This window comes from Novosphingobium sp. BL-S-19 (assembly GCF_055521675.1).
Genome location: NZ_CM145497.1, coordinates 1233078 through 1348420 on the forward strand (window position 1 = coordinate 1233078; position 115343 = coordinate 1348420).

Consider the following 115343-nt stretch of genomic DNA (forward strand, 5'->3'; position numbering starts at 1 on the left):
CAGCCGGTTGACCCTGTCCCGGAAAATGCCTCCAGCGGGAATGAGAGGGGTCTGGCAAAATCGAAGCTGATTTGAGCTGGAGCTTTGCATGAAAAAGTCGAAGTTCACGGGCGAGCAGATTGCGTTTGCACTGCGTCAGGCCGAGGTCGGCACGCCAGTCGCCGAGGTGTGCCGGAAGATGGGCGTCTCGGAGGCGACGTATTACCGCTGGAAGCAGTTATACGGCGGGTTGGGCCTTCGGAGCTGCGCAAGATCCGGCAGCTTGAGGAAGAGAACCAGAAGCTGAAGCGGCTCGTGGCGGATCTGTCGCTGGACAAGGCCATGCTCCAGGAGGTTCTGGCAAAAAAGTGTAGCGCCTGGTCGACCGCGCGAGATCGTCCATTGGGTGCAGGATCGTTATCGGGTGAGCGAGCGGCGTAGCTGCGCGGTTCTCCGGTTCGATCGCAAGACGCACCGCTATCGGTCGATCCGAAGCGACCAGGCGCCGCTCAGGAACAGGATCAAGGAGATCGCCGCGACCCGCGCGCGCTATGACTATCGTCGCATCCACGTCCTGCTTCGGCGCGAAGGTTGGACGGTGAATGTGAAGCGGGTACACCGCCTCTATCGCCTGGAAGGCCTTAATTTACGGGCCAAAAGGCCCCGCCGGCACGTCATGGCCGCGCGGCGAGTGGAACGGCCGCTGCCCTCGCGCGGGAACGAGATCTGGGCGATGGACTTCGTGTCCGATGCCCTGTTCGATGGTAAGCGCTTCCGCGCCTTGACCGTAGTTGATGCCTACACCCGCGAGTGCTTGGCAATCCATGTCGATCAGGGGATCAAGGGTGAACAGGTCGTCGCTGTCATGGATCGCCCGCTGTTCGAGCGCGGGGGTGCGCCTGAGAAGATCAGGGTGGACAACGGCCCGGAATTTATCCCTCGGGCGCTCGATCATTGGGCCTATATCAACCGCGTCACGCTGGACTTCACCAGGCCTGGAAAGCCGACGGACAATGCCTTCGTTGAAAGCTTCAACGGCCGGCTTCGCGATGAATGTCTGAACACGCACTGGTTCTTGTCTTTGGACGACGCAAGGAGCAAGATCGAGGCGTGGCGGACGGACTTCAATGAGAACCGACCTCACACATCCCTGGGGTTCATGACACCGACCGAATTTGCTTCATCGGCCGGGGTTAACCCCGGCCGATGAAAAGCCGAATCTCTCGTTCTGGCCGGTGGCATAACTGGGACAGGGTCATAGGCTTAATCCACTAACAAACCAATCGGTCCACTCGGTGGGGGCAGATCAGGTTGCCGGTCTTCATCGAACGCGTCTACAATACCCGGCGACTGCACTCGGCGCTCCGATACCGGCCGCCCGAGGAATTCGAAGCGCTAATCGCCCAGAAAGCGGCTTAGTTCGATGGACATCCCGTGGTCCAGCTTGTGGGGTTCACTCCATCCCCGGGTCAGTTCTCGGTGAAACTCAACAACTTTCATCTTCGGCGGGGCAGATTTGAACGGACGAACCCTCAAGCACACATGGATTTCTGGTGCCGAGGTTTCGCTTCGTCATGCTGGCAAAGGCATGGGCTCCAATTTCAAGGAACGGCCTATTCCGCTGACTGTGCTGGCCCCGGAGTAGGGGCGTAAATGGATGCAGTGGTCGCACTATAGCTCGTCGAAGATAGGCCTGCCGCAAGGTTGCCATGCGGTGGTCTGCTTCGATTCGCCAGGAAGTATTTCTAACGGGGCAGACGAGGGGCAAAGTAAGTTAGATGACGGGTTAGCTGCCGCTTCAGTCCGCACGACTATCGGGCGTGCCCTCCCGATCAACCAAGATTTGGCTCGCGCTTTGGTTTTTTCCTCAAAGATGTCCTGGGGAGCCTGATCGAAAAAATTAGAAGGAAACGGTCGAAAATCAATGTGCCTCACTTCAATTGACAAATTGATTTATTTATCTGATCAATCCTCCATCGCGCTCTTCCACGGAGGAGCAAGGTTATAAAAAGCTCGGAAAAAGCGAGCCTGGCAGAAATGCCGCCTTAGGGGAGAGAAACGTGAATCACGGTTCCGATCGTTCGCATGCGCGCGTCAAACGCTGCCTTGTCACCACCGTAGCGGCTATCGCCGTCTCGGGGTTGTCATGCGCTGGCCTTTCCGCACGGGAACGGACGATAGAGCCGGTGGACGAAGCCAATCCGCTGGTAGGCACCGCGCCGCTCGATCGTCCCGAACTGATCGGCAACGCGCCGCCTGCGGGAGAGCCGCTCTATTCGGGGATTACCTCGCCCGGAGCGCGGCTGCCGCACAGCGCCGTCGAGGCCGCGCCGGTCAACGTCAATGTCGAACTGAGCTATCCCTGGGGCGTCCCCACGCCCTATTACTACACCAACCCGACGATGATCGGCTTCACGGGCGGCGGCGGGCCCACCTACGGTGCCAACGCAACGCCAAGCTTGATGCCGATCGTCGGCGACTGGACGGTGCCGCCCGTCTACACCGAAGCCTATTACGACAAGGCCCGTGAAATCGCGGCGCCGGGCTACTATTCGGTGTTTCTCGACACATTCAAAACCAAGGTCGAACTTACCGCGAGCCAAGCGACCGCGCTGATGCGCTTCACTTTCCCGGCCACCGAGCGCGCGCATGTGATCCTTAATCTCCAAGGTCGCGGCGGCCAGGTCGAGGTGGTGGGCGACCGCAAGATTCGCGGCGTCGTTGCATCGGAAAACGACCATGAAGCGCGTGACGGCCGCTATTTCGTTGCGGAATTCTCCAAGCCATTCAAGCGCTTTGGCATGTTCCGCAAGGCCCCGGGCAATGCGCGCGGCTTCGGTATTGGCGACAAGGACGTTCAGCCCGATGCGCGCTCGATCCAGGGCGCCTTCGCGGGCAGCTATGCCGATTTCACCACGCGCGAGGGTGAGACGGTGATGGTAAAGATCGCCCACGGCGCGAGCTATGAAGTGGCCGAGCAGCGGTTGCGAGAGGAAAGCCCAGGCTGGGATTTCGATGGCATGCACACCCGCGCGCGGGCCGAATGGGGCAAGCTGCTCAACCGCGTCGAAGTGACCGGTGGTACGCCCAAGCAGCGCATGATGTTCTATTCGACGCTGTTCCAGTCCTTCGCCAGCCCGCGATTGGTGGCGCGCAAGGGCGAGGATTACACCGACAGCAAGGGCAAAACCCAGGCCGCGGCGTACGACCGCTATGGCCCAGTGCCGTTCTGGGATACCGGCCGCAACCAGATCGTGCTGCTCGAACTGCTCGAACCCGAGACGACGATCAACGTGATGCAGTCCGAACTCGATATGGCGCGCGAACGGGGCTTCATGAACACCTCGTTCCACGGCGACAATGCCGTATTCCTCTATCTGGGCGCGATGCGCCGCGGCATTCCGTTCGATTATTCTGCGGCTTATGAGTTCCTCCGCAAGAACGCGCTGGACACTAACGGGCCGCGCGCGTTCCTGGCGGAGTACCTAAAGCAGGGCTGGGTTTCGGACGAGATCCCCGAGGGCAATCCCAGCCCGCCTTATGCTGGCGGTAAGGCGGGCGCGGCCAAGACGATCGAATATTCGTGGGACGACAATGCACTGGCCGAGATGGCAGATCGGCTCGGAAAGCGCGATGATGCGCAGCTATTCCGCAGGCGCGCGAGCAACTGGCGCAATGTGTTCGATCCCTCCATCGGTTTCGTTCGCGGGCGCACTGCCGACGGAAAGTGGATCAGTCCGTTCGATCCGGCCGAACCCTATTACAACTACATGATGAAGGAAGCCTCGGGTTGGTCGACGCTGTGGCTTGGCGCGCATGATGTGCAGGGTCTTATTGACCTGCTAGGCGGACCCGCCCGCTTCAATGCCAAGCTCGATGAATTTTTCACAAAGCCGTACAATCCCAAGGGCATCTGCCGCGATTGTACCGGCGTGATCGGCCAGTTCGTCCAAGGCAACCAGCCTGACCAGCACGCGCCCTATCTCTATGCGTGGAGCGGCCAGCCATGGAAAACGCAGGCACTGGTCCGGCGGATTTTGGCGGATCTCTACGGCAGCGATGCTTCGGGCTACGGCTATCCGGGCATGGACGATCAGGGCGCAACTTCGTCCTGGTACGCGCTGAGCGCGCTCGGGTTTTATCCGGTCGATCCGTCGAGCGACGAGTATATCATCGGCAGCCCGATCTTCGATCGTTCGGTGCTCAAGATGGGCAACGGCAAGGCGCTTGAGATCATCGCCCGGAACAATTCGGCGCAGAACATCTACATCCAGTCAGCAACGCTCAATGGCCGCGTCTGGACCAAGCCGTGGTTCAGCCATGCCGATATCGCCGATGGCGCCAAGCTGGTTCTGAGAATGGGGCCAAAGCCCAATCCGGCCTGGGGCAGCGCTCCGGCAGATGCGCCGCGATCGCTTTCGCGGCCGACCAAGTGATCATTGAGGGAAGAAGCAACATGCGGAAATTTGTGGGCGCCTTGGCGCTGACCCTCGCGATGATCGACGCGGGCGCCGCTCTGGCACAGGCGGACGCCCCGGCAACGGGCGAACGCAGCGATTCTGTCTATACCAGCAAGCTGGTCACGCGCTGGGGCAAGGCGGTGACGCCGGAAAATGCCTGGCGCAGCTATCCGCGCCCGCAGCTTCAGCGCGACGCGTGGCAGAATCTCAACGGTCTGTGGGACTATGCGATCGTCAAGGCATCGCAGCCTCAACCGACGCGGATGGACGGTCAGATTCTGGTGCCGTTTGCGGTTGAGTCCAAGCTTTCTGGTGTGGCACGCAAAGTGCTGCCCGAAGATCGCATCTGGTATCGCCGCCACTTCACCGTGCCCGCCGGCTGGGCCGGGCAGCGCGTTCGGTTGAACTTCGGCGCGGTCGACTACGCGGCCACCGTATTCGTCAACGGAGTGCCGGTGGGCGCACACAAGGGTGGATCGGATGCATTCAGTTTCGACATCACCGATCCGCTTCGCCCCGGCGACAATGAACTCGTTGTCCAGGTAGCTGATCCCACTTCGAAGGGTAGCCAGCCGCGCGGCAAGCAAATCCTCGATCCCGAGGGCATCTGGTACACCCCGGTAAGCGGCATCTGGCAGACGGTGTGGCTGGAGCCCGTCCCCGAACTGCACATCGCCGATGTACGCGCAACGCCGAACATCGACACTGGCAAGATCGAAGTCGATGTCGCTTTGAGCGCGTGGGCCGAAGATACAGATGCGGTGCGCCTCAGCGTCAAATCGGGCGGCAAGACGATCGCTTCGACGATCCTGCGGGGCAATCGCCACGCCACTATCGAAATGCCGCGCGCGCATCTCTGGTCGCCAGAGGACCCGTTCCTCTACGATCTCGTGGCTGAACTGGTGAAGGTGAAAGACCCTTATGCGGGCAAGCCGGATCGAAATCGCACCGCTTATGACTCGCGCTTCACCAAAGGCGAGTCGGAGACTTATGCCGCTGCCCAGGTGGTCGGGCAGCCGCTCGACACGGTGAAGGCCTATTTCGCGATGCGGAAGGTCTCGGTGGGGCCGGGCAATGTGAACGGCCAGCCGATGCTGCTGCTCAACAACAAGCCCTATTTCCAGAACGGCGCGCTCGATCAGGGCTGGTGGCCCGACGGGCTGCTGACGCCGCCTTCGGAAGAGGGGATGCGATACGACCTGGAGTTCCTGAAAAGCGCAGGCTTCAACATGGTGCGCAAGCACATCAAGGTCGAGCCGGCGCGCTACTATTATGATGCCGATCACATGGGTATGCTGATCTGGCAGGATATGCCATCGGGCGGCGGTGAAGATCAGTTCGTCACCGGCACCAGCCAAAGCCAGGCCGTGCTCTCTTCCGAAGTGATGGCGGACCAGCAGGCCGAACTCGCGCGGATGATAGGTGCGCTGCGTGCCTTCCCCTCGATCGTGACCTGGGTGGTCAATAACGAAGGCTGGGGACAATACGATTCGGCAACGCTGGCCCGCTATGTGAAGGGCATGGATCCCAGCCGCCTGGTCAATGCCGATAGCGGCTGGCTGGATGTGGCTCCCGATGCCTCCGACGTCTTCGACATCCATACGTACGAGGACGTGCCCCATGTGCCGACCCGCCAGAGCGGCCGAGCGATCGTGATCGGCGAATATGGTGGGGTGGGCTGGCCGATCGATGGGCATCTCTGGCGCGAGGACAAGCGCTGGAGCTATCAGGTCACGACCGATGCCAAGGACTATCTGGCGCGGTATCGCCGCAAGTTTGACGAGATCGTCCGCCAATCGCAAGTCAATGGACTGAGTGCTTCCGTCTACACTCAGACGACCGATGTCGAAGGCGAGATCAATGGGCTGCTCACGTACGATCGTGAGGTCGCCAAGGCACCGGCCGCCGCGTTCGCGGAACTGGCCAGACCGATCAATGCGGCAAACGCCACACCCTGATAAATTTTATAATTCAATGAAATAGAGTTCGCCCTGACGATGATCCGAAACGGATCATCGTCCTGTGGACTCGACGCAAATATGATTTAATTGACAAATTGGTTTATTAATAGAAGTCTGAATTCGAAAGATGACGCAGGCACCCGTTCGGGGCCTGCGGGGAAAGTAAGCCGAGGGCGGATCAACGTCACGGCAAGGGGAGGAAATGGAATGAAGGGTGCACTTATTCCCAATGCGCGCGGCCTGTTCGCGCGGAATTTGATGCTTTCGGCGAGCATGCTGGTGATGATGACCGGGGGCGTTGCGCGCGCTCAGGACGCCAATGCACCGGCCAGCGATGCGGCTGCACCGGCAGAGCCCGCAGGTGAGATCGTCGTTAGCGGTTTCCGCGCCTCGATCGAAGAAAGCCTATCGCAGAAGCGCAACGCCAACGCATTCGTGGACGTGATCACAGCGGTTGATGTCGGCAAGTTCCCGGACAAGAACGTCGCAGACTCGCTCCAGCGCGTACCTGGCGTCATTATCGAGCGTGACGGCGGCGAAGGCAGCCGCGTCAGCATTCGCGGCCTCAGCTCCGATCTTACGCTGACGGAACTTAACGGCAACTTCATCGCCTCTGCCGACAGCGGCGATCCGTCGCGCTCGTTCAACTACCTGCTGCTGCCGTCGGCGCTGATCGGTAGCGTCGAAGTGTTCAAGTCGCCCGAAGCACGCCTTGACGAAGGCGGTGTCGGCGGCGTCATCATCAACCATACGCGCAAGCCTTTCGACCTTGAGCCCTGGTCGGGCAGTGTCACTGGCGAAGGCACGTATTCGGACGTCACCAAAAAGGTGGAGCCGAACGTTTCGGGCCTGCTTTCTTGGCACAATGAAGAAAAGACGCTCGGCTTCCTGCTTGGCGGCACTTATCAAGTGCGCACCAACCGTTCGCTCAGCGCGTCCGGCGATAGCTGGCATTGGTGGACCGACGATAAGGACAGCAATCCCGCGACCGACGTGAACGGCAACACTTTCGCCAATGATTCAGCCATCGATTACTGGAATAGCGGCAATAATGCCGGGACGACCACTCAGAGCGGCACGCACTATAGCGGTTATTGGGCGCCCCAATCGGTCAGCGAAACGATCACGGACCAGAAGCGCAAGCGCCTTGGCATCCAGGCGACCGTGCAGGCGAAGCCGTTCGACAATCTGGAACTCACCGCCAACTATTTCCGGTTCCAGCTCAACGGCGATTACACGCGCAGCAGCATCAAGATCCCCGAATGGGGCTATGGTAATTTCTTCTCTGACGCCACTTTCGACAAGAGTGGCACGATCCTTACCGGCGCGACGTTCCAGGTCCCGGCCGAAGGCACCGGATGCCGCGTCGCGGGCAATATGTGTACTATGGAAACGCCCGCTATGCAGGACACTTATGTCCGCGAAAAAAGCGTCTCCAACACGTTTGACGTGCGCGGAACGTGGGACGTCGGCCACCTGAGCGTCGATTTCGTGGCGGGCAAGACCAAGGCCACCGGTGGCCCGTCCTTCCAGTTCTTTGCCCAGGCCAAGCCGCGCAACGGTTCGGTCAACGCCAATTCGCTTAGCGCGTGGAACTTCACCGATCAGTCGATCGCGATGCAGTTCTCCCCTGACCTGATCCAGAACATACAGAACGGCACGGCTCAGATCGACCTTGGTTCGACCGGCTCCGGATTCACCAATAGCTCGATTTCGCAGCGTTACGCGCAGGTAGACGTCACCCGGAAGTTCGATTCGTCGTTCCTCGAATCCATCCAGGTCGGTGCGAAGTGGCGGGACGGCCGCATCCATCGTGAGACCGGCCGCTTCGAATGGTATTCGGATGCCGCGAACACGTTGCGCTTCCAGGATACGCCGGGCGGCGCATTGGCACTGCCGGAAATATTCTATCCGAATTCGCTCGGAAACCTCGCCGGCGGCTTCGAGACTTCGTCCTTCCCGGCGATCAATATCAAGAACTACATCAACTATCTGAACGATACTTATAACGGCCCGGTTCGCGTTCCCGAGCCACAGAACCTCTACAACATCAAGGAGCGGATCTGGGCGGGATATGCCCAGGCGAACTTCGGGTTCGGAAGTGTTCGCGGCAACGTCGGCCTGCGCGTGGTCAATACCAAGCAGGACGGTACATCGACCGACGTTCTCTTTTATGAGAATGACTACTGCGTGGATGGACCCGGCGGCGCGTTCGATCCGAACAAGCCGCGTGGTGAGGATGGTAACTGTCTGGTGATCCCTGAGAGCCAGCGCGAGCTGCGGGCCTACAGCCAGAATGCAGAAGGCAAGAGCTACACCGACTTCCTGCCGAGTTTCAATATTTCGTGGGAAGTCGCGTCCAACCTGCTGGTGCGCGGTGCGGTATCGAAGGTCATTGCACGGCCCGGCTATGGCGACCTTGCCGGTGCGCGGTCTTTGACGTTCAACGCCGATCCTTTCGTGTTCGACCGTGCCGAATTCGGCGCGCTGCCGGGCTGGTTCGGCAATGGCGGAAACTTCGACCTGAAGCCGTTCAGCGCGTGGCAGTATGACGTTGGCGTGGAATGGTATTTCCACCCCGGCTCGGTGCTTGGCATGACCCTGTTCCGCAAGGACGTGTCTGACTTCATCGTACCAGTCGTGATCGATCTTCCGCAGGAAGTGGCCGGCGAGACGGTGACGGTTCAGCAATATGCCACCCAGGCGAACGGATCGAGCGCGGTGTCACAGGGTGTCGAACTCTATGCCCAGCATACGCTGGACTTCGGCCTCGGCGCGCAAGTAAACTTCACTTACAACGATACCTCGCAAGCCGATGTTGCTTTGAACGGCACGAAGCTGGGCGAATCGCCGCTGGTCGGCAGCGCCAAGACGCAGCTCAACGCCTCCGTATTCTACGAGCACGGACCCATCCTGCTGCGTGCATCGTACAATCGCCGGGGTGAGGTGGTGCGCGGGCTGTCCTCGGGCCTCAACGTCTATGACGATCCTTACGATCAGGTCGATCTCAACGCCGCGTTCGACGTGTTTGAGAACTTCCAGATCACGGCTTCGATCATCAATCTGACCAAGTCCGAACAGCGTTCGCATCTGGGCAACGATACGAAGGCGCGCTTCATTTCGAACGTCTATTCGGGACGCCGCGCCTATCTGGGCGTCTCGTACAAGTTCTGACGCGGCGTTCTGTCGACGCGCACACTGAACCCTCAAGGCCAACAGGAGGTGACCCATTCTCACGGGTCACCTCCGCCCTTTTCGATTACCGGGGCGGTCTTTCGGGCGACGAGCCGGTTGCGCCGGCACAATTTCAATGCGGGAAAGAGGCGGTATGAAACAAAAGATCCTGACGGGCCTTGCTGCTGCGGTAGTGATGCTTCTTACGGCCTCAGCACCCGCGCAGAACCCGGTCCTGCCCGGCTGGTATGCCGATCCTGAGATACGGCTCTTCGCCGGGCAATATTGGATTTACCCCACTTATTCCGACGATGCTGCCGGTCCCGAGGTAGCGCCGCACTTCACGCCGGGTCAGCAGCGCCTTCGCCAGACCCACATGGTTCGTCCGTCTTACGGCAAGCAGACCTATTTCGATGCGTTCTCCTCGCCCGATCTCGTCCACTGGACCAAGCATCGCCGCGTGCTCAGCACCGAGAATATCTCCTGGGCGGGCTATGCCGTTTGGGCGCCCTCGGTGATCGAGCGCGGCGGTAAATATTACATGTTCTTCGGCGCCAACGACATCCAAAGCGATTCCGAAAGCGGCGGCATTGGAATCGCGGTCGCCGATAAGCCCGGCGGGCCGTTCAAGGATGCACTGGGCAAGCCCCTGATCGGCGCATTCCATAATGGTGCCCAGCCAATCGACCCGTTCGTGTTCCGCGACGATGATGGCCAAGTCTATCTCTATTACGGCGGCTGGCAGCACTGCAACGTCGTGCGCCTGAGCGACGATTTACGCTCCTTGGTGCCCTTTGCGGATGGCAGCACGTACAGGGAGATCACCCCTCCCGGCTATGTCGAGGGATCGTTCGTGATCAAGCGCAAGGGCGTTTATTATCTTATGTGGTCGGAGGGGGGCTGGACCGGCCCCGATTACAGCGTGGCTTATGCGATGGGGCCGACCGCTCTCGGGCCGTTCAAGCCGATGGGGCAGATCCTTGCCCAGGATTTCAGTATCGCACGGGGCGCGGGTCACCATTCTGTTGTCAATGTGCCGCATAGCGACGACTGGTACATCGCCTATCATCGCCGGCCGCTTGCGGACGATCGCGGAGAACACCGTCAGGTCGCGATCGACCATATGTTTTTCAACGCCGACGGCACGATCAAGCCCGTCGTGATGACCAAAGAAGGCGTGAGCCCACGCCCCCTGGACGGCGCGCGCTGATGCGGCCCGGCCCCCTCTTTCCAGTTGGAGACTTGTCTTGAAGACCTTCGCTCGATCGCTGCGCGGCGCCGTCGCGCTCTTCGCGACCACCGGACTCGTTGCGCCGACACCTCTGCTCATGTCCACGGCGAGCGCCCAGACCGAGCAGGAGCCGCTTGTCGATCTCGTCAATCCGCTGATGGGCACGGATTCGAGCCACGAACTGTCTTATGGTAACACGTATCCGGCGGTTGCCGTACCTTGGGGGATGAACTTCTGGACGCCGGTTACCGGCAAGATGGGCGATGGCTGGGGTTACACTTACGATGCCGAAAAGATCAACGGCATCAAGCAGACTCACCAACCCAGTCCCTGGATGAACGATTACGCCGCCTTTTCGCTGTTCGCGGAGACAGGCGCGGTCAAGATCGGGCAGGAAGAGCGCGCCAGCTGGTTCAGCCACAAGGCCGAGGAATCGCGCCCCTACAAGTACAAGGTCTATCTGGCCGACTACGACGTGACCGCAGAGGTCGCGCCCACCAATCGCGCCGCGCAGTTCCGTTTCACGTTCCCCAAGAGCGACGATGCGCACATCATCCTCGACGGTCAGGCTGGCGGATCGATGGTGGCGATCGACACGGCGCGGCGGCGGATCAGCGGCTATGTCCGCAACAACCACGGCGGCGTGCCGAACAATTTCCATAACTATTTCGTCGCCGAGTTCGATCACGACTTCACCGTCACGCGCACCTGGGATGATAACGGCCAGCTCACTTCCGCCGCCTCGCGCGAGGGCGATCATGTCGGCGCCGTGGTCAGCTTCAAGACCCGCGACGGCGAACAGGTCGGTGTGAAGGTCGCCTCCTCGTTCATCAGCCCCGAACAGGCCGAGCGCAATCTGACGAACGAAATCGGCAAGGACGGCTACGCCCAGACCGAGGCCAAGGCCAAGGCAGCATGGGAGCGCGAACTGGGCCGCATTCAGGTTTCCGATCCCAACCTAGACAATCGCCGCACTTTCTATTCAGCGATGTACCGCATCCTGTTGTTCCCCCGCATGTTCCACGAAATCGATGCGCGCGGGAAGACCGTCCACTACAGCCCTTATGACGGGCAAGTGCACGACGGCCCGCTGTTCACCGACAACGGTTTCTGGGATACCTGGCGCGCGGTCTTCCCTTATTTCGCGCTCGTCCATCCCAATCTCGACAGCCAGATCATGCAGGGGCTGGTCAACACCTACAAGGAATCCGGCTGGCTTCCCGAATGGATGAGCCCCGGCCACCGCGACGTGATGATCGGCTCGAACTCGGCGAACCTCATTGCCGATGCTTACCTTAACGGCGTGCGCGGCTTCGATGTCGAGACACTGTACGAAGCGATGGTCAAGAACGCCTCGACCTCGGAGGGGCGACCGCGTGACAAGCGCGGCAACGTGCTCAGCGCCGTCGGCCGCGAAGGCGTCGAATATTATAACAAGCTCGGCTACGTGCCCTATGATGTGGGCATCAACGAGAATGCCGCGCGCACCCTCGAATATTCTACCGCAGACTTCTCGCTCTCCCGCCTCGCCGCAGCCCTTGGCAAGACCGAGGACGCCCGGAAATACGCGGCCCAGGCGCAGAACTATCGCAAGATTTACGACGCCCAGTCGGGCTGGATGCGGGGGCGCAACCAGGACGGTTCGTGGTCGACCCCGTTCAACCCCTACAAGTGGGGCGATGCCTTCACCGAAGGCAATTCGATGCATTACAGCTGGTCGGTGATGCAGGACGTCCAGGGCTTGATCGATCTGATGGGCGGCGACCAGAAGTTCGTGGACCGGCTCGACTCCATCTTCACTCAGCCGCCCTTGTTCGACGACAGCTATTACGGCTCGGTGATCCACGAGACCCGCGAGATGCAGGTGGTCAATATGGGGCAGTATGCCCATGGCAACCAGCCGATCCAGCATATGATCTATCTTTATGACTGGGCCGGCGCGCCTTGGAAGGCGCAGGCCCATGTCCGCGATGTGATGACCAAGCTCTATTCGGCGACGCCCGACGGCTATCCCGGAGATGAGGATAACGGGCAGACTTCGGCGTGGTACGTGTTCTCGGCGCTGGGCTTCTATCCGGTTACGCCAACCACCGGCCAGTACGCGATCGGCAGCCCCCTGTTCCGCACGGTGAAGCTCACCATGCCCTCGGGCAAGGTTCTGACGATCGAGGCGCAGAACAATTCGGCCGCGAATGTCTACGTCCAGTCGGTCTCGCTTAACGGCAAGGCTCAGGACAAGGCCTGGCTCTCGCGCAAGGCGCTGCAGGGCGGCGGTACGCTGCGCTTCGTGATGGGGGCGACGCCCAACAAGCGATGGGGCGCCGACAAGGCCAGCGCGCCTTTCTCGATGTCGGCTCCGGCTGCGAAATAAAGGTAGAATAGATGTTCAATCGTCGTGAGCTGATGATCGGGGCTGGAACGCTGGCCGTGGCGACGGCGCTCCCCACGCGTGCTGTGTTGGCGCAGGACTTCGTTTCCAGACGCCCGCCGGTGAGCGAGCGCCGCTTCGTCAGCAAGGCGGTCGAGGAGGAGATCAAGGCCGTGAAGGCCAAAATCGCCGATCCCGAGATCGCCTGGCTATTCGAGAATTGCTACCCGAACACGCTCGATACCACCGTCGCCCAGTTCGGCACGTTCGACGGCAAGCCCGATGCAGCGGTCATCACTGGCGACATCAATGCGCTGTGGCTGCGGGACAGTTCGGCCCAACTGCAAACCTACGTCCATCTAGCGAACAAGGATGCGCCCCTCCGTGCTTTGTTCTACGGGCTGATCCAGCGACAGGCGCGCTGCATCTTGCTCGATTCCTATGCAAACGCTTTCATGGAAGACCTGTCGAAGGCGACCGATCTCGAATGGTCGCAGACCGACCTTACCGACATGAAACCCGGCGTTGCCGAGCGGAAATGGGAGGTGGATTCGCTCTGCTACACGTTGCGCCTTGCCCACGCCTATTGGGCAGCGACGCGGGACAAGGCGCCGTTCGACAATCTCTGGTCGCAGGGCGCGAAGCGCGTGGTCGCGACCTTCCGGGAGCAGCAGCGCAAGGACGATAGCCGGCCCTATCGCTTCCAGCGCGTCGACAAGTCGCCCACCGAAACGCTGATACTTGGGGGGTATGGTGCGCCCACGGCCAAGGTCGGGCTGATCCACTCCATGTTCCGTCCGTCGGACGATTCGACCGTGTTGCCGTTCCTGATCCCGTCCAACTTGTTCGCGGTGTCGGCGCTGCGCAATATCGCACAAGTTCATGCGGAAGCGCGGGGCGATACTGCTGCCGCGCAGGACTGTCTGGCGCTCGCCGCCGAGGTCGAGGCGGCGCTCAACGCGCATGGCAAGATGTCGGATGGGCAGGGCGGCGAAGTCTGGGCGTTCGAAGTCGACGGCTTCGGCAATGCCATCTTTATGGACGACGCCAATGTGCCCAGCCTCAGCGGGCTTGCCCTGTTGGGTGTGGTCGATCGTGCAGACCCGCTGTTCCGCCGCACGGCGGCTCTCGCGTGGAGCAAGCGCAATCCCTATTTCTTCTCAGGCACCGCGGCTGAGGGGATCGGCGGGCCGCATGTCGGCATGGACATGATCTGGCCGATGTCGATCATCGTCCACGCCCGCAACAGCGATGACGACGCGACCATTCTTAAGTGCCTGCGCTGGCTTAAGACCACGCATGCCAACACCGGATTCATGCACGAGAGCTTCAATAAGGACGATCCGACCATCTACACCCGAAAGTGGTTCGCCTGGACCAACGGGCTGTTCGGAGAGCTGATCCTGGACATCGCCAACCGCAAGCCGGCGCTCCTTGCCAACCCGATCTAATGGCACAATTCTTCGAGGGGAAACCTGTGATCACCGCAAGCCGCCGCCAGCTTCTGGCCAGTGCCGGCATCGGCGCGATCGGTGCTGCGGCACCGGCATTCGCCCAGTCTCCCGAGGCCCGGCCGTCCGCCGCGCAAGCCGTCAAGCCTGACGTTTTCGTCGGCACCGGCGGGCATGGGCATGCCTTCCCCGGCGCATCGCTGCCCTTCGGCATGGTGCAATTGAGCCCTGATACTGACAATGCGCGTTGGGATGCGTGTTCCGGCTATCACCGCACCGACACTTCGATCATGGGCTTCTCGCATACCCACCTGTCGGGCACGGGTATTGGTGACATGCTCGATGTGCTGGTGGTGCCGACGCGCGGGCCACTTCAACTCGAACCCGGAACGCTCTCCGATCTTGGCCAAAGCTATCGACAGCGCTTTTCCGACGAAGCCGCCGAACCCGGCTATTACCGCGTCCGCCTGGAATCCGGCGTCCTTGCCGAACTGACCGTCACCGAACGCACCGGACTTCACCGCTATCACTTCCCCACCGGGCCAGGGCACATCCTGATTGATTTCGCCCATATGATCCTCGACGTTTGGGACAAGGGTACGATCATCGATCAGGCCTCGCTGGCGATCGACGACACGGGGATGCTCACCGGCACCCGCCGCGTGCATCGCTGGGCCAAGGGCCGCGAGATCCACTTTGCGATGCAACTGTCGCGCAAGGCCGATCGCGTCGAGTTCTTCGGTGACGACAACGCCCCTGCACCCAAGGGCGCGAAGGCGATCGCCGGAAACAAGCTGAAGGTCGCGCTGTTCTTCGACAATGCGGGCGGGGAGCCGATCCTCATCAAAACCGGCATTTCCGTAGTCGATCCCGCCGGGGCCAAGGCAGCGCTTGCCCAGGAAGCCAAGGACTGGGATTTCGATCGTGCGGCCACGGCCGCGCGCCGCGCCTGGGGCAAGGAACTCGAATGCGTTCGCGTCGAAGGCGGCACGGCCGAACAGCGCACCATTCTGGGCAGCGCGCTCTATCACTGCTTCCTCGCCCCGACGCTCTTCACCGATCGCGATGGCCGCTACGTCGGCATGGATCGTCAGGTCCACCAGGCGCCCACCGATACGCCCGCGTTCAGCACGTATTCGCTATGGGACACCTACCGCGCGCTTCACCCGCTGCTCACCGTGATCCAGCCTGAACGCGCGGCGATGTTCACCCGCGACCTGATCCGTCAGACCCAGCAGAGCCCCTATGGTCCCCCGGTTTGGCAGCTTCAGGGCGTAGAGACTGGTTGCATGATAGGCTGGCATTCGGTGTCGGTGATGGCCGAGGCCTGCACCAAAGGCATCAAGGCCGATTATGCCGCGGCTTGGCCCAACGTCCGCCGCCGAGCTTTCGATCGCGAATTTCCAGACAGCGATGGTTCGCTCGGCCGGGGATACTACTACGATCTTGGCTATATCCCAGCGGAGCATGTCTGGGAGTCGGTCAGCCGCACCCAGGAATATGCCTATGACGATTGGGCGATGGCCGTGCTCGCCGACGCGGCGGGGGCAAAGGACGACGCTGCGGCGCTTCGCAAGCGCAGCCGGAATTACCTCAATGTCATCGATCCCTCGATCGGTTTCGCCCGTCCGAAATTCGCCGACGGCAGCGTCTGGGCCGAGTATGATCCCGTCCAGATCGGGCACATGCCGAAGAAGCACCGGGACTATACCGAGGCGAATGGCTGGCAGGCCACTTTCCTCAATCAGCACGACTTGTACGGTCTGATCGAGCACCTCGGCGGCGATGCCAAGTTCGAGGCCCGGCTCGATGCGTTGTTTACCGCGCCCTCGGTTCTTCCCGAAAATGCGCCTCCCGACATATCGGGACTGGTCGGCCAATACGCGCACGGCAACGAGCCCAACCACCACGTTGCCTATCTCTATGCCTATGCCGGGGCGCCCTGGAAGACCCAGGCCATGGTCCGCCGGTTGTGCAATGAAATGTACAAGGCCGACCCGGACGGCGAGATCGGGAACGACGATTGCGGTCAGATGAGCGCGTGGTTCGTCTTTTCCGCGCTCGGTTTTTACCCGGTCGATCCGGTGAGCGCGCTCTATGTGTTCGGCTCGCCCTTGTTCGACCGCGCTGAGGTGAAGATGGGGGCAGGGCGTATGCTCAAGGTGGTCGCCCGGAACAACGGCGTGGACCGGCCGTACATCCAATCGGTCGCATGGAACGGCAAGCCCTGGACGCGAAACTGGATCAGCCATGCCGAGATCGCCAAGGGTGGCGAACTGGTTTTCGACATGGGAGCCAGCCCCTCACGCTTCGGCGCCGCCAAGGCGGACCGTCCGCCATCTTATGGGCGACTGGCAGTCTGATGATGCGATTTCAGACCATCGCCGAGGCTGTCCCGGCTCCGCTTCCCGGCTTCCAAAGCGCTCCGGGCTTGGGCAGCAGGAAATGGCTGAACGGCAGGATCGCCGCGCCGACCGCCGGTGCATCCTGTGACAACTTCGCGCGAATGACGGGTGCAACCGCAGGTAGTGCGTCACGGCGTTCCTGCATCAGCGCGTTGGTGCGTGCGGCCAGCGCCTCCAGCGCCACAGTCGGCAGGCGGCCGCCCATTAGGACCACCGACGGGTTGATCAGGCAGTTCACCGCTTCCAGCGGAACGCTAAGCTGATGTGCGGCATTCTCGGTCCAGTCGGTAAGGCAGGCCAAGGCTTCGGCCGAGGGATTGCCGTCCGTCAGCGCTTCCAGCTCGATCCCGCGCGCCTCCAGGAATCGCGCAAGCCCCGAGAGCGAAACCAGCTGCTGTATCTCGTCCCCGCTTGCCCCGCGCATGAAACCCAGTTCACCGCTGCGTCCGTTGGCCCCGCGGAAATACGTGCCGTCAATCACGAGACCGCCGCCCAGGCCCGACGAGATCAGGATGTAGAAGAAGCTGTTGTTCTTCTGGCCAAGCCCCAGCTGCATCTCGCCCATTGCTGCGGCCGCGGCGTCATTCTCGTTGAATACCGGCAAGTCGAACGGCTCATCGAACAAAGCGGGGATATCGACACTGTCCCACGCGGCATAGGCAGCCGGCCGCCCCGGCAGATCGATTTGACCGAGCTGGTCGGGCAGCGCGACGCCGAGACCGACAAGTCTGGTCTCATCGATCGCCGCCTTGCGCAGCATCTTCCTGATCGAACGGCGGTACAGCGATCGTACGTCCTGGGGCAGCGCATAATCGATCTCTTCGGTAACCCGGGCCAGTGTCTGTCCGGCGAAATCGACCAGAACGATGGTGATGTGATCGCGGTCGATATTGACTCCGATCGAATAGCAGGCGTCCCCGCGCACCATCAGCGCTGTGGGCGGTTGGCCTCGCCCGCCGCGGCGTTGCCCGGCTTCCTCGATCAGTCCGTCCTGAAGCAGCCGCTTTGTGATGTTGGCTATTGCCGGGCCGGTGAGCCCGGTCACCGCGGCAAGCTCCACGCGCGTCAGCGGCCCGAGCAGGCGGATCGCATGAAGCGTGACGCGCTGGTTGTGATCGGCCGCCCGTTCGAGATTAGTGCCGGAGAGGCGCGGACGTTCGCGAACGACGGTATCTGTCATGCCCGCTGCCCCTTAGTTCCGCACATCGTCTTCCTGACCATCCTGTGGTGTCTCCAGCGCGTCTCCGATCCCCTTCGGCGTGACGCCGCGCCTCAGGGAAATAACGCAATACTACGACAAAATGCACTAAGATGGCTGCGGCGAACAGCCAGAACCGTAAAGCATGGACATCGTGTGCCATCACGGGAAAGCCGAAAAAAATCAATGCATCCTCGCCCCAAGGCGCTGCGCTGCGTGGGGCCGAAACCTGGCCGCTTTCCCGGATGGGGAAGATCTCCAAAAAGACAGGCCCAGATCACTGCGCGCTGCAAGATCGCGACGAACAGAGTGGAGGTTATCAGGCAGGGCAGCATCGGCGCATTGGCTCAAGGAATAGATCGCCGCCAGCGCGGCGGCAGTACGCAGCGCGCCGGTCAACATGCCGAGACAGCGACGCCAAGTGCCGCGCCCGCGCCCGCGATCACTGCGATGAGTGAACGGAATTCGGTCTGGACTGGCGCCAAACACGCCGAGCGGTTCAACCTTTTTCCTGCGCCCCCATTGCGTCGATGCATCGCATTGAATAATGTAATTTGAAATATTAAGTCGGTTGACGGGGGTGGAAGAACCCGCCGGGTGGAGGCGCTTTCCAGTCAGATAGGCTCGCCTCCACACACTGAAAAAGCGAAAAAATAACAACAGAAAGAGCATGATCGGATCATGTTCCCGCACATTTTGGGAGAGACAATGCAGGGATTGCCACGCGCGGGCGTCGAGCTGGGCGGCACGAAATGTGTATGCACGCTGGCCTATGGACCCGATGAGATTCTCGATCAGCGCACCGTACCGACGACGGGCCCCGAAGAAACGCTTCCGGCGATCCTCGCGATCCTTAGCGAATGGAGCGCCCGGCATGGTTTCGCGGCGCTGGGCATCGCATCATTTGGACCGATTGACCTTGATCGCACTTCGTCCACATATGGCCAGGTGCTGGCGACCACCAAGCCGGGCTGGCCGGGTGCCGACGTGCTCGGCACATTATCCACGCCGTTCGGCGTGCCCACTGCCTTCGACACCGACGTCAACGGCGCGGCGCTGGCGGAGCTTGCCTGGGGCTGCGCAAAAGGGATCGACGATTTCGCGTATGTTACGGTGGGAACTGGCATCGGTGTCGGGTTGATTGTCAATGGCCGCCCCACCGGCGGTATAGGCCATAGCGAATGGGGGCACATCCGCGTGCCGCGCATGGCGAATGATTCCCATCGCAGTGTCTGCGGTTTTCATGACGATTGCGTCGAAGGACTGGCTTCGGGTCCAGCACTGCTCTCGCGGCTTGGCGCGCGCGACTTGAACAGCCTCTCGCCCGAGGATCCCGTGTGGGAGGCCATTGTCCATACGCTCGCGATGATGTGTCATGCGCTGGTCTGCGGCGCTGGCCCGCGCCGCATCGCGATCGGCGGGGGCGTGTTCTCCGGACAGACGCACCTGATCGTCCGGGTCGAAGCAGCCCTGCGCGCCAGCCTCCACGAATATATGCGGCTCCCCGAGGCGCCCTATGTCGTCTCGCCCGAACTCGGCGTCGCAGCAGGTCCGCTCGGATCGATAGCCCTTGCCGACGGTGCCTTGGTCGCAGGATAAATCCTATCAGCACTCCAGGGGAGGAGGACGAATGGGTTGGCGGCAGGCGCTCGCTCGATCGAAAAGACGACCGCCGAGGTTACCGGCGGAATTTTTAGGAAACTCCCCATGGCTCTCGCGCCATGAAGGGAATCTTATTCCACGCAGTCTCGCACACCCATTCCGGCCTCAGTTTCCGACGTGCATTGCTGCATGCGATTTTAATCCAGGAGTGAAAAGCTGTTGAGTTCCACCGAGAACTGACCCGGGGAGGCTAGAGAAAGGGGATGTGGACGAAAACTTGGACTGATTTATGTCTAAAATCCCAAGATTTCCCGATATTCGGTGGGGCTAAGAGAGCCAAGGGATATCTTGATCCGCTTCTCGTTATACCATCGGATGTAATCATCAACTTCTTTTACGAACTTCTCTATTGCAATGGTATTCCAGTCCCGAGGGTAAAACAGCTCCGTTTTCAACCGGCCGAAGAATCCTTCACACGCGGCGTTATCCTGCGAGCAGCCTTTGCGGGACATTGAGTGAACCAGGTTGGCATCACTGACCCGCGTCAGCCATCCTGGCCAACGATAATGGGCTCCCCGATCAGAGTGGATGATTGGCCGTTCCATGTCGCGGGTCAGCGTTTCGATGGCGGCGTCGAGCATTGTATTGACCAGCCCAGAATCTGGCTGCGTTCCAATCGACCAGCTGACGACCATGCCATCGAAGCAATCGATGACGGGGGAGAGATATACCTTGCCGGCCGGGATCTGGAACTCCGTAATGTCGGTGAGCCATTTTTCGTTAGGCGCTTTCGCGTGGAAATCGCGATTGATCAGGTTCTCTGGCGCAGGACTTATCTCCCCCAAGTACGAGCCAAAGCGCCGCCGTTTGGGCTTGGTGACGACCAGGCATTCCTCTTTCATCAACCGCTGCACAACCTTCTCTGAGATTGTCACGCTTTGTTTGGCCAGCGACGCCTGTACTTTGCGATAGCCATAGCAGCGGTGATTGGCTTCGAAGATTGCAGTAATGCGGCGCCGAATGACTTCATACTTGTCAGCGAGGTTCACCCGGGCGTGATGGTAGAAGTACGAGCTACGCGCCAAACCTAGCTGGGTGAGCAACTCCGGCAGCCGGTAGAGATCTTTGAGGGCGTCAACCAGCTGTGTCTTCTCCCGATTTCCTAGGAGGTGCAGATCGACGCCCAGGCCTTTTTTAAGAGTTCATTGGCCTTATTCAGGAGGTCATGCTCGAGTTGCAATCGATGGATATCGCGTTGCAAGGCTTCGAGTTGGCGTTCAAGTGCCTCGCGCTCCGACGCTGGCGGAGAGGTATTGCGGTGCTTCATCGCTGACAGAGCCTCATGACTCAGTAACTGGCTTTTCCAGTTGTACAATGTCGGTCGGCACACGCCCAGACGATCCGCTACCTCTTGCGCCTTTTCGTCTCCACAGCATAACGCGATGACGCCGGCCTGCTTTAAGGCTTCGGGGTACGCAGGACGCCAGGATCGACCGACCAGGGGTGTCCTAACATCAGGGAACGCCTCTCGAACCCATGCCGTTAAAGTGCCACGACCGGGATAACCCAAGGCTCTCATTGTCGATGCGATGCAGCGATCGTGAATGCGGTAGTGCTCGAGCGCCGCCTGCTTTTCAGCCTCGGAATACTTCGGCGCTCGAGGTGCACAGCGCACTCGCAAATCTTGCTGCTGCTCGTACTCTCGGCACCAATCTCCAAGCGCATTCTTGGTGGGATAACCCAGCTGGCGAATGGTTGCCCTGTTTCGCTTGCCAAGCTTGAGATACAGCTCAACCGCCCGGATCCTGTCTGCTTAGGAATACATGAACTACCTCCATGGTGGTCCAAGTTTTCGTCCGCATCCCCCCTCCGTTGCATCGTCCTAACTTCGGTGAGGGTTTCAGACGCGCGTACGCACCAATTCTTGCAAAATGTCAGTTTGTGCAAGTTGATCAATAAGTTGTCCGGTGGTTCGCATCGCGTTCGAAATGAAGATTACAGAAGGTTGTGAGCCCGTGCTTTGACGTCGTATGGTAAAGCAAGTTTGCAATTGCCGATTTCGCGCGGCGGATTGAAGCGTCAGCTTACTTGGCTCGTATTGTCAAATGATCGGGCGTTCGCCCACGCTTCAACTTCGGAGAAGGCGTAGACGACACGCCGCCCGAATTTCCGAAAGGGCGGGCCTCCACCAACAACCCGCAGCTTTTCAAGCGTGCGCGGTGAAAGGCGCAGATACTCGGCGGCCTCGGAATTTATCAGATGTACTTCGGTAGATTTGGTCATGGCTTCTCAGCCTTCTTCCGCAAAGACAGTCTTGAGCTCTTAGCTTGGCATCACGCAGGAATTCGGGGAACATACCTTCGAGTGCACCACGCCACCTCTCTGATGCACCGAGCTTCGAATATTCAACGACAGCTGGATTCTGGCGTACTCTTGCGGAAACTTGGTTGGGCGAGTTCAAATGATTGCGCCGAAGGTAGCCGGCCTTTGTGGAAGGGGTGCAGGGGGTCAATCATGAGGGCAACGGTGCTGCGGACAAGGCTGAGGCTCCGCCCCTGAGGCAGAGCATCGAGTAGGTGGCCTGGTTTGAGCACGCCTGAGTTTCCTTTCGCGTGGCTCCTATATGGCTCCCAGCCTCGATCTGCCCCAACACAACGCTCTTCGGTCTTTTGATCATCTCTCTGTATTTACGTTATAAACTCTCTCCATCGTGACTGCTGAACGGGCTATCGCAAATATGGAGCGCTACATGTGGTCCATGGACGGCGAGGCGATGTCGGAGAATCCGGCACCGATCCCTTTCCGTCTGGGCGAGCGCGTGCGCGTCAATCTCATCAACGACACGATGATGCCGCACCCGATCCACCTCCATGGCCACTTCTTCGAACTGGTCAGCGGCGAGGCGGGCCACCGCGCGCGCAAGCATACCGTCAACGTGTTGCCGGGCGGCAAGGCCTCGATCGATCTCACCGCAGATGCCGAGGGCGACTGGGCATTCCACTGCCACATGTTGCTGCACATGCACGCCGGAATGGTGCGCGTGGTGACGGTGCGCCGGGAGGGAGAAGCCTGATGGCTCGGTTCTTCCCGGTCCTTACCTCGCTGCTGCTGGTGACCTCCCCTTTGGCCGTGCAGGCACAAGAGACCGGCTCCACACCGACGCAGGCCGACGAACATGCCGGAATGGATCATGGCAGCATGGACCATTCACAGATGGACATGTCTGGCATGGACATGAGCGCGCCGGACATGAAGGGCATGGATCATTCCGCCCACGCCATGTCCGCAAGCACTGCCTCCGACGATCCGGGCGACGCCCCGCCGCCGCCGGTGCCGACAGACTATCCCGCCGAGCGGTTCTTCGCGCCCGACCGCATGGCGGCCTCGCGCGCGGCGATGGTGAAGGAGATGACATTCAACACCTTGGCGCTTCAGGTCGATCAACTGGAATTCCGCACCGGCAAGGGCGGAGACGGCTTCGGCTGGGAAGGACAGGCGTGGTACGGCGGCGATATCGACCGGATCGTGCTCGCCAGCGAGGGCGAGGGCACGTTCGGTGAGCGGGCCGAACGCATCGAACTGGGAGCCTACTGGCGCCATGCGCTCGATCCCTGGTTCAACCTGCAACTCGGCATGAGGCAGGATTTCCGCCCCGATCCGCAGCGCACTTATGCACTGGTCGGCATCGAGGGGCTGGCGCCTTATTGGTTCGAACTGCAAGGCCAGTTGCTCGTTTCGAACAAGGGCGATGTCCATGCGCGTGGCAAGGCGGGTTACACCCAGCGCATTACCCAGTCACTCGTAGTCGAGCCCGAGGCCGAGGTGGATTTCGCGTTTCAGGACGTACCTACGCTGAACGTCGGAGCGGGCTTCGAGCGCCACGAAATGGGCGCAAGGCTTCATTATGAACGCAACCGCTCGCTGGCGCCTTACGTGGGCGTGAATTGGGAGCGTAAGCTTGGTGGAACCGCCCGAATTGCGCGGGATGGGGGTGAGGGTGTGTCTGGCGTCTCGGCGATCTTCGGCGTGCGTGCGATGTTTTGACCGGCGCGGTCGACACTAGAGCATTTTCTAATCAGATGGAATCATCTGATGACTCGGAAAATGCGGCCAACCAAAAACTTAGAGCAGTCGATCCGACGCAGTCGGGTCGAAAACTGCTCTAGGGGTTCAATCGCGGCGAAGACGGGGAATGTCCCAATAGCCCGCGTATTTCCGCCCGCTTAGCGTTTCGACCGGCAAAACTTTTGTCGTTGACGACAGGGGGAGCGGGTGCGCGACGATTTGCTTGGTCGGAAATTTCGCACGGTTGCGGTGTTGGGCGGCAGTCTCATCCTGGCCGGTATCGCTTCGCCTTTGCGCGCGCAGGAAACGGATGCCTCGCAGCCGGTAATTGCCGCCACCTCCGAGGTGCAACCGCCGGATGCCGCTGCGCCTGAAGACTCGTCAACGCAGCCGCACAAAACCGGCTTCTTCAGCCGCTTCATTGACGAGCAGGATCACGGGTTGGACTTGTCCAATTTTCTTGCCAAGGGCGGTTTCATACCCGTTCCGATCATCATCACGGAGCCTGCGGTGGACGGTGGGTTCGGGTTGGCGGCCGCCTTCCTCTCGGTGCACCCGGACCGTCCCAGACAAGTCACCAAGCACATCGTGGGGGCCTTCAAGACCGGTAACGGTTCGAAGGGCATCGGCTATTTTCAATCGGGCTATGCCGTCGATGGACGGCTGAATTATCGGTTCGGTATTGGCCACGGCAAAATCACCCTGGATTCCTACCCCGCTTTCGCACCCGGCGGCGTCGAATATACCAACCACTACGACTACGGCATCCTGGGATCCGCACTCTGGCATTTCGGCGACGAACGCTTCTCCGCAGGACCGCTGTTCGATTTCCGGAAGCTCAAGTCAAAGTTGGATATTTCCGGGCTACCCGACGACTTTTCGGACAACTTCAACCACACCCTGCACACAGGCGCGCTGGGCTTTGGCTTTCACTTCGACAGCCGCGACAATACCCTGACGCCCACCAAGGGAACCAACGCCTATATCGAAGGAAAATTCAACCGGAGCGCTTTCGGCAGTGACCGGAACTATGAAACCTACAGCCTGGAAACCTATTCCTTCGATCACTTCACATCCAATCTGCGCTTTGGGATGAAGTTCGAACTGAAGGCCATTCGCGGTGATTTTCCTGTCTTTTTCGCACCTGCCGTCGATCTGCGCGGCGTTCCAGCCATGCGATATCAAGGTATGAGCGCCGTCAGTTCCGAATTCGAAACGACATGGCAATTGACCCCGCGCTGGTCTGTGCTTGCCTTCGGCGGCTTCGGGACGACGGATGCGGGCAGCAAACGGATTTACAAGGATTCGGGTGGCATCTGGGCGGGCGGCGCCGGCTTTCGCTATCGCCTCGCGCGCAAGCTGGGTTTCGATGCCGGGGTGGATGTCGCCTATGGACCGGACGGGGCCGTCTTCTACCTGCAGTTCGGCCATGCCTGGTCATTGGGCATGGACTGACCTGACGGACGCGCAGATGCTTCGTTACTTCGCACGCCAAGGCGGCTAGCTTTACGGTCTGCGATGTGATGAATCTGATGCTATGGAAGGCGACAAATGGGGCGGACGCCAGCCAGACCCGCTATCGCGACTATGACCGCCGCGTGGCCAATATCGCCGACATTTGCACAAGAAGACTACTGTCGTTGTTTCCAGCAGGAGAATTCCGATGGGTAAGAGCAGATACATGGTGATGGGCGGGTTGGCGCTGGCGGTCGGCGCCGTGGGGCTGGCCCAGGCAAAGCCGCCCGCCGCTCTAGCTGATCTGGTGGGTATGCGCGGCAGTTCGGTTGACAACGAGATGTCCAGTCGCGGCTTCGAACTGACCCGCACGCAAGGCACGCAATTCTGGTGGAATGGTTCGAGCCGCACCTGTGCAGCGGTCTCGATCGGCAACGGCCGGGTCGCGCGGATCGACACCGCGACGCCGCAGCAATGCGGGAAAAGCGGAAGCGCAAGCGCATCGCAAGGGTTCGACTGCAACGCGCCCGATGTTTCCGAGGCAGATCGTTATCGCTGCCAGCCCGGCGCCAGTGGCAGCGGACAGTCCGGCGGCCGCGCTGCTGCTATCAAGGCCTGCCAGGACGCATTTGGCCCCAATGGCAAAATGGGCACGGTAAGCGCGCTGAGGCCTGGTTTCTGGGAAGTGATCCTCTCAGACAATTACGGCCGCAAGGTCTCCTGCACCGGGCGCGCCGAAGGCCGGGTGGAGCAATGGGACGAAATCGGGAAGAAGTGACGGATAAGAGCCGGATCGTAGCACGACAGTGCCGCGACCCGGCCCAGAACCCATTCCAGTTGGCAGATGCGAGGGCAAACGATGAAATGGGCCATCGGCATTTCGGTGTTTTACGTGCTGCTTTGCGCTTCGGCGTTCCTGCTGATCCCGGCGAGTTCCCACGGTTGGTTCGGGGTTTCGGACGATCCGCTTAGCGGGGTCTTCGTGCTGCTGCTGGCTCTGCCGTGGACGCTACTCCTCCCGCATCTCGGCGATCCGGGGATGGTCGGGGCAATTGCTGTGATAGTCGCCGGCATAATCCTGAATGTGGCGATTGTACTTTGTGCGGGCCGCTGGGTAAGCCGGAGGAGGCGTTGAAACATAAGCGGCGCGTCGCGCTGCCGCTAAGGGCGTAAGCGTCTCGTTAGATAAGCCCCCGGGATAGCGATCAGCATCCCGGGGGCCATTCTATCGTTCAGGCCTGCACGAAGGCGAGCAGGTCGGGATTGATGGTGTCGGCGTTGACGGTCAGCATGCCGTGCGAGAAGCCCTCGTAGATCTTGAGTGTCGCATTCGGCAGGATTTCCGCCTGAAGCACGCCGGCATTCTTGTAGGGCACGACCTGATCGTCATCGCCGTGGAGCACCAGCGTGGGCACGGTGATCGCCTTCAGATCGTCGGTCTGGTCGGTTTCCGAGAAGGCCTTGATACCGTCATAGTGCGCCTTGGCGCTGCCCATCATGCCCTGGCGCCACCAGTTGTCGATCACCGCAGGCAGGACGTTCGCGCCGTCGCGGTTGAAGCCGTAGAACGGGCCGGCGGCAACGTCGCGGAAGAACTGCGAGCGGTTGGCGGCAAGCCCGGCGCGCAGACCGTCGAACACTTCGATCGGCAGGCCGCCCGGATAGGCTTCCGTCTTGAGCATGATCGGCGGCACGGCGCTGACCAGCACGGCCTTGGCGACGCGGCCCTGCGGAATGCCGTAGCGGGCGACATAGGCCGCGACTTCACCGCCGCCCGTCGAATGGCCGATGTGGATGGCGTTGCGCAGGTCGAGGTGTTCCATCACCGCCGCGGCATCGGCGGCATAGTGATCCATGTCGTGACCATCGCTCACCTGCTGCGAGCGGCCGTGGCCACGGCGGTCATGAGCGACGACGCGATAGCCCTTGGAGAGGAAGTACAGCATCTGCGCGTCCCAGTCGTCCGACGAGAGCGGCCAGCCGTGGTGGAAGACGATCGGCTGGGCATCCTTGGGGCCCCAGTCCTTGAAGAAGATTTCGACGCCGTCTCGGGTGGTTACGTATGCCATGGGGAAATTCCTTCAAAGATGTGTCGTTGGGCAGAGCCCTGGAGCGGGGCCTTGGTGTCAGCCGCTGACAAGACTTCTGGCGAAGATCAGGATTTCTGAAAAGTCGTATAAAATCTTTGTTATATTTCGATAAATTGGAACATTTGACTGTCGCTTTGACCGGGATCGGGCTTGAGGATGCAGTTGCCGCGACCGGGGGCGCGGGAACGTCTCAGGCTTCGTGCCGGTTACGGACAGGAAGAGGCGCCGCAGTTCGGCACTTTTTCGAGGAGATGGAGCATGAGCGATAGCCAGTCCCGCCAGCCCGGGGATCGTCCAAAGAACCACGAAGTCGAAAACGAGATGATCAAGCCGCCCGCCGCCAAGGGGAAGCCACCGCGCGCAGCAACCGATCCGCACGGCAGCGACAAGGCGACTGGCCGGGGCAAGGACGGTCCGCCGCCGCCGGGAAACATTCACGAGGTCGAGGATCGCAAGGGCGCATCCTGATGCCTTCACGTTCCCGCCGAGCAACGGGGCGTCTGGCGCTATCGCGGGCGCAAACTCGCTTACGGGGTATTATGGCCGGGGGCACACCGCGTGTGGGCCACACTCTGCCTCGACTGGGCCTCGATCGGTGGCGGGATCGGGAGCTTATTCAGTTTTCGCGCGCTTCATTTCCGTAAGCCAAGCATGGCAAGAACACAGGAGAGTTTGATGAGCATCAAGGGCGAAATCAAGGAAGCCGCCGGCTACGTGAAGGAAGAAGCCTACGAACACGGCAAGTCCGCCAAGAGCCAGGAAAAGGCTCAGGAAGGGCGTGATCTTCGCAACGAAGGCCGGATCGAAGATGGCAAGGCTCCGAAGTCGGGCACGCCCGGCAACGGCAAGCCGTGACCCTTACAATCCTATTCCGGCAAGCCTGATCGCAGGCTAGCCGGTCCCTCCCGCCGCCCCGATCTCTCCGGATTGGGGCGGCGTTTTTTCGTCGTCGCAGTTTGCGGCACGATGGCTTCGGGGCAAACTTCACCGTTGAAAACGATAGGGATCGAACAGCTTCGCATCCGGCCCCGGCGCCCCATCGATGGCAGCTTCCAGTAACTCAGCCGCCAGCGCTGCAAAAGCGATCCCGTTGCCCCCGAACCCGGCGGCGATCCAGACATGCTCCATCGATTGCGCGGGACCTATCGCCGGCAAGCTGTCCGGGGAACTGCCGAAGGTGGCTGTCCAGGCGCAATCCCAGTCGATCTTGTCCTGGCCCAGCATGGCGGCAAGGCGGGCCGCGATCCTGCCGGCCTTGGCTTCCAGCAGACCATCGCGTGCTTCGGCCTGCGACAGTTCGACATCCTCGCCGCCGGCAATGATCCGCCCTTCGCTGCACGAACGGACGTAAAGGTAGGGATCGTTCGCTTCCCAGATCATTGCATCTTCCTGCCACAATGGCGCGGTACCGGGCGTTGTTGCGATGACGTATGTCGACAGCAAGGAGAACTGGGGCGGCAGGAAGAGGCGGGCCCGTTCATATCCGGTGGCCAGGATCACGTCCTTTGCCATGAACGTTCCACCCGCTGCCGTTTCCAACTCGACGCCATGACAGGACGGGTGAAGCGCGACGACGTCCACGGGATAGCTCAGCGTGCACCCCTGCGATCCGGCATGAGCCAGAAGGGCATGGCAGGTTCGCACCGGGTCGATGGCATAAGTGCCGGTTGAAACCAGTCCGGCTCTTGGTGCTATTCCGAACCGCTTTGCGACCGCTTCTGCGGGAAGATAGTGGCTTGGAAGCCCGTGCCGCCGGTGAAGGCGTCCCTCGGCTTCAAGCCCCTCCGGATCCAACAGACTTCCGGCCAGATAAAGCGTCGGGCTATCGCGCTTCAACGAAGCGTCCAGATGGTCGAGGTGCTTGCCGAAGCGCTCCACGGCTTCAAACACGCGTCGCCATCGCCGGACGGCTTCCGCTTCGCCCAGTTCCCGGGCCAGAAAAAGCAAAGGTGTGTCCATGGCCCACATGATCTGGGCCGTGGACGCCGCCGTGCTTCCGGTGCCCGGCGGACGCCGATCGCAGATTGCCACGCTTCGTCCGCCGCGGGCGAGTCTCTCTGCCAGAACGGCACCCATGATCCCGCCGCCAAGAATGGCGACATCGACTGGCGATGTGGGCAAGGAAGCGGAGCCGGGAGGGTGCCAGTCCAGTTCACGCCACGGCACTCTGCCGGTCCGCAGATCCCGTGCCTCGGTAAGCGGTATGGAAGCGCTCACGCGAGATCGCGCACTTTCGCCTCGCGCGCCCAGTGCCGCTTCGCGCCCACTTTCGTGAATTCCTCCACGGGCACGACACCCTCGTCCTTGTCGATCCCAGCCTTGTCGAGGATTACCTGCGAGCCCGGGCAGTGGGCGATCGTCTTGCAATGCCCATAAGCATCCATGAACCATTGGACCGCAGCACCCTGCATGGCCAGCTTCTCGGCGGCTTGCGGCATCAGGATAGAAGCGACGGCGTCGAATAGCACCGAGGGAGAGCCGGCAAGCTGGCCATCGGCTTCCAGCGTCCCGCCCTTGACGGCAATCCCGCCGACCTTGGGTGCCACGAGAAACGGCGTGCCGCCTGCTTTCGCGATCGCGGACTTGAGCGTTTCGATCGCGGTCTTGTCGGATCCTTCGGCAAACAGGATGGCGACCTTGCGCCCTTCCAGCGTATCGACCGCCTTCTTCTGGATGGAAAGCGCATCCGACGGCTTCATCTTCACCGGCGCGCGCGCGGCCTTGGCCTTCCCCGGCAGATCGATGGCGAGGCCGTCCGCCACGCGCTTGGCGAGCTGCTCGTCGACATTGCGCAGCCGCGCGACCACGCGCTCGCGAATGTGGGGAATGGCAACCTTTGAAAGTTCGAAGACAATGGCCGATGCGATGTGCGCCTGCTCGTTCTCGGTCTGCGAATGATAGAACAGCGCCGCCTGGCTGTAGTGATCGGCAAAGAGTTCGGATCGGACGCGCAGCTTCGCTTCCGGTTCGTTGCGTTCAGCGTTTTGGGAAAAGGTGGTAAAGCCGGTTTCCGGCGAGGCGCGTGGGCCGGCATCCTCGCCGGCCTCTGCCAGGCTATTCGGTTCGTAGTTCGCCCTTCCGGTCGGCACTTGCGTCTGCATCATGCCGTCGCGCTGGAAGTTGTGGAACGGGCACTTCGGCGCGTTGATCGGAATCTGGTGAAAATTGGTCGTGCCGAGCCGCGACTTTTGCGTGTCCAGATACGAGAACAGGCGGCCTTGCAGCAGCGGGTCGTTGGTGAAGTCGATCCCCGGGATCACATTGCTGGGCAGGAAGGCGACCTGCTCGGTCTCCGCGAAGAAATTGTCGACATTTCGATCGAGAGTGAGGCGCCCGACAATCTCCAGCGGGATCTCCTCTTCCGGGATCAGCTTGGTCGCATCGAGCACATCGTAAGGCTGCTTGGCGGCCCAAGCCTCGTCGAAGACCTGCACGCCTAGATCCCAGGCGGGAAACCCGCCGTCCGCAATCGCCTCGAAGAGGTCGCGCCGGTGGAAATCCGGATCGGCGCCGGCGATCTTCACCGCCTCGTCCCAGACCAGCGATTCCATGCCGAGCACCGGCCGCCAATGGAATTTCACGAATTTACCCTCGCCGCCTTCATTGACGAAGCGGAAAGTGTGGACGCCGAACCCTTCCATCATCCGATAGGAGCGGGGAATGGCGCGGTCCGACATTGCCCACATGATCATGTGCAGGGATTCCGGCATCAGCGAGACGAAATCCCAGAAAGTGTCATGCGCGGAAGCGGCCTGCGGATAGCCGCGGTCGGCCTCCATCTTCACCGAATGGATCAGGTCAGGGAACTTGATGGCATCCTGGATGAAGAACACCGGGATGTTGTTTCCGACCAGGTCCCAGTTGCCCGTCTCGGTATACAACTTCACCGCGAAACCCCGCACATCGCGCGGCGTGTCCACCGAGCCGGCTCCTCCGGCGACAGTCGAAAAGCGTACGAAGACGGGACAGGTCGCGCCCTTTTCCTGGAAAATCGAGGCCTTCGTCAGTTCCGGGATGGCCCGGGTGCATTCGAAGGTTCCGTGGGCGCCCGTCCCGCGCGCATGAACGATGCGTTCGGGAATACGCTCATGGTCGAAATGGAATATCTTTTCGCGCAGCACGAAGTCTTCCAGCAGCGATGGGCCCCTTGCCCCGGCGCGAAGACTGTTCTGGTTGTCGGAAATGCGATGGCCGAAATTATCGGTCAGGAACGCCGCGGGGTCGCTGGCCGCGCCAGAAACCTCCTGGTGCAGTTCGCCGCCATCGCCCGGCGTAGTCTGGATGTCGTTGCGGCCGGAACCGGGGGCAATCGTGCCGAGCGCATTCTTGACGGCGGGGCTGCGGTCGTCCTTGGGGGAGGGCATTGGAACGTCTCCTGCGAATTGGGGCTGGGGCCGGAACGGCCGGTCAACGTGACAATGAAAGTGCCCTGAACGCCTCGGCGTTCCTCCCAGCGATTTCGCCTCGTCGTGCACCGGGCGCTGCCTGCCGTGGCCGTGCCGGGCGCATCGATCCCGGAAATCTCGCAGGCCCCGATAATTGTTTGACCTTGCTGGCGAAGCACGCATCAAATCGCCGCTTCGGGTGTTGTCGTGTCAAATCGGCTGCGGGGCTGGCAGAGAGAGAGATGCAGGATCAAAGTCTGGAAAACATATTTCCCGGGTCCTCCGAGATGGCGCGGCTCATGCGGGCGCACGATTGGGCTTCAACCGACTTGGGAGAACCAAGTCGCTGGCCTGAAGGTCTAAAAATCCCGCTCAGAATGCTACTTACTTCGCGGTTCGAAATGTGGCTGGGCTGGGGGCAGGATCTCAACTTCTTCTATAACGATGCCTACATCCCAACGCTGGGCATCAAGCATCCTTCGATGCTGGCAAAGCCCTTTCGCGAGGTCTGGGCCGAAGTCTATGCAGAGGTCGCGGATCAGGTCGAAACCGTGAAGGCCGGCCAGTCCACCTGGAACAAGGCGCTGCTGCTGCTGCTGGAGCGAAGCGGCTTTCCCGAAGAAACCTATCACAGCTTTTCCTACAGCCCGCTTTACGGCGATGGCAGGGAGGTTGCCGGGATGCTGTGCATCGTCACCGAGGAGACCGACCGCGTCATCGGCGAACGCCGGCTGGAGATGCTTCGGCAACTGGGAATGAAACTCGTCGGCGTCAGCGACGAAGCAGCGGTGGGCCGCGCCGTATGCCAGGTGTTCAGCGAAAATCGCCACGATTTCCCGTTTGCGGTCATGACGCTCGCATCCGATGGCGGCACTCGCTCCTTCGCTTGCAGTCCGGACACCGATTGCATTCGGGGTCGTCAGCTTGCCGGGATCGACGGCGTGATCGCAGAATCGCGCAGGGTCGATCTCGATCCCGATCTTCCCTGGCCCTGCGGTGCTTGGGAGAGAGCGCCCGGCGAAGCGTTGATCGTGCCTATTCCCGGAACGGTAGAGGAGCGACCTGCCGGCAATCTCGTCCTCGGCCTCAATCCCTTCAAACCCTTCGATGACGAGATTTCCGATTTCGCAGCGCTTCTCGCCGGGCAGATCAGCGGCGCGCTCGCCAATATCGCCACGCTTGATGCGGAGCGCCGCAGGGCGGACAGAATATGGGCGCACGGCCGGGATATCATGGTGGTCGTCGACGCGGACGGCATTTTCCGATCGGTCAGCCCGGCCTGGACGCGCATTCTGGGGCATGACATCGAGGAAATCGTCGGCCGGCCTTTTGCGGATTTCATTTCCCCCGACGATCTCGCGCCCAGCAACGCAGCCCTGTCGGCGGCTCTGGGTGAGACGGAGCTGACGGGATATGAGAACCGCTTCAGATCCAAGGACGGTTGCTATCGCTGGTTTTCCTGGAATACCTCGATGGAAGATGGCTTGGTCTATGCCTATGGCCGCGATATCACGGCACACAAAGCCGACATGGAATCGCTCGCCGCGGCAGAGGACGCGCTTCGTCAGGCCCACAAGATGGAGGCCATCGGCCAACTGACCGGCGGCATCGCCCATGATTTCAATAATCTTCTAATGGCGATTACCAGCAGCCTGGAACTGCTGCGGCGGCGGGCTTCGCTCGATGAAAATGCCGTTCGACTGATCGACAACGCCGAACAAGGCGCTCGCAGAGGGGCTGCGCTGACCCAGCGGATGCTGGCGTTCGCCCGCCGGCAGGATCTCGTCACCGAACATGTGGATGTCCACAAGCTCGTAACGGGCTTCCGCGATCTGATCGAACGGACGCTTGGCCCTTCGTGGCCGCTCGAACTGGCGATCCCTGAAGGTTTGCCGCCGGTTCTGGTCGATACGAACCAGCTTGAAATGGCGCTGCTCAATCTTGTGGTGAACGCCCGGGATGCGATGCCGGCGGGCGGAATGGTGAGAATCGAGGCCAAACATGAGCAGGTGGCCGAGGGAGAGCAGGACGAGATAGCGGGCGGCGCATTCGTTACCCTTGCCGTTGCCGACACCGGGCATGGCATGGACGCCAAGACACTTGCCCGGGCGACCGAACCGTTCTTTACGACCAAGGGCGTGGGCAAGGGGACCGGGCTTGGCCTTTCGATGATCCACGGATTTGCCAAGCAGCTTGGCGGCGGCTTCGTTATCGAGAGTTCACCCGGCCTGGGGACGGTTGCCACGCTCTGGGTGCCGGTAGCCGCTCCGATCGCGAACCCCTCCGCGCCCGTCATTCCGCGTAAGACAGGTCCAATAGAGATGCGAAAGTTGAAAATTCTTGCAGTCGACGACGACGGTCTGATCCTGATGAATACCGCCGCTATGCTCGAGGATCTGGGGCATGAGGTGTTAGAGGCGCATTCGGGCCAGCGGGCCATTGAATTTTTGGAAAAGAATCCGGATGTCGACCTTCTGATCACCGATCAGGCCATGCCGAACATGACCGGCACACAGCTCGCCGACCGAGCAATCGACCTGAAGCCCGATCTGCCGATCATTCTTGCCAGCGGTTATGGGGAACTGCCGGCGGGTGCACCACCGCGCATGATCAAGTTGGGCAAACCCTTTGGCCAGCTTGATCTGAAGCAAGCGGTGGACCTAGCGATAAACGCAAAAGTCTGACTTTCGCGCCCGTGCTGGAAAGATCGAGGGGCCGGTGGGCCGGGTTCAATAGCCTCGGGCACGGTCGATCTCGCCGGAGAGCCCCTTTCCGGCGAGATGCCCGCGCAAGTTTTCGATCAATGAATGCACGGCCGTCTCGATCCGGGTGACGCCGGCGACATGGGGGGTGACGATTATGCGCGGATCGCTGCGAAAGGGATGATCGCGCGGCAGCGGTTCGACCTCTGCGACGTCGAGCATGGCGGCGCCGATCTGGCCGGATTCCAGCGCGGCGAGAAGGTCCTGTTCGACCAGATGCCCGCCCCGCGCCGCGTTGATAAGGCGCGCCCCGCGCGGCAGCTTGGCGAAGAGGTCGGCCGAGAGAATGCCGCGTGTTTCGGCAGTCAGCGGCAGCAGGCAGACGAGAATATCGGTATCTGCCAGGAAGGCATCGAGTGCTTCTTCTCCCGCGAAGCATTCGACACCCTCGATCGTACGGGCACTGCGGTTCCAGCCGCGCAGGCGAAAGCCCAGCGGAGCCAGCATACGCAGCGATGCCTTGCCAAGTTCGCCCAGCCCCATGACGCCCACCCGGCGTTCTTCGCAGAGCATCGTCGGCAATTGGGTCCATTCGCCACGCAATTGCGCCTGGCGATAGAACGGCAGGTCCCGGTGAAGGGCGAGGGCGGCGGTGACGATATATTGCGCCATGGTGGTGGTGATGCCCGGTTCGATCATGCGCACGATGCGCACATGGTCGGGGACACGTGAAAGGTCCAACTGGTCTACGCCCGCGCCAATGCTGAACAGGATTTCCAAAGCGGGCAGGGCGGCGATCAGATCGTCGGTCAGTTGCCATGCTACAAGGTAGCGGACGTCGGCCGGATCGCCGATCTCCGGCCAGTTGCGGAACTCCACTTCGGGCAAGCAGCGGCGGAATTCGGCCTGCCAGAACCGCCCGCGTTCTTCGGGGCCGACGTGGAGGATCGCGGTCATCTTCGGGAAAGTCCTGATTGGGCGGTTTTCGGTCAGGAGGGCTGACGGTTGAACCGCCGGGGCCGTAACGCATCGCGCATCGCGAAACTGGAGCTGATGCGCGTCACGCCTGGAAGGCGGGAGAGCACTTCACCGTGGATCGCCTCATAGGCGGCGACGCTTTCGGTGCGCAGGCGCAGCCAGTAATCGACATTGCCGCCCATCAGGAAGCATTCGCGAATTTCCGCGCATTGCCGAACGGCGTTTTCGAAGCGGGAAAGATAGTCCTCGGTCTGGCGCTCCAGCGTTACCTGCACCACTACGTCCACTCCGCGCACATCGTCGTTTTCCGGCCCGGTAATCACCGTATAGCCGCGAATGACGCCGCGATCCTCCATGATGCGGATCCGCCGCAGGCAGGCCGAGGGCGAAAGGCCCACTTCCTGCGCCACTTCGGCATTGGGCTTGCGCCCGTCGAGACGAAGCACACGCAGAATCGCCCGGTCAACGTCGTCGGGGATCCATGGCATGATCTTTCACAACCTTCAAATGATGGTGCCAAATTTCGCAAATCGTAGCAGATCGTGCGAATAATTGGCAGCCTATTTGAAACAGGGTGCGATAGCCTCGATCCCTGCCGGCGCCCATTCGGTTGGAGGGCGTCCGGTTGGGAAAGGAACGATCGTGGTTGCAGGAGCACGCCTGACAATCGACCTTGCAGCACTGGCCGCAAACTATCGGCTGATCCGGGACCGCGCCGCGCCGGCAGCGGTGGGCGGCGTGGTCAAGGCGAATGGCTATGGCCTTGGTGCGGTGGAAGTTGCCCGCACATTGATCGGCGAAGGGTGCCGGCATCTTTTCGTCGCCTTGCAGGGCGAGGCGGAGGCCCTCGTCCCAGAGCTTCCCGCAGGCATTTCGGTCTATATTCTGAACGGTCTGCTGCCCGGCGGCGAAGCAGCCTGCGCGGCGCTGGGTGCGATCCCGGTGCTCAATTCGCTGGACCAGATCGAACGCTGGTCGGCCGAAGCGGTCGCACGGGGCAAGCGGCTGCCGGGCGTGTTGCAGGTCGACAGCGGGATGTCACGCATGGGCCTGCCCAGTGACGAGATCGAACTCTTGCTGGAGAGCCCGGACCTGCTTCGATCTATCGACCTGCACTTCATCATCAGCCACCTTGCCTGTGCCGACGAGCCCGGCCATGGCGCGAATGCAGCGCAAGAAGAGCGTTTCCGCGAGATCGCTGGCCGCTTTCCCAGCGTGCCGCGGGCGCTCGACAACAGCGGCGGCATTTTCCACGAGCGCGGCCACTTCGACCTCGTGCGTGCGGGCATCGCGCTTTACGGCGGCGCGCCGCATGGCGATGCGACCAACCCGATGCGGGCGATCGTCGCACTCGAAGCGCGCATCGCTCAGCTGCGCACGATTCCGGCCGGAACCGGTGTCGGCTATGGACTCACTTTCCAGACCGCGCGTGAAAGCCGCATCGCCACTATTCCGGTGGGCTATGCCGACGGCTGGCCGCGTTGCCTTGGCAACAAGGGTTCGGCCTATATCGCCGGCATTCGCGTGCCGATCGTCGGGCGCGTGTCGATGGACAGCATCACGCTCGACGTGACCGACGTGCCCGTGCAGCACCTCTGTCCGGGGGCGCCGGTCGAACTGCTGGGACCGCATCAGGACATCGATCGGGTTGCCACGGACGCGGGCACCATTTCCTACGAAATCCTCACCCAACTCAGCCGCCGCTACGAACGGGTCTATCTTCCCGCGAGCGCCGGCGCGCGTATTCGGAGCATTGCGCCATGAAGATCGCCATTCTCGGCAGCGGGGTCATCGGCGTCACATCCGCCTGGTATCTGGCTGAGGCTGGGCACGAAGTGGTCGTGATCGACCGGCAGGACGGCCCGGCATTGGAAACCAGCTTTGCCAATGCCGGCGAGATTTCGCCGGGCTACGCTTCGCCTTGGGCTGCGCCCGGCATTCCGATGAAGGCCGTGCGCTGGCTCACGATGGAGCACGCGCCGCTGATCCTGCGCCTCCATGCCGATACGGCGATGCTGCGCTGGCTCTTCGCGATGCTGGGCAACTGCAACGCGCGTGACTATGCGATCAACAAGAGCCGCATGGTTCGCCTGGCCGAGTTCAGTCGCGATTGCCTGATCGCGCTTCGCCGGGATACCGGCATCGCTTATGACGAGCGCATGCAGGGCACCCTGCAACTGTTTCGCGAGCAGAAGCAGCTGGACGGCATCGGCAAGGATATCGAGGTCCTGAAAGCGGACGGCGTGCCCTTCGAAGTGCTGGACAAGGCCGGTTGCATCGGTGCCGAACCGGGGCTGGCCAGCAGCAATGCGCCGATCGCGGGCGGCCTGCGCCTGCCGAATGACGAAACGGGCGATTGCTTCAAGTTCACCAATGCTCTGGCGGCGATGGCTGCCGCCAAGGGCGTGCGTTTCCTGAACGGCACGAAGATCCATCGTCTGGTCGAAGAAGGCGGGCGGATCACCCATGTGGAGACCGACCAGGGCAAGCTCGCGGCCGATGCCTACCTCGTCGCCATGGGCAGTTTCTCGCCGCAACTGGTGGCGCCGCTGGGCATTCGTCTGCCGGTCTACCCGGTCAAGGGTTACTCGCTGACGGTGCCCATCGTCGACGAGCCGCGCGCGCCGGTCTCCACCCTGCTGGACGAGAGCTACAAAGTGGCAATCACGCGCCTGGGCGACCGTATCCGCATCGGCGGCATGGCCGAAATCTCTGGCTTCTCGCGCGATCTGCCGCCTGCGCGCCGCGCCACGCTGGAGCATTCGGCGGGCACGCTGTTCCCCGGCGCGGGCAACATGGCCGATGGCAGATTCTGGTGCGGTCTCAGGCCGATGACGCCGGACAGCACGCCGGTGATCGGCGCGACCAAGGTGCCGAACCTGTTCCTCAATACCGGGCACGGCACGCTGGGCTGGACGATGGCCTGCGGGTCGGCCCATGTCATCGCCGACATCATCGCCGGCCGCAAACCGGCGATCGAGACCGCCGATCTGGCCATCAGCCGCTACTAACTCCCCAAATCCCCCTCTCTCGCAAGGATCAGACATGACCATTACCCGCATCGACCAGGGCCCGCGCATGAGCGAGGCCGTGATCCATGGAGACACTATCTACCTGGCCGGCCAGATCGGCGCGCCGGGGGAAAGCGTGACCGCGCAGACAAAAACTGCGCTGGCCGAGATCGAGGCGCTGCTGGCACAGACCGGCAGCAGCAAGGATCACCTGCTGATGGCCACCATCTGGCTGGCCGACATGGCGGACTTCGACGAAATGAACGCCGTCTGGGATTCGTGGATTGCCGGCCACCCGGCGCCGGCTCGCGCCACGGGTGAGGCGAAGCTGTTTACACCCGAATACAAGGTCGAAATCATCGTCATCGCCGCGAAGGCCTGATCGCCGCGGGGAGGGCGTCTTGCCCGAACTGCCCGGCACGACCGATTGAAAATCATCGAGGCCCACCGATCCGCTGCGATTGGCGGGCTTCGTCGTTGCGGCGCGTGTCGATCTGGCGCGTCATCGCGCGCGCGATCCGGTCCACGTTGCCCCGCGTCCTACGCCAATCGTACTGTGGGTGATCAGATTTTGCTTGTACGACAGAGAGTTGTCTCGGCCGTTCGGAGGTGGGCCCGGTTCCGGCGAGTGGCTGATTTGCCTCGTCAGAGCGAATAACAAAATTGATTTTATAGTACGATTTCTGTCGCGTGCTTGAGCGAATTGCATTATTATGACAGCATAAAGGTAATAAAAATATACGGGAAGAGAGTCTGATGGTTCTCGCACGATTGGTTGCAGGCGCATTGGCGTTGGCGGTGGCCCCGAATTCGACTTCGGTGGAAACGGTGAAGGCGACCCCTCCCGCTGTCGATCAGCAGGCGGCTGCCGAAGCGCCCGCTTATGCCGCATATGCTCCCTCTTGCAGCACGCATTGCGGTTGGGGTGCTTTGCCCTTCGCCCGATAGATCTTCGTCGTTAGGGCTGGGCGCCGTTAGGACTGGGTTGGCCGGGCCGCATATCCCCGGCGGCCTGTTTCATCTTGCATGGCTGTAACCAAGGCCGCCTTTCTAGCGTTTTTTCGATCTGCGATCGTGCCGACTTGAAAGCCGGGACGCGCTGCCCATTCGTTTGATTGGGCGTCATCCAGTTCCCTCAATAGGCGCCGCGAGAATAGGTTCAGCGGGGCAGGCCGACAGATCCGGCGCGGAGATTTTCTGCCGTCTTACCCTCTCATCAAGGCGGCGACGATCATGCGCGCGCTGCATTCGGCAGTGCGCGCGGCGTCCAGCCTTGGAGCGGAGATGCTGCGATGCCCCAGGCCGAACAGACATCCCAGTAGCAATTCCGTTGCGCCGGCCAGTTCGTCGCCCTCCAGCGCCGGGTTGGCGGCCCGTGCGAATTCATCCAGATAGTCCCGGAACTGGCCGCACATTTCGCCGATCGTCTGGCCGACCCGATCGTTGCGGTAGCCCTCGGCGATTATGTCGAACGACAGCGCTTCCTCCTTCGTGTCGATGACCTGAAGGAACAGTTCGGTAAACGTTTCCAGAACCGTCAGCTTGCCGCTTTCCAATCGGCTGCGCAGTTCATCCAGTTCTGCGATCTTCTCTTCGAAATCGGCGCGCACGATGGCTTCGATGATCTCTCCCTTGCTCTTGAACGAGCGGTAGATCAGCCCGACCGACATGTCGGCCGCAGCCGCAAGCTCCGCCATGGACGTCTGATGGAATCCTTTTGTGGCGAAGAGCTCCTTGGCCGCGACGCGTATGCGATCCGGGCTGGAGGCCTTATGTTGCGGTGCAACCATATTTCGTTCTCTGCATTCTTTTTTCTTGAATTCTCTTTGGCAGATTTCTAGGTGCGTCGCAAGGTGAATGAGTATTCATTCATCGGCCTCCCCCCAAGACCGCATCGGATGAACCAATGAAAAAGGCGATGATTTTCGGGCTTCTGGCTTGCGCTTCGGCGCTTTCGCTGGGCGCCTGCGGGCAGCAACAGCCTGCCGCGCCGCCTGCGCCAGCCGTAGGAATAGTCACTCTCACGACCGACTCGGCGGAGCTGACGAACGAACTTCCCGGCCGCATTGCAGCGCTGGAAACCGCAGACGTACGCCCGCAGATCACCGGCGTGATTCGCCGCCGCCTGTTCACCGAAGGCAGCGAGGTGCGGGCCGGTCAATTGCTGTACGAGATCGAGGATGCGCCTTACCGCGCCGCAGTCGCCCAGGCGAAGGGCGCGCTGGCGACTGCCAATGCGACGATCAACTCGACCACGCTGCAGGCCCAGCGCTACAAGGACCTGATCGCGATCAACGCCGTCAGCAAGCAGCAATACGATGATGCCGCTGCCGCCGCACAGCAGGCCCGCGCCAATGTTGCGGCGCAGCAGGGCGCGCTGCAGGCGGCGCAGGTGAACCAGAACTTCACCCGCATCCGTGCGCCGATTTCTGGCCGGATCGGTCGTTCGCTGTTCACGCCGGGTGCGCTTGTTTCGGCCGCACAGGCGGATGCGCTTGCCGTCATCCAGCGTACCGACTCCGTCTATGTCGATGTGACCCAGTCCGCCGCGCAGATCATCGATCTGAAGCAGGCGATGGCATCGGGCGGCGTGAGCGAGGCTGAAGGCGCGCGCATCCAGCTGATCCTGCCGAACGGTTCGGTCTATCCGATCGAAGGCCAGCTGAAGTTCGCCGACGTCACCGTGGATCCCAGCTCCGGCTCGGTCATCCTGCGCGCGACGTTCCCCAATCCCAAAGGCTTGCTCCTCCCGGGAATGTACGTGCGCGCCAAGCTTGTCGAAGGGCTGCGCCGCAACGTCATCCTCGCCCCGCAGCAGGGCGTGATCCGCGATCCGCGCGGCCGTGCCACCGCGATGGTGGTGGGCAAGGACAACAAGGTCGAAATGCGCCAGATCGAAGTCGATCGCGCCGTGGGCGACAAGTGGATTGTCACCAAGGGCCTGAACATCGGCGACAAGCTGATCGTCGAAGGTCTGGTCAACCTGCGTCCGGGCACGGTGGTCAAGCCGGGCATGCCGCAGCAGATCACGGTTGCCACGGGCTCTGCTGCAACAGGTGGGGCCCAGTAACCAATGTCCCGCTATTTTATCGACAGGCCCATCTTCGCATGGGTCATCGCTATCGTCATGATGCTGGCAGGCATGTTGGCGATCCGTTCCCTTGCCGTGGCCCAGTTCCCCGAAATCGCGGCGCCTGCCGTGCAGATCGCGACCAGCTATCCGGGCGCCAATGCCCAGACGCTGGAATCGACGACGACGCAGGTGATCGAACAGCAGCTTAAGGGCATCGACCACTTGCGCTACTTCGCATCGTCCAGCGACGGTGCCGGTAACCTGAGCATCACCCTGACCTTCGAACAGGGCACGGACCCTGACATCGCGCAGGTTCAGGTGCAGAACAAGCTTTCGCAGGCAACCCCGCTGCTTCCGCAGGAAGTGCAGCAGCAAGGCCTACGCGTCACCAAGTCGACCTCGACCTTCCTGATGGTCATGGCCGTCTATGCCGATGATGGCATTCACGATCAGCAGGACGCGGGCGACTTCATTGCCAGTTCGCTGCAGGACCCGATCAGCCGCGTGAACGGCGTGGGCGATACCCAGCTTCTGGGTGCGCAATATTCCATGCGCGTCTGGCTCGATCCCTTCAAGATGGCCACGCTCGGCGTCACTGCGACCGATGTAACCGCCGCGATCAAGGCACAGAACGCGCAAGTTTCGGCCGGCCAGATCGGCGCTTCGCCTTCGCCCAAGGGGCAGGCGCTGAACGCCACGATCACGGCTCAGTCGCGCCTGCGCACGGCGGAGCAGTTCCGCCAGATCATGCTGCGGAACAATCCCGACGGATCGGTCGTCCATCTCTCCGACGTCGCGCGCGTCGAAATGGGCGCGGAAAACTACAGCTTCGGCGCCAAGCTGAACGGCCATCCTGCCGCAGGCTTCGGCATCAAGCTGGCGCCGGGCGCCAACGCGCTGGACACCGTGGACGCGGTGAAGACGCAGATCGACCAGCTTTCCAAGACTTTCCCGAGCTGGGTGAAGTACAAGTTCCCGGTCGATAACTCGACTTACGTCAAGCTCTCGGTCGAGCAGGTGATCCACACGCTCGTCGAAGCGGTCGTGCTCGTGTTCATCGTCATGTTCCTGTTCCTGCAGAACTGGCGCGCGACGCTGATCCCGACCATTGCCGTGCCGGTCGTCCTGCTCGGCTCATTGGCTGTGCTCCAATTGGCCGGCTTTACCATCAACACGCTAACTCTGTTCGGCATGGTGCTGGCGATCGGCCTTCTGGTCGACGATGCCATCGTCGTGGTCGAAAACGTCGAACGCCTTATCCAGACCGAAGGGCTCAGCCCGAAGGAAGCGGCGCGCCGCTCCATGGACGAGATCAGCGGCGCGCTGGTCGGCATCGGCCTTGTGCTTTCGGCGGTGTTCCTGCCGATGGCGTTCTTCGGCGGTTCCACCGGCGTGATCTTCCGCCAGTTCTCGATCACCATCGTTTCCTCGATGGTGCTGTCGGTGCTGGTGGCGCTTATCCTGACGCCGGCGCTCTGCGCCACCATCCTTAAGGGATCGTCGGACGGCCACGGCCACGGAACCGGCCTTGGCGAAGGCAAGCAGACCGGCATTGCCGGTCTGTTCAATCGCTTCTTCCACTGGTTCAACACCACGTTCGATCGCGGTGTGGATCGTTACGGCAAGGCCGTGGACAAGGTGGAGCGCAACTGGGGCCGCACGATGCTGGTCTATGGCCTGATCGTCGTGGGTATGGGCGTGATATTCCTGCGCCTTCCCGGCGGCTTCCTGCCGGACGAGGATCAGGGCATCCTGATCAACCAGGTCTCGCTGCCCGCCGGCACGACCATGGAGGAAACCGAACGCACGCTCGCCCGTGTGCGCGATCACTACCTCAAGGACGAAAAGGCCAATGTCGCCGACGTCTTCACGATTTCCGGCTTCGGTTTCGTGGGGCAGGGCGAAAACGTGGGCCTTGCCTTCGTTCGCATGAAGGACTGGTCCGAACGCAAGGGCAAGGACAATACCGTCAGTGCCATTGCGCTGCGTGCCAATCAGGCGTTCCAGAAGATTTCGGCCGGTATGGCGATCGCCTTCGCACCGCCAGCCGTCCAGGAACTGGGTAATGCCACCGGCTTCGAGTTCCAGCTCGTCGACCGTGGCGGGCTGGGCCATACGAAAATGCTGGAGGCACGCAACCAGCTTCTCGGCATGGCCATGGCGGACAAGCGCCTCGCCCAGGTACGACCCAACGGTCTTGAGGATACGCCCCAGCTGAAGCTGGACGTTGACCAGGCCGCGGCCGGTGCCCTTGGCATCGCCCAGTCGGACATCAACGCCACTATCAGCACGGCGATGGGCAGCACTTACGTCAACGACTTCATCGATCGCGACCGCGTGAAACGCGTGTTCGTTCAGGCCGATGGACAATTCCGCTCCACCCCGGAATCGATCGGCCAGTTTTTCGTGCGCGGCAGCACCGGCGTGATGGCGCCGATCTCCTCCTTCGCCCGGACGGAGTGGACTTACGGCCCGGCCAAGCTCGAACGCTTCAACGGCGTGTCGTCGCTGCAGATCATGGGGGCGCCTGCGCCCGGCGTCTCCACCGGCGATGCGATGAAGGTTGTCGAGGAGATGGCCTCCAAGTTGCCGGCGGGTGTCGGCCTTGAATGGAGCGGCATTTCCTACGAGGAAAAGACCTCCGGCGGCCAGGCTCCGGCGCTCTATGCGCTGTCCATGCTGATCGTGTTCCTGTGCCTTGCCGCGCTTTACGAGAGCTGGTCGGTGCCGATCGCGGTCATGCTGGTGGTGCCGCTGGGCGTGCTGGGCGCGGTGATTGCAGCCACCATCGTGGGGCTCAACAACGACATCTACCTGCAGGTGGGCCTGATCACCACCATCGGCGTCTCGGCGAAGAACGCGATTCTCATCGTCGAATTCGCGGAAGAGAAGATGCGGGACGGCTTGCCTCCGGTGCAGGCTGCGCTGGAAGCGGGCAAGCTGCGCCTCAGGCCGATCCTGATGACCAGCTTCGCCTTCATCTTCGGCGTGCTGCCGCTCGCCCTTTCGACCGGCGCCGGCGCCGGTGGTCAGAATGCGATCGGCTGGGCCGTGGTCGGCGGCATGCTGTCCGCCACCGTTCTCGCGATCTTCTTCGTGCCCGTGTTCTTCACCGTGGTGAAGCGCCTGTTCCGTGAACACCACGGCACGGGTGGGGGCAGCGATCGAGACAATCTCGACGGTACGGCTTCGGCCGAGCCGCAGGAGGCATGAAAATGCGTAATGTGAAAGCGCTTACCGCCACGTCGCTGGCGCTCGCGCTGGCGGCCTGCAACATGGCGCCCAAGTATGTCCGCCCGGATCTTCCCGTTCCCGCGACCAGCCCTTCGGGGCCGGCCGACGGCACCGCGCAGGCCAGTGGCGCAGGCGCGGCCACGGTTTCGGCCGATACGGCCTGGAAGGACTTCTTCACCGACCCGCGCCTGGCGCGGGTCATCCAGACCGCGCTCGACAACAATCGCGATCTGCGCATCGCGGTGGCCAATGTCGAACAGGCACGCGCGCAGTACAAAGTGCAGCGCGCCGACCTGCTGCCCACTGTCGCTGCCGGTGGCAGTGCCACCTATCAGGATCAGCCCTTCGCACAGGCTGCGGCGGGGGGCGCGGGCGCAGCGTCCGGTCGTACGGACATCTATACGGCTTCCATCGGCGCGTCGTCGTGGGAAATCGATCTGTTCGGCCGGGTGCGCAATCTGACCAAGGCGGCGCAGGAAAGCTACTTCGCCTCGGTCGAGAACCGCAATGCCGCGCAAACCGCGCTGATCGCCGAAACCGCCAATGCATGGCTGACGATGGCCGCCGATCAGGAACGGCTGAAGATCGCCAGCGATCTACAGAAGGCCTTCGGGCAGACGCTGGATCTGACCAAGGCTCGTTTCGCCAAGGGCATCGCCTCTGAGCTGGAAGTGCGTCAGGCACAGACCAGCTACGATCAGGCACGTTCGGACATTGCGCTAGCGACCACGCTGGTCGCGCAGGACCAGAACGCGCTGAACCTGCTGGCGGGCACCAGCGTGCCGACGGCGGATCTGCCAACCGAGCTGCCTAGCGCAGACGTCACACTGAACGATCTGCCGGCCGACCTGCCCTCCACGTTGCTGCTGCGCCGGCCGGACATTGCGGCGGCCGAGCACCAGCTGATCGGGGCCAATGCCAATATCGGCGCGGCGCGCGCGGCGTTCTTCCCGAAAATCTCGCTCACTGCGGCATTCGGGACGATGAGCCTCGGTCTGTCGGGCTTGTTCAAATCCGGCAGCGATTATTGGTCTGTTGCGCCTTCGGCCAGCCTGCCGATCTTCGATTTCGGCCGGAATCAGGGCAATTTGCGCTATGCCCGCGCCACCTATGACGCGATGGTCGCGACGTACGAAAAGAGCGTCCAGACCGGTTTCAGGGAAGTGGCCGACGCGCTTGCCCGCCGCGCCACGATGACCGCGCAGCTGGAAGCGCAGACGTCTCTGCGGGATGCGGCGCGCAGCAGCTACAAGCTGTCCGATGCGCGTTTTCGGGCCGGGGTGGACGATTTCCTGTCGACACTGGCCGCGCAGCGCACGCTGCACAATGCGGAACAGACCCTCGTCGCTACGCGTCTGACCCGCGCCAGCAACATGGTGGAGATCTACCGCGCCATCGGCGGCGGATTGAAATAAGCCGCTGAACTCCGCGCAAGAGGTATGGCGCGGGGCGGGGTGGCAAAACGGAACGGATCGGGCTTTCCTTGCCCGGTCCGTTCGGTTCTTCAGCGGGGCGGTTCGCGGCCACTCATGGGCGATAACGGCTCGGCGGCGCCCCCAGCACGCGTTTGAACATCGTCGAAAAATTACCCGGGCTGTCGTAACCGAGATCGAGGGCGATGGCAGTGACGGAATCGCCGGCCGCCAGCCGTGGCAGCGCTGCGGAAAGGCAGGCCTGTTGCCGCCATTCGGCAAAGCTCATCCCCGTTTCGCGCCGAAACAGCCGCGTGAAGCGGCGGCGGTTCATGGCCAGCGCATCCGACCATTGATCGATGGTCTCACTTGCGCGCGGGCTTTCCAGGAACCGGTGGCAGCGCCGCGCCAAGGCGGCATGGCGCGGAAAGGGCACGACGATCGGAATGACCGGCGCCTGCGCGATTTCCGCCACCAGCAGCGCCATCACCAGACCGTCCCGCCCGTCCAGATCATATTCGGCCGGCACCTCCGACGCCGCGACCAGAAGCTGGCGGAGCAGCGGGGTGACCGAAACGACCCGGCAGGTCCGCGCCAGCATCGCCCCCGCTGCCTGGTCGATCAGCACGCTGCGCGTCTGCACGGCGCCGACCATGCGCACCGAATGCGGCGTACCTGCCGGGATCCATACCGCGCGCTCCGGCGGGGCGACCCACGCGCCTTCCGGCGTACCGACCGCAACCACGCCGCTTGCCGCATAGAGAAACTGCCCCCGCCGATGGCTGTGTTCGGCCAGTTCGAAGGACGGCGGATAGTCGTTGCCGATACCGACCACAGGGCGCGGCACATCCTCGAAGTCATCGGGCTGGCGGTGTGGAGGGGAATGTCCCATTTGCATAATTGATTGACCCATACGACAAAGCGGGACGCTTTCAAAGCGCATAGGGGCAATTCGAGAAGCCAAGCCATGCAAAGGAGACACGCAGAATGGCTGCCAGCAGGTCCAGCACGCCGATGACTGGCGCCGCGACGGGAACGGTGAACGGAACCGTGTTCGGCGTCATTATCGCCATCAGTTTCTGTCATCTTCTCAATGACATGATGCAATCCTTGCTACCGGCAATCTATCCCGGCCTGAAAGCCGACCTGAAGCTTAGCTTCGGTCAGATCGGGCTGGTGACGCTGGCCTATCAGATCACCGCTTCCATCCTGCAGCCGCTGATCGGCCTTTATGCAGACAAGCGGCCGACCCCGATGGCGCTGCCGGTCGGGACGTTGTTCTCGCTTGCCGGGCTGACCGTGCTTTCCGCCGCGCATAGCTATTGGCTGGTCCTTGTCGGTGCGTCGTTGCTGGGCATGGGCTCTTCCGTGTTCCATCCGGAATCCTCGCGCGTGGCGCGGATGGCAGCAGGTGGGCGGCATGGTCTTGCCCAATCACTGTTCCAGGTCGGCGGCAATGCCGGTCAAGCCCTGGGGCCGCTCGCAGCCGCGCTAGTGGTCGTGCGGTGGGGGCAGTCGAGCCTGGCGTTCTTCGCCATGCTGGCGCTGCTGTCGGGCGCGGTGCTGTGGAACGTTGCAGCGTGGTATCGCAGCCACGGCCTCGAACGCCTTGCCGCAGGGCGCAAAGCGAACCTGTCAGCCTCCCTTCCGAAGGGGCAGGCGGGGCGCGGCATTGCCATCCTGCTGTCGCTGATCTTTTCCAAATACGTCTATCTGGCCAGCCTGACGAGCTACTTCACGTTCTACCTCATCCACCGCTTCGGGCTGTCGGTGCAGAATGCGCAGCTGCACTTGTTCGCCTTCCTCGCGGCGGTGGCGGTCGGCACGGTAATGGGCGGTCCGCTGGGCGATCGTTTCGGGCGCAAATACGTAATCTGGTTTTCGATCCTGGGCGCTCTGCCGTTCACCCTGCTGCTGCCCCATGCAAACCTGTTCTGGACCGGTCCGCTGACCGTGGCGATCGGCCTCATCCTGGCTTCGGCGTTTCCCGCCATCGTCGTCTTCGCGCAGGAACTGGTACCCGGCAAAGTCGGGATGATTTCCGGGCTGTTCTTCGGCTTCTCGTTCGGGATGGGCGGCCTTGGCGCGGCGGCACTGGGCTGGCTGGCCGACCACACCAGCATCGAGACGGTCTATCAGGTCTGCGCTTTCCTGCCGGCAATCGGCCTGCTGACGGCGTTCCTGCCGCGGTTGGAGAAAGCCTGAGGCTTTCGCCAATTGGCTAGGGTTTGCCCCGGAAACGCGGCAAACCCTACCCTTTGAGTGGTGGATCCGTTGGCGCCGGATCCACCATCAGGCTGCGATGAATGGGATTGGCGGCCGATCAGTCCGCCTGATCGCGAACGGCGCCGACATGGGCAACACCCCGTGCCGCTGCGAGCGTTTCCTGGCGATGCCGCTCGCGGTACGAAGCCCGCTGCGCGTCGCTGCGCTCCGAATGGCACGCGGGGCAACTGACGCCTTCTTCGTAGAGCGGTGAAAGGCGGTCGTCCTGGTCAACCGGGCGGCGGCAGGCATGGCACAGGGCATAAGTGCCTTCGACCAGACCATGCCCGATCGTTACCCGCTGGTCGAACACGAAGCATTCGCCGCGCCACAGGCTCTGGGTTTCGGGCACCGTCTCCAGATATTTCAGGATTCCGCCCTTGAGGTGGTAGACGTCCTCCACCCCTTCCTGCTTGAGGAAAGCGGTGGATTTTTCGCAGCGGATTCCGCCGGTGCAGAACATCGCGACTTTTGTCGGCTTGCCACTGTCCAGCAACCGTTCGCGCTCCCGCCGGAACCATTCGGGGAAATCGCGGAAACTGGCCGTCTTCGGATCGATCGCGCCTTCGAATGTGCCAACGGCCACTTCATAGTCGTTGCGCGTGTCGATCACGATCGTGTCCGGATCGCTGATCAACGCGTTCCAGTCCTGCGCATCGACGTAAGTGCCGACACTGGCGCGGGGATCGATATCGGGCTCCCCCATGGTCACGATCTCGCGCTTCAGCCGCACTTTCATACGATGGAACGGCATGTCGGCGGCGGTGGACAGTTTGACGTCCAGCTCCGCGCAATCGGGCAGACTGCGCAGGTAATCGACGACAGTGGCGATGCCCTGCGGCGATCCCGCGATCGTGCCGTTGATCCCTTCATGTGCCAGCAGCAGCGTGCCGCGAATGCCCTGTTCGCGGCAAAGCTGCTCGATCGGTTCGCGCAAGGCGGCGCAATCGTCGAAACGGGCGAAACGGTACAGAGCGGCAACCTGCCAGGGTTCGGAGAGGGTGGGGCGGGGCGTATCCATGGCGGGCCCCATAGCGGGAAGCGCGGCCTTCGTCAGCAGGCTTGCGATATATGGCGGAGTGCCCCGCTTATGCGAAACCGGTTTTTGCGCTCAGGACTGGGAAGGTACACTGGCGCATTGTTCTCGCCGGCTCTTCATCAGCGGCTGAATGCGCGTGCCGAAAGCCTCCACGCCTTCCAGAAAGTCGTCGAAGGTGAGCAGTACGCCGCCGGTGTTCGGCACTTCGGCCATCTCGTCCAGCATGCGCGCTATGCTTTCGTAGCTGCCGACCAGCGTGCCCATGTTGATGTTCACCGCCCCCTCCGGTGCGGCGAGCTGGCGCACATTGGTATCGGTGTTCACGGTATCCTTGGCGCCCTGGTCGGCCAGCCAGGCGATGGCCTCGATATCGACGCCGTCATTATAGCTTTGCCACTTGGCCATCGCTTCCTCGTCCGTCTCGGCGGCGATCACCATGACCAGCACGAAGACCGAAACCTCGCGCCCGGTTTCCGCCGTGAATTTCGAAAGACGGTCGTTGTTGAAGGCGAAAGCCGTCGGCGTGTTGACGCCTTTGCCAAGGCAGAAGGCATAGTCCGCCCACTTGGCCGAGAAGGCGAGGCCCGCGTCGGAGGAGCCCGCACAGATGATCTTCATGTCGGCTTCGGGCTGGGGACGGACGAGGCAGTCCTCCATCTGGTAATACTTGCCCTTGAAATCCGAGCGGCCGTTTTCCCACAGCTCGCGCAGCACTTGTGCATATTCGCCCAGGACTTCGTAGCGGTTGCGGAAGTGTTCGTCGCCCGGCCACAGGCCCATCTGCGTGTATTCGGGCGGCTGCCAGCCGGTGATCAGGTTCAGCCCGAAGCGGCCATGGCTGATGCTGTCGATCGTGTTGCACATCCGCGCGGCAAAGGCGGGCGGGATGATCAGCGTGGGGCACGTGGCGAAGATTTTGATCTTCTCCGTCACTGCCGCCAGCCCGGCCATCAGCGTGAAGCTTTCCAGGCCATATTCCCAGAACTGCGTCTTGCCGCCGAAACCGCGCAGCTTGATCATCGAGAGCAGGAAATCGAGCCCGTATTTCTCGGCGCGCTGGGCGATTTCCTTGTTGAGATCGAAACTGGGCAAGTATTGCGGGGCGTTCTCGCTGATCAGCCAGCCGTTGTTGTTGATGGGAACGAAAACGCCGACTTGCATGAGCTTCAGCTCCTGAGAAATTCGAGAACAAGGCGATTGAAGGCTTCCGGATCGGTCACGTTGCAAGCGTGGCCACCCCAGTCGAATGTGGCGACATCGGCGCGCTCCACCGGCTCGGCGAGATCGAGCGCGGTGGCGAATGGCACGAGGAAATCGTCGCGCGTGGCGATGGCGAGCAAATGTTCGAGCGCGGCGAGGCCTGTCGGATCGGGCCTGTAGGCTTGCACGGCGGCAATGCGCTTGGCGGTGGTGGCCGTGCCGGGGAAGGTTGCAAGGTGATGATCGAGATCTACCGTCAGTTCGCCATCGTGCGCGGCGATCCAGTCGGGAGGATAGAGGAACAGCGGCTGCGCTTCGAGAAAGGCGCGCTCACCCGCTCCTTGCAACAGTGCAAGGCGGGCGGCGAAGCAGCGCCGGGTATGCGGGGACAGCGTCCTCCAGCCGTTGATGACGATCAGCCGATCGATCCGGCCGGTACGGATGGCGGTTTCGATGCCGATGGCGCCGCCGAGGGCGTGGCCGATGAAATGCGCGCGCTCAATGCCCAAGCCATCCATCAGCGCGACCACATCGCTCGCCATGTCTTCGACCGAGGTCGTCTCAGGCAGCGTACGGTCACTGCGGCCCGTGCCGCGATGGTCGTAGGTGAGAACGCGGAAATGCTCGGCCAGCGGCGCGAGGTTGGGTGTCCAGTACCCGGCCGAGCCGCCAAGGCCGCTCGACAGGATCAGCCATGGCGCATCCGCGCTTCCGTGAATTTCGTAGTAGAGCCCGCCAGTCTCAGCCAAGATGGGCGACCGAGGCTATCTCGACAAGGCAATCCGGCTTTACCAGCTCGCACTTGATGCAATAGCGTGCCGGCTTGTCGCCCGGGAAATACTCGGCATAGACCGCATTGAAGGCGGCGTAGTCGTTCAGATCCTTCAGGAAGATGTGGTTCATGGCGATATCCGCCATGGTGCCGCCAGCCGCCTCTACCGTGGTCTTGATAACCTCCAGCACGTGGCGGGTCTGCGCGGCGGCATCGCCCACATGCAGCACTGCGCCGCCCTCGCCCAGCGCCAATACGCCGGAGACGTAGACCACGTTGCCCGCCTTGGCTCCGGCGGAATAGGGGGCGATGGGCGTGGGGAACTGCGGCGGATTGATCGGTTCGAAGGGCATCACGCTTCCTTTGGTGGCAGTTGACCGACGGCAGTGCGGAAATCGGCGACGCTGCTCACCCAGCCGAAGAACTTCTCGACATTGTAAAGGCTGGCTTCGCGGATGAAATCCGGGCCCAGGTGATGCACCGCGTCCTCCAGCAACACGCCGAAGTATTCGAGGTGGAAGCCATCACGCAGGGTCGATTCCACGCAGACGTTGGTGGCGATGCCGGTGAAGATCAGCGTCCGGATGCCGCGTGCCCGCAGTACGGAATCGAGTTGCGAGTTGAAGAACGCCGAATAGCGCGGCTTGTGCACGCGTAGGTCGCCTTCATGTACGCTCAGGGTCTCTACAAGCTCATAGTCCCAGCCGCCACGGGCCAGGAACTTTCCGGCAAGCTCTGGCCGGGCCCGCATCGTCTTGAGCGCATTGGACTTGTGCCAATTGGGCGAAAGCGGCGTGCCCGCTTCGACATAGCCGGAATCCCAGCCGTTTTGCAGGAAAATCACCGGCATTCCCGCCGTGCGTGCCACATCGAGCACGTCGGCAATCTTCGGGATCACGCTGGCCGCCGGGCCGACATCGAAGCCGGCTTCGTCCACATAGCCGCCCTTGCTGGCATAGGCGTTCTGCATGTCGACGACGATCACAGCCGTTGTCGCGGCATCGAGCCGGATCGCTTCGGGCCGCGCCGGCAGCACCACCGATGGGCCGGAACGCGAGGGGACGGGATCGACGATTGCTTCGCTCACCGGCGCAGGATTGTGCAGTTGCAGCGAATGGTCAAGAGGACCTGTCGGAAGGCCATTCCCCAGTGGACCGACCGCGTCACGTGACCAGCGACTGGATGGCCGGCCACTGTTCTTCCACCGCCGCGCGCCCGGCATCTATGGCCTTCCTGATCTTGGCGGGATCGAATTCCAGCGTATCCGAATATTCTTCGCGGGGCTCGATGACGCGAACTTGCGCGAAGCGGTAGTGAGAGATCTGTTTGTCCAGTGGAAGCAGCAGCCTTGCCGCGTCGCTGGCCGAAGTGCCATTCGCCTGCAGCGCCGTGAACATCTGGTCGCGGGCAGCAAGCATGTCATTGATTAGCGACGTATTTGCCAGATCGTTGCGAGAGACCTCGGACTGCAGAAGGTCTACGGCCCGCAGCCCGACATCGATCAGGCCGCCGAAGTTTTTCGTTGAAGACGATTTGCCCAGCGGCGATGCGCGGATGACGATCACGCCCGTAGGGTTAAGCTCCAGCGCCGCACCCAGGGGTGTTACATCGCGCACGCCGCCATCCACCCATTGCTGCCTGTCGCTCGTCTGCAGCGGATCGAAGAACACTGGCATGGCGCAACTGGCGTAGACCCAGTTGTGAATGTCCGGCACGCTCTTGTCGATCGTCCTGAATTCGCCGGACTGGAGGCTGACGACGCCGAGACGAAGATCGACGGTGGAGGCGGCCAGCTTGGCCGGGTCTGCGAATTGTTTGAGCAGACGCCGCAGCGGAGCGGCGTCGTAAATGGCCTTTTCACCGAACAGGACAGCGCCCGCAATCCCGCCGCGCTTCTTGTAGATATCGTCATCGCCCTTGAGGCCAAGCCATACATTCAGCAGCCCGGCGACGTCGTTCTGTGCCACCCCCAGCGCCTGGATTGCGCCTGTGGAGGTTCCGACAACGATCGAAGGCGTGACGCCGTGCTTGGTTATCAGGCCGTCGAGAACTCCGACCTGAAACGCGCCTTTGGCGCCGCCGCCACTCAGGACAATAGCAAGTCTCGATGCCATCGCTTTTCTCCGGATACGGTTTTGAGAGGCTCTTCCTTGTTCGTCCGCTCGTCAACTCTCCGGGGTGTCCTGAAGCCGGCCCACACCCGCCGCCGCATTGTCCGCAAGCTGTGCATAGCCTGTGGACAGCTTGCCATTCGGCTGGCGCCGACGATTCGCCAGCGCTAGGAAAATCATCCGCTTTTCGGCTTGACCGGTGTTCGCCGTCCGAGGGGCGAGCGCTGTACAAGGTGTCCACGGAGATCCTCATGACCGGGGCCGAACTGGCTCTCGCCCGCAAGAATCGCGGGTTGACCGAAGCAGAATTGGGCAAGGCCATTGGCTATCGCGATCCTGCCCGTGCCGTGCGCCGGCTTGAGGCGTCGAGCCAGGTCAATTCGCGGGCGCTGACCATGATCAAGGTGGTTTTCGGAACCGTGGATCAGGATAATGTGCGTGAACGCGGCGCTCGGCGACGCACAGCACACCCCGATCAGCTTTCTTTCGTGTTCTGAGGCGATCGTGGCGGGCGTTGCCGCGAAATTCGCTTTTGGCGAACTTCCGAACGATCTCTAAGTTCAGGTGTCCGGGCCGACTTGCGGTTGGGGAGAGACCGATATGGGTGCGTGTGTTCGCTTGCTTGGCGCGTTCACTGCCATCGCCATGGCCTTCATCGCGGTTCCGATCTCCGCCCGGCAAGAGGGTGCCGCTTCGGCGGCTGATGGGGCATTCGCCGGGCACTATTACCTGACCGGCATCATGGAAACCGGATCGGAGCTTTTGCTGCGGCCGGACGGAACCTTCGAATGGTATCTGTCATACGGCGCGCTCGACCAGTTTGCCGACGGAACCTGGCGGCGTGAGGGGGATGACATCATTCTGGCCGCGTCGCGTCCGGCGAAGGACAGGCCGCTTTTCGGTTGGCTGGGCGCCGATCCATGGTCGGCGGCGGCGGAGACCCGCCTGCTGAACGCACGCTATGAGGAAAGCGTGGATGCAGTTCGCGCGCGCTGTCCGTTTCTGGAACCCGAGGATGCCGTCGCCCCGGTTGTCGAGTCCGTTCCCGCCCCCGCTTCCGCCGAAGGGCGCGATGCGGCGTCACTGGCGTTTGACCGTGCGGTTGCCGCGCGAACGGCCGTGGAAGCGCTTGCCCGGCGGGCGATGGCCTTGACGACGATCGACGGGGCCACCGCCAGCGAGATCGAACGCGCGATGGCCGAGTGGACGGCCGCGCACGACAGCGCGAAGGCCGAAGCGGTCGCCGCCGGACTGCCGCCGCTGGCATTGCGCGCACCCGCCTTACCCCCAGCGTGCGATCTGCCGGCGCGTCCGCAAGTACCGGATGGTCCGCAGGCGTGGCGGGGCGGTATCGCCGTCGGCGTGGTCGATCCTGCCACAGGCCGGTTCGCGCGCGACATTCACGTCACGCTGCGGTTGGCGGACGGCCGCGAGGCGGAGGTGACCACGACGGGCGGCGACGGGATGGACCTGTTGGACGGCGCGCCGCCCATCGCGGTGGTCGGGGCGCAATTGCAGGCCAATTTCGCCCCGGACAGGGATGCGTCGTTCACGTTTGCGCCCGTCACGCGGGGCGTGCTGCGATTCTCCATCGATGCCGCGTCGCTGGATGCGGCGCCCTTCGTCACGATGACACTGCACATCGACGGGAATGGGCTGGTCCCGATTGCGTTCGGTCGGGGGCGGTACCAACGCGGAAAATAACGCCGTTAAAGGCGCAGACGCCTGCTTGTCGCCCGGATGGGTTTGCGGCATCGAAGGGGCCGATCAAAGGCGCGCTCGCCACGGGCGTTTCGGGTTGCGGTTCAGGGGGATTCTTCATGATTTCGAAGCGGGGTTTTCTCGCCGGCGCGATGGCCACGGCCGGTATTGCAATGACCTCGCGCCTCCATGCGGCAGAGACGGGGACGGGGACGGGGACGATCGCTGCGCCTGCCGGGCCCCCCGTTCAGCCGATCTCTCGCGAGGAGCATGCCGCGCGCATCGCCAAAGTCCAGGGGCTGATGCGCAAGGCCGGAATTGGCGCACTGATCGTCGAGTCCGGATCCAGCCTGCGTTATTTCACCGGTGTCGAATGGCACCGTTCCGAGCGCGTCACGGCGGCGGTCATCCCGGCGGATGGCGACACGGTGATCGTTACGCCCGCCTTCGAGGAGCCGAGCGTGCGCGAAACCCTGCGCATCTCGGCCGAAGTGCGCGCGTGGAACGAGGATGAGGATCCCGAAGCGCGCATGGCCGGCGTATTGGTGGATCGCAAGGTTTCCGGCCGCAAGGTGGCGATCGAGCCGACTGCGCGCTTCTTCATCGTCGATGCCTTGCAGCACGAGCCGCGCAAGTGGGAAGTCGTCTCGGGCGAGGCGCTGGTCAACCAGTGCCGCCAGATCAAGTCCCCCGCGGAACTGGCGCTGATGCAGCGCGCGAACGACATCACCATGGCCGCGCTGAAGTATGTTCACGGCCAGGTCCGCGCCGGGATGACGCAGGGCGACATTGCCGACCTGATGGACAAGACCTCCGCCGCGATGGGCGGGCCGCCGGAATTCTCGCTGGTCCTGCTGAACGAGGCGAGCGCCTATCCGCACGGATCGCATCAGCCGCAGACGGTGCGTGAGGGATCGGTGATCCTGATGGATTGCGGCGCGCAAGTCTTCGGCTACCAGTCGGACATATCGCGCAGCTGGGTCTACGGCGAACCCTCCGCTCGCCAGCGAAAGGTGTGGGACACGGTCCGGCGCGGGCAGGATATCGCGCTGGAGACGGCCAAGGTCGGCGTGCCGGTCGGCGCGATCGACGATGCGGTTCGCACGTTCTACACGCGCGAAGGCTGGGGCCCCGGCTATCGTCTTCCCGGCCTGTCGCACCGCACGGGCCACGGCATCGGTCTGGACGGGCATGAATCGCCCTATCTGGTGCATGGCGCCGACACGCCGCTGGAGGTGGGGATGTGCTTTTCCGATGAGCCGGGCCTCTATATTCCGGGCGAATTCGGCATCCGGCTGGAAGATTGTTGGTACATGACCGCATCCGGGCCCAAGCTGTTCACGCCGCTGGCCAAGTCCATCGATCAGCCTGTGTAAGGGCGCCATATCCTCTTGCTCCGTCCCGCGCTGCGTGCGAACGGCGGGACGGAAATAGAATGGAGAGTATGGCGTGAGCACAGGCATCGAGATCGTCGAGAATGAGGGCATTCTCGAAATTCATATCGATCGTGCCGAAAAGAAGAATGCGCTGACCGCCGCGATGTATGGCACCATGATCGCCGCGCTGGAAACCGCGTCGACGCGCAGCGACATCGGCGCTGTGCTGATCGCGGGCAAGGGCGACGCTTTCTGCGCGGGCAACGACCTGGCCGATTTCATCTCCGGCCCGGAAGGGGCTGCGGCCGCATTCGCGTTCATCCGCGCCATCGCTCTGTTCGACAAGCCGATCGTCGCTGCCGTTCAGGGGCTGGCCGTGGGCGTCGGGACGACGATGCTGTTCCATTGCGACCTCGTCTATGCGGCGCCCGATGCGCGGTTCGTGATGCCATTCGTCAATCTGGGTATCGTGCCGGAGGCGGGATCCAGCCTGCTGGCGCCTGCCACGCTGGGCTATGCCAAGGCGGCGGCGATGCTGCTGCTGGGTGAGCCGATGGGAGCGGAAGCGGCGGACGCTGCCGGCCTCGTCACCGCGCTGGTGCCGGGTGAGGAATTGCTTGCCCATGCGCGTGCCAAGGCCGGGGTACTGATGGCGAAGCCGCCGCAGGCGCTGTTGGCGACGCGCCGGCTGATGAAGGGTGATCCGGCGGCAGTCGTCGCGCGGATCGAAGAGGAAGCCCGCGTTTTCCGCACGGCGATGCAATCGGCCGAAGCGCGAGAGGCCTTCACCGCATTCTTCGAGAAGCGCCCGCCCGTCTTTCGCCGCGATTAAGGCGCCCGCATCGGCTTGGCGCCGAACCATGCCGCGTCTGCTGCGTTGATCGTCGGGAACCCTGCCGCAAGGTGTGGTCTCTCCGATCGAAGCAAAGGCGCCGGCAATGCAAACTGCGGACGTGTTCACGAAGCTGGAGCCGGAACTGCAGCCGGATCCCGCGCGCACGGTGATAAGGCCGTTCCGTTTCGCTTATCCCGAAGCCTTCGCGCAGGGCGCAACGCGTGCGCAGGCGGTGGTCGACCGGTTGGAGGCACTCGATGCCGACGTCCGGGAACGAATGCTGGCATTCGTCATGGGCCCGATGCGCGCCCGCCATCGCAATGCGGAACGCACGTTTCTGCGGCAGGTGGAAAGCCTTGCGGAAGAGATCGACACAAGCGGACTTTCGAAGAGTGACCGTCTGCTGCTGGGCGCCTATTTCAGCCAGGAATTCGCGTTCGAGGCGGCGGCCTTGTTCAATCCCAGCATCGTGCCCTTGCCCGAAAAGGATGGCGGGGATCGTGCCGGCAAGGATCATGTGCGCTTCCTCCTTTCGCTGCGGGGCATTGGGGAGGGCCATGTATCTTCCGTCACCTTCCGCACCGGCACATGGGATTGCGGATCGGGCCTGACGATCGACCCCGCCAGCCCGCACTGCATGACCCCCGACATCCAGAGCGACGACGAAGGCTGGGTTCGCCTGCAATGCGACGATAGCGAGAATGTGTCGGAAACGGTGATCTTCCCGATCCTTCCCGATCAGCGGCAAGGCGTGGAGGACTTGCGCATGGTGCTTTTCCAGGGCGATGACGGCCGCGAGAAGCTGCTTGGAACTTACACTGCCTTCGACGGTCGCACCGCGCGGCAAGGGCTCTTGCGCGGCATAGACCTGCGAACGTTCGAAATGCGCACGCTGGAGGGCGCGATGGGCGGGTACAAGGGCATGGCGCTGTTCCCGCGCAAGATCGACGGCCAGTTCGTCATGCTCGGCCGTCAGGATGGCGAGAACATCTGGCTTCTCCGGTCGGACGATCTCTATCGGTGGGATGCCGGCATTCCGATCATGGCGCCGCGTTACCCTTGGGAATTCGTGCAACTGGGTAATTGCGGATCGCCGATCGAGATCGAGGAAGGTTGGCTGGTCTTCACCCACGGCGTCGGAATGGTGCGGGGCTATTGCATCGGCGCCTGCGTGCTGGACCGTGACGATCCTTCGAAAGTGCTCCTCCGCACCCGCGCGCCGTTGGTGTTCCCCAGTGCCGAGCAGCATGGCGGATATGTGCCGAACGTCACCTACAGTTGCGGGGCGCTGGTCCACCGGCGTCGCGTGCTGCTGCCCTATGGCATCGGGGATCAGTTCACCGGGTTTGCTGTCGCCGATCTGGGCGATTTGCTGGGCGTGATGGAGCCGGCTTAGAGCCTAATCTATTTTACCGGCTCTGCCGTTGCCCACGTCCTTGCGTGGCTTGCCGGAAACGGTGCGCTGGGCGGCAGCGCCGGCGCCCGCCAGCACGGGACCGCAGGCGGCGGACTTCGCATCGCCAATGTCCACGAAGGCCAGCAGGCCGGCGACGGGCGTGGCAACTACCGCCAGCCCAAGTCCAACGCCGGCACGGCCGATCAGTTGCGGGCTGATCACGTCGAGCGACGGGTCGGCGAAGTGGCCGCGCAAACCGACCGGGGACTGGCCGGAGAACAGGCTGAACTTCTTGCCGTCCGCCCGGAAGGCCAAGTCTACCGCTTCGGTGTCGAAGCTGAAGCCGCCGCGCCCGGTGACGACGTTCTTGCTCGTATCGATCAGGATCGGATCGGCCGCGGCGATGCCATTGCGCACGGTGAAGCCCAGCAAGCCGCAATTGATCTCGATCGGCTTCTTCAGCTTGCCCTCGAACATCTTGGTCACGAAAGTGCCGATATCGAGTTCGGCCAGCTGCGCATTCTGTGTCCACAACGTGCCGCGCGGCATCACGAAGGCGATGCGGCCGTAGGAACTGGCGAGTGAGTCATGGATGGTGTCACCGCGCCCTTCCAACTGAATGCGGCCCTTGATCGAACCCGTGGTTCCCGATTGTACCACGCCGTAGCCCGCGAGCAGGCGACCCATCGGCGTTTGCGAGAGGCGGATGTCGTAGCTGACGGCGGAAGGGCGCCGCCGCGTGTCGAAGATCAGGTCCGACGAAACCGTGCCGCGCGCCATCGAGAATGTCAGCGGTGAAAGCGCCAGCCTGCCGCGATCGAGCGTGAGTTTGAGGGCAATGTCCTGCACCGGCACGTTGCGCGACCGCACCACGCCGATCTGCCATTTCAGGGTGGCATCGAAGCGCTGCATCGCGTCCACGGGAAGGCGTGCATCGGGCATGACCCTGCGCGGGCCGGCGCCGGTTGCCGCCGCGGCAGCAACGGCACCCTGGGCGGCGACGATATCGGGGTTGTAACCAATGAACGGTGCGGCATCGACAATATCCAGTCGCCGCGTCTTCAACTCGGAATCCAGCCGCAGGCGTTCGCCGTTCGTGACGGTTAGCGTCCCGGCCAGATCCGAATTGCCGAAGCGGCCGGACATTCCGGTGAAGCGGTAACGTTCTGCGTCCTTCACCAATTGCGCGGTCAGCGTATAGCGGCGGGTATGGGGGATCACGACATCGATGATGCCCAGCAGATCCGACAGGTCGCGCCCTTCAGAGCGGACATGGAGCGGTACATTTTCGATATCGGAGATGGACGGGAGTTTGCCGGAAACGTCGATCACGTTATTCGCAGCCCATGCCCGCAGTTGCAACGCGTTTTCACCGTTGCCGATGGTTTCATCCGGCGAAAGCAGGCGCGCGGAGACGCGAAAGGGCGTGTCGCGCAGCGTGCCGTCGCCCCGCACGGCGATGGCCTTGCCGATTTTGGCATTGGTTGACGTGATCGGATCGACCTGCAGATTGGCCACGATCTTCATGCGGGGATCGAGGTAGCGCACTTTCGTGCCGGTAATGGTGGCGCGATCGATGCGTGGCAGTTCCAGCGGACCGCCTTTGCCCGGCGTGCCGAAGGTCCAGGTATTGCCCTGGTGGCGCGCGTCCCATTCCAGATCGGCAAAGCCCTGGTCGAGGTCCAGCGTGTAGATGTGGCGCCGCCCGAAGAGGAGCGAAAGCGGTGCGATCCGCGCATCGATGCGCTTTGCCGAAAAAAGGTCCGGTTGGCTTGCCCACGCAGGGTTGGCCACCTGCAAACGCTCGGCAAGGAACTTGATGCGCAAGGGCGCGAAATAGAGCTGGAAATCACCGCCCACGGAAATCTGGCGATCTGCCATGGACGAGGCAATGCGTTCGAACGGATGCTTCAGAAAGCGCCCCTTCGTGACGAATAGAACCAGCCAGACAGCGAAGACGGCAGCAATGATCGTCAGCGCTATGTTGCGCGCTATGCGCAAGCCACGCGGCGAACCGAAGCGCGCGCGGTGAGGCCAGAGATAGCCACCCTGGCGTTCCTTCGCACCGTGTATGCCCGAGGTCGCGTCCATAACGACTGGAAAGCATTCAATCGGGGCAATTTGTTTCCCAATCCGCCCGTATTTACGAACGATTGGTCGAAAATGCAGGTGTGTTAGCTGCCTTCACTCAGAAGAGCCTCGAGCTCTGCCGCCACGGCCAGCGCGGCGGGTGACCGGGTGCGCCCGCGCCGCGTGACCACGCAAATGTCGCTAAACGCCGGTGCGAAACCTGTGACAGTCAGTTGGACGATCCGGCCCTTGCGCAAGTCGTTCGCGAGGAAGAGCGGTGATGAGACCCATACGCAATCGCTGCGCAGAACGGTTTCACGCAGGATGTGGAAATTGTCGCAGACGAAGCTGCCGGCTTGTCCGCTTCCAACTTGCGCGCCGGATTCATGCAGGTCCACGGCGCTGGCGATCGGGTAGTCTTCAAGTTCGGCCGTGCTCACGCTGCCCCGGTTCGCCAGCGGATGGCCGGATCGTACCATGAAGGCCACCGCGATCCGGCCAAGCCGTTCCACTTCGGTGCCCGGCACACGGCCGAGGTTCCAATTGTTGCCAAGCACCATCTCGATGCGGTCGTTCAGCAATTCGGCAACAAGCTGGTCCGGCGCACGAACCTGTGTGCGGATGCGGATCGCCGGCCATGCCTTGAGCAGCGAACCGGCAATGCGTGGCAGGAAAAGACCTGCCATCAACGGCCCCAGGCCGATGGAGACCTGCGCCGGTTCGCCCAAGGGATAGCGCTTCAGGCTGCGTTCCAGATCGCCGGCGGCATCAAGCAGCCGGGCGGCCTGTCCCACCACATGGCGGCCGGCCGGGGTCAAGAGAGCGCCGCCCCGGCCGCGGTCGAACAGGCAGACGCCGTATCGTGCTTCGAATGCGGCCACGCTGCGACTGAGCGCAGGCTGGGTGATGCCCTGTTCCTCTGCCGCTCGCGAGAAGCTTTGATTGCGGGCAACGGCCAGGATATGCCGCAGGCGGGTGAGGTCCATTCCATTCCCAGTATGCATGTAATGATGCCCATATATGCATTGGACGTTATGATTTCGCGAGAGCTATCTTGTCTGCGAAGGCAGGGGGATCATGACGATGACGCGTAAGTTCGGATGGCTGCTGGCAGCGGCGGTCACGGCATCGGCAGTGGCGACGGCCAGCGGAGCCCAGGATCGGCTAGCCCGGAATATCCTGCCCGTCCCCGCAACGCCATTCAGTGGTGCCGTGGCAGAGAACGCGCTCGATGCGAGGGGCATGGCGCAACCGCCGGTCCAGGCACCGCAAGGCGCCCCCAACGTGTTTTTGATGATGAGCGACGATGTCGGCTTCGCAATGTCGAGCGCGTTCGGCGGCCCGGTGCCGACCCCGAATTTCGAGGCGCTGGCCGCGCAAGGGCAGCGCTACAACCGCTTCAACACCACCGGCATCTGCTCGCCCAGCCGCGCGGCATTGCTGACCGGGCGGAACCATCATGCCGCCGGTGTCGGCTGGCTGAGCGACGTGCCTTCGCCGTTCCCCGGCTATGGCGGGCGGATCCTGCCGGAAACCGCCACGATTGCGCAGGTACTGCGCCTGAACGGCTATAGCACCGCGATGTTCGGCAAGCATCACAACCTGCCATCCAATGAACGCAGCGAGGCGGGCCCTTTCGACGGTTGGCCGACAGGCCTCGGTTTCGATTATTTCTACGGCTTCGTCAGCGGCGACAGCGATCAATATTCGCCGATCCTCTATCGGGGTACGCAGCGGGTTGAGCGCGACGATGGTGACGGGCGCCTGCTCGACAGCCGGCTGGCCGACGATGCCATTCGCTGGATCCACAACCAGAAGGCCGCCGCGCCGGACAAGCCCTTCCTCGTCTACATGGCGCCGGGATCCACCCATGCGCCGCATCAGGCCCCGCCCGAATATATCGCCCGGTTCAAGGGCAGGTTCGATCGGGGCTGGGACGTGCAGCGCGAACAGACCTGGCGCCGTCAGCTGGCGATGGGGATCATCCCCAAAGGCACGAAACTGACGCCGCGCCCCGCCGAAATTCCTGCCTGGGATAGCCTGACGACCGGCCAGAAGGCCTTCGCGGCGCGCACGATGGAAGTCGCCGCCGCCCAACTGGCCTATCAGGACGAGCAGATCGGCCGCGTGATCGCCGAATTGCAACGCATGGGGCAGCTCGACAACACCATGGTCGCGCTGGTGATCGGGGACAATGGCGCCAGCGCCGAAGCCGGACCGCGTGGCACCATCAACGAGCTGCGTTCCATGGGCAAGCATGACGAGAGCGAGGCCTGGATGGAGGCCAATATCGACCGGCTTGGCGGCCCGATGACGTATGAAAGCTATCCCGCCGGATGGTCCTGGGCGATGAACACGCCGCTGCGCTGGACCAAGCAATACGCCTCGTACCTGGGCGGCATCCGCAATGGCATGATCCTCAGCTGGAAGGGCCATGTCGCGCATCCGGGCGCGGTTTGCGGGCAATTTTCCCACCTCGTCGATATCGCACCGACCGTGCTCGACGCCGCGCATCTGCCTGCGCCGGAAGTGGTCTATGGCATCCGCCAGAAGCCGCTTGACGGGCAGAGCCTGCTGGCCAGCCTTGCCACTTGCGATGCCGCGAAACCCCGCACCCAGTATTTCGAGATCGGCGGCAAGGTGGGGCTTTACCATGACGGCTGGTTCCTTTCGGGCGACGATGGCCGCATGGCATGGCAGAACCTGCCGCCCGGGGGCGCGCGGCCGCCGATGGAGTGGTCGCTCTACAATCTCGACAAGGATTTTTCGCAGTCGGCCGATCTGGCCGTCAAGGAGCCGGCACGCCTTCAGGCGATGATGGACCTGTGGAAGCAGGAGGCGGCGCGCAACAACGTCTTCCCGCTCGATCATCGCTTCGGCATGGCGCGCGGCGCGGCCATGATGCGGGGCGGCGGGCGCAAGCATTTCGACTTCTGGGGCAAGGATGTCAGCCTGCCTTCGAACACCGAACCCGTGCCGATCGCGCGCAGTTTTACGCTGAATGCCGATCTCGTGCTGGAAAGCGGTGCGGCATCGGGGGCGGTGTTTGCATATGGGAGCCGGTTTGGCGGCTGGAGCCTCTATCTCGACAAGGGAAGGCCGGCCTTCGTTGCGGCCCGGTCAACCGATCCGGACGAGATCACCCGCGTGGTGGCGGACAAGGCGCTGCCGCAAGGGGCGACCAAGCTGACCATGCGCTTTGCGGTGGACATGCCGGGGGGACCGGCGACGGTCACCTTGAGTGCGGACGCAGTGCAATTGGCCTCCATACGTGTGCCAAGCTCCATGCTGATGGCGGCCGGCAATGGCGAGACGATGGATGTTGGGCGCGATCTGGGCGTGCCGGTTACGGCATACGCCGCGCAGCAAGGCCGGATCGAGGGCGACATTCCGCATGTGACGCTCGATTTCGATTGAATCGCGCAGAGCGGGTTCGGCAAATTCCATTTCGGCAATCGTTTCACTGGCCTGACCGGATGGCCCGTGCCATCAGGGGCGCGGCGCAAGGCCGGGTTTGAAGCGAAGTGAAGATGACTGGGATCGATAATACCAAAGCCGTCCGCGGCCAAACGGCCGCTGGGCCGATTGCGGAACTTACTGTGCGCGGCGTGCTGCTGGGCGGCGTGATCACGTTGTTCTTCACGGCCGCCAACGTCTATCTTGGCCTGAAAGTGGGCCTGACGTTCGCAACGTCGATCCCGGCGGCGGTCATCTCGATGGCGATCTTGCGCGCGCTGGGCAATTCCACGATCCTCGAAAACAACATCGTCCAGACCGTCGCCAGCGCTGCGGGCACGCTGGCCGCGATCATCTTCGTATTGCCCGGTCTGGTGATGATCGGCTGGTGGCAGGGCTTCCCCTATTGGACCACGGCGGCGATCACCGGCACCGGCGGCATTCTGGGCGTGCTGTTCTCCGTGCCGCTGCGCCGTGCGCTGGTGGTCGATACGCCGCTGCCTTATCCTGAGGGCCACGCCGCCGCCGAAGTGCTGCGCGTCGGCTTCGCGAGCGATCAGGGCGCCGAAGAAAGCGCCAAGGGGCTGTCAGTCCTGCTGTGGAACGCGGTCGCTTCGGCCGGTTTCGCGGCGTTGACGCAGACTCGTCTGATGGTGGCCGAAGCCTCCGTGTGGTTCCGCGCGGGATCGGGTGCGACTGGAATTTCCGGCGGCCTGTCCTTTGCGCTGATGGGCGTGGGCCATCTCGTCGGCCTCTCCGTCGGCATGGCGATGTTCCTTGGCCTAGTGATCGGCTGGTGGGTCCTGCTGCCGATGTTGACGGCGCGGCACCCGATGCCGGGCGGCAGCGTGGAAACCTGGGCGACCAGCGTGTTCAGCGCGGACGTGCGCTTCTTCGGTGCCGGCGTCATTGCCGTGGCGGCGATCTGGACGCTGTTGCGTATCGCCGGGCCGGTGCTGGGCGGCATCCGTTCGGCACTGGCGGCCAGCCGCGCGCGCCAGGCCGGCAAGGTGCTGGCTCTGGAAGAACAGGACCTGCCGATCGGCATCGTGCTGATCGGTACTCTGACGATGCTGGTTCCGATCGGAATCCTGCTCTCCAGCGTACTTTCGGGCGGAGCACTGGCAGGTTCGCAGGTTCTGCTGGTAAGCGGCGCGCTGCTGTTCGTGCTTGTCATGGGTCTGCTGATCGCGGCTGTCTGCGGCTACATGGCGGGCCTGATCGGCGCGTCCAACTCGCCGGTTTCGGGCATTGGCATTCTCTCGGTGGTGGCCGCATCGCTCCTGCTGGCCGGCCTGTTCGGACGCGAGCAGACGCCCGATGCGACTGCGGCCTTGATCGCCTATGCGCTGATCGTCACCGGCGTGGTTTTCGGCGTGGCCACGATCTCCAACGACAATCTGCAGGACCTGAAGACCGGCCAACTGGTTGGTGCCACGCCGTGGAAGCAGCAGGTGGCGCTGGTGATCGGCGTGGTCTTCGGATCGCTGGTGATTCCTCCGGTGCTGGACCTGCTGAATACCGCCTTCGGTTTCGCCGGGGCGCCAGGCGCCGGTCCGGAAGCGCTGCCGGCGCCGCAAGCTGCGCTGATCTCGGCGCTTGCCAAGGGCGTGCTTGGGGGCGATCTCAACTGGACGATGATCCTTTGGGGCGCGGGTGCAGGCGTCGTCTTCGTGGTGTTGGACGAAGTGCTGGGCGTGATGGGCCGGCTGCGCCTGCCGCCGCTCGCCGTCGGTATCGGCATTTATTTGCCGATGAGCGTGATCCTGCCCACCGTGACCGGTGCCGTTATCGGCTGGTTCTACGACCGCTGGGCCGACCGCCAGAGCGACGCGGAATTCAGCAAGCGCATGGGTGTGCTGACTGCGACCGGCCTGATCGTGGGCGAAAGCCTGTGGGGCGTCGGTTTTGCCGGGATCGTGGCGGCTTCGGGCAGCGACAGCCCCTTGGCGCTGGTCGGCGATCTGGGCCAGTTGCCGTTGGTGCTGGGCACGGCGGTGTTCGCCATCCTCGTCGCGGTGCTTTACCGCCGGACATGCAAGCTGGCGGCAAAACCCTAAGCGATTTCGGCCCCGCCAGGCGGGGCCGTCAGCGCAGGACGACCGGATTGTCCGGCGCGTCGCGCAGGCGCAGATGCAGCTTGCCGTCGACCGGCTGCGGCACTTGCAACGTTGCGCCAGTGAAGCCGGGCGGCACCGCAACGGGCTGTGCGAAGGCGGCATCTGCCGAAACCGCGTCGATCAGGAAAAGATCGCGCCCGGAAAGCGTGCAGGGTGCCGCTTCCTTGGCTTTGCCCTTGGCATCGCAAGTCAGGTTTTCGATACGCGGCAGCCGTGCAAGCGTTGCCAGCGGGGTCCAGTCTCCTGCGGTTTCCCCGTCGAGCAGCCGGAAGCGGAGCGGGCCGAAGGTTCCGGGGGGAAGGTCCGCGGCCTTGAGGCGGGCGACCAGCACTTGCTGGCTTTCCAGCGTCAGGCCCTTGCCTACCGTAAGCCGCGCGGCAGCGGCATCGCCGCCGGTGCCGATTTCGATGGCGTCTCCGGCATCGAAGCGATTGCCGGCCGCGGCCTTGATCGAGAACACCAGATCACCGTTGTCGGGCAGCAAATCGCCCAGTTCCAGTGGCCGCGCGCCCGGTGCGGCGGGGCCTGGATAGACCGTACGGCTTAGCAATTCGGCGTGCGGACGGGGCGCGGAGATCTTGGCGGGCAGGGTGAGCGTGCGGCCATCGGCCAGACGAATGGTGGCCTTATTCGCTGCGTTCGCTGCGTCCTGCGCGGGCACCCGTGCGGCGCCCTGTGCCGTCAGCCGCAAGTGATCGACGGCACCTTCACGCGTTAGGCCATCCGGGCGGAATTCGATATCGCCCAGCGTCAGCGACTGCACCTGATCGAGCCGCTGGCCGGTCAGTACGCCTTGCCCATCACCGGCGTGAACTTCGAAACCGTCGATCCGGCTGGCTTCCGTGCGGGCACGCAGGGTGATCGTTTCCGGGTTCTTCGCGCCCAGAAGACGCAGTTCCATCTGCAGTTCGCCGGGGCCGGTCGCGCCCTTGGGGACGGTGACTGCCAAGTGATTGCCATCCCGCACTTTCCATTCGAGCGGGCGGGGCACACCATTGCCTTGCCTCACCGTAACCTCGTCCACGCAAGAAGGGGCATTGCCTTCCAGCACGACTTCGTTGTCGCGGCCGATCACCAGCCCGTCTGCATCGCCGGACACTTTCCAGGCATTGCCGTCCGGCCGCTGGACCAGGAAGTCGGGCCCATCGAACGGTGAAAAGCCCCAATTGCCGTGAAGCTGCGCGCGCATCGATCCGGTAAACGCGCTGGGCAGCGCATCGCCCGCCAGCGCATAGCCGCCCCTGTCGGCGCGGGGCAGCACGGTGACGTCGGTCGTCTGGCCCGAAGCATTGGTAAGCTTGACGCGCATGTCGTGTGCCAAGGCAGTGGAAAAGACCAGCGGTGCACCTTCCACGCCCAGCACCGCGCCGGGACGGGCCAGGCAGACCGGCGCCTTGGCGGTGCTGCGCAGTTGCGGCGGAATGTCGGTTTCCACGGCCGGAAGCGCCGCGACCATGACCGACTTTGGCTTCTGGAAAGAGGGCGCGGTGTTGAGCAGCAGAGACATCGTATCGCCGCGCCGCACGGCCAGCGTGGGCAGGTAGCCGAATTGCGGGTTGCTAAAGGCGCCAAAGATACGCGCAATGTCGCGGGCGACGCCGATATAGGCGCTGTAGTAGCCGGCGCCTGCCTGCGGCGTGGCGCTAAGCTGCAGGGCAAGATCGGTGGGGGCGCCGGTCAGCGTGTCGGCGATCGAACTGGAATGAACGTCGTTGAGGACCAGCTGTTCGCGGTTTTCCAGCAGGCAGGACGCCTGCATTTCGATCACCTTGGAAAGGCAATCCTCGTTGAGTTTGATCGAAAGGCTGCGCGCCAGCACGGGCGCTACCGTGCGCAAGTATTCCGGGGCATTGTTATCCTGTGCCTGGATCGCATCCATGAACGCGGTGAGGCGCGAATGGTCGAGCGAGGCCTGGTTCAGATCCTGCCCGGCGCGCACGAATTCGCCCGGCTTGCCGCGCACCGCATCGATCAGCGCGCCTTCAGCGCCATTTGTGTCCGGCACCATCAGCAGCACCGCCTGACGCGCGCCTTTGGGCACCGTGAGCGAGAGCGCCTTGTCCTTTTCCTTCTCCTTCCAGGTGCTGGCCGTGGCGATCCAGTCCTTTGGCGGCGGATTGGTCGCCCCGCGCAGGAAGGCGGAAACCAGCAGGAACTTCAGGCCCTGATCGGCGGGCAGGGCGGCATGGATGGAGAGCTTGTCTCCCTCGGCAAGGCTGGGCACTTGCGCGATCGGCAGCGTTTGCTGCCCGCGCGTCACCTCGATCGTCAGGTCGGGGCCGGTCAGTTCGAACGGAGCGGGATCGGCGCCGGCGGGAGAGGCCGCCACCATGCCGGCCAGCACCGCCAGGGCCGAGGCGGACAGCAACCGGGACCGGCGCGGGCGGAGCGAATCGTCTTCGTTCATACAGGCAGGCAAAGCGACTGTTTCCTGACCCTTGCCTGACTGGACGGGGCGATCGCCCAAAAAATCGTCGGTTCGGGCGTTCGCGGGGGTAGGGCGCGGGGGTAGGGCGCGGTGGTTCGGGAGAGGCGGATCGATGCTCCGCCGCCATTTCCGGGCCGCATCGCCGGAAAGCGGCACGCCCGGTAAATGGCCCGGTAAATGGCCCGCTACGCCTTATTTCGCGGCCGGAATCTGCGCGAGATCGGCGTCGACCTTCGCAAGCACGCTGTCGGAAAGCACGTCTCCGGCATAGGCTTGGACTTGCTTCAGCGTCATGCCGCGCGCCATGTCGATCTGCGGATTGGCGACAAGCGTGGGAACGTCCTTGACCAGCACGGCTTTGGTGGCCGGATTGTCCAGAAGGTCGCCGATCGGCGTGGTGGCCGAGGAATAGGCAGGCGTTGCCGCAGGAGCAGCAGGCGCCGCAGCAGGTGCAGGGGCGGCCGAAGCCGGAAGCGCGGCCGCGCTACCGATCAGGCAGGCGCTGGCAAGCAGGAACTGGCGAAACGTCGATTTCATTGCCTTGCATCCCTTAAATCAGAGACTTGTCGCATGAAGGCCCGCGTGACGGACGATCATGCGCGGTTATATGGGCCGCACCAAAGCCGGGCAAGCGGCCCCACCGCGCGGAATAACCGCGTTGGCGATTGAAATTTGGTCGGCTGCATTGTGCTCAGTCGGGAGCCGGAAGAGTGAGCACCACTAACAGGCCCGGCCCGTCCTGACGGTCCTCCAGGCGGATCGTCCCTCGGGCCAGCGTCATCGCCTTGACGGCGATGGACAGGCCGAGGCCACTGCCCGGACTGACCGACGGCCCGCGCTCGAAGCGGCGCAGCAATCGCGCGCGGTCATCGGGCGCGACGCCGCTGCCCCGATCGCCTACCGTGATGACGAGGTGATCGGTCGTCCGCACGATGGCGATGTCGATGCGGCCGCCATCGCCGGCATGGCGCACGGCATTGTCGATCACCGCCGTCAGCGCGATCTGCAGCGATCCAGGGTCGCATTGCCAGCGCACCACATGATCGGGCAGGACGGCGAACTCGATCGCATCGCAGGGCAGGTTGACCACCGCTTCGGCCACGACGTCGGCAACGATGGCATGCACGTCGATGGAGCGAGCGGAAACGGCAGTGGCGTTCAGGCGCGCCAGCGTCAGCATGCCACCTACCAGTTGATTGGCGCGCATCACGGTCGCCAACAGCCGGGCAAGCTCGTCACGCAGCGCGTCCGGGGCTGTCCGTGCCAGAACTTGCGCCTGTGCGCGGATCGCGGCGAGCGGCGTGCGCAGTTCGTGGGCCACATCGTCGGTGAAGGCCTGCTCCAGTTCATAGGCCTGTTCCAGCCGCGCAAAGAGCTTGTTGAGCGCGGTTATCAGCGGCCCCAGATCGCGTGACCAGTCCTCGGGAACCAGCGGCGTCAGATCGGCCAGCGAACGTGCGTTGAGTGACGAGGCCAGCCTTTCGACTTCGGACAGGCTTTTGCGCAAGGTCAGCCACAGCACGATCATCGCGGCGGCCATCAGTAGCAGCAGAGGCAGAGCCAGCTTGCGCAGCATCGGCGCGAGTGGAAATTCGCGCATGGAGTCGCGTTCCGCCACGACCACCAGCAGCCGCGCATCGCGGCCGGGCAGGCCATAGCTGCGCCAGCGATCGCCGACTGCCGTGAAATCGTGCAGGCCGGGCTGCCGCGGCACCAGGTCGACCGGCGCCCCCCAGCCGGACTGGGCCACGGGCCGGCCTTCCCAGAACACCGCGAACATGCACCAGTCGTAGGAGGCGTGGAACGCGCGCTTTTCTTCCGAGGACAGCAGGGGGTCGGTGGTGCCCTCCAGCCCCTTGCCGCGGGCGGCCAGCACGCCGGCGGTCAGTTCGTCCTGCATCATCATGTAGAGCAGGCGCGATGCGTTCACGAGCTGGGCATCGGACGCGCGGCCGATTTCCTTGGCCGCCACCGAATAGAGCACGGCACCCATGGCAAGCCCGGTCAGCGCCAGCAGCACCAGCACGCGGCGATAGAGCCGTGTGGAAAGCGAAGCGCGTTTCATGCGCTGCGCCTCATGAATCCGATCCCCCGACCATATAGCCAAGGCCCCGCGCGGTGCGGATGAAGTCGCGCCCGAACTTGCGCCGCAGGGCGGAGATGGCGACTTCTATCGTGTTCGATTCCACCCATTGATCCTGATCGTAAAGCTCGCCTTCCAGATCGGCCTTGGAGACGAACCGCCGCGCGCGCCGCATCAGCAGGGCCAGCACGCGAAATTCCTTGGCCGTCAGCGGTACTTCCTCGCCATCCCGGCTGGCGACATGGCCGGCGAAATCCAGAGTGACGCTGCCCACGCTCGCACTGTCGCCATGGCGGCGGTCGCGCCGGCGCAGTTGAGAGCGGATGCGGGCGGCCAGTTCCTCCAGATCGACCGGCTTGACCACATAGTCATCAGCCCCGGCATCCAGCCCGGCAACGCGGTGCGCGGTGCGGTCCAGCGCGGTGATGACGATGACGGGCGTTTCGTTGCGGGCGGAACGCAGCGTGCGCAGCGCCTCTATGCCGGACGTGTGCGGCAGGCCGAGATCCAGCAGGATCACGTCATAAGCGGCGGTGCCGATTGCGGCGAGCACGTCATCTCCGCGCGCGACGAGATCGACGACATAGCCGTCGAGTTCCAGCGCCCGCTTCATGGCGGGGCCAAGGTCGGCATCGTCTTCCGCGACCAGCAGACGGGGCAAGATCGGCTCTCCGGGCCAGGTTGAGCGCCGCAGGAAGGGGGCGCGAGAGGCCGGATTACGCCAGCTTCGGGCCGACCGTCAAATGGCGAAAAAACATTTCCGCGCCATCAGCTTCGCATCAGCTTCGCGGCCTAGGCACGATTGCTCGACCCGAATGCATGAGCCCCCGCCGCGGCGATACCGCCCCGGCCCGACGGCAGGACCGGCCAACGATATCATGACCCTTCACAAGTCTCCGCGCGAGATCGCGACCCGTTCCTCACTCGATACATCGTTCGACACTTCATTCACCCAACCATCCGCCCGGTCGCAATCCGGCCTGGCACCCTGCGTCGCGCTGATCGGCTGCGACGGTTCGGGCAAATCGACGCTGACGCGCGATCTGGTGATGTTGCTGGACCGGCAAGCACCCACCCGATCGATGTATCTGGGGCTGGGCACCGGCGACCTGGGCCGCAAGATCGGCGAAGTTCCGGTGATAGGCCGCTTGGTCGAAGGGTTCCTGACCGGAAAGGCGCGCAAGGCGCATGACGGCAAGAGCAGTTCCGGCCCGGACAAGCGCTTGCCCGGGCTGTTGACGGCGCTGGCGATGTTCGGCTTCTCGCTCGCGCGGCATCGCCGTTTTCGTCAGGTGATCGATTTCCGCCGCAACGGCGTGCAGGTGGTGACGGACCGCTATCCGCAGGCCGAAGTATCCGGCAGTTTCGACGGCCCCGGCCTGTCATGGACGCGCAAGGGATCGGCTCTGGTGGAGCGCCTCGCCCGGCGCGAACGCGCGCTATACGATGGCATGGCCGCCTATCGCCCGACGGTGGTTATCCGCCTGAATGTCGATGTGGATACGGCGCTTGCACGCAAGGCCGATCATGAGCGCGCCATGCTGGAAAAGAAGCTGGCCGTCGTACCGACGCTGCGCTTCGCCGGGGCCCAGATCGTCGATGTCGATGCCACGCGGCCCTATCACGAGGTGCTGGCATCCGTCCTTGCCGTGCTGCGCCGCCATGGGCTGCAGAGCTGATGAACTTCCCCACGATGAAGAAGCACCACGCGTAACGCCATGACCCTTCCCCCCCTTATCGCCGTCGTCGGCTGCGACGGTTCCGGCAAGTCCACCGTGACGGAGGCGCTCTGCGCCTGGATGAACGAGGATCGGCCCACGCGGCTCTGCCATCTGGGCAAACAGTCCGGCAATATCGGCCGCCGCATCGCGCGCCTGCCGTTGCTGGGCGGCAAGTTGGACAAATCCATTCATGCAAAGGCGCGCAAGGCCCAGGCGGAGACCGGGCCGGGGCTGCTTGCGGCGCTGGTGATCTATGCCTTTTCGATGCGCCGGGTGCGGCGGTTCAACCGCATGATGCGGCTGCGCCGCGCCGGCCATGCCATCGTTGCAGACAGGTTTCCGCAAGTGAACCTGCCCGGCCCGATGGACGGGCTGGGCCTGTCTGCCTGCAATGTGGCTGCGCCGCGCTCCGGGCTTGTCGGCCTGTTGGCGCGCAGCGAATTGCACCAGTATCGGGCCATGGCGGAAACGCGCCCCGATCTGGTGCTGCGCCTGAACGTGTCGTTGGATGTAGCGATCTCGCGCAAGCCGGATCATCGCCAGTCTTCATTGGCGCGCAAGGTCGCGGATGTGCCGCGCCTGACGTTCGAGGGCGCGCCGATCGTGGAGATCGATGCCGAACAACCGCTGGAGCAGGTGCTGCTACAGGCGAAGGCCGCAGTCTTTGCGCGCCTTGCCCTGCTTGAGCCGGCGGCGGGACGGAAGGCGGCCTGATGAAGTCTCTGACCGCGAAATCCTTCACCGTGAAACACTGGTTTGCCGACGGGGTGTTCCGCACGATCGTGCGCAATGCCTCCTATCTTGGATCCGGCAAGCTGGTGGCGGCGCTGCTGGGCCTCGTGGCGCTGGCCTGCGCGGGGCGCGGCATGACGCCGGCGCTGTTCGGCACGCTGGTGATCATCCATTCCTACGCCAACGGCGTGGGCGCGCTGGTCAAGTTCCAGACCTGGCAGTTCATCGTCCGCTATGGCACGCCGGCGATGGGGCGCGGCGATATCGACGAACTGCGCGATGTTACCGGCTTTGCCTTCGGGCTGGACCTTGCCAGCGGCCTTGTCGGACTGGTGGGCGGACTGGTGCTGCTGCCGTTCCTGGCAGACTGGTTCGACATTCCGGCCGAAGATGTGCAGATGGCCATGTTCTACTGCCTGCTCATCCCGACGATGACGGCGGCCACGCCCACCGGCATCCTGCGCGTGCTCGACAGGTTCGACCAGTTGGCGTTGCAGCAGTTGGTGACTCCTGCCTTGCGCGCGATCGGCGGAGCCATATCCTATTTCGGCAATCTGGGCTTCCTTGGCTTCATGGTGACCTGGTTCGTGGCGGACCTTGCCGGCGACTTGTGCCTGTGGGTCATGTCGGTGATTGAACTGCGCCGGCGCGGCATTCGCGGCGCGCTGCGGCCGGGGCTGATGGGACCGGGACGGCGGCTTCCGGCGGCGTGGGACTTCGTGTGGACCACCAATATCGCGCACTCGGTATGGGCCGCATGGGGGCCGGTGAGCAATCTGATCGTCGGCGCCATGTTGGGGCCGACCAGTGCCGGCCTGTTCAAGATCGCGGCAACCTTCTTCGATTCCGCCAGCAAGCCGGCCGATCTGATGTCGCGCAGCTTCTATCCGGAGATCATGCGGCTCGACCCGGCCAGCCGTCACCCCTGGCAACTGGCCATTCGCAGCGCGCTGATCTCGGGCGGCATGGGTCTGCTGATCCTGCTGGTGGTGATCCTGGGGGGAGAGCCCGTGATCGGCTTCGTCTTCGGCAAGCGCTATGTCGAGGCTTACGACCTGCTGCAGTTGATGACTGCGTCGCTCATCGTCACGATGGCCAGCTTCCCGCTTGAATCGCTGCTTTACATGGCCGGGCGCCAGCGGTCGGCACTGGCGGCGGAGGGGACGGCAGCGGCAGGTTATGCGCTGCTGTTGTTCGTGCTGATTCACCTGTTCGGGATTACCGGCGCGGGTCTGGCTTATGTGGCCGGCGTGTCGCTGAAGGCACTGCTGATGCTGCTGCCCACGGTGCGCGCCTATCACGGCCGGGACAAGCTGGTGTCGGTGATGACGCAAGGCGCGCGGGCATGACGGCGGCGCGCACTTTCCCGCGGGAAACACTGGATGCGATGTTCCTGGCGGTCGAGATGAACGATGTGGTCGATCCGGAGGTCAGCCTGCCCGATCCGATCCCGGTCGTCTGCGATGAAGAGGTGATGCGCAACTGCTTTGCACTTTGCCTGCAGTTCTGGCGGGAAGGGGCGGACCGGGTACAGATGCGCGATCTCGTCAGCGCGCTGCTGTTTTCGGGCGACCTGCCGCATGATGCGCGGGTTCGCTACAAGAACATTCGCGCGGCGTACAAGCAGATGCGCTTCGCGCTGGTACTCTACGGCAGGCGGCACAAGGTTCCGCTGCTGTTCGGGGTGACCGTGGCTGCCATGGGCCATCTGCAGGACGCCTTCCGCAGCCGCCGGCGATGGGCGGTAACCGGCTATGCGCTGGCATTGCGGATACTGCTTTCGCGTCCGGTCTGGATGGCGGTGCAGCACGAAGTCGAACGTGCGGAACTGGATGACGCGCAAGGCTTTCGCGCCTTTCACATGGCGGAATTCCAGCGCCTGCAGGGCTGGCTGAAAGATGGACCGCTGACCGGCCATCGTTTCCATATGATGCGTAAGGTGGTCAGCCGGCAGGTCTCGTTCTACGATGCGATGCGCACCCTGCGGCCCGACGATCGGGTCCATCGCATGTCTCGCTTTCTCAGTGCGATCAACGGGTTAATGGGCAGTATGCACGATGATCTGGTGGAGCAGGCGGGTGCCGGGCAGCGCGATTATCATACGGACGATTTCCCGATGCCGCGCGATATTGCGGACCGGCTGGAGGTATTGGTCGCCCGCAATCCCTTCCAGGCGGCCTGACCGGCCCTGAATGAGAACGCGCAGTGCGCGACCCTAGTGGTCGCGGCTGCCCTGGCGCAGTTGTGCTTGCGAAACCATGCCCGGCATCTGCGGTTCGTAGAACGCCATTTCGCGCGCCATCACGGCCGCCTGCGTACGATTGCGCGCGCCCATTTTGGTAAGGATCGATTTGACGGTGGCCTTGATCGCCGCCTCGCTGACCTTGAGGTCGTAGGCGATGGTCTTGTTCTGCAGGCCGTCACGAAGGCTTTCGAGAACCTCCCGCTCGCGATCGTTGAAGTTGAAGGCGGCGAGGTTCGCTTTGTTCGGGGAAGTCCGGCTGGTGACGATCAGCATATGGCCGACCAGATCGATGATCTCCGGCGGCGCCACCTTCTGCCCGATGGCCACCATCTGCATCATGGCCACCAGCGCCTGGCAGGGTGAGTTGATCAGAAAATAGGCATGGGCGCCGGCCATGTAGAGCGCCGTCATTTCCGCAAAGTCGAAAGTTTCCACCAGCACGACGACCCGCAGGCGGGAGCAATGCTTGATCAGGGCGTTCAGGGCCCCGGGGCCATCGACCTCGCACAGCGACCGGTCCACGATCAGGATCGGGTTCTCGTATCGCGCCGCTGCGGAAGGGGAGAAGTTCGCCAGATTCTTGACGGCTTCGATGTGCGGGAAGCCGGCATCGGAAAGAATGCGGCACAGCCCTTCGTGGGCGAGGGAATTTCTTACGGAAACGAATATCGCGGTAGACATGATGGCATGGCCCTTCGTCATGGCGCAATTCGGGAGGAGGGGATCAGCGGGATTTGCCGTGAACCAGGTGAAGGAATGGCTGGCCGCCGCGGGGAGAGGACCCGTCCGGATATTCGACCCTGCCGTCTGGCCGCAAAATGCGGAAATCGGAGGTGTCTATCGATCCGTTGATGGTGATCGGGCAGATCGTCGAGATCGGCACCTCGTCGCCGGCGATGCGGAATGTGTCGATGCGCCAGGCGATCACCTGGTCCATGCCGTCGGGAGCGGAAATGTCCTTTGGCCCTTCGTGCGCCATGGGGCCTTGCATGGTGGGCGAGACATAGAAGCCGTCGCCTGCGGATACGCACGTCGTCGAAATCAGCTCGTGGGTCATGATGTCCCCAGCCATTGGCGCGGATGGCGCCTGGACAATTGCTTGACGCGCCGGGCAGATCCCCCGCCATTCCGCGCCTTGCCCTTCGATTCTACCCCTGCTTGGCTTACGGCGACCTTACAGGGGCTTCGCGGTTGTGGGCCGCTCCGTCCCGCGCTTGCGGGTCCTGCGGCCAAGACGGCGCGAAGCGAGCAGCGTCGCTGCCATCGCCATCCCGGCAACCCCGAAGCCGAACAGCACGAGATGGCCCTCGTTGATCGACAGCATCTCTCCCAGCGGACCTGCCGCAAGATAGCCCGGTGCGAACATCAGCGGCACCCAGAGCACGGCCGAGGCGATGTTGGCGATCTGGAACGGACGTTTCGGCATCGTCAGCACCCCGGCGACCAGCGGCACCGTCGCCCGGATGGGGCCTAGGAAGCGGCCCATGAAAACGGCCGCGAAACCGTACTTGCGAAAGAACAGCCGGGTGCGGGCCACTGCCGGACGATGCCGGTTGAGCGGCCAGCGGCGATAGACTTTGGGGCCGATCCTGCCGCCGAACAGATAGGAAAGCCAGTCTCCCACGATCGATCCGACCACGGCCCAGAGGAAGATCGGCCAGGCATCCAGAGCGTCCGCCCCGATCAGGCCGCCGATGGCGAGCATCACTGCAGTAGCCGGAACGAACAGGCCGACGATGGCCAGCGATTCACCCAGACAGAGCAGGCCCACGACCGGGCCGGCCCAAATCCCGTGGGTCGCGACGAACTGGCCAGCCTGATCGATCAGGTTTTCCATCCGCGGTCAGGCAGCCGCCGCCATGGCACGCCGCGCGGCATGCCAATATGGCCGCCGCCCCAGCGCATCAAGGTAGCATTCCAATACCTGGTGCGAGGCGCTGTCCCAATCGTAGGCGGCGCTGGCGGTGCGGGCATAGGCGCCCATCGCGCGCCGTTCTTCCGCGTTCGTGACCAGTTGCCGCAAAGCGGTCAGCCCGGCATCCAGATCGCCCGGCGCGAACAGCACCCCCGATCCGTCCTGAAGCAGATTGCGCCCGCTTGGCACGTCCACGCAGACGGTGGGCAGGCCGGCGGCCATGGCCTCCAGCGTCACGTTGCCGAACGCCTCGGTCATGCTGGGGTTGAGGAAGATGTCTGCACTGGCGACGGCGCGGCCGAGATCCGTGCCCATCAAATGTCCGGCGAAGCGCGCCTGCGGCAGTTTGCGCGCCAGCCAGCCACGCTCGGGACCGTCGCCGACCACCAGGGGGCGCACCGGCAGGCCTTCGTCCAGCAGGCGTCGACACAGCGCGGCATATTCGGTCAGCCCCTTCTCGCGGACAAGGCGGCCGAAGTGCAGCACGGCGATCTCGCCATCGGCAATGCCGGCCGCGCGGCGCCAGCGCATGTCGCGATTCTGCGGGCTGAACTGACGCCGATCGACACCGCGACCCCAAAGCCGAGTGCGGGCAGCCAGGCCTGCTTCCTCGAATTCGCGGGCGATGCCGGGCGTCGGTACCAGGATGCGATCGCTGCGTCGGTAGAAGCGGGCAAGGTGGCGCTCCATGGCGGGGCGCAGCAGTCTGGCGCCGTAGAAGGCGGCATATTTCTCGAACCGCGTATGCAGGCTGGCCACGACCGGAATGCCGGCCTTGCGGGCATGGCGCTGGGCGGCGCTTCCGGTCCAGTCGGGGGCGGAAACATGGATCAGGTCGGGCGCGAAGCTGTCCAGATCGGCGCAGATGGCGCGCGGCAGTCCCAGCCCCAGGCGATAGTCGCCGCGGCCAGGAATGGCGATCGACGGAACCGATACCAGCGTGCCCTCCGGCGCGAAGGCGGGCGCTGACGATGTGGGAGAATAGACCCTGACGGCGCAGCCCTGCCGTTCCAGATAGTTCACCAGACGGTTCAGCGCCTGGTTCGCGCCATCGCGTATGTAATTGTAGTTTCCGGAAAACAGCGCGATGCGAGGGTGGCGGTACGCATTGCCTGTCAGGAGGCCATCGGGCAAGTTGTCGATCTTCGGTATCATTTTTCGTTTTGCAAAGGTTCAGCCGCCAGACGCGGCCACCCGGTTCAGCTATCCGCAACCAGCTTACGGCAACCTTACAAGACCGCTTGCGATTATGGGGCGTATATATGCGTTTTCGGGTCATTTTCGCGGCAGCGGGCAGTTCTTTCGATGCATCGGTTGCGTGCCGATCGGATCGCCGCGATAGGGGTGGGATGATGGCGAACCAAGGCTTCGATGCGCCGGCCATGGCCCGTGCGCGCTTGCCCCGACCCAGCGGTGGGCGCGGATGAGGCTGCTGATCGTAGAGGACAATGCAGAGCTTGCCGAACTGATCGGGCAGCATCTGACGCAGGCGGGCTTCGCCAACGACATCGTCGCCAACGCAGAGGATGCGCGCGCATTCGTTGCCGCCGGCGATCATGCGGCGATGCTGCTGGATTTGGGGCTTCCCGATGAGGATGGCATCGTGCTGCTGCGCGAATTGCGCGCCGCCGGGCACTTCCTGCCGATCATGGCGCTGACCGCGCGTTCGGCCATCGCGGATCGGGTGGCCGGGCTGAATGCCGGTGCGGACGATTACCTTTCGAAGCCTTTCGCGGCGGAGGAACTGATTGCCCGCGTTGCCGCGCTGCTGCGCCGGGCCATGGGCGAACAGGGGGGAGAGATTGCCTGCGGCCGCCTGCGCTACGATGTCGCCTCCCAGACCCTGCGCGTGGCGGATGCAACGATCGTGCTCGCCCCGCGAGAGGTGCAACTGCTGGACCTGCTGATGCGCCATCGGGACAAGGTAGTGCGCAAGACCCAGATTGAATCCGCCTTTTTCGGCCTGGGGGACGAGTTCTCCTCGAACGCGGCCGAAGTCACCGTGCACCGCCTGCGCAAACGTCTGATGGCATTGGACGGCGGGGCAGAGATCGTCACCGTGCGCGGCCTCGGCTACCTGCTGCGTGCCGAGTTGGAGGCCTGATGCGCACACCGTCCGTCTTGCGGCGGATATTGGTCCTTCATGCGGCGGCCACGCTGGTCACCGCCGTTGTCGCCGCCGTGGGCGCGTGGGTGCTGATAGACAGTACGGGCGACCGGCTGCAGCGGCAGATCCTGGATGAATACGTGCAGAAGATGCAGGCGGGGCTTGAGCGCAATGCCCGTGGCTGGACGATATCGGAGGCCGCTGCCGCCGGACTGCGCGGCGGGGGCAGCAGCTTCAGCTTCTGGGTAGAGGATCGCGGGCATCGCATCGCGATCGAAAATCTGAAATCCGATCCCTCCCTGGCAGTGCCGACGCGGCGGACGACCCGCTATTTCCGGCGGGTTCGCGGATCCAAGATCTACTCCGGGGTCAGTGTGCCGATGGCGCGCGAACCTGGAAGCTGGATCGTCATCGTCCAGAATTTGGACCATCCGGACGTGATCTTCGACGATCTCCGCGCGCAGATCGTCATGGTGGGCGGCGGCTTGCTGGCGATCTTCCTTATCGGCCTGCTTACGGTTGATACTTATATCATCCGGCAGTCGCTGGCACCGGTGAAGCGCGCCTCTCGCGAGGTGGAGCAGGTTTCTCCCAATCAGTTGCAACAGCGCGTCGACACCGAAGGGATGCCGGAGGAAGTCCTGCCACTGCTGCGTGCCTTCAACGGGGCGCTGGACCGGGTGGAGGATGCCTACCGGATCGAGCGCGAATTCGCCGCCGATGCCGCGCACGAACTGCGCACGCCGCTGGCCATCCTGCGTCTGCTGGTGGCGCAGACCGGCGAGCTGGGCGGCACGTCGGACGTGCAGGCAAGGATGTTGCGGCAGATCGACGTGGTAGAGGCGATCGTGGAGCGGCTGCTGCTGGTGGCTGAAGTCGATGCGATGGCGTGCGATCCGGAGGATGTGGTGGACTTGCGGGCCGTGGTGGAGGACCGCGTTGCGGCGATCGCGCCCCTGCTGATCGCAACGGACCACGGGGTGGAGATTGTCGGGGAGGATCGCGTCATCGCCTGCGCGTCCGAGCATCTGGTGGGCCGGGCGCTGGATTCGCTGCTTGAAAACGCGGCGCGGCATACGCCGGCGGGCACCGATGTCACCGTGACGGTCGGCCCCGGCGCGCAAGTGCATGTTGCCGACACCGGACCGGGCCTGCACGCGTCGGACGCGCAGATATTTCAGCGTTTCGAGGCGGTTCGGCGCGATCTTTCACGCAGTTCCGGACTTGGCCTGGCGATCGCCAGCGAGCTTATGCGCAAAGTCGGCGGACGGTTGGACGTTCGCGCGAATGTGCCGAAAGGCACGGTGTTCACGCTGAGGTTTCGACCGTCCGAAACGGAACGCCCGCATGGCCTGAATGGCGATGCGGGCGCGCGTACTACCAGGTGAAGCTGACAGTGCCCTGCACGGTGCGGCGGTTGCCGTACCAGCACCAGGAGTAGGCGGCGAAGCAGCTGGTCAGGTACTTCTTGTCGAAAATGTTCGCGGCGTTGAGGCCCAGCGTCACCCCGGCAAGATCGGGGCTCACCTTCGCCAGGTTGTAACGGATCAGCCCGTCGAACACCGTGTAGGACGGGGTGTAGATCGACGTCGTGCCGTCAAGGCTGCCGGCATAGACCTTGTCGACATGACGGACGCCGCCGCCGATCGACAGGCCGGAGAGCGAACCATCCTTCGGCTCCCACGCGAGGTTTGCCGAAATGCCGCCCTTGCCCACGGTGGCGAGGCCCTTGCCGACGTTGGCGGGGTTTTCGTCTTCCAGCACCTTCACGTTCTGCGTGCTGAAGGCCGCGCGGAACTTGAAGTCGTAGGGCAGCGAGCCGCTCGCCTCGAACTCGACACCGCGCGAGCGTACTTCGCCCGACTGGAAGGCGGCGAACGAGACCGGGTTGTAGACCACCACGTTGGTCTGGTTGATCTGGAACCACGCACCGGTCAGCAGGATGTCGGTGCCGGGGATTGCGTACTTGGCGCCAGCCTCGATCTGCTTGCCTAGCGAAGGCTTGGCCAGATCGCCGCTTTCAAGTTGCGCCGACTGCGGCTCGAACGAGGTCGAGTAAGTCACGTAGGGCGAGATGCCGAGGCTCGTCTTATAGAGCGCTGCAGCACGCCAGGTGAACTTCTTGTTCTTCTGGACAGCACCGTCCTGCTCCTGGCGGGCCCAGTCCTGACGACCGCTGAGCGTCACGTTGAGGCCGCCGACCGAGATCTGGTCCTGCAGGTAGACGCCCTGCTGGCGTTGGCGGACTTCGGTGTAGGTCGGCGTTACCAGAGTGTTCGGATCGTAGTTGAAGTCTGCGTCGTAACCCGGCACCAGATAAGGGTTCTGCGGCGTGCGCATCGTACCGTAGACGGGCGCAAAGCCGTTGATCGTCGAGGCCGAGCCGAAGGCGAAGAGTTCGTCCGAATGCGCAACCTGACGGTCCACGCCCAACAGAACGCTGTGGCGCAGCGGGCCGGTATCGAACTTGCCGGTCAACTGGTTGTCGAACGTCCAGTTGTTGAGGTGTTCGGTGGTCGCATAGGACGCGCGGTTGAAATCGGTGGTGCTGCCAGTCACCAGCGAGCCGGAAGTATAGACGATGCCCAGCTTACTCTTCACGTACTGGTAGCGGCCCGAAGAACGGAACGCCCAGTCCGAGTTGAATTCATGGCGGAAGATGTAAGTGGCGCCCGCCTGCTCGCGCTTGAAGAAGTCGCCCGGTTCGCCGCCGTAGAAGCTGGTGGGCAGCTTGCCGTTCGGATTGTCGAACAGCGTGCCGCTGGCGGGGAACACGCCGTAGTTGCCGTTGAACGGATCATGCGAATAGGCGCCCAGCACGGTGAAGGTGGTGGGGCTGCCGGCGCCGAAGGTCACCGCGCCGGAAACCGTCTGGCGGCGACGCTTGCCGAAGTCCTGCTGCGCATCGGCACCGTTGACGCTGCCGTAGATGCGCCAGAGAATGGATTCGCCGGCCTTGCCGCCGATGTCGCCATCGAACCGGTAAGTATTGTAGTTGCCGTAGGATCCTGAGACCGCACCGTAGAAATCACGATCGATCGGCAGCTTGCTCTGCTGGTTGATGAATCCGCCCGGGCTTGACGAACCATAGAGCGCCGATGCCGGGCCCTTGACGATTTCGATGCGATCCAGACGCGACATGTCCACTTGCGGGACGGCGTAACCGGACCCGCTGCCGAACAGCTTCAGGCCATCGAGGTAGGTCGGTGCGTCGAAGCCGCGCAGCTTGAACTGGTCGTAGACTTCGGCCGAGGCACCCCGCGTTTCCGGGGTGACGCCGGCCACGAAGCGGAGCGCCTGATTGAGGTTCTGGATGCCGAGATCGGCGATGGTCGAAGCGTCGATGACCGAGATCGACTGCGGGGTGTCGACGATCGGCGTATCGCTCTTGGTACCCGACAGGGCAACGGTGGCGGGACGATCGCCGGTAACGATGATGTCGTCGACATCGGCCGCGGCGGCCTGTGCCGCTGCGGGAAGGATGGCAATCGCCACCATGCCAGTTGCCGCGCCTGCAAGGAGGCGGCTGCGGACCGTCGTTCGAACCATGTGATGCCTTTCGGTATGAGTCGCGGCGGCTGTTAGTGATAATGCGACTGGCTCGCAAGATGAACCGAGGCTTTTGTCTTGCGATTGCTGGAAGACCGAAGCAAAATGGGCACACAGGGGGGAGAAGCGGCGCAAATCCAGCCGGCGGGCGCCGCGATTTCGCTGCGTTGGGGAGTCGGCTGTCGTTGCAAAGCGCAATTGCCGAAAGCTGCCAGCGACTTGAGCGCCACCGGGCTCAAGTCCGCCAGCTGGCGCCCGGACTGGCGACGTCAGTGTTGTTGTTTCAACTGCCCGGTCGTGGAGCGCGGCGCGGCGGCATGGCCGCTGATTTCCGCCCCGGCATGGGGCGCGAAACGCAGGTTCCACAGCGTCGCGGAAAGCGAAATCGCCGTCACGATCCAGAATGCGGTCGAGAAGTCCGTGAGCACGGGCGTCTCGTGTCCATGCGCTACCATCGAAAGGTGCAGCGCCATGGCCGCCACGCAGATGCCCAGGGACAGCATGAGTTGCTGGAACGTTGAATAGAACGCCGTGGCGCTGCTCATCTGGTGCTTGTCGATCCCGTCATAGGCAATGGTGTTGTAGGCGGTGAACTGGAACGACATGAAGAAGCCGGCCAGCGCCAGCGTCGTGAAGATCGCCCAGGTGGGCCACTCGGGGCTGAACAAGCCGCAGACCGCATAGCCGGCGGTCGCCACCACACCGTTGACGATCAGCGCCTGCCGAAACCCGAACCGGCGCAGAATGCGCGGGGCGAAGCTTTTCATCGCCAGCGATCCGATCGCGGTGGCCACGGTGATTGTGCCGCTGCGGGCCGCCGAATAGCCGAAGCCCACTTGCATCATCAGTGGCAGCAGGAACGGCTGCGCGCCCTGGGTGATGCGCGTGATCGAACCGGCGATCACCGAAAGGCGGAATGTGTCGTCCTTCAGCAGGGCAAGGTCCAGGATCGCGCCAGCGTGACGCCGGGCGTGGAGGATGTAGCACGCGCCGGCGACAATGCCGACCGCGATCAACGCGGCAGCGAACATGCCCTGTCCCGGTCGGCTGACCATTTCGAACCCGAACAGGAGGCAGCCCAGCGCCATCCCGCTAAGCACGAAACCGATGGTGTCGAAGCGATTGGGCCGTTCTTCGCGAACGTTGGCGATGAAGCGGCCGGTCAGCCACAGGCCCAACAGGCCCATCGGCAGGTTGATGTAGAAGATCCACCGCCAGTCCAGGTAAGTGACGATCAGCCCGCCCAGCGGCGGCCCGACGATGGGGCCGATCAGCGCCGGCACCAGCAGCCAGGACATCGCGCTGACCATGTCCTGTTTGGCGACGGAGCGCAGCAGCACCAGTCGGCCTACCGGGATCATCATGGCACCGCCGATCCCCTGCACGAAGCGGGACAGCACGATCAGTTCCAGCGATCCCGACTGGCCGCAGGCAAGGCTGCCCAGCATGAACAGCCCGATCGCTGTGCGGAAAACGGTGCGTGAGCCGAACCGATCGGCCAGAGTCCCGGAGGCGGGAATGAAGATCGCCAGCGCCAGCAGGTAGGATGTGAGCGCCACGCTCATGTCTTGCGGGCGAACGCCGAAATCGCGCGCCATGGTCGGCAGCGCGGTGGCCAGCACGGTTGCGTCGACGAATTCCATGAACAAGGCGGATGCGATAATGAGCGCGATCAGCCGATAGTTCGACGCGGCCGGGGCGGCGTCCATCTCCGGCGTCATCGCAATCGCGCCGGCCGCGGGCACGATACCGTCGCGCACTTCGGCATTGACCGAGGCGATACCGCGCCGGCGCGGCCTCAACATGGGATGGAAACCCGGCGAATCGGATGGTTACGCAAAATCACTATGCGCCTCATAGACCCATCCGGGCCGTTCGAAGCGATCGAACTATGCATCAGGTGTTTCGTTTAGGCGAACTGTCGACCTTGTGGCGGAGCAAAAAAATAGGGTGAGCGGTGCAAGACCACTCACCCGTAAGGAGGGATTGTTTGCCGTTCAGCCGCGCAAGATCAGCGGCCGAAATGAACCTTCAGGCGCATGCCATACATGCGCGGTTCGCCCAGTGAGGCAAGGATCAGCCCGGTCCCCGAAACGCCCGGCAGGAAGGTGTAATACTTTTCCTTGGTGACGTTGGTCGCGAACAGCGAAAGGTCCACCGGCGATCCGCCGATCGAATCCCAGCTGGCATTCAGGTTGAGCAGATTGCTGGAAGGCAGCCAGCTCAGGCTGCGGAATTCCGCCTGGGTGGCCGGATCGGGGCTGGTGTAGAAACGGCTGGAATAGTTGCCCAGCGCCTTGTCCGAATGGGTGAACGTGGCGCCGAACGAGACGGTACCGATCTCGGAATCCAGCGGAAGTTCGTAAGTCGCGGTCACCGTGTACTTGTTCTTGGGCGAAAGCAGCAGCGGATCGCCGACGCGGGCCTGGCCGTAGACGACGAAGCCGGTGGTCGGCCCATCGACCGAGAAGGTCTGGATCGAGCGGATCTTGGTATTCAGATAGGCGTAGGAACCCTGGATCGTCAGGCCATGAAACGGCTTGAGGGAGCCATCCACTTCCACGCCCCAGATGCGCGAGCTGCCGGCGTTGGCAGGTGCGGTCGTGGGCGAGACGCTGGGCGGATTGGTGGCGCCCGTCGGGTCCGAATACTGCAGGAAGTCCAGCTGGATCTGCTGGTTCGAGAAGTCGTTGTAGAACGCCGCGACGTTCAGGGTGCTGCGCAGGAAGTCATGGAAGCTGCCCTTCATGCCAACTTCGTAAGTATCCACCTTCTCGGGCTGGACATAGGCAAGGCTCAGCGGAACCGTCGGCGAAACCGTGCCCGTGCGATAGCCGCGCGAATACTTCGCATAGAGCATCAGGTCGCGCATCGGGTTGTAGTCCAGGTCGATCACCCAGGTGGGGGCGCTGGATTTCTGCGTCAGGTTGATGCGGCAATCGGTGGCGGCGTTGAAGTTGGCGAACGTAACCGTGGCCGCGTTGCTGGTGGCGGGGTTGCTGCAATAGATGTCCGTCGGCGCGCCGTATCCCACCGCCGGGAAGCCGGTGTAGGTCACCAGCTGGCTGTCGTTGGACACGCGATCCCAGGTATAGCGGAACCCGCCCGTCAGCTTCAGCTGTTCGGTCAGCTTGTAGGTCGCCTGCGCATAGAGGCCGACGTCGCGGAACGAGGTGCGCGATGCGGTGTAGTTGACGACGCCGGCGGGAATTCCCGGCACCGGCAGCATCGACAGCGGCGAAGTGCAGATCATCGCCGTCACATCGGTGCAGTTGCCGTAAACCGGCGACTGCGAGCCCGAAAGGCCCAGCGGATCGCTGACTTCCAGATAACCGCCACCCTGATACGTGAGCCGATCGTCAAGCGCGTGGCCCTGAAGCTGCAGTTCCTCGGTCAGCGTGGACTGGCTGCCGGTGGCGCCGCCCGGAACCGGGTTGACGGTGGCGAAGCCGAACGCGCCGTTGGGCAGGCCGATGTTGGCGGTGTTGAGATCGGTGCCGAACAGCGCCGATGTCAGATTGTCACGCAGTTCCGCATAGCTGGCGATGTTCTTCACGGTCAGCGTGTCGCTGGCCTGCCAGGTGGTGGTGTTGATGATCTGCCACTGCTCGATCTTGGAGGAGGGGTTCTCCATCGTCTGCCAGGCGTCGTAGAAGCCCGATCCCTGCTTGGTCAGCTGGTTGCCGGCGAAAGCGCCGAAGCCTTCCGCCGGATCGGCGGCGATCAGTTTCTGGATCGTGCCGTTCGTGTTCGAGCGGCTGTATGAAACGATCATATAGTTTTCGAGGTTGGGCGCCAGATCCGCCACCGCGCTGAAGCGCAGCGCGGTATAGTTGACGTCGCCGAAATCCTTGGGGCCGATGCCGCTGTTGTTGTGGATGTAGCCGTCGCGCGACTGGTGATCGACGCCCAGGCGAATGCGCAGGGAGTCCATCACCGGAATGTTCAGCACGGCCTGGATGCGGCGCATGTCGTAATTGCCGATAGACCCTTCGACATAGCCTTCCAGATCGTCGGTCGGCTTCTGAGGCACCAGAATGACCGCACCGCCGGTGGTGTTGCGGCCCTGCAGGGTACCCTGCGGGCCTTTCAGGACCTGCACATTGGCAAGGTCGAAAAAGCTGCCGGGCCCGGCACCGTCGCCGACAGGCACGTTATTGGACGCACCGCGCGGCGCAACGACGTCGGCAAAGTAGACGCCGACCGAGGGAGCCGTGCCGGTATCCTGCACGAAGCCGCGTAGCGCGAAGGTGGAATTTTCGTTGCCGAAGTTGGAATTGGCCGAAAGCGAGGGCGTGTAGCGTGCAAGATCCTGCGCATTGACGACGTTGCGGTCTGCCAGCTGCTCCTGATTGAATGCAGTAATGGAGATGGGAACGTCCTGAAGACGTTCCTCAACGCGGCGTGCGGTAACGATAATGTCGTTGCTGGTAGCTTCTGCATTGCTATCCGTTTGCGCCATTGCCGGTGATGACGCCAAAGTGATGGCAATAAGGCTTGCGCCCGACATTATAGGTAGAGACTTGAATGCACTGGCCACGCGGCTCTCTCCATTATTATATTCTGAAATTGTCAAATATTTCGCCCGCACGACGGCGACCCAGATTTATACTGAGGGATGTGAATTCTATTCCTGATTGTGGATTTGGCCCATAGGCAGCCGCCCGCCATCCGGGCAATGAAGATCGTATGCAGCATGCGACTGATCGCAGTGATGATGGGCAGGCGCGGGATGTGATTGCGGGTGGATCGTATATATCCGGTTTTGTGCAATTTTTTGGATATCGCGGGGTGCCGCCCGGCGGCGGACCTATCGCCGTGGCGACTCGGCCTGTGTCAAAACATTGCCGGGGCGCCCTGCCAGATTGACGCATCCGCCCGGCAATGAGAGGGCCTTGCAGAAGATGCCGCTGCCGTGAGATGCACAAGAAACTGCGGTATCGGTCGAGAGAGGTGCCTGTGCCCCGTTTCCGCCCCTGGCGCCTGCCGGCGCAGGCCGCGATCCTGATCCTGTTGATCGGCCTGGTTCAACTGGCCGGCAGCCTGCTGTTCTATCAGTCGATCGATCGCCAGACCCTGCGCGAGGATCATGCCCGGCGCATTGCCGAACTGCTGGTGGTGAGCGAGCGGATCCATGCCAACGATCCGCGGCAGGTGGTGGAGGTTATGTCCACCCGGCATCTTGAGGCGGAAGTGGCCGCGCGTCCGCGTGTAACCCATGCTACCACGGCCCGGCCGCTGGGCTCGATCGCGAACGAGGTGGTGCGCTGGGAGCCGGGGCTGGCAGGCCGCGAACTTCACCTGGCCTATTCGGGCGGGCCGGACGGGCGCCGCGACCTCGTCGGCTCCATGCGCCTTGCGAACGGGTCATGGCTGAATTTCCGGTCGAGCGACATTGGCTCGATGTGGCCGGTGGCGACGCGGGCGATGGTACTGACCCTGCTGACCGCGCTGGCGTGTCTGGCTGTTGGGCTGGCGGCGCTGAGCTTCCTGACGCGGCCGCTGCGGCGGCTGGCCCGTGCGGCGGATGCCATCGGGCATGGCCAGCGCGTTGAAATCGACGAGCAGGGATCCGCAGACTTGCGCGATCTGGCCCACGCCATGAATGTGATGCAGGAACGTATCGCCCGTTTGGTCGAAGATCAGGCCCGCTCTTTCGAGGCGATCAGCCACGATTTGCGCACGCCGCTGGCGCGCCAGCGCGTGGCCGCCGATCTTGTGGAGGATCGGGAACTGGCAGAGATCATGGGTGCCAGCATCGGCGAGATGGAAGGCCTGATCGGGTCGCTTCAGGGCTACCTGCGTGCGCAGCACGTTGCCAGCGACCCCTCCGAAGTGGACTTGCGAGCGCTGGCGGATGCCGTCGCGGCGCAGCATGGGGACCGCGTGCAGGTCTCCGGACCGGATCATGCGATCGCCACGACGTACGTGGAGCCGGTGCAACTGGCACTGGGCGCGCTGGTGGACAATGCCGTGCGGTTCGGCGGCGCGGCGCAAGTCGGGCTTGAACGCGCCGCCGAAGGCTGGACCATCGAGGTGGACGATCCCGGCCCCGGCATCCCGCCACATCATTTCGCCGATGTGCTGACACCGTTCTTCCGAATGGACGAGGCGCGCAGCCGGGATGTGCCTGGCTTTGGGCTGGGCATTCCGACCGCGCACCGGCTGATGATGCGTTTCGGCGGCGAGCTTGCTTTCGAGGCAAGACCGCAGGGCGGGTTTGTTGCTCGGATCCGGGTGCCGGAGGCGGCCGAAGACTGAGACCGCGTTAGAGCAGTTTCAGCGCAGACGCGGATCGACCACCGTGCGGACCGGCGCGTTGGGCCCCGACATCGCGGCGATAGCGTACGCCACGCCGTCAACGCCGATGCGATTGCCCAGCCAGAGCGATACGTCGATCCTGCCATCGGCGATGGCCCGCATGGCAAGGTCCATGTCCTGCGGTTCCTCCCCGCCGGCGAACTGCACGTTCAGCCGCTTGTTCTGCGCGGCGAAGACGAACAACGCCTCTTCCTCCATGCAGTATCCGCCCATGACGATGCGCCCGTCGAACGGCGCATCGGCGATGATGCGCGAGAGCATGCCTTTCTGGCCGACATTCTCGTAGACCAGATTGACGCGGCGCCCGCCGAGGCCGGGAAGCGGGCCATAAGGGCTGGTTTCGCGCGGATCGACGGCCACGTCCGCGCCCATGGCCAGCGCGATTTCCCGCCGGCCGGGGTGGAAATCGGCAGCGACGATGGGGCCGATCCCGGCAAGCTTCAGCCCGGCGATCACGCCAAGGCCGATGGCGCCGCAGCCCAGTACCAGCGGCACGTCGCCCGCTTCCGGCCGGCCGCGCCGCGCATGTTCCAGGCCCACCGCCAGCGGCTCGATCATCGCGGCGCGATCGTCGTCCAGACCGTCACTCACTTCGATCAGCATGGCTTCGTCCAGCAGCATCAGTTCGCCGAAGCCGCCGGGGCATTCGTGGCTGAAGCCGATCACCGAATGGCCGCCGCCCGTGCGCATGATCGGCACGGACGTGACGCGCCGCCCGGTCTTGACCGTGCGTGCGCTGCCCGGGCCATAGTCCAGAACTTCGCCCACGAATTCGTGCCCGGGCACGAACGGCCGCGCGAAATCGAGCGCCGCATAAGGCCCGCCGAAGCGGCGGGAGAGGTCGATCACGTTCTGCCCGGCGTGCAGGAAATGCGCTTCGGACGCGCACATGCCGCAGCTATGCGTGCGCACCAATGCCTGGCCCTTGCCCGGTACCGGCTCGTCCACGGATCCCACATGCACCGCGCCGTTCTCGATAATGGCGGCTCTCATCGATCGCCCTCCAGCATCAGCGCGGCGTAGGACGGGTCGTTCCGATCCCGCAGGCCCTTGTTGCGATGCTCCATCGGCGTGACCACTCGCATTTCCTCGTGATCGAACACGACCGTGCGATGGACGAGGCCCCAGCGCCCTTCGCGCCGTTCCCACTTGTCGCAATAACGCCCCCAGACGGCGATATGCAGCACATCCTCACCGCGCCGTGCCCGCATCGTGCCGTGGACATAGGCCTCGCTGCCAGCCCGGTCCCCGTCGACGGTCACCAGCACATTGGCCACCTGATGCGAATGGCTGAGCAGGCGTGCATGGTCGGCGCAGATCCGGTCTATCACGCCCTTGCCGGGGCCCTTATAGAAGTCCTCGCCATAATCGGCATGGCCATCCTCGTGCCAGATCGAGTGACCCAGCGGGACATCGATCCTGTCTACTGCACGACAATAGCGGTGGATCAGATCGCGGATTGCGTCCTTGTCCGCCAGGTCGCGCAAGATCGCTTCGCTATCCATGCTCACGCCGCCTGTCCGGCCATGGCGGCAGCGATCTGGAGAATGCGTGCGCGGCGCGCGGCAGCCGAGAGACCGGCATAGCCGCCCTCGTCGTCGGCAAGGCCCCAGTTGCAGATCGGTCCGTCCGCCAGCCGGGCAAGGCCCTGCGCGGCGACATCCTCTGCAGAGGCGCAGTCGGCGGGGAAGGGTCGGCTCATCCGCTCCATCAACTCACGATGCGCCGGTGTGTCGGTGCGGCCCATGATCAGGTTCAACACATCCACCCCGTGCGGTTTCAGCTCGGCCCAGAGCGCTTCCCCGAAGACCAGATTGAAAGCCTTGCTGCCGGCATAGGCGGCGATGCCCGGCAGTCCGCCGTAGCACGCGCCCGATCCCACCAGCATGATGCCGCCGCGTCCGCGCTCACGCATGGGAGCGGCGAAGCGATGGCAGGCGCGCATCGTGGTCATGACGTTGCGCGCAACCAGCGTCTCCCAGTCCGCCAGTGCCCCGTCCAGGAACGGCGCGCCGTAGGGATCGGCGCCGGCATTGAGGATCAGCAAGCCCACTTCGCGCCCGCCAGTCAGATCGATCATGCTATCGGCGGCGTCGTCCTGCGCCAGATCGATGGAGCCGGTCACGCAGGAAACCCCGTGATCGCGTGCAAGTTCGTCGGCCAGATCGCGCAGCGGTGCTTCGCGCCGGGCGATCAGGATCAGGTCGAAGCCCGCCGCCGCAAGTTGACGGGCGAAGGCCGCGCCGGTTCCTTCCGATGCCCCCGCGACAAGGGCCCAGGGCCCGTAGCGTTCCCGCGTGATCGTCATGTCCACTCCCATTTCTGTGCCGGATCGTTTCCGTTCGCCGGGAGGATATCGAAGCACGGGGCCATGCTGCCACTTCAATATGCGGCAGACTGCCATCTCAAGATGAGATAGGAGGCAGGGCATGGAGATCAGACGTCTGCGCTACTTCCTGCGGATTGCCGAGGACGGGTCGCTCACCCGATCATCGGGAATGCTCCGGATCGCCCAATCGGCGTTGACGCGCCAGATGCGGCTGCTGGAGGAGGATCTGGGGGTCAAGCTCTTCATCCGGACCTCTCGCGGAATGACCCTGACCGAGGATGGCGAACAGCTACGCGCCGCCGTAGCCGCGCCGCTGCGCGAGCTGGAACTGGCACTGGACGGGATCCGGCGGCCGGGTCAGGGCACGCGCCCCACCGTGGTGATCGGGCTGCCGCCGGGGCTGGCGGACCTGCTTGGCTTGCCGCTGGCGCTGGGACTGGAACAGCGCGTGCCCGATATTGCCGTGCGCATGGTGGAGGGCCCTACGGGCAGCCTGGTCGACTGGCTCAATCGCGGGGTAATCGATCTGGCCCTGCTGGAAGACGCGGCGCGCGACGGCAGGATCGAGGAGTGCCTGCTGCATCAGGAACCGCTGCGGTTGATCGGTCCGCTCGATGCCGCGTTGACAGGTCCTGTCCGGTTCGAAGATGCGGCGCGGTTGCCATTGATCGTGCCGTCGCATCATCTGGGTATCGGCGGTGCGATAGAGGACGCCGCCGCCGCGCAGGGCCTTGTGCCGAACGTCCATATGCATGTCGATGCGGCACGGTTGACGCAGGACCTTGTGGCGAAAGGGGCGGGCTATGCGATCCTGCCGCGCAGTTATTGTGCGCAGGGAATTACGGAGGGGCGCTTCTGCGGGTGGGATCTGATCGATCCGGAACCGACGATCGGTTTCTATATCGCCTTCCGGCGACACCGCCGAGCGCGAAAGGGTGATTTCGACAGGTTGCAGCAGGCAGTAATGGCCATCGCCGCATCGCAGTTGCGGCCGGATGATGCGGACTCCGGCGGCGCTACCGATGCCAACACAGGCGGCATCGCGCGAAAACCATAACAAGACGGTATGGCATAGTGCAACAGGACCGCTTCAATCCCCTGACCACGCAACCGATATCGGGACGGAACATCCAAGGAGGCCGTCATGTCGAACGCCATTGCCACTGTATCCCTGCGCGGCACGCTGGAGGAAAAGCTGAAAGCCGCGGCGGATGCCGGGTTCGACAGCGTCGAAATTTTCGAGAACGACCTGATCGGATCGGCCCTGCGCCCTGCAGAGGTGCGTGCGCTGATGACCGATCTGGGCATCGCCTGCTCGCTCTACCAACCGTTCCGCGATTTCGAAGGTATGCCCGGCGACATGCGCCGCCGCGCCATGGAACGGGCAGAGCGCAAGTTCGACTTGATGGGGGAACTCGGCACCGACCGTATCCTCGTCTGCTCCAACTGTTCGCCTCATTCGCTGGGCGACCGCCAGCGCATCGTCGACGATTTTCGCGAACTGGGCGAACGTGCGGCGAAGCGCGGCATTCTGGTCGGCTACGAGGCGTTGGCGTGGGGTCGCCACGTCAACGATCACCGCGATGTCTGGTCGATCGTCAAGGAGGTGGACCACCCGGCCATCGGCATCATCCTCGACAGCTTCCATTCACTGTCGCGCCGCATTCCGAGCGAGAGCATCCGTGAGATTGCCGGCGACAAGATCGTCTACGTCCAGTTGGCCGACGCGCCGCTGCTGGACATGGACCTGCTTTACTGGAGCCGCCACTTCCGCAACCTGCCGGGGCAGGGCGGGCTGGATCTTCCCGGCTATGTCGCCGAAATCCTGCGCACTGGCTATGACGGTCCGCTTTCGCTGGAGATCTTCAACGACCGGTTCCGCTCAACCGCATCGCGTCTGGTGGCGCAGGACGGATATCGATCGCTGGAATATGTGCGCGACGCTGCCCAGCGCCTGTTGGGCGCGGAAACGGTGATGCCCGCGCCGCAGGCCCCGCTGGGCGCCGAATTCGTGGAATTCACCGCGAGCGGGGACGATGTGGCGCGTCTGGGCGAGACGTTTGCCACGCTGGGCTTTGCCGAAGTGGGGCGCCATCGCACCAAGAAGGTGACGCGCTGGCGGCAGGGGCAGGTGAACCTTGTTATCAATGCCGAGGCGAAGGGGTTCGCCCGGTCTTACCGCATCGTTCACGGCACCTCTATCTGTGCGATCGGCGTGCGGGTGAGAGACGTGCAAGCGGTGATGGACCGCGCCGCCGCGCTCGGCATTCGTGCCTACAGCCCCGAAGGACGGCCGGGTCGCATGGCGATGCCGGCGCTGCGCGGCGTGGGCGGAAGCTTGGTCTATCTGGTGGAAGATGACGGCGCGGAAGCTTTGTGGGCGCGTGAATTCGCCGCGCTGCCGGCCGATCCGGCGCTGGAAGGTGGCGAGGTTCACGATGCCGGTGTGTGCAGCATCGATCACCTTGCCGCCGTGGTCCACAATGACGAGTTCCTGTCCTGGCAGCTCTATTGGCGTGCGCTGTTCGGCCTTGAAGGGCGCGATGCGAACGATGTGATCGATCCGTCGGGTCTCGTCCACAGTCAGGCGCTGCAGTCGCCGGGCGGCGGTTTCCGCCTGACGCTCAACGCGTCGGACGCGCGTGAGACGCTGTCTTCGCGCTTCCTTGCACAAGGGCTAGGCGGCGGGTTCCAGCATGTGGCGCTGACGTGCGAGAGCATCATGGCCGCCTCTGCCGAAATGCGTGCGCGAGGGGCTGCACTGCTGGACATTCCGGCGAACTACTATGACGATCTCGCCGCTCGCTTCGGCTTCGATCAGGCAGCGTGCGAAGGCATGGAACAGGCCGGCGTGCTCTATGACGAGGATCTCGCCGGAAACCCTTATCGCCAGCTTTACAGCCGCGCGTTCGACAAGCTGTTCTTCTTCGAATTTGTCGAACGGGGCGGGGATTATGCCGGCTATGGCGCGCCGAATGCGGGGATCAGGCTGGCCGCGCAGAACCGCTTTCGCGGACCGAAAGAGGCGCTCGGTTAGAGCGCCTCTTCTCGATTGGATCACCGATCGGCGGGCAGGCGGATGAAAGAGACGCAGAGACCTGCAATCACGGCCGGCACCGCGAAGATCGCGAAAATGATCGGCAGCGGCACATGCCATGCCAGCAGCAGGCCGCCCAGCATCGGGCCGATCACGGCGCCGATGCGGCCCACGCCCATCGCCCAGCCCAAACCGGTGCTGCGCACGGCGGGCGGGTAGAAGCTGGTGGCCAGCGGGTAACAGCCGTTGAAGCCGCCCTGGATGAAGGCGCCGATCAGGAAGGCGACCAGCAGGGTGACGACGACAGGCATCGCGATCCCGCCGAAAATGACAAGCGCTGCCGCAGCCAGTACCATGTAGAGAAGGATCAGTCGGCGCAGGTCGATATGCGTCGCGATCAGGCCGATGGACGTGATGCCCACGAACGCCCCGATATTGTACACCGCGCCGGCATAGATCGCCTGCGTGGCGGGCAGGCCGGCCTCTACGGCCAGCTTGGGGATCCAGCTGATCACGAAGTAGAGCGTCATGAAACCGAAAATCGTGGCCATCCACAGCAGCATCGTGCCGCTGCGGCGGCCTTCGCCCAAGACGCCGCGCAGGCCGACCTCGCCCCGTTCGGCAACGCGGCGCTCGGGCAGGGCGTCCAGCGGCGCGCGGCCGATCGAGACGAGCAGGCGGTTCGCGCGTTGGAGTGCATTCGCCGGTTGGCGGGCAATCAGGAAATCGATGGATTCGGGCAGCAGGGCCCAGACCAGAGGGAGAGCGACCGCGCAAAGGATTGCGGCGCCCAGCAGCATTCCCTGCCAGCCATGCGCTTCGATCTGCCGGGCCACGACGAAGCCGGTGATCGTCGCGCCCACAGGATAGCCGGCCTGAAGGAAGCCGACCGCAAAAGTGCGGTGCTTGGCCGGGGCGTATTCCGCAGTCAACGCAGCCATCGTCGCCAGCACGGTGCCGATACCGATGCCCACCACGAAGCGCGAGACAACCAGTTCGGCGATGTCATGCGCGAAGGCCGATCCGAACATGGCCGCCGTCATCATCAGGATCGCGGCGATGATCAGCCGGCGTCGTCCGAAACGGTCCGCCAGAGGGGCGATCAGCAACCCGCCGGCCGCCATGCCGGCAAGGCTGGAACTGAACACCACGCCCAGGCTTTCCGGGCTGATCTTCCAGTCCGCCGAGAGCGCCGGGGCAATGTAGGACAGGATCAGCACATCCATGCCGTCCAGCATGTTCAGAACGAAGCAGATCGCGACGACAAGGATTTGCCGCGCGCTCCAGCCATCGGCCGGTGCAACGGCGGATTTCCCGCTTACGGTCACGAAAGGGCGCACGGAAACCGATCCGGCTGCGGAATATGTGGCCATGGTCTTGCCTCTTCCCATGTTCGGCGGCGCTTGGCTGCGCCGGACTCGCTGCCCGCCGCCATTCTGCGGATCACGGGCATTGGAAGGGTGTGGGAAGGGTTAGGGCATTGCCAGTGAGCATGACTGGGTCTCTCATAACCTTATGTTATGTGTGTGCGCCAGAGGCGTTCGGCATCTTCTGGCATTACCGGCGCGGTGTTTCCAGATCGCCGTGCCCGAACCACCGCTCCACCGCATGACGGGCATCCGCTTCCTCGGCCGGCCCGTCGCAGGCCCAGGCTACGACGCCGTCCGGCCGTACCAGCACTGCGGTGAGGCCCAGGCGATCCTCGGCATCGGCGGCAAGATAGCAGATTTTCCCAGAGAACGGGGCGACAAGCGCCCGAAGCGCCTCGTCATGGCCGAAATCCAGCAGCAGGCCGCGCCCATCGCGCAGATGTTCGTTAAGTCGCCCGCCGTCGTCCAATCGAAAATCGGGCGCGCCAAGGCCCACCAGCGCATGATCGCCGCCCAGGTCGTAGCGCAGCCCTGCGCCGCAGACGCGATCGGCGAAATAGGTGGCCCCATCCGGCGTGTCGATCAGATCGCGGATGATCCCCTCCAACGCACGCGACGCCGGTGCCGGGCGCATCAGCGCAACTTGCGCGCGCGACCAGTCCAGCACACGTGCGGCCACCGGGTGGCGTTCGCGCTCATAGCTGTCTAGCAGGCCCGGCGGCGCATCGCCCCGGATCGTCGCGGCCAGCTTCCAGCCCAGGTTCATGGCATCACCAAGTCCCAGGTTCAGCCCCTGTCCGCCCAGCGGCGAATGGATATGCGCGGCATCGCCCGCCAGCAGGACGTGGCCCTTGCGATAGGTGTCTGCCTGGAAGGCGCGATCGGTCCAGGTGGCGGCCATGGCCAGCGACTCCACGGAAACGTCGACGCCGGAAATCCTGCGCAGCATGGCTTCGATATGCTCGCGGCCGATCGGGCCCTTGCGATGACTGGCGCCGCCATCGAAATCGACCATGCCGATGATGCCTGGATGCGCATAGGTGTACATACCCGTGGCGGTATAATGTCGGCCGGGGTTTAGCCGGTCCGCATTCGCCAGGTCCGCCTGTATCGAATAGCCGGTGAATTCGGGATCGGTGCCGGCGAACGCGATCCCCGCCGCCTTGCGCACGCTACTGCGCGCGCCGTCGCAACCGACAAGCCAACTTGCCCGGAAGTGCGACGCCCCGGCTTGGACGACGAGGCCGTCTCCGTCCTGGTCGAAACCCTCGACGCTGCAATCCCGCCGAATTTCCACGCCCAGGGCGATGGCTCTTGCCGTCAGCACGGCTTCCACGCCCGCCATGTCGGCGGCCATGGTGTCGACCGGCGCGGACAGGCGGTAGGGCCAGTGCGCCGGGTCGATTTGGTCCCGGTAAAACTGGATGCCTGCGAAATGCCCGGCGGGCCGTCGCGGCTGACCCAGCCAGTGCGCGGCGGCGGGCTCGTCCCGCCCGACGGCACGGTCCCTGAGCGCCTCCAACATGCCGCGCCGGTCGAAAGCGTCGATGGTCGGGACCGAGAGGCCGCGCAGACCGAATGGCAAGTTCTTCATGGGCGAAGCGGCTTTCGCACCGCGCTCCAGCACCAGCACGGAGCATCCGCGCAAGCGAAGCTCGGCGGCGAGAAACAGGCCGACCGGGCCGGCGCCGGCAATAATCACGTCGTGGTAAATCGGGGTCACATGCTGCTCCTGCGTCGATGTTCGACCGGAGCGTTCTCCATGCAGGAACCACCGCGAGCGAACGATGGAGCGCAATCGCTTGCGCCCGGTGTTCGCCGTGGGGGTCTCGTGCGCGAAGCCAAAGACCAGAGCTTTCGTTACCGAAAGGACTTGGGCTGACCAGACCAAGTCTGCCTTTTCCGACCCCGCCTAGTTAGCCGGCGCCTGCCGATATCGCAACGGGGCGCTGAAAAGCGGCTTTGAGTAAGCTAAAATCGCATGGATCTAGGTGCTTGCATCAGGAAGTTCGGAACCATTCGCCACATCGCGCGTTGATTGACGGGGCTCGGTGGGCAAGTTCCCTCACCACAATGCTGACTGAGTTCCTTGACACTGCCTTGGCCCGTTGGGTCCGCGGCGGTTGTCAAGACGACCCAGACTGGCCTCGCGGGGAGGGATAATAGTCCGCGAGGCCGATTTTTTCGCATCCCGCTGGGCTTCTTCGCCAAACTTGTGGCGCGGTATGAACAATTCGGCGCGCGGCGCATTTCCATTTGCGATGCGCAATGGCTTCGTGGGGTGAGATGAATCTGCAGCAGTGGCTTTCGGTGGCACTCCTCTGCGCGATGATGGGGCTTTTCATCTGGGGGCGCTTTCGCTTCGATGTCACTGCCGTCATCGCCCTGCTTGCCGGCGTCGCCATCGGGTTGGTGCCGCCGGACAAGGCATTCTCCGGCTTTTCGGACGATATCGTCATCATCGTCGCCTCGGCGCTGGTGCTTTCGGCGGCCGTACAGCGCTCCGGCCTGGTGGAGCGGGCGGTAGACAGGATGGGGCACCGCCTGCGCCGCCCGGGCGGGCAGCTTTTCGCGTTGACCACGATCGTGGGCATCGCCTCCGGCCTGATCAAGAACATCGGCGCGCTGGCGATGCTGATGCCGGCCGCATCGCAACTGGCCCGCCGAAGCGAAACCAATCCTTCCCGCTTCTTCATGCCCATGGCCTTTGCCTCGCTGCTTGGCGGCTTGACGACGATGGTGGGGACATCGCCCAATATTATCGTCAGCCGCGTGCGGGAGGATATGACCGGGCATCCTTTCCGGATGTTCGATTACTTGCCCACCGGCCTGGGGCTGCTGATCGTGGGGCTGGCGTTCCTGTATCTGGGCCGCCGACTGCTGCCCGAACGGCAGGCACGGACCACGATGGGAGAGGCGCTGAATATTTCCGCCTATACCACCGAGGCGACCGTCACGGCCGAGGCGACGGTGATCGGCGATACCGTATCCGCCTTCGTGGAGGGGCAGGACGGCGCCATCGAGGTTATGGCCGTGCTGCGCCACGGTCTGCGCGCCGAAGTGCAGCCCGACACGGAAATTGCCGAAGGAGACGTGCTGATCCTGGCGGGCGATCCCGACGCGCTGGAGCGCGCAATCGCCGGAACCGGGCTGGCCTTGCACGAACCGGACGACAGCGAGCCCGCCCACGACGATGTCGGCGTGATCGAGGCGGTGGTGACCGCCGGATCGGCGCTGGTCGGCTCGACGGCGGGCCGGTTGATGCTGAAGGAGCGCATGGGCCTGCGCCTGATCGCCGTCGCGCGGGAGGGTGAACGGCTGCACAACAAGCCCGCCGGCGTGGCGCTGCAGGCAGGCGACATCATCGTGCTTCAGGGCGTGCTGGACGCCATGCCGGGCCAGTTGCGCCAGCTTGGCGTGTTGCCGTTGGCCGAACGGCCGATCCGGCTGGGGCGGGAGCGCAAGGGATGGCTTGCGCTGGGCATTCTGGCGGCCGCGATGGTGGCAACTGCGACGGGGCTGGTGCCGGTGGCGCTGGCCTTCTTCGCCGGGGCCGGACTGGTTCTGATCACCGGCGCGCTGCCTGCCGAAGATGCCTACGAAGCGGTGGAATGGCCGATCCTGATCATGCTGGGCGCGTTGATCCCCGTCAGCGAAACGCTGCAGACCACCGGCGCTTCGGACGTTCTGGCGGTGAACCTTGCCCATCTGGCCACCCACCTGCCGCCATGGGGCGCGGTGGCGCTGGTGCTGCTGATCTCCATGGCGGTGACGCCGTTCCTCAACAATGCGGCGACGGTGCTGGTCATGGCGCCGATCGCGGCCGTCTTCGCGCACGATCTGGGCTACCACCCCGATGCCTTCCTGATGGCCACCGCGATCGGCGCGGGCTGCGATTTTCTGACGCCCATCGGCCATCAGTGCAACACGCTGGTGATGGGGCCGGGCGGCTATCGCTTCACCGACTATGCCCGGCTGGGTGCGCCCTTGTCGCTGCTCGTGCTGATCGTGGGGCCGCCGCTGATCATCGCGTGCTGGCCGCTGTAGGGTGCCGCGTCAGGCTGCGGATCGTCGGGACCGGCTTGCCGAAATCACGTTGCGGGCGATCTCCTCGAACGTTTCGCCGATGATCGGCCGTGCGGCCTCCACATTGCGGCTGATGTAGACGGGAAGCACGCCGGGCGCATCGAATTCCAGAAAGCGCACGGTATCGGCATGGGCCTGCATTGCCGTGAAGCTGTCCACCAGGGCCAGCCCCATGCCATTGGCCACGAACGCCACGGCGGTCTCCGCGAAACGGACGTAAGTGGCTACTTCCAGTTCCTCACCGGCGTCCGCGTACATGTCGGCGATGATCCGGCCGTGCGGCGTGTCCGCCCGGAACGACTGAATGCGCTCGCCCCGAATGTCGGCGACGGCAATCTGCCCGCGCTCCGCCAGGGGATGATCGGCGGGCACGGCGCAGACCATGCGGCCGCTGCCGATGCGGCTGGACAGGACATTGGGATGGTCGATGGGAAACACCGTCAGCGCATAGTCGCCGCGTTGAAGCGCAAGGTAATCGTCCGCCTGCTCCACCGAGAGAATGTCGAACTGGATGGTGAGGCCGGGATAATTGGCGGTGAGGCGAGAGAGCATCTGCGGCACCACCGAATGCCCCAGCGAGGGTGAGGCGCCGACGCGGAAGGTCCGGTCGCTGCCCTTGGCCAGCCGCTGGACGACGTGCTCCAGATCGGCAAAGCCCTTGTAGACGTGTTCGATCTCCTCGAACAGCGCGCGGGCCTCCTGCGTGGGCACCAGCCGGCCGCGCGTCCGGTCGAACAGGCGGAAGCGCAGGCGATCCTCCATATGCCCCAACATACGGCTGAGGCCGGGCTGCGAGGTGCCCAGCATCCGCGCGGCACCGCTTACCGTCTTGGTGATCATCACCGCGCGGAAAATCTCGATCTGCCTGATCGTCAGCATGGGCCCGGCTAGCACGCGGGACGGGCGCGGGGCAATCTCTGCGACGATGAAGGCCAGAGGGTCGGAGGTCGCGCAGTGCAGATCAGAGCAGCGGGCTGACCAGCCGCGCAAGGTTTTCGGCGAAACGGGCGGTGCGGGGGCGATTGCGCCATTCCGCCAAATCCAGTTCGTCGCTTCTGGCGATATAGCCGCGCATCACCTCATCCAGCAGGGCGACCGGTTCGGTGCCGTACAGCACCAAGCTGATTTCCGCATTGAGCGCGAAGGATCGCATGTCGGCATTGCTGGAGCCGACCACGCCGAAAGTTCCATCTATGGCCACGGCCTTCGCGTGCAGTAGGTGCAGGCGAAACCCGTGGATCCGCGCCCCGGATTCCAGCAGCTCCTGATAATAGGATCGCTGCGCGTAGCCCACCAGCCGCTGATCCACCACTTGCGACACGATCAGGTCCACCCTTACGGAACGCGCTACCGCGTTCTTGACGGCTGTCAGCAGGGCCTGATCGGGAATGAGGTAGGGTGAGACAATGGTAATGTCCCGGCGCGCGCGATGGACCAGTTCCACCAGAAGGCGTTCGTAGCCGGCGGTGCCGAAGTCCGGTCCGCTGGGCATCGCCTGGGCAAGCGCCTCTCCCACCGGCGCCGGGATCGGCAGGGATACCAGCCTTTCGGCGGTTTCCAGATACCAGTCGCTGGCGAACATCGCATCGAATGCGGCAACCACCGGACCTTCGACATGGGCCACGAGTTCGTCGTTGACGATGCGCGGCTTGAAGTCCCGGTCGACGATGTTCTGCGATCCGACGAAGGCGATGCGGCCATCGATCAGGCAGAGCTTGCGATGGTTGCGCAAATCGGATCGCGCATGGTGCAGGGCGGCGAAGTGCACTGGCAGAACCAGCCGCGCGGATACGCCGGCATCGTGCAGCATCTTCATGCTCCGCCTGGCCCAGGCGCGCGACCCCAGCGCATCGATCAGCACGTGCACCGCAACGCCCCGCTCCCGGGCGCGGCGCAGTGCCTGCGTCATCGTTTGCCCGGTGCGATCGTCCGCGAAGATATAGGTCTGCAGCCGCACGCTGATCTGCGCCGCATCGATGGCGCGGACCATTTCCATGATGGAGCCTTCATAGTCGGCAAGCAGGCGGATCGCATTGCCGGTGCAGGCCGGGAAACCGCCCAGCGTCTCGGCCAGTTGCGCCATTTCCGTGGGCTCTGCGGCGTGGGCGGCCAGTGCCAGCGCGGTCTGTTCCCGATAAGGCCGGTCGCTGGCGAAGCGCTGCTGGCGCCAGCCCGGAAACTGCGCTCTGCCGATGAAGTGGTAAAGGAGGACTGCCGGTACTGGCAGGAACAACACCAGCAGCAGCCAGCTGCGCGCCGCTTCCGGAGACCGGCGCATCGGCAGCACTGCGACCATCACCAGCCGGATGGCCCATTCCAGCAGCAGGTAATAGAGTGCAAGCCGCTCGGGATCGAACATGGCTGCAGGGTATCGGGCTCTACCCGTAAATGCCAGCGGTTGCGTTCTTCAGCGAGTTAGCGCCCGCGCAAGGGTGCGCGGCTGAGTTCGTTGCCGGCGCGCGTCAACTTGGACAACAGGCCGACGAAAGTCTCCTGCTCGGCATCGGTGAGCCCGGCCAGGATATCGTCCTGCACCTGATCCACGAAGGGGATCGCCCGGTCCAGCACGGCCCGCCCTTCGCCCGTCAGCGTCAGGATCCGGGCGCGTCGGTCGCTCGGGCTGGTTTCGCGGGCGACGAGGTTCTTCTGGACCAGCCGGTCGATCACCCCGCCCAGGGTCACGCGGTCATAGGCGATCAGGCCGGCCAGCGTCTGCTGATCCAGCCCCGGATGATCGCGCAGGGTCAGCATGGCGGCGAACTGCACCGCCGTCAGATCGATGTCGGCTTCGGCCATGCTGGCAGTGAACAGGGCCACCGCGATCTGCTGGAGACGGCGGATCAGGTGGCCGGGCAAGGTTTCGAGGTCACGGTGGCTCATATCCGCACCTAACTGCAAATCTGCGATCGCCTCAAGCCCGCGGGACCGTTCGCACACATCGGCGTGCGTACGGTCCCGCCGAAAGGCATGATCAGGACTGCGGCATCAGGATTCCGGCGAAGTAGGCCGCCAGTTCGGCATGGGCGCCGAGCGGCAGGACCTGCCCGATGTACTGATCCGGACGGACGACGACCATGCAACCCCGATCGCGATCGATGCCGCGCATGTCGAAGATGTCGCCTGCCTGTGCATCGGCGCAGAACGCCTTTTCGTAATCGCGCAGGCCGAAAGCGCCCTTGCGCGGCCAGAGCAGGCCGGGAAGTTCGTCCATCGAAAGCGACTGGTGCGATTGCTGGAACACCGCGCGCACATCGATCGCGGAATCGATATCCGCTCCGGCGGCGCTATGGCGCGCGACGGGGGAGGCGGCATCGCCTTCAAGGAAGCGGCAGAGCGTTTCGATCTGCGATCCGGCGGCAAGCCCGTCCTTGCCCGCGAAGAGGTAGATGCGCCAGCGGCCATCCGCCTCTGCCACATGGCCCAGATGCATCGGCTTGGCATCGGCAAGGCGCACCACCGGGGCGGAGTGGAAACGCATGCCCACCGTGAAACCCCGGGCAAGCCCCTGATGCTCCGCCCCGCCGGTGAGGGCAGAGGGGCGATACTGGGTCGCCGTGCCGGCAGTGAAACGGCCCTGTTTTACGAAATAGCGTTGGAAGGCGGCGGGATCGACGCCGTCCTCGTCTTCCGCCGTCTTCGGCTTGGCGCTGAACATCGCGGCGAATTCGCGGTCGAAATCGATCAGTTCCTTGGCGATGGCCTGACGCTCCGCCGAATAGCTGTGGAGCAGCGCGGGCTCTGCCTGTCCCTGTAGCACGGCCGCCAGCTTCCAGCCGAGGTTGAAGGTATCCTGCATCGATACGTTCATGCCCTGGCCGGCCTTGGGGCTGTGCGTGTGGCAGGCGTCACCGGCGATGAACACGCGGGGCAGGCGGTCTGCTTCGTCGCTGAAGGGCACATCGTCGAACTTGTCGCACAGACGCTGGCCGATTTCGTAGACCGACCACCAGGCAACCTGTTTCACATCGAGGACGTAGGGCTGCAGAATGCGGCCCGCAGCGGCGACAAGCTGCTCGACGGAGATGTTCTTCGCGGAAACCCGCTCATCCTTGCCTAGCTTGTCCAGCTCTATGTAGAGCCGGACCAGATAACCGCCCTCACGCGGGATGATGAGGATATTGCCCTCGTTCGCGGAGTGGATCGCGCTCTTCAGGCGAATGTCCGGGAAATCGCTGTAGGCCAGCACATCCATGACGCCCCAGGCCTGATTGGCGGATTCGCCGCTCAGTTCGCGGCCAATGGCCTTGCGGACCTGGCTACGCGCGCCGTCGCAGCCGACGACATAGCGCGCGCGCACCGTTTCGGTTGCAGCGTCGCTTTCCGCGCCGACTGGGCGAAGGCGAACCGTGACGGGTTCCTGCGGGTCTTCGGGAACCGTCAGGTCGACGATTTCCATGCCATAGTCCGGCACCAGCCGACTGGGCGAATTGCGCATGGATTCGAGGTAGAAGTCATGCACGCGGGCCTGATTGAGGATCACGTGCGGGAATTCGGAAAGCCCTTCCTCGGTATCGCGGATGCGGCCGTGGCGGGCGATCTTGCCGGCTTCGGCATCGTCCGGCTTCCAGAAGGTCGTCTCGTTGACCCAGTATGCCTCACGCGAAACGCGGTCCGCGAAGCCGAAGGCATTGAACATTTCCATCGTGCGGCAGGCAATGCCGTCCGCCTGGCCGAGTTCCAGCGGCCCCGCGTTGCGTTCGACGATGCGCGTGCGGATCGCCGGGAAGCGGGCAAGCTGGGCGGCGAGCGTGAGGCCGGCAGGGCCGCAGCCGACGATCAGCACATCGACATCGGCGTCGCTGCCGGTCTGCGGGGCGGCCGGGTGGACATCCGGGTCGCCGGTGTGGAATCCGTTCAGGTGAAATTGCATGCCTGCATCCTCTGCGTGCGGCGGCCTCGATGGGGGGAGGGCTGCCTTTGATACAATATAAGTAGTATACTACGTAAATCGTGAGGTCAACGCGATCAGGACTGTGCCGGTTTCCCAATCGCTTCCGCTGAGCTTATGCTGGCCATCCCGGATTCGTCCGCCCCCCAGAACAGTCCCGACAGGAACATGACACCATGCCCCACCACCTGAAGATCGACTTCGTTTCGGACGTCGTATGCCCGTGGTGCGTGATCGGGTTGGGCGGTCTTGAACAGGCGCTGCAATCGCTGGAAGGCGTGGTGGAGGCGGAAATCCATTTCCAGCCCTTCGAACTCAATCCCGATATGGGGCCGGAAGGGCAGGATATCGGCGAACACATCGCGCAGAAGTACGGCTCCACGCCCGAACAGTCGGCCGCCAATCGTGAGATGATCCGCAAGCGCGCTGCCGACGTAGGCTTCACCATGACGATGGCGCCGGGTTCGCGTATCTACAACACGTTCGATGCCCATCGCCTGCTGCATTGGGCGGCTGAAACCGGCGGCCAGCGCGCGCTGAAGATGGCGCTTTTCGAAGCCTATTTCACACGCGGGGAAAACGTTTCCAGCCGCGATGTGCTGATCGACGTGGTCGGCCGGGCCGGGCTTGACCGGACGCGGGCGGCGGAAGTGCTGTCAGGCGGGGAATTCGCCGAAGAGGTTCGCCGCGACGAGGATCTGTGGCGCTCGCGCGGGATCAGCAGCGTGCCGGCGGTGATCGTGAACGACCGCTACCTCATTTCCGGCGGCCAGCCGGCGGAACATTTCGAACAGGCCCTGCGCCAGATCGCGCAGTCCGCGGCGGCCTGATCGGATCACACCTCCAGGCTGGAAAACCGGCGGGGAAACAGCATCCGCTCCCGCCCGCGCAGCCATCGGTCGACCGGCCGGTCGAACCCGCGATAGGTCGCGATAGCGGCGGCCAGCGTAACCAGCAGCATTGCCGCTGCCAGTGCCACGTCGCCAACGGCGCTTTGCCCGGCCCAGCGCGCCATGAAGATGACCATTGGCCGATGGATCAGATAGAGCGCGAAGGATGCCTCCCCCAGCAGCTGCAGGCGTGGATCGCGCAGCAGGCGTGACAGCGCGCCCTGGCCGTGGGCGTAGACCAGCACCAGCGCGGCCATTGGCGGTACGAACACCAGTTGATAGCGAAACACCAACGGCACCCGGAACACCTCGACTGCGACCATCACGGCCGGCACCAGCAGGGTGAGCAGGATTTCCGCTTTGCTGCCGGCCCAGGAACCGCCGAAGCCGTTTTGCCACGCCCGGTAAAGCAGGACGCCCGCCACGAATTCCACCAGCCGGGTTACCGGGAAAACGTAGAACAGCCAGTCGACATAGGGTGAATAGCCGCCGACCCACTGCGCGGCGAAAGCGGCGCCGGCTGCGATCACGGCGATGCCCGCCACGAAGGCACGGGCCAGGACCTTTCGGTCCAGCTTCAACAGCAGGGGAAACAGGGCATAGAAAAACAGTTCGTCGGACAGACTCCAGGACGGTCCATTCATGGAATAGTGGACCAGCGGATCGGGCGACCAACTGTGCAGCAGCCCCAGATTGAGCACGATCGTCCGCATCGGCGGCGGGTCTCCGCGCCAGACCAGATAGGCCAGCACCGCCAGAGCGACCACGATGTGCAGGGGAAATATCCGCGCTGCCCGCCGGTAGAGGTAAACCCCAACCGGTACGTCTCCGGCTGCCAGCGCGCGCTCGTAGGCGTGGGTGAGAATGAAGCCGGAAAGGATGAAGAAAAACGTCACCCCACAGGCGCCTTGCCGCAGGAAGAGGTCATAGCCGGCGCGCAGCACGGGGCTGCGGCTCTGTTCAAGGAACACCAGATGCGAAAGCAGCACCAGCAGTGCTGCGAAGAAGCGCAGCGATGTCAGTTGTGCCAGTCGCTTGTGGCCCTCCACCACCTGCATGGAAAGTCCCTTTCAAACCGCCGGCGTCAGCAATTCGAGATAGCGGCTGGCAGAGGCGCGGGTGGTGAATTGCTCCAGCCAGGATTTCGGCACCGGGGCCGGGCGTTTGCGCAGCGTATCCAGCATCGCGGTGGCCAGTTCGTCGGCATCCTCCACTTTGACCAGCCGACCGAACCTGCCGTTGTCCAGGGCTTCGGCCGGCCCCGAGGGGCAGTCCGTCGCGATCACCGGGGTGCCAAGTGCCATCGCCTCTATCACGACGTTGGCCAGGCTCTCGAACCGGGAAGAGAGCACGAAAAGGCTGGCCTTGGCGGTATAGGCATGGGGGTTGGGCGCGAAGCCGGGCAGCGCGACATCGTCCGACAGGCCAAGATCCTCAACCAGCCTTGCCAGCATCTCGCGCTCCGTGCCGTCGCCCAGGATCATCAGGCGGCAGCGCATCTGCCGGCGGACTTTGGCGAAAGCGGTGATCAGGGTGCCGAAATCCTTCTGGTGCTCCAGCCGGCCGACGCCGATCACGATGGGCACGTCGGGATCGTGGAACCAGGGATGGTCCACCGGCGCCTGTCCGGATGCGATCAGGCCATCACTGACGATGGGATTGTAGATGCAGTTGATGGATTTCGGATCGATCCGGATCACCTTTGCCAGATCCTGCGCGGTTCCTTTCGACACTGCGACGATCGTGTCGGCCAAGGGATAGAACAGGTGCGCCAGCCGGAAGAACCAGTAACGCGATTGCCAGGGCTTGGCCGCGTCCAGATCCACCGAAGGGAAGCAGTGTTCCGTCAGCATCAGGTTGAAGCGGAAACCGGCGATCCAGCGCACCATGATCGCGCAGATATTGGGAAAGCCGAAACCGGTGCACATCACCGCGCGCGGCCGCGTGCGGCGCAGATAGGTACGCAGCTTGACGATCCGCGCCAGCGCGCCCTTCGCATCCAGCACGACGTAGGGGACATCCTTGGGGATCAGGTCGCGGAAGGGGGACCAGGGATTGTCCATGTCCACCACGATCACCGGCTTGAGGCCGCGCGCCAGGAATTCCTCGGCCAAGTTGAAGACCACCCGGTCCACTCCGCCGTTGTACAGCTGCCGGGCATAGAATACGATGTCCGGATTGTCGGTCTTTTCCATGGCGCGCCTTCTGCTCATGTTGCCGGTTGGGGTGAGGGTGCCTGGCGCGGCCGCGAAACGCCTTGCAGGATTTCTGCGACGGTGCGCGCCTTTACGGCCCAGTCATGGCCTTCGCGTTCAAGATGATGGCGCCCCGCGCGGCCAAGATCGCGGCGCAGGTCTGGCGAGGTGGCAAGGTGCCGCATCGCCGCCGTCAACCCTTCCACGAAGTCCGCCTGCGACGATGGCGGCACCAGGATCGCGCAGTCGCGGCTGGCATATTGCGCGGCGCCGCCCCAGTCCGTGGCGATTACCGGCACGCCGATCGCCATCGCCTCCATCATCGCGATGCCGCCGCATTCGCGCAGCGATGGCGAGACGAAGGCGCCGGCATCGTGCAGCAGTTCGATATAGCGTTCCAGCGGTACACGGCCGTGGAGGACGACGTTTCGGCCGATGCCTTCGTCCTCGATCAACCGTTCGATTTCCCCGAACAGTTCGCCGTCACCGACAAGGTCCAGCCGCACGTTGCCCGCGCGTGCCAGCGGCGCGAAAGCCTTCACCAGCAGCGAGATGCCCTTCCAATCGACGAAGCGGCCGCAGAAGATGAAGGACATCGGCCCGCGCAGCGCCGGGTCGGAACTGCGCGGCTGCCACCGGCCCAGATCGACGGCGCTTTCCATCACTTCACGCACTTCGCCGGTGGTGTGGATGGGGAGCGCGGCCCGCGTGCGTTTGTTGGCGACCAGCAACATGGCGGCTTTGCGCTTGCCGGGGATCAGCCGGTGCAGCAGTCCGGTGGCGCTGCGCGATCCGGAGATCGCCAGCCGCACCAGCGGTCCATCCATCCGGCGAAAGGCCGGGGGCAGGTCCATTCCGCCGCTCATCGGCCCGATCACCACCGGCGCGCCCAGGTTGTACATCGAACTCACTGCCTTCACGGCGATGGGGGCGGGCTGGAACACCACGTCCACCGCGCCGGCCGCCACGTGGTCGCGCGCCAGCCCGCGCATACGCATCTGCGTCAGAAGCTGGATCAGCTGGTTGAACACAAGGTCCGCCACGCGGTGCGGGAACAGGCCGCCGACCCGGTGCAGCGCTTTCTGCAGCGCGCTGTCCTTGACGAAGGTGAAGCGCGCGAAAGTCGCTGCGTCCAGTTCGGCCTTCAGCTGTTCGCGCACGCGTTCGTGGCAGATGACGCGAACCTCATGCCCTTGGGCCAGGAAATGCGTGAGGTAGTAATAGGGAAGAATGGTCTCTCCGCTGAGGTTGCGGGAGACGTTTTCCGCGACCATCAGGATGTTGAGCATGGCATGGCCACTATCCGGAAAGTCGGAAGAGGTCGGCATGGCTGTCATGGCACGCGCCCTCAGGGCCGTTCACCGTTGCGGGCGCTGAAATCGGCGATGATGCCGATCGCGTTCTCGACATGGCGCGGGGCCAGATCGGGATAGAGCGGCAGGCACAGGATGCTTTTCGCAAAGCGGCGGGCCACCGGCATATGCGCGCTGGCCGAAGGCAGGTCGCGATAGACCGGATGATCGCAGACCAGCGGCCAGAAATAGGGCCGCGCATGGATCCCCGCGGCCAGCAGGCGCGCGCAAAGTTCGTCCCGTCGCGCGGCCAAGCGTCCGTCGAGCAAAAGCGGATAATAGGAGTGGTTGCGCTGCCAGTCGGCCTCCGGCTGAAACAGCGCGATGCCATCGATCGTTCGCAGACCAGCCGTATACAGCCCGGCGATGTGGGCGCGGCGGGCGATCACCTCGTCCGCGTATTTCAGCTGGAGCAGGCCGAACGCTGCCTGAAATTCGCTCATCTTGGCATTGGTGCCGATCGCGTCGACCGAATAGGCATCGGAAAAGCCGAAGTTGCGCAGCCGCGCGATGCGCGCCTTGGTGGCGGCATCGGCGCAGACGACGGCACCGCCTTCAAAGGTGTTGAACACCTTGGTCGCATGAAAGCTGAGGCAGGCCGCATCCCCGGCGCGCAGCAGGCTTTCGCCGCCGCGGCGCACGTTGAAGGCGTGCGCGGCGTCATAGACCACCTTCAGACCATGGGCCTTCGCGATCTGGGCGATGCGATCGGTGCGGCACGGGTGGCCGAAGCAGTGGACCGGCAGGATCGCGCTGGTGCGCCCGGTAATCGCGCGCTCCACCCTCTCGGGGTCTAGGTTCCCCGTCTTCGGGTCGATATCCACGAATACGGGCTGCAGATTGCGCGATTTCAACGCATGGGCGGTGGCCACGAAAGTGAAGGGCGTGGTGATGACCTCACCTGTCAGATCCAGCGCCTGCAGCGTCAGTTCCAGCGCGCTGGTGCCGTTCGACGTCAGCGCCACGTGCTCCACGCCCAGATAGGCGGCCAGCTCTTCCTCGAACTGCTGGTGATAGGGGCCGGCATTGGTCAGCCAGCGATTGGCCCAGATGCCCTCCAGATAGGGCAGGAATTCGTCCAGCGGCGGCAGGAACGGCCGGGTGACCGGCGCATCGTCCAGATCGATCGGCGGCGCGCGGCGCTTCTGTTTGGGCCGGGGCGCACGGGCGACGGTGGGTGGTTCGACAAGCGTGTAGTCCTCGCTCGCAGGGCGCTCGTCACTCGTGCTTCGATGCAATTCCATTGCCGCCCCCAACCATGAACGGAACATGGGGCAAGAGTATCGTGGGGCAAGAAGCCGGGGCAGTCTGCAATGCCAGTACAGATTTTCAAGGGGAGGGTTCTTTCGAGCGGATGCCCGCTCCTTCAACTGACCCCTTCAACTGGCCCGGCGCAGGCATTCCGCGGTGTTTACCCGGGGAAACTCCGCACAATTCCACCGCGCCAAGGCACTGCCCTGACCGTTGGCATGCCGTACGAAAGTGAACGATATGGCATCCACCGCACTTCCCGGAAGCGGCAATGCGGTGGCGCGGCGGGCCGGGTCCGTCCAACCGACGAAGCGGCAATCGGCCAGTCCGGCGCATTGCTGCTCTGCCAGACGCACGAAGCTGTCCGGATTTGCCCCGAGGGGAAGCGAGACGAGGAAGACGCCCTGCTCCTGCAGCGTGGGCGGCAACGGGGGCGTGGCCGGAGAAGCGTCGGCGGGGGCGCCGGAAATCGCCGCCAGATCTTGCCGGCCGGGATCGTCGCCGGAGGCGGGGGCGTGGGCGGGGGACAACTGCGCCAGCCGCGCGATCTGCGGCTCGCCGCCGGCATAGCGGCGGGTGAACGCAGCCGGCGAGCCCGTGGCGCCGCGCCAGCGGAAGAACAAGTGAGTCTTGACGATCGCCAGCTTGTCCATCGTGCGGTCCCACGGCGGGCTCACCCAATCGGTATGGTAATGGGTGGCCTGGCCCACGGTGGCCTCAACGCGGCCCAGCAGCATTTCCGCCGCCGTGCGACGCGCCTGTTGCCATGCCGCTGGGCTCGGCCTGCGGCGAACCAGCGAACCGTCGCAACTGAACGTGAACTGGCATCCGGTCTGCCGCTCCGCGCCTTCGAACACGACGCCGCAGATCGAGGATGGAAATGCGGAATGGCGCACGCGGTTCAGCACCACTTGCGCCACCGCGCGCTGGTCGGCCGGATCGCCCCCCGCCTCATAGAAGTCGGCGGCGGCAAGGCAGTCCAGCGCCCGTGCACGGTCGGCAAAGGAAGCGTCGAGATGGAACGGCTGGGCCGCGATCAACGCACCGCGCGCCAAGGGAGTGGCGGCATTGAAGGCACGGGCCAGTCGGGCCTGATCGTCCGTGCTCGACTGTGGGCGATAGGGGATACCCGGCGCGATCGCCGGCGTGACAGAAGGCGTAGCTGGCCTCATCGCCAGCCGCGCCGCAGGGGCGCCCGCGCCGGGGCCGAACAGGATCGCCGCGCCCAATAACAATGCGCCGTGCCATCCGCGATGACGTGGTGCCGCCACGGCAAGCCTCCCGTTGATCACGCAAAAGTTCGCATGGCGCGCGCGCGGGCGCATCCGGGCCTTGAGGTTCCTACAGTCCACTGGGTTAAGTTCATTGGCCCAAGCGCCCCAGCCAAAGTCCGGAGGTCAAAACGCATTGGAAGAATTCGCAATGACGTCCGGGCGGCGGCTCGATCATAGTGGCCGCCATGACCGAAATTGCAGGCACTCCCGAAGCCGCGCTGACATGGCATTCCACGTCCGCGCTCGTGCGCGAGGATGCCGTGCACGCAAGGCGGCCGCGCGGCGCCGGGAAAACGTTGGCGACGGAACAGCCGGCGGAAGCGGATACCCGGCTTCGGGTCGCCTATCTCACCAATGTCTATCCCAAGGTCAGCCACAGCTTCATTCGCACGGAGATCGCGGCTCTGGAACGGCAGGGCCTTGCCGTCAGCCGGTATACCGTGCGCCGATCGGACCAGCCGCTTCCCGGCGCGCAGGATCGGGAAGAGGCGGCCAGGACGGTGGGCCTGCTGGATCACGGCATGGCGCTGGCCGGCGCGGCGGCGGCCTGCTTCGTGACGCGGCCGCAGGCGGCGTGGCGCGCGCTGCGGCTTTCGTGGCAAGTCTGCGGGTCCGGCAATCGGCATCGTGCCGCGGCCTATTTTGCAGAGGCTGCACTGCTGGCGCGCCGACTGGAACGAGAGGGGATCCGGCATCTCCACGTCCATTTCGGCACCAATCCGGCGATGGTGGCGCGGCTTGCCGCGCGGCTCGCGCCGATAAGCTACAGCTTCACGGTTCACGGGCCGGATGAGTTCGATGCGCCGCAGGCGCTGGACCTACCCGGCAAGATTGCCGATGCCGCTTTCGTGGCCGGAGTCTCCAGCTTCGGACGCGGCCAGTTGATGCGGTGGTCCGATCCAGCGCACTGGAGCAGGATCCACGTGATCCGCTGCGCACCAGACCCAGTGTTCCTTGCCGATGGCGCCACTGTTGCCGGTGAGGGCAAGGCCACCCGGTTCCTCTGCGTGGCGCGATTGAGCGCCCAGAAGGGCCTGCCCCTGCTGATAGAGGCCATGGCGCGCATTGTCGGGCAGCGGTCGATCGCGCTGGATGTGATCGGCGACGGGGAGGACCGGGCCGCTATCGAAAGTCAGATAGAGCGTTTGGGCCTGCAGGGCAGGGTCAGATTGCTGGGCTGGGCCGGACCGGACGAAATTCGCCGCGCGTTGGCGCGATCGCATGTCTTCGTGCTGCCCAGCTTTGCCGAAGGCCTGCCTGTCGTGTTGATGGAGGCGATGGCATTGTGCCGCCCGGTGATCGCCACGGCCATCGCCGGTATTCCCGAACTGGTCGACGATGCGGTGGGCTGGCTGGTGCCTTCCGGATCCGTGGAAGGGATCGCCGCGGCGCTGGTCGCAGCATCCGATGCACCGCCGGAAGCGCGACGGACAATGGGCGAGCGCGGGCGGCAGCGCGTCCTCGAACGCCACGATCCCGATCGCATCGCGGCGGATCTGGCAGCCTTGCTGAAGCCTTTGGCAATGCGTTCCTGATCAGGGGCTGCCAGTCATCCTCATCTTCTCGGCTGCGCTAATCCAGAGAGGCGGAGCCGGGCTCATCGCGATAGTAGTGGTAGCCATAGGTGTTCTGGCTGCGCGGCCGGGTGATCGAATTGTTGAGGATCGATCCGATGATCGGCGTCGGGTTCAGGGCGTTGATGACCTCTACGATGTCACCCTTGCGACTGCGCGCTTCCTCAACGACAAGCAGCACGCCGTCGATCCCGCGTGAGATCAGCACCAGATCGTCGCTGACCAGAGCCGGCGGGGTATCGAGGATGCAGATCGGCCCACTCGCGTCGGCGCGGAACTGCCGCAGGATCTGTGCCAACAATGGGGATGCCAGCAGCGGTTCCGCATTGACGCGGGCCCGACGGACGCGGTGGACGGTGAGGTCGAAACCTTCGACCGGCACGGCCGTGTCGGCCCATTCCGCTTCTCCGGACAGGTAATCGTCCACCCCCATCCTGTCGGTGGGCAGGCCGAACCGGGTGCCCAATTGCGGTTGACGCAGGTCCAGTTCGACCAGCACGGTCGGATGGATACGGCTCAGCGTCGCGGCAAGGTTCGCGGCGATATGGGTCTTGCCATTGCCGGCCTGGGCAGAGGTGATAGCGAAGACGCGTTGGTGCGTGGCGACGGTATGGTGCAGCAGCGCCGCGCGCAGCATGAAGAATGGATGCACATCCTCGTTCATGGAACCGAAGCCGACGATATGGTTGTCGGCCAGCACCGCAGGATCGAGAATCCACGGTGCCGGAGCGAGCGCAGGAGCCGCAGCGGCTGCCGGCGTCGCCGAGGTTTCGGCGATCGGCGCGACGCCGGCCGATTTCGGCTTCGCCCGCGATCGGGTTTTCGTCTTCGCGCCGGATACGGCGTTCGAGAGGGGTGAGGTGATGCCGGTATCGGCTTTCATCGGGCTACTCCTGCGGTATCCGGCTTGGCCGCAGCGCCCGCTGCGGGGCTTCCACCGGACAGGGCGCTGCGCCATTGCTCGGGAAGGCGGCCCGCCAGCCAGCCGGGAAACCGCCGGTTCCGCAGCCACTGCGTCAAGCCGTTCAGTAGGGGGCTCAGCCGGCCGGCCTGTCGCCGCCCCGGCACCACGCCCAAGGTGGGAATCTGCGTTGTCCGTGCCAGCGTCTGCTCGCCGTGGATCGTGCCATTCGCGAATTCGTAGACGAAGATCAGGCAAAGCCCCAGACCGGCACCGCCGACCACGCCCATCATGAGCAGCAACAGCGGTTTGGCGCCAAGGGGCTCCAGCGGCAGGCTAGGCTGATCCACGACGGTGAAACGCTCCCCTTTATCCTCGGTCTGCAGGTTGGCGGCGACTTGCGCGTCCAGCTGCTTTTCGCGGAGCGAATCGTACTGGCGCTTGATGTTGTCGTACTCGCGCTCGATCATGTTCAGCTCATAGGCCGCCTCCGGCGCCTGCGCGGCGCGGCGGTCCATTT

The 115343-nt window shown here is 63.6% G+C and carries 87 protein-coding genes and 2 pseudogenes (1 of these 89 only partly in view); 43 read left to right on the forward strand and 46 right to left on the reverse strand.

The window, feature by feature from the left end; all coding sequences use genetic code 11:
• Nucleotides 1–88: 88 nt before the first annotated feature.
• The 8 genes and pseudogenes from ACZ1JV_RS05375 (at nucleotide 89) to ACZ1JV_RS05410 (ending at nucleotide 16987) form a co-directional block, all read left to right on the forward strand.
• Nucleotides 89–1189, forward strand: a pseudogene (locus ACZ1JV_RS05375) (IS3 family transposase).
• 850 nt (nucleotides 1190–2039) lie between these two features.
• Nucleotides 2040–4415 carry a GH92 family glycosyl hydrolase gene (locus ACZ1JV_RS05380; RefSeq protein ID WP_465148669.1) on the forward strand — a complete coding sequence of 792 codons (2376 nt, stop codon included), beginning with the start codon at nucleotides 2040–2042 and terminating at the stop codon, nucleotides 4413–4415.
• Between the two features lie 20 nt (nucleotides 4416–4435).
• A complete protein-coding gene (locus ACZ1JV_RS05385) occupies nucleotides 4436–6397 on the forward strand; it encodes a glycoside hydrolase family 2 protein (RefSeq protein ID WP_465148670.1) in 1962 nt (653 codons plus the stop codon).
• Nucleotides 6398–6607: 210 nt separating this feature from the next.
• The gene (locus ACZ1JV_RS05390; protein WP_465148671.1) at nucleotides 6608–9574 is read left to right on the forward strand and encodes a TonB-dependent receptor; all 2967 of its coding nucleotides are present in this window, start codon (nucleotides 6608–6610) and stop codon (nucleotides 9572–9574) included.
• A 154-nt stretch (nucleotides 9575–9728) separates the two neighbouring features.
• On the forward strand, nucleotides 9729–10784 hold the full coding sequence (locus tag ACZ1JV_RS05395; protein WP_465148672.1) for a glycoside hydrolase family 43 protein: 1056 nt from the start codon (nucleotides 9729–9731) through the stop codon (nucleotides 10782–10784).
• 118 nt (nucleotides 10785–10902) lie between these two features.
• Entirely contained in the window at nucleotides 10903–13176 is a 2274-nt protein-coding gene (locus tag ACZ1JV_RS05400; RefSeq protein ID WP_465149783.1) for a GH92 family glycosyl hydrolase, read from the forward strand.
• 11 nt (nucleotides 13177–13187) lie between these two features.
• Nucleotides 13188–14624 (forward strand): glycoside hydrolase family 125 protein, encoded by a 1437-nt coding sequence (locus ACZ1JV_RS05405; RefSeq protein WP_465148673.1) that lies wholly within the window; start codon nucleotides 13188–13190, stop codon nucleotides 14622–14624.
• 26 nt (nucleotides 14625–14650) lie between these two features.
• A complete protein-coding gene (locus tag ACZ1JV_RS05410; protein ID WP_465148674.1) occupies nucleotides 14651–16987 on the forward strand; it encodes a GH92 family glycosyl hydrolase in 2337 nt (778 codons plus the stop codon).
• Nucleotides 16988–16997: 10 nt separating this feature from the next.
• Here the strand turns inward: ACZ1JV_RS05410 and ACZ1JV_RS05415 are convergent, their stop codons facing one another.
• Together ACZ1JV_RS05415 and ACZ1JV_RS05420 are read right to left on the reverse strand one after the other, a co-directional pair.
• Complete coding sequence (locus ACZ1JV_RS05415) at nucleotides 16998–18209, reverse strand: ROK family transcriptional regulator (protein ID WP_465148675.1); 1212 nt, start codon at nucleotides 18207–18209, stop codon at nucleotides 16998–17000.
• 201 nt (nucleotides 18210–18410) lie between these two features.
• Nucleotides 18411–18899 (reverse strand): hypothetical protein, encoded by a 489-nt coding sequence (locus ACZ1JV_RS05420; protein ID WP_465148676.1) that lies wholly within the window; start codon nucleotides 18897–18899, stop codon nucleotides 18411–18413.
• Nucleotides 18900–18935: 36 nt separating this feature from the next.
• Here ACZ1JV_RS05420 and ACZ1JV_RS05425 point away from each other — a divergent pair, with 36 nt between their 5' ends.
• On the forward strand, nucleotides 18936–19826 hold the full coding sequence (locus ACZ1JV_RS05425) for an ROK family protein (protein WP_465148677.1): 891 nt from the start codon (nucleotides 18936–18938) through the stop codon (nucleotides 19824–19826).
• A 296-nt stretch (nucleotides 19827–20122) separates the two neighbouring features.
• Here the strand turns inward: ACZ1JV_RS05425 and ACZ1JV_RS05430 are convergent.
• Together ACZ1JV_RS05430 and ACZ1JV_RS05435 are read right to left on the reverse strand one after the other, a co-directional pair.
• A protein-coding gene (locus ACZ1JV_RS05430) for an IS3 family transposase (protein ID WP_465149784.1) occupies nucleotides 20123–21633 on the reverse strand; the annotation gives its coding sequence in 2 pieces (ribosomal slippage) (nucleotides 20123–21018 and nucleotides 21018–21633; 1512 coding nt in all).
• A gap of 275 nt (nucleotides 21634–21908) precedes the next feature.
• A complete protein-coding gene (locus ACZ1JV_RS05435; RefSeq protein ID WP_465148678.1) occupies nucleotides 21909–22112 on the reverse strand; it encodes a helix-turn-helix transcriptional regulator in 204 nt (67 codons plus the stop codon).
• 448 nt (nucleotides 22113–22560) lie between these two features.
• Here ACZ1JV_RS05435 and ACZ1JV_RS05440 point away from each other — a divergent pair.
• The 5 genes and pseudogenes from ACZ1JV_RS05440 to ACZ1JV_RS05460 all read left to right on the forward strand — a co-directional run.
• Nucleotides 22561–22902, forward strand: a pseudogene (locus tag ACZ1JV_RS05440) (multicopper oxidase domain-containing protein); the annotation flags it as partial.
• On the forward strand, nucleotides 22902–23873 hold the full coding sequence (locus ACZ1JV_RS05445) for a copper resistance protein B (protein ID WP_465148679.1): 972 nt from the start codon (nucleotides 22902–22904) through the stop codon (nucleotides 23871–23873). The pseudogene ACZ1JV_RS05440 and the gene ACZ1JV_RS05445, both read left to right, overlap by 1 nt.
• A gap of 228 nt (nucleotides 23874–24101) precedes the next feature.
• The gene (locus ACZ1JV_RS05450) at nucleotides 24102–25349 is read left to right on the forward strand and encodes a hypothetical protein (protein WP_465148680.1); all 1248 of its coding nucleotides are present in this window, start codon (nucleotides 24102–24104) and stop codon (nucleotides 25347–25349) included.
• 226 nt (nucleotides 25350–25575) lie between these two features.
• On the forward strand, nucleotides 25576–26127 hold the full coding sequence (locus ACZ1JV_RS05455; RefSeq protein WP_465148681.1) for a hypothetical protein: 552 nt from the start codon (nucleotides 25576–25578) through the stop codon (nucleotides 26125–26127).
• A gap of 81 nt (nucleotides 26128–26208) precedes the next feature.
• Entirely contained in the window at nucleotides 26209–26484 is a 276-nt protein-coding gene (locus tag ACZ1JV_RS05460) for a hypothetical protein (protein ID WP_465148682.1), read from the forward strand.
• Between the two features lie 97 nt (nucleotides 26485–26581).
• Here the strand turns inward: ACZ1JV_RS05460 and ACZ1JV_RS05465 are convergent, their stop codons facing one another.
• The gene (locus ACZ1JV_RS05465; RefSeq protein ID WP_465148683.1) at nucleotides 26582–27418 is read right to left on the reverse strand and encodes an alpha/beta fold hydrolase; all 837 of its coding nucleotides are present in this window, start codon (nucleotides 27416–27418) and stop codon (nucleotides 26582–26584) included.
• A gap of 279 nt (nucleotides 27419–27697) precedes the next feature.
• Here ACZ1JV_RS05465 and ACZ1JV_RS05470 point away from each other — a divergent pair, with 279 nt between their 5' ends.
• Nucleotides 27698–27907, forward strand: a complete 210-nt coding sequence (locus tag ACZ1JV_RS05470; protein WP_465148684.1) for a hypothetical protein — start codon at nucleotides 27698–27700, stop codon at nucleotides 27905–27907.
• A gap of 207 nt (nucleotides 27908–28114) precedes the next feature.
• Nucleotides 28115–28294 (forward strand): hypothetical protein, encoded by a 180-nt coding sequence (locus tag ACZ1JV_RS05475; RefSeq protein ID WP_465148685.1) that lies wholly within the window; start codon nucleotides 28115–28117, stop codon nucleotides 28292–28294.
• Nucleotides 28295–28423: 129 nt separating this feature from the next.
• Here ACZ1JV_RS05475 and ACZ1JV_RS05480 read toward each other — a convergent pair whose 3' ends face one another.
• Both ACZ1JV_RS05480 and ACZ1JV_RS05485 read right to left on the reverse strand, forming a co-directional pair.
• On the reverse strand, nucleotides 28424–29656 hold the full coding sequence (locus tag ACZ1JV_RS05480) for an NAD(P)/FAD-dependent oxidoreductase (RefSeq protein WP_465148686.1): 1233 nt from the start codon (nucleotides 29654–29656) through the stop codon (nucleotides 28424–28426).
• Nucleotides 29653–31803 carry a catalase gene (locus ACZ1JV_RS05485; protein WP_465148687.1) on the reverse strand — a complete coding sequence of 717 codons (2151 nt, stop codon included), beginning with the start codon at nucleotides 31801–31803 and terminating at the stop codon, nucleotides 29653–29655. The genes ACZ1JV_RS05480 and ACZ1JV_RS05485 overlap by 4 nt, the downstream gene beginning before the upstream one ends.
• A gap of 263 nt (nucleotides 31804–32066) precedes the next feature.
• On the opposite strand from ACZ1JV_RS05485, the gene ACZ1JV_RS05490 reads away from it, so the two are divergent.
• Nucleotides 32067–34508, forward strand: coding sequence for a PAS domain S-box protein (locus ACZ1JV_RS05490; protein WP_465148688.1), 2442 nt, complete (start codon nucleotides 32067–32069; stop codon nucleotides 34506–34508).
• Between the two features lie 45 nt (nucleotides 34509–34553).
• On the opposite strand, the gene ACZ1JV_RS05495 is transcribed toward ACZ1JV_RS05490, so the two are convergent.
• Both ACZ1JV_RS05495 and ACZ1JV_RS05500 read right to left on the reverse strand, forming a co-directional pair.
• Nucleotides 34554–35483, reverse strand: a complete 930-nt coding sequence (locus ACZ1JV_RS05495) for a 2-hydroxyacid dehydrogenase (RefSeq protein ID WP_465148689.1) — start codon at nucleotides 35481–35483, stop codon at nucleotides 34554–34556.
• 32 nt (nucleotides 35484–35515) lie between these two features.
• Complete coding sequence (locus ACZ1JV_RS05500) at nucleotides 35516–35992, reverse strand: Lrp/AsnC family transcriptional regulator (protein WP_465148690.1); 477 nt, start codon at nucleotides 35990–35992, stop codon at nucleotides 35516–35518.
• Nucleotides 35993–36146: 154 nt separating this feature from the next.
• Here ACZ1JV_RS05500 and alr point away from each other — a divergent pair, with 154 nt between their 5' ends.
• From alr to ACZ1JV_RS05515, 3 genes are read left to right on the forward strand one after another with little or no spacing between them, the layout of a single operon-like run.
• On the forward strand, nucleotides 36147–37268 hold the full coding sequence (alr, locus tag ACZ1JV_RS05505; RefSeq protein WP_465148691.1) for an alanine racemase: 1122 nt from the start codon (nucleotides 36147–36149) through the stop codon (nucleotides 37266–37268).
• Nucleotides 37265–38515 carry a D-amino acid dehydrogenase gene (locus ACZ1JV_RS05510; RefSeq protein ID WP_465148692.1) on the forward strand — a complete coding sequence of 417 codons (1251 nt, stop codon included), beginning with the start codon at nucleotides 37265–37267 and terminating at the stop codon, nucleotides 38513–38515. The genes alr and ACZ1JV_RS05510 overlap by 4 nt, the downstream gene beginning before the upstream one ends.
• A gap of 34 nt (nucleotides 38516–38549) precedes the next feature.
• Entirely contained in the window at nucleotides 38550–38897 is a 348-nt protein-coding gene (locus ACZ1JV_RS05515; RefSeq protein ID WP_465139846.1) for a RidA family protein, read from the forward strand.
• A gap of 823 nt (nucleotides 38898–39720) precedes the next feature.
• Here ACZ1JV_RS05515 and ACZ1JV_RS05520 read toward each other — a convergent pair.
• Complete coding sequence (locus tag ACZ1JV_RS05520; protein WP_465148693.1) at nucleotides 39721–40305, reverse strand: TetR/AcrR family transcriptional regulator; 585 nt, start codon at nucleotides 40303–40305, stop codon at nucleotides 39721–39723.
• 116 nt (nucleotides 40306–40421) lie between these two features.
• Here ACZ1JV_RS05520 and ACZ1JV_RS05525 point away from each other — a divergent pair, with 116 nt between their 5' ends.
• Genes ACZ1JV_RS05525 through ACZ1JV_RS05535 form a run of 3 tightly spaced genes read left to right on the forward strand, consistent with a single transcriptional unit; the run spans nucleotide 40422 to nucleotide 46237 of the window.
• Entirely contained in the window at nucleotides 40422–41585 is a 1164-nt protein-coding gene (locus tag ACZ1JV_RS05525) for an efflux RND transporter periplasmic adaptor subunit (protein WP_465148694.1), read from the forward strand.
• 3 nt (nucleotides 41586–41588) lie between these two features.
• Nucleotides 41589–44801: an efflux RND transporter permease subunit gene (locus tag ACZ1JV_RS05530; protein WP_465148695.1), complete on the forward strand. Its 3213-nt coding sequence runs from the start codon at nucleotides 41589–41591 to the stop codon at nucleotides 44799–44801.
• Nucleotides 44802–44803: 2 nt separating this feature from the next.
• Nucleotides 44804–46237 carry an efflux transporter outer membrane subunit gene (locus ACZ1JV_RS05535; protein WP_465148696.1) on the forward strand — a complete coding sequence of 478 codons (1434 nt, stop codon included), beginning with the start codon at nucleotides 44804–44806 and terminating at the stop codon, nucleotides 46235–46237.
• 112 nt (nucleotides 46238–46349) lie between these two features.
• On the opposite strand, the gene ACZ1JV_RS05540 is transcribed toward ACZ1JV_RS05535, so the two are convergent.
• A complete protein-coding gene (locus ACZ1JV_RS05540; RefSeq protein WP_465148697.1) occupies nucleotides 46350–47126 on the reverse strand; it encodes an AraC family transcriptional regulator in 777 nt (258 codons plus the stop codon).
• A 95-nt stretch (nucleotides 47127–47221) separates the two neighbouring features.
• Between ACZ1JV_RS05540 and ACZ1JV_RS05545 the strand changes: the two genes are divergently transcribed.
• A complete protein-coding gene (locus tag ACZ1JV_RS05545) occupies nucleotides 47222–48439 on the forward strand; it encodes an MFS transporter (protein WP_465139840.1) in 1218 nt (405 codons plus the stop codon).
• Between the two features lie 118 nt (nucleotides 48440–48557).
• Here the strand turns inward: ACZ1JV_RS05545 and trhO are convergent, their stop codons facing one another.
• The 6 genes from trhO to ACZ1JV_RS05575 form a co-directional block, all read right to left on the reverse strand.
• Nucleotides 48558–49520, reverse strand: a complete 963-nt coding sequence (gene trhO, locus ACZ1JV_RS05550; RefSeq protein ID WP_465139839.1) for an oxygen-dependent tRNA uridine(34) hydroxylase TrhO — start codon at nucleotides 49518–49520, stop codon at nucleotides 48558–48560.
• Nucleotides 49521–49610: 90 nt separating this feature from the next.
• Nucleotides 49611–50699, reverse strand: coding sequence for a pyrimidine utilization protein A (gene rutA, locus ACZ1JV_RS05555; RefSeq protein ID WP_465148698.1), 1089 nt, complete (start codon nucleotides 50697–50699; stop codon nucleotides 49611–49613).
• Between the two features lie 5 nt (nucleotides 50700–50704).
• Complete coding sequence (gene rutD / locus ACZ1JV_RS05560; RefSeq protein ID WP_465148699.1) at nucleotides 50705–51487, reverse strand: pyrimidine utilization protein D; 783 nt, start codon at nucleotides 51485–51487, stop codon at nucleotides 50705–50707.
• Nucleotides 51480–51863: a pyrimidine utilization protein C gene (gene rutC / locus ACZ1JV_RS05565; protein WP_465148700.1), complete on the reverse strand. Its 384-nt coding sequence runs from the start codon at nucleotides 51861–51863 to the stop codon at nucleotides 51480–51482. The genes rutD and rutC overlap by 8 nt, the downstream gene beginning before the upstream one ends.
• The gene (gene rutB / locus ACZ1JV_RS05570) at nucleotides 51863–52597 is read right to left on the reverse strand and encodes a pyrimidine utilization protein B (RefSeq protein ID WP_465148701.1); all 735 of its coding nucleotides are present in this window, start codon (nucleotides 52595–52597) and stop codon (nucleotides 51863–51865) included. Before rutB ends, rutC begins: the two co-directional genes overlap by 1 nt.
• Nucleotides 52598–52673: 76 nt before the next feature.
• Nucleotides 52674–53624: a patatin-like phospholipase family protein gene (locus tag ACZ1JV_RS05575; protein WP_465148702.1), complete on the reverse strand. Its 951-nt coding sequence runs from the start codon at nucleotides 53622–53624 to the stop codon at nucleotides 52674–52676.
• 248 nt (nucleotides 53625–53872) lie between these two features.
• Here ACZ1JV_RS05575 and ACZ1JV_RS05580 point away from each other — a divergent pair, with 248 nt between their 5' ends.
• The 5 genes from ACZ1JV_RS05580 to ACZ1JV_RS05600 all read left to right on the forward strand — a co-directional run bounded on the left by ACZ1JV_RS05580 (nucleotide 53873) and on the right by ACZ1JV_RS05600 (nucleotide 58929).
• Entirely contained in the window at nucleotides 53873–54118 is a 246-nt protein-coding gene (locus ACZ1JV_RS05580; RefSeq protein WP_465148703.1) for a hypothetical protein, read from the forward strand.
• Between the two features lie 103 nt (nucleotides 54119–54221).
• Nucleotides 54222–55325: a hypothetical protein gene (locus ACZ1JV_RS05585; protein WP_465148704.1), complete on the forward strand. Its 1104-nt coding sequence runs from the start codon at nucleotides 54222–54224 to the stop codon at nucleotides 55323–55325.
• A gap of 116 nt (nucleotides 55326–55441) precedes the next feature.
• A complete protein-coding gene (locus ACZ1JV_RS05590) occupies nucleotides 55442–56698 on the forward strand; it encodes a M24 family metallopeptidase (RefSeq protein WP_465148705.1) in 1257 nt (418 codons plus the stop codon).
• Between the two features lie 73 nt (nucleotides 56699–56771).
• Nucleotides 56772–57530, forward strand: coding sequence for an enoyl-CoA hydratase-related protein (locus ACZ1JV_RS05595; protein WP_465148706.1), 759 nt, complete (start codon nucleotides 56772–56774; stop codon nucleotides 57528–57530).
• 106 nt (nucleotides 57531–57636) lie between these two features.
• Nucleotides 57637–58929, forward strand: a complete 1293-nt coding sequence (locus ACZ1JV_RS05600; protein ID WP_465148707.1) for a glycoside hydrolase family 130 protein — start codon at nucleotides 57637–57639, stop codon at nucleotides 58927–58929.
• Nucleotides 58930–58932: 3 nt separating this feature from the next.
• On the opposite strand, the gene ACZ1JV_RS05605 is transcribed toward ACZ1JV_RS05600, so the two are convergent.
• The gene (locus tag ACZ1JV_RS05605) at nucleotides 58933–61020 is read right to left on the reverse strand and encodes an AsmA family protein (RefSeq protein ID WP_465148708.1); all 2088 of its coding nucleotides are present in this window, start codon (nucleotides 61018–61020) and stop codon (nucleotides 58933–58935) included.
• An 83-nt stretch (nucleotides 61021–61103) separates the two neighbouring features.
• On the reverse strand, nucleotides 61104–61985 hold the full coding sequence (locus ACZ1JV_RS05610) for a LysR family transcriptional regulator (RefSeq protein ID WP_465148709.1): 882 nt from the start codon (nucleotides 61983–61985) through the stop codon (nucleotides 61104–61106).
• Nucleotides 61986–62076: 91 nt separating this feature from the next.
• Between ACZ1JV_RS05610 and ACZ1JV_RS05615 the strand changes: the two genes are divergently transcribed.
• Together ACZ1JV_RS05615 and ACZ1JV_RS05620 are read left to right on the forward strand one after the other, a co-directional pair.
• Nucleotides 62077–64416 carry an arylsulfatase gene (locus ACZ1JV_RS05615; protein ID WP_465148710.1) on the forward strand — a complete coding sequence of 780 codons (2340 nt, stop codon included), beginning with the start codon at nucleotides 62077–62079 and terminating at the stop codon, nucleotides 64414–64416.
• Between the two features lie 113 nt (nucleotides 64417–64529).
• Entirely contained in the window at nucleotides 64530–66515 is a 1986-nt protein-coding gene (locus ACZ1JV_RS05620) for an OPT family oligopeptide transporter (protein ID WP_465148711.1), read from the forward strand.
• Between the two features lie 28 nt (nucleotides 66516–66543).
• On the opposite strand, the gene ACZ1JV_RS05625 is transcribed toward ACZ1JV_RS05620, so the two are convergent.
• The 4 genes from ACZ1JV_RS05625 to ACZ1JV_RS05640 all read right to left on the reverse strand — a co-directional run bounded on the left by ACZ1JV_RS05625 (nucleotide 66544) and on the right by ACZ1JV_RS05640 (nucleotide 71747).
• A complete protein-coding gene (locus ACZ1JV_RS05625; RefSeq protein ID WP_465148712.1) occupies nucleotides 66544–68982 on the reverse strand; it encodes a hypothetical protein in 2439 nt (812 codons plus the stop codon).
• 213 nt (nucleotides 68983–69195) lie between these two features.
• Nucleotides 69196–69540, reverse strand: coding sequence for a hypothetical protein (locus tag ACZ1JV_RS05630; protein WP_465139823.1), 345 nt, complete (start codon nucleotides 69538–69540; stop codon nucleotides 69196–69198).
• A 154-nt stretch (nucleotides 69541–69694) separates the two neighbouring features.
• Nucleotides 69695–71068 (reverse strand): sensor histidine kinase, encoded by a 1374-nt coding sequence (locus ACZ1JV_RS05635; RefSeq protein WP_465139822.1) that lies wholly within the window; start codon nucleotides 71066–71068, stop codon nucleotides 69695–69697.
• Nucleotides 71069–71078: 10 nt separating this feature from the next.
• Nucleotides 71079–71747, reverse strand: a complete 669-nt coding sequence (locus tag ACZ1JV_RS05640) for a response regulator transcription factor (RefSeq protein WP_465148713.1) — start codon at nucleotides 71745–71747, stop codon at nucleotides 71079–71081.
• A gap of 217 nt (nucleotides 71748–71964) precedes the next feature.
• Between ACZ1JV_RS05640 and ACZ1JV_RS05645 the strand changes: the two genes are divergently transcribed.
• The 4 genes from ACZ1JV_RS05645 to ACZ1JV_RS05660 are packed head-to-tail and all read left to right on the forward strand — an operon-like array spanning nucleotide 71965 to nucleotide 75721.
• On the forward strand, nucleotides 71965–72765 hold the full coding sequence (locus ACZ1JV_RS05645) for a nucleoside/nucleotide kinase family protein (RefSeq protein ID WP_465148714.1): 801 nt from the start codon (nucleotides 71965–71967) through the stop codon (nucleotides 72763–72765).
• Between the two features lie 39 nt (nucleotides 72766–72804).
• Entirely contained in the window at nucleotides 72805–73521 is a 717-nt protein-coding gene (locus tag ACZ1JV_RS05650) for a nucleoside/nucleotide kinase family protein (RefSeq protein ID WP_465139819.1), read from the forward strand.
• Nucleotides 73521–74888, forward strand: coding sequence for a lipopolysaccharide biosynthesis protein (locus ACZ1JV_RS05655; protein ID WP_465139818.1), 1368 nt, complete (start codon nucleotides 73521–73523; stop codon nucleotides 74886–74888). Before ACZ1JV_RS05650 ends, ACZ1JV_RS05655 begins: the two co-directional genes overlap by 1 nt.
• Nucleotides 74885–75721: a hypothetical protein gene (locus tag ACZ1JV_RS05660; RefSeq protein ID WP_465148715.1), complete on the forward strand. Its 837-nt coding sequence runs from the start codon at nucleotides 74885–74887 to the stop codon at nucleotides 75719–75721. The genes ACZ1JV_RS05655 and ACZ1JV_RS05660 overlap by 4 nt, the downstream gene beginning before the upstream one ends.
• Nucleotides 75722–75754: 33 nt before the next feature.
• Here the strand turns inward: ACZ1JV_RS05660 and ACZ1JV_RS05665 are convergent, their stop codons facing one another.
• The 4 genes from ACZ1JV_RS05665 to ACZ1JV_RS05680 form a co-directional block, all read right to left on the reverse strand.
• Nucleotides 75755–76486 (reverse strand): LuxR C-terminal-related transcriptional regulator, encoded by a 732-nt coding sequence (locus ACZ1JV_RS05665; RefSeq protein WP_465139816.1) that lies wholly within the window; start codon nucleotides 76484–76486, stop codon nucleotides 75755–75757.
• Between the two features lie 22 nt (nucleotides 76487–76508).
• Nucleotides 76509–76841 (reverse strand): hypothetical protein, encoded by a 333-nt coding sequence (locus tag ACZ1JV_RS05670; protein ID WP_465139815.1) that lies wholly within the window; start codon nucleotides 76839–76841, stop codon nucleotides 76509–76511.
• Nucleotides 76842–76958: 117 nt separating this feature from the next.
• Nucleotides 76959–77621, reverse strand: coding sequence for a DedA family protein (locus ACZ1JV_RS05675; RefSeq protein ID WP_465148716.1), 663 nt, complete (start codon nucleotides 77619–77621; stop codon nucleotides 76959–76961).
• Nucleotides 77622–77627: 6 nt separating this feature from the next.
• Nucleotides 77628–78854, reverse strand: coding sequence for a glycosyltransferase family 4 protein (locus ACZ1JV_RS05680; RefSeq protein WP_465148717.1), 1227 nt, complete (start codon nucleotides 78852–78854; stop codon nucleotides 77628–77630).
• A gap of 268 nt (nucleotides 78855–79122) precedes the next feature.
• On the opposite strand from ACZ1JV_RS05680, the gene ACZ1JV_RS05685 reads away from it, so the two are divergent.
• Entirely contained in the window at nucleotides 79123–79803 is a 681-nt protein-coding gene (locus ACZ1JV_RS05685) for a response regulator (protein ID WP_465139812.1), read from the forward strand.
• A complete protein-coding gene (locus ACZ1JV_RS05690) occupies nucleotides 79803–81194 on the forward strand; it encodes a sensor histidine kinase (RefSeq protein ID WP_465148718.1) in 1392 nt (463 codons plus the stop codon). The genes ACZ1JV_RS05685 and ACZ1JV_RS05690 overlap by 1 nt, the downstream gene beginning before the upstream one ends.
• Here ACZ1JV_RS05690 and ACZ1JV_RS05695 read toward each other — a convergent pair.
• The 3 genes from ACZ1JV_RS05695 to ACZ1JV_RS05705 form a co-directional block, all read right to left on the reverse strand.
• Nucleotides 81184–83355, reverse strand: coding sequence for a TonB-dependent siderophore receptor (locus ACZ1JV_RS05695; protein ID WP_465148719.1), 2172 nt, complete (start codon nucleotides 83353–83355; stop codon nucleotides 81184–81186). The two genes, ACZ1JV_RS05690 and ACZ1JV_RS05695, sit on opposite strands and share 11 nt — an antisense overlap.
• Nucleotides 83356–83624: 269 nt before the next feature.
• Complete coding sequence (locus ACZ1JV_RS05700) at nucleotides 83625–85160, reverse strand: DHA2 family efflux MFS transporter permease subunit (RefSeq protein ID WP_465148720.1); 1536 nt, start codon at nucleotides 85158–85160, stop codon at nucleotides 83625–83627.
• 206 nt (nucleotides 85161–85366) lie between these two features.
• Entirely contained in the window at nucleotides 85367–87817 is a 2451-nt protein-coding gene (locus ACZ1JV_RS05705) for a TonB-dependent receptor (RefSeq protein ID WP_465148721.1), read from the reverse strand.
• A gap of 497 nt (nucleotides 87818–88314) precedes the next feature.
• Between ACZ1JV_RS05705 and ACZ1JV_RS05710 the strand changes: the two genes are divergently transcribed.
• Complete coding sequence (locus ACZ1JV_RS05710; protein WP_465148722.1) at nucleotides 88315–89616, forward strand: ATP-binding protein; 1302 nt, start codon at nucleotides 88315–88317, stop codon at nucleotides 89614–89616.
• A gap of 18 nt (nucleotides 89617–89634) precedes the next feature.
• Here ACZ1JV_RS05710 and ACZ1JV_RS05715 read toward each other — a convergent pair whose 3' ends face one another.
• Genes ACZ1JV_RS05715 through ACZ1JV_RS05725 form a run of 3 tightly spaced genes read right to left on the reverse strand, consistent with a single transcriptional unit; the run spans nucleotide 89635 to nucleotide 91984 of the window.
• The gene (locus ACZ1JV_RS05715; protein WP_465148723.1) at nucleotides 89635–90669 is read right to left on the reverse strand and encodes a zinc-binding dehydrogenase; all 1035 of its coding nucleotides are present in this window, start codon (nucleotides 90667–90669) and stop codon (nucleotides 89635–89637) included.
• Complete coding sequence (locus ACZ1JV_RS05720; protein ID WP_465149785.1) at nucleotides 90666–91181, reverse strand: nuclear transport factor 2 family protein; 516 nt, start codon at nucleotides 91179–91181, stop codon at nucleotides 90666–90668. The genes ACZ1JV_RS05715 and ACZ1JV_RS05720 overlap by 4 nt, the downstream gene beginning before the upstream one ends.
• A gap of 2 nt (nucleotides 91182–91183) precedes the next feature.
• Entirely contained in the window at nucleotides 91184–91984 is an 801-nt protein-coding gene (locus ACZ1JV_RS05725) for an SDR family NAD(P)-dependent oxidoreductase (protein ID WP_465148724.1), read from the reverse strand.
• A gap of 121 nt (nucleotides 91985–92105) precedes the next feature.
• Between ACZ1JV_RS05725 and ACZ1JV_RS05730 the strand changes: the two genes are divergently transcribed.
• The gene (locus ACZ1JV_RS05730; protein WP_465148725.1) at nucleotides 92106–93062 is read left to right on the forward strand and encodes a LysR family transcriptional regulator; all 957 of its coding nucleotides are present in this window, start codon (nucleotides 92106–92108) and stop codon (nucleotides 93060–93062) included.
• Between the two features lie 87 nt (nucleotides 93063–93149).
• On the forward strand, nucleotides 93150–95042 hold the full coding sequence (locus tag ACZ1JV_RS05735) for a bifunctional sugar phosphate isomerase/epimerase/4-hydroxyphenylpyruvate dioxygenase family protein (protein WP_465148726.1): 1893 nt from the start codon (nucleotides 93150–93152) through the stop codon (nucleotides 95040–95042).
• A gap of 20 nt (nucleotides 95043–95062) precedes the next feature.
• On the opposite strand, the gene ACZ1JV_RS05740 is transcribed toward ACZ1JV_RS05735, so the two are convergent.
• Both ACZ1JV_RS05740 and ACZ1JV_RS05745 read right to left on the reverse strand, forming a co-directional pair.
• Nucleotides 95063–96415: an MFS transporter gene (locus tag ACZ1JV_RS05740; RefSeq protein WP_465148727.1), complete on the reverse strand. Its 1353-nt coding sequence runs from the start codon at nucleotides 96413–96415 to the stop codon at nucleotides 95063–95065.
• A 184-nt stretch (nucleotides 96416–96599) separates the two neighbouring features.
• Nucleotides 96600–98135, reverse strand: a complete 1536-nt coding sequence (locus tag ACZ1JV_RS05745) for an FAD-dependent monooxygenase (RefSeq protein ID WP_465148728.1) — start codon at nucleotides 98133–98135, stop codon at nucleotides 96600–96602.
• A 563-nt stretch (nucleotides 98136–98698) separates the two neighbouring features.
• Between ACZ1JV_RS05745 and ACZ1JV_RS05750 the strand changes: the two genes are divergently transcribed.
• A complete protein-coding gene (locus ACZ1JV_RS05750; protein WP_465148729.1) occupies nucleotides 98699–100459 on the forward strand; it encodes an SLC13 family permease in 1761 nt (586 codons plus the stop codon).
• A gap of 9 nt (nucleotides 100460–100468) precedes the next feature.
• Here the strand turns inward: ACZ1JV_RS05750 and ACZ1JV_RS05755 are convergent, their stop codons facing one another.
• The 4 genes from ACZ1JV_RS05755 to ACZ1JV_RS05770 form a co-directional block, all read right to left on the reverse strand.
• Nucleotides 100469–101377 carry a LysR family transcriptional regulator gene (locus tag ACZ1JV_RS05755; protein ID WP_465139799.1) on the reverse strand — a complete coding sequence of 303 codons (909 nt, stop codon included), beginning with the start codon at nucleotides 101375–101377 and terminating at the stop codon, nucleotides 100469–100471.
• Between the two features lie 82 nt (nucleotides 101378–101459).
• On the reverse strand, nucleotides 101460–102857 hold the full coding sequence (gene cls, locus ACZ1JV_RS05760) for a cardiolipin synthase (RefSeq protein ID WP_465148730.1): 1398 nt from the start codon (nucleotides 102855–102857) through the stop codon (nucleotides 101460–101462).
• 56 nt (nucleotides 102858–102913) lie between these two features.
• Entirely contained in the window at nucleotides 102914–103378 is a 465-nt protein-coding gene (locus tag ACZ1JV_RS05765) for a MarR family winged helix-turn-helix transcriptional regulator (protein ID WP_465139797.1), read from the reverse strand.
• Between the two features lie 91 nt (nucleotides 103379–103469).
• On the reverse strand, nucleotides 103470–105368 hold the full coding sequence (locus ACZ1JV_RS05770; protein ID WP_465148731.1) for an FAD-binding monooxygenase: 1899 nt from the start codon (nucleotides 105366–105368) through the stop codon (nucleotides 103470–103472).
• A gap of 194 nt (nucleotides 105369–105562) precedes the next feature.
• Between ACZ1JV_RS05770 and ACZ1JV_RS05775 the strand changes: the two genes are divergently transcribed.
• A complete protein-coding gene (locus tag ACZ1JV_RS05775) occupies nucleotides 105563–106216 on the forward strand; it encodes a DsbA family oxidoreductase (protein ID WP_465148732.1) in 654 nt (217 codons plus the stop codon).
• 5 nt (nucleotides 106217–106221) lie between these two features.
• Here the strand turns inward: ACZ1JV_RS05775 and ACZ1JV_RS05780 are convergent, their stop codons facing one another.
• The 5 genes from ACZ1JV_RS05780 to ACZ1JV_RS05800 form a co-directional block, all read right to left on the reverse strand.
• On the reverse strand, nucleotides 106222–107334 hold the full coding sequence (locus ACZ1JV_RS05780; RefSeq protein WP_465148733.1) for an acyltransferase family protein: 1113 nt from the start codon (nucleotides 107332–107334) through the stop codon (nucleotides 106222–106224).
• A gap of 12 nt (nucleotides 107335–107346) precedes the next feature.
• Nucleotides 107347–108471, reverse strand: coding sequence for a glycosyltransferase (locus tag ACZ1JV_RS05785; protein ID WP_465148734.1), 1125 nt, complete (start codon nucleotides 108469–108471; stop codon nucleotides 107347–107349).
• 14 nt (nucleotides 108472–108485) lie between these two features.
• Complete coding sequence (locus ACZ1JV_RS05790) at nucleotides 108486–109808, reverse strand: glycosyltransferase family 4 protein (RefSeq protein ID WP_465148735.1); 1323 nt, start codon at nucleotides 109806–109808, stop codon at nucleotides 108486–108488.
• Between the two features lie 11 nt (nucleotides 109809–109819).
• The gene (locus ACZ1JV_RS05795) at nucleotides 109820–111067 is read right to left on the reverse strand and encodes a DegT/DnrJ/EryC1/StrS family aminotransferase (RefSeq protein WP_465148736.1); all 1248 of its coding nucleotides are present in this window, start codon (nucleotides 111065–111067) and stop codon (nucleotides 109820–109822) included.
• Between the two features lie 135 nt (nucleotides 111068–111202).
• Entirely contained in the window at nucleotides 111203–112345 is a 1143-nt protein-coding gene (locus ACZ1JV_RS05800; protein ID WP_465148737.1) for a cell wall hydrolase, read from the reverse strand.
• Between the two features lie 188 nt (nucleotides 112346–112533).
• Between ACZ1JV_RS05800 and ACZ1JV_RS05805 the strand changes: the two genes are divergently transcribed.
• A complete protein-coding gene (locus ACZ1JV_RS05805) occupies nucleotides 112534–113883 on the forward strand; it encodes a glycosyltransferase (RefSeq protein ID WP_465148738.1) in 1350 nt (449 codons plus the stop codon).
• A gap of 37 nt (nucleotides 113884–113920) precedes the next feature.
• Here ACZ1JV_RS05805 and ACZ1JV_RS05810 read toward each other — a convergent pair whose 3' ends face one another.
• The gene (locus ACZ1JV_RS05810) at nucleotides 113921–114805 is read right to left on the reverse strand and encodes a CpsD/CapB family tyrosine-protein kinase (RefSeq protein ID WP_465148739.1); all 885 of its coding nucleotides are present in this window, start codon (nucleotides 114803–114805) and stop codon (nucleotides 113921–113923) included.
• On the reverse strand, nucleotides 114802–115343 hold the final stretch of the coding sequence (locus ACZ1JV_RS05815) for a GumC family protein (RefSeq protein ID WP_465148740.1). It continues 1027 nt past the right edge of the window; 542 of the gene's 1569 nt are visible here — the last part of the coding sequence; its start codon lies beyond the right edge, outside the window — the gene reads right to left on this strand; the stop codon is at nucleotides 114802–114804. The genes ACZ1JV_RS05810 and ACZ1JV_RS05815 overlap by 4 nt, the downstream gene beginning before the upstream one ends.

Bases quoted from the DNA above. Each gene is read 5' to 3' on its own strand.
- ACZ1JV_RS05660 (WP_465148715.1), top strand. From the start codon at position 74,885: ATGACGGCGGCGCGCACTTTCCCGCGGGAAACACTGGATGCGATGTTC.
- ACZ1JV_RS05625 (WP_465148712.1), bottom strand. From the start codon at position 68,982: ATGAACGAAGACGATTCGCTCCGCCCGCGCCGGTCCCGGTTGCTGTCC.
- ACZ1JV_RS05580 (WP_465148703.1), top strand. From the start codon at position 53,873: ATGACCGGGGCCGAACTGGCTCTCGCCCGCAAGAATCGCGGGTTGACC.
- ACZ1JV_RS05810 (WP_465148739.1), bottom strand. From the start codon at position 114,805: ATGAAAGCCGATACCGGCATCACCTCACCCCTCTCGAACGCCGTATCC.
- ACZ1JV_RS05670 (WP_465139815.1), bottom strand. From the start codon at position 76,841: ATGACCCACGAGCTGATTTCGACGACGTGCGTATCCGCAGGCGACGGC.
- ACZ1JV_RS05385 (WP_465148670.1), top strand. From the start codon at position 4,436: ATGCGGAAATTTGTGGGCGCCTTGGCGCTGACCCTCGCGATGATCGAC.
- ACZ1JV_RS05740 (WP_465148727.1), bottom strand. From the start codon at position 96,415: ATGGCCACATATTCCGCAGCCGGATCGGTTTCCGTGCGCCCTTTCGTG.
- ACZ1JV_RS05525 (WP_465148694.1), top strand. From the start codon at position 40,422: ATGAAAAAGGCGATGATTTTCGGGCTTCTGGCTTGCGCTTCGGCGCTT.
- ACZ1JV_RS05705 (WP_465148721.1), bottom strand. From the start codon at position 87,817: ATGGCGCAAACGGATAGCAATGCAGAAGCTACCAGCAACGACATTATC.
- ACZ1JV_RS05770 (WP_465148731.1), bottom strand. From the start codon at position 105,368: ATGCAATTTCACCTGAACGGATTCCACACCGGCGACCCGGATGTCCAC.
- ACZ1JV_RS05790 (WP_465148735.1), bottom strand. From the start codon at position 109,808: ATGACAGCCATGCCGACCTCTTCCGACTTTCCGGATAGTGGCCATGCC.
- ACZ1JV_RS05590 (WP_465148705.1), top strand. From the start codon at position 55,442: ATGATTTCGAAGCGGGGTTTTCTCGCCGGCGCGATGGCCACGGCCGGT.
- ACZ1JV_RS05390 (WP_465148671.1), top strand. From the start codon at position 6,608: ATGAAGGGTGCACTTATTCCCAATGCGCGCGGCCTGTTCGCGCGGAAT.
- ACZ1JV_RS05490 (WP_465148688.1), top strand. From the start codon at position 32,067: ATGCAGGATCAAAGTCTGGAAAACATATTTCCCGGGTCCTCCGAGATG.
- ACZ1JV_RS05795 (WP_465148736.1), bottom strand. From the start codon at position 111,067: ATGGAATTGCATCGAAGCACGAGTGACGAGCGCCCTGCGAGCGAGGAC.
- ACZ1JV_RS05585 (WP_465148704.1), top strand. From the start codon at position 54,222: ATGGGTGCGTGTGTTCGCTTGCTTGGCGCGTTCACTGCCATCGCCATG.
- ACZ1JV_RS05515 (WP_465139846.1), top strand. From the start codon at position 38,550: ATGACCATTACCCGCATCGACCAGGGCCCGCGCATGAGCGAGGCCGTG.
- ACZ1JV_RS05400 (WP_465149783.1), top strand. From the start codon at position 10,903: ATGTCCACGGCGAGCGCCCAGACCGAGCAGGAGCCGCTTGTCGATCTC.
- ACZ1JV_RS05635 (WP_465139822.1), bottom strand. From the start codon at position 71,068: ATGAAACGCGCTTCGCTTTCCACACGGCTCTATCGCCGCGTGCTGGTG.
- ACZ1JV_RS05620 (WP_465148711.1), top strand. From the start codon at position 64,530: ATGACTGGGATCGATAATACCAAAGCCGTCCGCGGCCAAACGGCCGCT.
- ACZ1JV_RS05645 (WP_465148714.1), top strand. From the start codon at position 71,965: ATGACCCTTCACAAGTCTCCGCGCGAGATCGCGACCCGTTCCTCACTC.
- ACZ1JV_RS05695 (WP_465148719.1), bottom strand. From the start codon at position 83,355: ATGGTTCGAACGACGGTCCGCAGCCGCCTCCTTGCAGGCGCGGCAACT.
- ACZ1JV_RS05600 (WP_465148707.1), top strand. From the start codon at position 57,637: ATGCAAACTGCGGACGTGTTCACGAAGCTGGAGCCGGAACTGCAGCCG.
- ACZ1JV_RS05465 (WP_465148683.1), bottom strand. From the start codon at position 27,418: ATGGCATACGTAACCACCCGAGACGGCGTCGAAATCTTCTTCAAGGAC.
- ACZ1JV_RS05470 (WP_465148684.1), top strand. From the start codon at position 27,698: ATGAGCGATAGCCAGTCCCGCCAGCCCGGGGATCGTCCAAAGAACCAC.
- ACZ1JV_RS05500 (WP_465148690.1), bottom strand. From the start codon at position 35,992: ATGCCATGGATCCCCGACGACGTTGACCGGGCGATTCTGCGTGTGCTT.
- ACZ1JV_RS05495 (WP_465148689.1), bottom strand. From the start codon at position 35,483: ATGACCGCGATCCTCCACGTCGGCCCCGAAGAACGCGGGCGGTTCTGG.
- ACZ1JV_RS05675 (WP_465148716.1), bottom strand. From the start codon at position 77,621: ATGGAAAACCTGATCGATCAGGCTGGCCAGTTCGTCGCGACCCACGGG.
- ACZ1JV_RS05805 (WP_465148738.1), top strand. From the start codon at position 112,534: ATGACCGAAATTGCAGGCACTCCCGAAGCCGCGCTGACATGGCATTCC.
- ACZ1JV_RS05775 (WP_465148732.1), top strand. From the start codon at position 105,563: ATGCCCCACCACCTGAAGATCGACTTCGTTTCGGACGTCGTATGCCCG.
- ACZ1JV_RS05785 (WP_465148734.1), bottom strand. From the start codon at position 108,471: ATGGAAAAGACCGACAATCCGGACATCGTATTCTATGCCCGGCAGCTG.
- ACZ1JV_RS05715 (WP_465148723.1), bottom strand. From the start codon at position 90,669: ATGAGAGCCGCCATTATCGAGAACGGCGCGGTGCATGTGGGATCCGTG.
- ACZ1JV_RS05445 (WP_465148679.1), top strand. From the start codon at position 22,902: ATGGCTCGGTTCTTCCCGGTCCTTACCTCGCTGCTGCTGGTGACCTCC.
- ACZ1JV_RS05455 (WP_465148681.1), top strand. From the start codon at position 25,576: ATGGTGATGGGCGGGTTGGCGCTGGCGGTCGGCGCCGTGGGGCTGGCC.
- ACZ1JV_RS05630 (WP_465139823.1), bottom strand. From the start codon at position 69,540: ATGAAATCGACGTTTCGCCAGTTCCTGCTTGCCAGCGCCTGCCTGATC.
- ACZ1JV_RS05460 (WP_465148682.1), top strand. From the start codon at position 26,209: ATGAAATGGGCCATCGGCATTTCGGTGTTTTACGTGCTGCTTTGCGCT.
- ACZ1JV_RS05650 (WP_465139819.1), top strand. From the start codon at position 72,805: ATGACCCTTCCCCCCCTTATCGCCGTCGTCGGCTGCGACGGTTCCGGC.
- ACZ1JV_RS05475 (WP_465148685.1), top strand. From the start codon at position 28,115: ATGAGCATCAAGGGCGAAATCAAGGAAGCCGCCGGCTACGTGAAGGAA.
- ACZ1JV_RS05610 (WP_465148709.1), bottom strand. From the start codon at position 61,985: ATGGACCTCACCCGCCTGCGGCATATCCTGGCCGTTGCCCGCAATCAA.
- ACZ1JV_RS05685 (WP_465139812.1), top strand. From the start codon at position 79,123: ATGAGGCTGCTGATCGTAGAGGACAATGCAGAGCTTGCCGAACTGATC.
- ACZ1JV_RS05765 (WP_465139797.1), bottom strand. From the start codon at position 103,378: ATGAGCCACCGTGACCTCGAAACCTTGCCCGGCCACCTGATCCGCCGT.
- ACZ1JV_RS05535 (WP_465148696.1), top strand. From the start codon at position 44,804: ATGCGTAATGTGAAAGCGCTTACCGCCACGTCGCTGGCGCTCGCGCTG.
- ACZ1JV_RS05730 (WP_465148725.1), top strand. From the start codon at position 92,106: ATGGAGATCAGACGTCTGCGCTACTTCCTGCGGATTGCCGAGGACGGG.
- rutC (WP_465148700.1), bottom strand. From the start codon at position 51,863: ATGCCCTTCGAACCGATCAATCCGCCGCAGTTCCCCACGCCCATCGCC.
- ACZ1JV_RS05665 (WP_465139816.1), bottom strand. From the start codon at position 76,486: ATGACGAAGGGCCATGCCATCATGTCTACCGCGATATTCGTTTCCGTA.
- ACZ1JV_RS05615 (WP_465148710.1), top strand. From the start codon at position 62,077: ATGACGATGACGCGTAAGTTCGGATGGCTGCTGGCAGCGGCGGTCACG.
- ACZ1JV_RS05530 (WP_465148695.1), top strand. From the start codon at position 41,589: ATGTCCCGCTATTTTATCGACAGGCCCATCTTCGCATGGGTCATCGCT.
- rutA (WP_465148698.1), bottom strand. From the start codon at position 50,699: ATGCAAGTCGGCGTTTTCGTTCCCATCAACAACAACGGCTGGCTGATC.
- ACZ1JV_RS05605 (WP_465148708.1), bottom strand. From the start codon at position 61,020: ATGGACGCGACCTCGGGCATACACGGTGCGAAGGAACGCCAGGGTGGC.
- ACZ1JV_RS05435 (WP_465148678.1), bottom strand. From the start codon at position 22,112: ATGACCAAATCTACCGAAGTACATCTGATAAATTCCGAGGCCGCCGAG.
- cls (WP_465148730.1), bottom strand. From the start codon at position 102,857: ATGTTCGATCCCGAGCGGCTTGCACTCTATTACCTGCTGCTGGAATGG.
- ACZ1JV_RS05690 (WP_465148718.1), top strand. From the start codon at position 79,803: ATGCGCACACCGTCCGTCTTGCGGCGGATATTGGTCCTTCATGCGGCG.
- ACZ1JV_RS05655 (WP_465139818.1), top strand. From the start codon at position 73,521: ATGAAGTCTCTGACCGCGAAATCCTTCACCGTGAAACACTGGTTTGCC.
- ACZ1JV_RS05485 (WP_465148687.1), bottom strand. From the start codon at position 31,803: ATGCCCTCCCCCAAGGACGACCGCAGCCCCGCCGTCAAGAATGCGCTC.
- ACZ1JV_RS05420 (WP_465148676.1), bottom strand. From the start codon at position 18,899: ATGCTCTTTCTGTTGTTATTTTTTCGCTTTTTCAGTGTGTGGAGGCGA.
- ACZ1JV_RS05540 (WP_465148697.1), bottom strand. From the start codon at position 47,126: ATGGGACATTCCCCTCCACACCGCCAGCCCGATGACTTCGAGGATGTG.
- ACZ1JV_RS05755 (WP_465139799.1), bottom strand. From the start codon at position 101,377: ATGCTGACGATCAGGCAGATCGAGATTTTCCGCGCGGTGATGATCACC.
- ACZ1JV_RS05520 (WP_465148693.1), bottom strand. From the start codon at position 40,305: ATGGTTGCACCGCAACATAAGGCCTCCAGCCCGGATCGCATACGCGTC.
- trhO (WP_465139839.1), bottom strand. From the start codon at position 49,520: ATGGATACGCCCCGCCCCACCCTCTCCGAACCCTGGCAGGTTGCCGCT.
- ACZ1JV_RS05780 (WP_465148733.1), bottom strand. From the start codon at position 107,334: ATGCAGGTGGTGGAGGGCCACAAGCGACTGGCACAACTGACATCGCTG.
- ACZ1JV_RS05720 (WP_465149785.1), bottom strand. From the start codon at position 91,181: ATGGATAGCGAAGCGATCTTGCGCGACCTGGCGGACAAGGACGCAATC.
- ACZ1JV_RS05750 (WP_465148729.1), top strand. From the start codon at position 98,699: ATGAATCTGCAGCAGTGGCTTTCGGTGGCACTCCTCTGCGCGATGATG.
- ACZ1JV_RS05415 (WP_465148675.1), bottom strand. From the start codon at position 18,209: ATGACAGATACCGTCGTTCGCGAACGTCCGCGCCTCTCCGGCACTAAT.
- ACZ1JV_RS05700 (WP_465148720.1), bottom strand. From the start codon at position 85,160: ATGTTGAGGCCGCGCCGGCGCGGTATCGCCTCGGTCAATGCCGAAGTG.
- ACZ1JV_RS05405 (WP_465148673.1), top strand. From the start codon at position 13,188: ATGTTCAATCGTCGTGAGCTGATGATCGGGGCTGGAACGCTGGCCGTG.
- ACZ1JV_RS05510 (WP_465148692.1), top strand. From the start codon at position 37,265: ATGAAGATCGCCATTCTCGGCAGCGGGGTCATCGGCGTCACATCCGCC.
- ACZ1JV_RS05680 (WP_465148717.1), bottom strand. From the start codon at position 78,854: ATGATACCGAAGATCGACAACTTGCCCGATGGCCTCCTGACAGGCAAT.
- ACZ1JV_RS05725 (WP_465148724.1), bottom strand. From the start codon at position 91,984: ATGACGATCACGCGGGAACGCTACGGGCCCTGGGCCCTTGTCGCGGGG.
- ACZ1JV_RS05425 (WP_465148677.1), top strand. From the start codon at position 18,936: ATGCAGGGATTGCCACGCGCGGGCGTCGAGCTGGGCGGCACGAAATGT.
- ACZ1JV_RS05575 (WP_465148702.1), bottom strand. From the start codon at position 53,624: ATGGCATCGAGACTTGCTATTGTCCTGAGTGGCGGCGGCGCCAAAGGC.
- ACZ1JV_RS05545 (WP_465139840.1), top strand. From the start codon at position 47,222: ATGGCTGCCAGCAGGTCCAGCACGCCGATGACTGGCGCCGCGACGGGA.
- ACZ1JV_RS05735 (WP_465148726.1), top strand. From the start codon at position 93,150: ATGTCGAACGCCATTGCCACTGTATCCCTGCGCGGCACGCTGGAGGAA.
- ACZ1JV_RS05395 (WP_465148672.1), top strand. From the start codon at position 9,729: ATGAAACAAAAGATCCTGACGGGCCTTGCTGCTGCGGTAGTGATGCTT.